Origin of the sequence: Paenarthrobacter sp. YIM B13468, from assembly GCF_042788025.1 — a bacterium.
GTDB lineage: Bacteria > Actinomycetota > Actinomycetes > Actinomycetales > Micrococcaceae > Arthrobacter > Arthrobacter aromaticivorans.
This window is the reverse complement of record NZ_JBHZPI010000018.1, coordinates 1-113904: the sequence shown is the minus strand read 5'-3', so window position 1 is coordinate 113904 and position 113904 is coordinate 1. Positions and strand designations below refer to the sequence as shown.

Annotated in this window: 105 protein-coding genes and 1 tRNA gene (1 of these 106 only partly in view); 40 read left to right on the top strand and 66 right to left on the bottom strand. The window is 61.9% G+C overall.

From position 1 onward, the window contains the following. The 4 genes in view from ACFX4T_RS17285 to ACFX4T_RS17270 are tightly spaced (at most 5 nt apart) and all read right to left on the bottom strand, a layout consistent with a single transcriptional unit that may run on beyond the window. Nucleotides 1-347, bottom strand: the beginning of a protein-coding gene (locus ACFX4T_RS17285; RefSeq protein ID WP_377652884.1) for a cytochrome c biogenesis protein ResB. The gene continues 1390 nt to the left of window position 1, outside the view; only the first 347 of its 1737 coding nucleotides appear in the window; the start codon lies at nt 345-347; its stop codon lies off the left edge, out of view. Beyond that, nucleotides 347-1102, bottom strand: a complete 756-nt coding sequence (locus ACFX4T_RS17280) for a cytochrome c biogenesis CcdA family protein (protein WP_377652882.1) — start codon at nt 1100-1102, stop codon at nt 347-349. The genes ACFX4T_RS17285 and ACFX4T_RS17280 overlap by 1 nt, the downstream gene beginning before the upstream one ends. 5 nt (nt 1103-1107) lie before the next feature. Further along, entirely contained in the window at nt 1108-1713 is a 606-nt protein-coding gene (locus ACFX4T_RS17275; RefSeq protein ID WP_216926844.1) for a TlpA disulfide reductase family protein, read from the bottom strand. 4 nt (nt 1714-1717) lie between these two features. Beyond that, complete coding sequence (locus ACFX4T_RS17270) at nt 1718-2383, bottom strand: histidine phosphatase family protein (RefSeq protein ID WP_377652880.1); 666 nt, start codon at nt 2381-2383, stop codon at nt 1718-1720. Nucleotides 2384-2598: 215 nt separating this feature from the next. Here ACFX4T_RS17270 and ACFX4T_RS17265 point away from each other — a divergent pair, with 215 nt between their 5' ends. The 3 genes from ACFX4T_RS17265 to ACFX4T_RS17255 all read left to right on the top strand — a co-directional run bounded on the left by ACFX4T_RS17265 (nt 2599) and on the right by ACFX4T_RS17255 (nt 5169). Further along, complete coding sequence (locus ACFX4T_RS17265; protein ID WP_377652915.1) at nt 2599-3150, top strand: YceI family protein; 552 nt, start codon at nt 2599-2601, stop codon at nt 3148-3150. Between the two features lie 193 nt (nt 3151-3343). Beyond that, nucleotides 3344-4024, top strand: a complete 681-nt coding sequence (locus tag ACFX4T_RS17260) for a hypothetical protein (RefSeq protein ID WP_216926842.1) — start codon at nt 3344-3346, stop codon at nt 4022-4024. 263 nt (nt 4025-4287) lie between these two features. Next, nucleotides 4288-5169: a hypothetical protein gene (locus ACFX4T_RS17255; protein WP_216926841.1), complete on the top strand. Its 882-nt coding sequence runs from the start codon at nt 4288-4290 to the stop codon at nt 5167-5169. 48 nt (nt 5170-5217) lie between these two features. Here ACFX4T_RS17255 and ACFX4T_RS17250 read toward each other — a convergent pair whose 3' ends face one another. Further along, complete coding sequence (locus ACFX4T_RS17250; RefSeq protein WP_216926840.1) at nt 5218-5925, bottom strand: redox-sensing transcriptional repressor Rex; 708 nt, start codon at nt 5923-5925, stop codon at nt 5218-5220. 83 nt (nt 5926-6008) lie between these two features. Further along, nucleotides 6009-6263: a glutaredoxin family protein gene (locus ACFX4T_RS17245; protein WP_216926839.1), complete on the bottom strand. Its 255-nt coding sequence runs from the start codon at nt 6261-6263 to the stop codon at nt 6009-6011. A 295-nt stretch (nt 6264-6558) separates the two neighbouring features. On the opposite strand from ACFX4T_RS17245, the gene ACFX4T_RS17240 reads away from it, so the two are divergent. Further along, nucleotides 6559-7374, top strand: coding sequence for an HAD family hydrolase (locus ACFX4T_RS17240; RefSeq protein WP_377652877.1), 816 nt, complete (start codon nt 6559-6561; stop codon nt 7372-7374). Between the two features lie 119 nt (nt 7375-7493). After that, nucleotides 7494-8459, top strand: a complete 966-nt coding sequence (locus ACFX4T_RS17235; RefSeq protein WP_377652875.1) for a DUF559 domain-containing protein — start codon at nt 7494-7496, stop codon at nt 8457-8459. A gap of 231 nt (nt 8460-8690) precedes the next feature. On the opposite strand, the gene ACFX4T_RS17230 is transcribed toward ACFX4T_RS17235, so the two are convergent. From ACFX4T_RS17230 to ACFX4T_RS17180, 11 genes are all read right to left on the bottom strand, one after another. Continuing rightward, nucleotides 8691-8789 (bottom strand): 30S ribosomal protein bS22, encoded by a 99-nt coding sequence (locus ACFX4T_RS17230; protein WP_003792170.1) that lies wholly within the window; start codon nt 8787-8789, stop codon nt 8691-8693. Between the two features lie 171 nt (nt 8790-8960). Next, complete coding sequence (locus ACFX4T_RS17225; RefSeq protein ID WP_017199160.1) at nt 8961-9173, bottom strand: helix-turn-helix domain-containing protein; 213 nt, start codon at nt 9171-9173, stop codon at nt 8961-8963. Between the two features lie 151 nt (nt 9174-9324). After that, the gene (locus ACFX4T_RS17220; RefSeq protein WP_223946811.1) at nt 9325-10482 is read right to left on the bottom strand and encodes a 3-deoxy-7-phosphoheptulonate synthase; all 1158 of its coding nucleotides are present in this window, start codon (nt 10480-10482) and stop codon (nt 9325-9327) included. 219 nt (nt 10483-10701) lie between these two features. Next, nucleotides 10702-11709: an acetylxylan esterase gene (locus tag ACFX4T_RS17215; RefSeq protein WP_377652872.1), complete on the bottom strand. Its 1008-nt coding sequence runs from the start codon at nt 11707-11709 to the stop codon at nt 10702-10704. A gap of 50 nt (nt 11710-11759) precedes the next feature. Next, nucleotides 11760-12437 (bottom strand): DUF1961 family protein, encoded by a 678-nt coding sequence (locus tag ACFX4T_RS17210; protein ID WP_377652870.1) that lies wholly within the window; start codon nt 12435-12437, stop codon nt 11760-11762. Beyond that, complete coding sequence (locus tag ACFX4T_RS17205; RefSeq protein ID WP_377652868.1) at nt 12434-13105, bottom strand: rhamnogalacturonan acetylesterase; 672 nt, start codon at nt 13103-13105, stop codon at nt 12434-12436. Before ACFX4T_RS17205 ends, ACFX4T_RS17210 begins: the two co-directional genes overlap by 4 nt. Before the next feature lie 23 nt (nt 13106-13128). After that, nucleotides 13129-14001 carry a carbohydrate ABC transporter permease gene (locus ACFX4T_RS17200; RefSeq protein WP_377652866.1) on the bottom strand — a complete coding sequence of 291 codons (873 nt, stop codon included), beginning with the start codon at nt 13999-14001 and terminating at the stop codon, nt 13129-13131. After that, the gene (locus tag ACFX4T_RS17195) at nt 14001-14975 is read right to left on the bottom strand and encodes an ABC transporter permease (protein WP_377652864.1); all 975 of its coding nucleotides are present in this window, start codon (nt 14973-14975) and stop codon (nt 14001-14003) included. Before ACFX4T_RS17195 ends, ACFX4T_RS17200 begins: the two co-directional genes overlap by 1 nt. After that, the gene (locus ACFX4T_RS17190) at nt 14972-16501 is read right to left on the bottom strand and encodes an extracellular solute-binding protein (RefSeq protein WP_377652862.1); all 1530 of its coding nucleotides are present in this window, start codon (nt 16499-16501) and stop codon (nt 14972-14974) included. Before ACFX4T_RS17190 ends, ACFX4T_RS17195 begins: the two co-directional genes overlap by 4 nt. Nucleotides 16502-16504: 3 nt before the next feature. After that, the gene (locus ACFX4T_RS17185; protein ID WP_377652860.1) at nt 16505-16741 is read right to left on the bottom strand and encodes a hypothetical protein; all 237 of its coding nucleotides are present in this window, start codon (nt 16739-16741) and stop codon (nt 16505-16507) included. After that, nucleotides 16734-17465 (bottom strand): YesL family protein, encoded by a 732-nt coding sequence (locus ACFX4T_RS17180; RefSeq protein WP_377652858.1) that lies wholly within the window; start codon nt 17463-17465, stop codon nt 16734-16736. Before ACFX4T_RS17180 ends, ACFX4T_RS17185 begins: the two co-directional genes overlap by 8 nt. A gap of 354 nt (nt 17466-17819) precedes the next feature. Here ACFX4T_RS17180 and ACFX4T_RS17175 point away from each other — a divergent pair, with 354 nt between their 5' ends. Next, on the top strand, nt 17820-19856 hold the full coding sequence (locus tag ACFX4T_RS17175; RefSeq protein WP_377652856.1) for a DUF6807 family protein: 2037 nt from the start codon (nt 17820-17822) through the stop codon (nt 19854-19856). Between the two features lie 17 nt (nt 19857-19873). Here the strand turns inward: ACFX4T_RS17175 and ACFX4T_RS17170 are convergent, their stop codons facing one another. From ACFX4T_RS17170 to ACFX4T_RS17150, 5 genes are read right to left on the bottom strand one after another with little or no spacing between them, the layout of a single operon-like run. Then, nucleotides 19874-21190, bottom strand: a complete 1317-nt coding sequence (locus ACFX4T_RS17170) for an MFS transporter (RefSeq protein WP_377652854.1) — start codon at nt 21188-21190, stop codon at nt 19874-19876. Nucleotides 21191-21230: 40 nt separating this feature from the next. Then, on the bottom strand, nt 21231-21899 hold the full coding sequence (locus tag ACFX4T_RS17165) for a Poxvirus protein I5 (protein ID WP_377652852.1): 669 nt from the start codon (nt 21897-21899) through the stop codon (nt 21231-21233). A 24-nt stretch (nt 21900-21923) separates the two neighbouring features. After that, nucleotides 21924-22841 carry a carbohydrate ABC transporter permease gene (locus tag ACFX4T_RS17160; RefSeq protein ID WP_216926824.1) on the bottom strand — a complete coding sequence of 306 codons (918 nt, stop codon included), beginning with the start codon at nt 22839-22841 and terminating at the stop codon, nt 21924-21926. Then, nucleotides 22838-23791: a carbohydrate ABC transporter permease gene (locus ACFX4T_RS17155; protein ID WP_216926823.1), complete on the bottom strand. Its 954-nt coding sequence runs from the start codon at nt 23789-23791 to the stop codon at nt 22838-22840. The genes ACFX4T_RS17160 and ACFX4T_RS17155 overlap by 4 nt, the downstream gene beginning before the upstream one ends. Nucleotides 23792-23839: 48 nt before the next feature. Continuing rightward, nucleotides 23840-25126 (bottom strand): ABC transporter substrate-binding protein, encoded by a 1287-nt coding sequence (locus ACFX4T_RS17150; RefSeq protein ID WP_216926822.1) that lies wholly within the window; start codon nt 25124-25126, stop codon nt 23840-23842. 197 nt (nt 25127-25323) lie between these two features. Between ACFX4T_RS17150 and ACFX4T_RS17145 the strand changes: the two genes are divergently transcribed. After that, a complete protein-coding gene (locus ACFX4T_RS17145) occupies nt 25324-27402 on the top strand; it encodes a beta-galactosidase (protein WP_377652849.1) in 2079 nt (692 codons plus the stop codon). Nucleotides 27403-27554: 152 nt separating this feature from the next. Here ACFX4T_RS17145 and ACFX4T_RS17140 read toward each other — a convergent pair whose 3' ends face one another. The 3 genes from ACFX4T_RS17140 to ACFX4T_RS17130 all read right to left on the bottom strand — a co-directional run bounded on the left by ACFX4T_RS17140 (nt 27555) and on the right by ACFX4T_RS17130 (nt 30935). After that, the gene (locus tag ACFX4T_RS17140) at nt 27555-28922 is read right to left on the bottom strand and encodes an ABC transporter substrate-binding protein (protein ID WP_216926820.1); all 1368 of its coding nucleotides are present in this window, start codon (nt 28920-28922) and stop codon (nt 27555-27557) included. A 143-nt stretch (nt 28923-29065) separates the two neighbouring features. Beyond that, complete coding sequence (locus ACFX4T_RS17135; protein WP_216926819.1) at nt 29066-29998, bottom strand: carbohydrate ABC transporter permease; 933 nt, start codon at nt 29996-29998, stop codon at nt 29066-29068. After that, on the bottom strand, nt 29991-30935 hold the full coding sequence (locus ACFX4T_RS17130; RefSeq protein WP_216926818.1) for a carbohydrate ABC transporter permease: 945 nt from the start codon (nt 30933-30935) through the stop codon (nt 29991-29993). The genes ACFX4T_RS17135 and ACFX4T_RS17130 overlap by 8 nt, the downstream gene beginning before the upstream one ends. Nucleotides 30936-31307: 372 nt before the next feature. Here ACFX4T_RS17130 and ACFX4T_RS17125 point away from each other — a divergent pair, with 372 nt between their 5' ends. From ACFX4T_RS17125 to ACFX4T_RS17115, 3 genes are read left to right on the top strand one after another with little or no spacing between them, the layout of a single operon-like run. Continuing rightward, nucleotides 31308-32528 (top strand): acetylxylan esterase, encoded by a 1221-nt coding sequence (locus ACFX4T_RS17125; protein WP_377652846.1) that lies wholly within the window; start codon nt 31308-31310, stop codon nt 32526-32528. Then, nucleotides 32525-34597 (top strand): DUF6807 family protein, encoded by a 2073-nt coding sequence (locus ACFX4T_RS17120; protein ID WP_377652844.1) that lies wholly within the window; start codon nt 32525-32527, stop codon nt 34595-34597. The genes ACFX4T_RS17125 and ACFX4T_RS17120 overlap by 4 nt, the downstream gene beginning before the upstream one ends. Continuing rightward, on the top strand, nt 34594-35724 hold the full coding sequence (locus ACFX4T_RS17115; protein ID WP_377652842.1) for a M24 family metallopeptidase: 1131 nt from the start codon (nt 34594-34596) through the stop codon (nt 35722-35724). Before ACFX4T_RS17120 ends, ACFX4T_RS17115 begins: the two co-directional genes overlap by 4 nt. 85 nt (nt 35725-35809) lie before the next feature. Here ACFX4T_RS17115 and ACFX4T_RS17110 read toward each other — a convergent pair whose 3' ends face one another. Genes ACFX4T_RS17110 through ACFX4T_RS17090 form a run of 5 tightly spaced genes read right to left on the bottom strand, consistent with a single transcriptional unit; the run spans nt 35810 to nt 41741 of the window. Then, on the bottom strand, nt 35810-37261 hold the full coding sequence (locus ACFX4T_RS17110) for an aldehyde dehydrogenase (NADP(+)) (RefSeq protein ID WP_377652840.1): 1452 nt from the start codon (nt 37259-37261) through the stop codon (nt 35810-35812). After that, complete coding sequence (locus ACFX4T_RS17105) at nt 37242-38390, bottom strand: mandelate racemase/muconate lactonizing enzyme family protein (RefSeq protein WP_377652838.1); 1149 nt, start codon at nt 38388-38390, stop codon at nt 37242-37244. The genes ACFX4T_RS17110 and ACFX4T_RS17105 overlap by 20 nt, the downstream gene beginning before the upstream one ends. Continuing rightward, nucleotides 38390-39295: a 5-dehydro-4-deoxyglucarate dehydratase gene (locus tag ACFX4T_RS17100; protein ID WP_377652836.1), complete on the bottom strand. Its 906-nt coding sequence runs from the start codon at nt 39293-39295 to the stop codon at nt 38390-38392. Before ACFX4T_RS17100 ends, ACFX4T_RS17105 begins: the two co-directional genes overlap by 1 nt. After that, nucleotides 39292-40290 (bottom strand): NAD-dependent epimerase/dehydratase family protein, encoded by a 999-nt coding sequence (locus tag ACFX4T_RS17095; RefSeq protein WP_377652835.1) that lies wholly within the window; start codon nt 40288-40290, stop codon nt 39292-39294. Before ACFX4T_RS17095 ends, ACFX4T_RS17100 begins: the two co-directional genes overlap by 4 nt. 29 nt (nt 40291-40319) lie before the next feature. Beyond that, nucleotides 40320-41741, bottom strand: coding sequence for a Gfo/Idh/MocA family protein (locus ACFX4T_RS17090; RefSeq protein ID WP_377652833.1), 1422 nt, complete (start codon nt 41739-41741; stop codon nt 40320-40322). A gap of 178 nt (nt 41742-41919) precedes the next feature. On the opposite strand from ACFX4T_RS17090, the gene ACFX4T_RS17085 reads away from it, so the two are divergent. After that, nucleotides 41920-42948: a LacI family DNA-binding transcriptional regulator gene (locus ACFX4T_RS17085; protein WP_377652831.1), complete on the top strand. Its 1029-nt coding sequence runs from the start codon at nt 41920-41922 to the stop codon at nt 42946-42948. A gap of 70 nt (nt 42949-43018) precedes the next feature. Here the strand turns inward: ACFX4T_RS17085 and ACFX4T_RS17080 are convergent, their stop codons facing one another. Further along, nucleotides 43019-43717, bottom strand: coding sequence for a FadR/GntR family transcriptional regulator (locus tag ACFX4T_RS17080; RefSeq protein ID WP_223946831.1), 699 nt, complete (start codon nt 43715-43717; stop codon nt 43019-43021). 91 nt (nt 43718-43808) lie between these two features. Between ACFX4T_RS17080 and ACFX4T_RS17075 the strand changes: the two genes are divergently transcribed. Then, nucleotides 43809-45140 carry an alpha-hydroxy-acid oxidizing protein gene (locus ACFX4T_RS17075; RefSeq protein ID WP_377652829.1) on the top strand — a complete coding sequence of 444 codons (1332 nt, stop codon included), beginning with the start codon at nt 43809-43811 and terminating at the stop codon, nt 45138-45140. Nucleotides 45141-45215: 75 nt separating this feature from the next. On the opposite strand, the gene gdhA is transcribed toward ACFX4T_RS17075, so the two are convergent. Beyond that, on the bottom strand, nt 45216-46553 hold the full coding sequence (gdhA, locus tag ACFX4T_RS17070) for an NADP-specific glutamate dehydrogenase (RefSeq protein ID WP_377652827.1): 1338 nt from the start codon (nt 46551-46553) through the stop codon (nt 45216-45218). 218 nt (nt 46554-46771) lie between these two features. Next, nucleotides 46772-47350 carry an ArsR/SmtB family transcription factor gene (locus ACFX4T_RS17065; protein ID WP_377652825.1) on the bottom strand — a complete coding sequence of 193 codons (579 nt, stop codon included), beginning with the start codon at nt 47348-47350 and terminating at the stop codon, nt 46772-46774. A gap of 156 nt (nt 47351-47506) precedes the next feature. On the opposite strand from ACFX4T_RS17065, the gene ACFX4T_RS17060 reads away from it, so the two are divergent. Next, nucleotides 47507-47983, top strand: coding sequence for a hypothetical protein (locus ACFX4T_RS17060; protein ID WP_216927045.1), 477 nt, complete (start codon nt 47507-47509; stop codon nt 47981-47983). A gap of 18 nt (nt 47984-48001) precedes the next feature. On the opposite strand, the gene ACFX4T_RS17055 is transcribed toward ACFX4T_RS17060, so the two are convergent. Then, the gene (locus ACFX4T_RS17055) at nt 48002-49150 is read right to left on the bottom strand and encodes an acetoin utilization protein AcuC (RefSeq protein ID WP_377652823.1); all 1149 of its coding nucleotides are present in this window, start codon (nt 49148-49150) and stop codon (nt 48002-48004) included. Between ACFX4T_RS17055 and ACFX4T_RS17050 the strand changes: the two genes are divergently transcribed. The 3 genes from ACFX4T_RS17050 to ACFX4T_RS17040 are packed head-to-tail and all read left to right on the top strand — an operon-like array spanning nt 49149 to nt 51445. Beyond that, entirely contained in the window at nt 49149-49289 is a 141-nt protein-coding gene (locus ACFX4T_RS17050; RefSeq protein ID WP_377652821.1) for a hypothetical protein, read from the top strand. The two genes, ACFX4T_RS17055 and ACFX4T_RS17050, sit on opposite strands and share 2 nt — an antisense overlap. Nucleotides 49290-49332: 43 nt before the next feature. Next, the gene (locus tag ACFX4T_RS17045) at nt 49333-50766 is read left to right on the top strand and encodes a TrkH family potassium uptake protein (RefSeq protein ID WP_216927043.1); all 1434 of its coding nucleotides are present in this window, start codon (nt 49333-49335) and stop codon (nt 50764-50766) included. Between the two features lie 40 nt (nt 50767-50806). Continuing rightward, nucleotides 50807-51445: a potassium channel family protein gene (locus ACFX4T_RS17040; protein WP_377652913.1), complete on the top strand. Its 639-nt coding sequence runs from the start codon at nt 50807-50809 to the stop codon at nt 51443-51445. Between the two features lie 72 nt (nt 51446-51517). Here the strand turns inward: ACFX4T_RS17040 and proC are convergent, their stop codons facing one another. The 7 genes from proC to ACFX4T_RS17005 all read right to left on the bottom strand — a co-directional run bounded on the left by proC (nt 51518) and on the right by ACFX4T_RS17005 (nt 60352). Then, nucleotides 51518-52348, bottom strand: coding sequence for a pyrroline-5-carboxylate reductase (proC, locus tag ACFX4T_RS17035; protein ID WP_377652819.1), 831 nt, complete (start codon nt 52346-52348; stop codon nt 51518-51520). A 239-nt stretch (nt 52349-52587) separates the two neighbouring features. Beyond that, complete coding sequence (locus tag ACFX4T_RS17030) at nt 52588-53421, bottom strand: sugar phosphate isomerase/epimerase family protein (protein WP_377652817.1); 834 nt, start codon at nt 53419-53421, stop codon at nt 52588-52590. A 1-nt stretch (nt 53422) separates the two neighbouring features. Beyond that, nucleotides 53423-54544 carry a Ppx/GppA phosphatase family protein gene (locus ACFX4T_RS17025; RefSeq protein WP_377652815.1) on the bottom strand — a complete coding sequence of 374 codons (1122 nt, stop codon included), beginning with the start codon at nt 54542-54544 and terminating at the stop codon, nt 53423-53425. 89 nt (nt 54545-54633) lie between these two features. Beyond that, nucleotides 54634-55068 carry an SseB family protein gene (locus ACFX4T_RS17020; RefSeq protein ID WP_216927039.1) on the bottom strand — a complete coding sequence of 145 codons (435 nt, stop codon included), beginning with the start codon at nt 55066-55068 and terminating at the stop codon, nt 54634-54636. A 75-nt stretch (nt 55069-55143) separates the two neighbouring features. Next, nucleotides 55144-57867: a type I DNA topoisomerase gene (gene topA, locus ACFX4T_RS17015; RefSeq protein ID WP_377652813.1), complete on the bottom strand. Its 2724-nt coding sequence runs from the start codon at nt 57865-57867 to the stop codon at nt 55144-55146. Nucleotides 57868-57980: 113 nt separating this feature from the next. Continuing rightward, nucleotides 57981-58691, bottom strand: a complete 711-nt coding sequence (locus ACFX4T_RS17010; RefSeq protein ID WP_377652811.1) for an ArsR/SmtB family transcription factor — start codon at nt 58689-58691, stop codon at nt 57981-57983. Then, the gene (locus ACFX4T_RS17005; RefSeq protein WP_377652809.1) at nt 58688-60352 is read right to left on the bottom strand and encodes a methyltransferase; all 1665 of its coding nucleotides are present in this window, start codon (nt 60350-60352) and stop codon (nt 58688-58690) included. The genes ACFX4T_RS17010 and ACFX4T_RS17005 overlap by 4 nt, the downstream gene beginning before the upstream one ends. Nucleotides 60353-60444: 92 nt before the next feature. Here ACFX4T_RS17005 and ACFX4T_RS17000 point away from each other — a divergent pair, with 92 nt between their 5' ends. Together ACFX4T_RS17000 and ACFX4T_RS16995 are read left to right on the top strand one after the other, a co-directional pair. Next, the gene (locus tag ACFX4T_RS17000) at nt 60445-60888 is read left to right on the top strand and encodes a hypothetical protein (RefSeq protein ID WP_216927035.1); all 444 of its coding nucleotides are present in this window, start codon (nt 60445-60447) and stop codon (nt 60886-60888) included. A 52-nt stretch (nt 60889-60940) separates the two neighbouring features. Then, on the top strand, nt 60941-61474 hold the full coding sequence (locus ACFX4T_RS16995) for a DUF6023 family protein (RefSeq protein WP_377652807.1): 534 nt from the start codon (nt 60941-60943) through the stop codon (nt 61472-61474). A gap of 13 nt (nt 61475-61487) precedes the next feature. Here ACFX4T_RS16995 and ACFX4T_RS16990 read toward each other — a convergent pair whose 3' ends face one another. Beyond that, nucleotides 61488-62384: a rhodanese-related sulfurtransferase gene (locus ACFX4T_RS16990; protein WP_377652805.1), complete on the bottom strand. Its 897-nt coding sequence runs from the start codon at nt 62382-62384 to the stop codon at nt 61488-61490. A gap of 171 nt (nt 62385-62555) precedes the next feature. Here ACFX4T_RS16990 and ACFX4T_RS16985 point away from each other — a divergent pair, with 171 nt between their 5' ends. Both ACFX4T_RS16985 and ACFX4T_RS16980 read left to right on the top strand, forming a co-directional pair. After that, on the top strand, nt 62556-63251 hold the full coding sequence (locus ACFX4T_RS16985; RefSeq protein WP_377652803.1) for a GNAT family N-acetyltransferase: 696 nt from the start codon (nt 62556-62558) through the stop codon (nt 63249-63251). A gap of 83 nt (nt 63252-63334) precedes the next feature. Next, nucleotides 63335-65677 carry a DEAD/DEAH box helicase gene (locus ACFX4T_RS16980; RefSeq protein ID WP_377652801.1) on the top strand — a complete coding sequence of 781 codons (2343 nt, stop codon included), beginning with the start codon at nt 63335-63337 and terminating at the stop codon, nt 65675-65677. Between the two features lie 40 nt (nt 65678-65717). Here the strand turns inward: ACFX4T_RS16980 and ACFX4T_RS16975 are convergent, their stop codons facing one another. From ACFX4T_RS16975 to ssd, 7 genes are all read right to left on the bottom strand, one after another. After that, on the bottom strand, nt 65718-66080 hold the full coding sequence (locus ACFX4T_RS16975) for an Rv3654c family TadE-like protein (RefSeq protein ID WP_216927030.1): 363 nt from the start codon (nt 66078-66080) through the stop codon (nt 65718-65720). A 26-nt stretch (nt 66081-66106) separates the two neighbouring features. Then, nucleotides 66107-66562, bottom strand: coding sequence for a TadE family type IV pilus minor pilin (locus ACFX4T_RS16970; RefSeq protein ID WP_377652799.1), 456 nt, complete (start codon nt 66560-66562; stop codon nt 66107-66109). 98 nt (nt 66563-66660) lie between these two features. Continuing rightward, a complete protein-coding gene (locus ACFX4T_RS16965; protein WP_216927029.1) occupies nt 66661-67095 on the bottom strand; it encodes a DUF4244 domain-containing protein in 435 nt (144 codons plus the stop codon). A 163-nt stretch (nt 67096-67258) separates the two neighbouring features. After that, on the bottom strand, nt 67259-67849 hold the full coding sequence (locus ACFX4T_RS16960) for a type II secretion system F family protein (protein ID WP_377652796.1): 591 nt from the start codon (nt 67847-67849) through the stop codon (nt 67259-67261). Then, nucleotides 67846-68487, bottom strand: a complete 642-nt coding sequence (locus ACFX4T_RS16955; protein WP_377652794.1) for a type II secretion system F family protein — start codon at nt 68485-68487, stop codon at nt 67846-67848. The genes ACFX4T_RS16960 and ACFX4T_RS16955 overlap by 4 nt, the downstream gene beginning before the upstream one ends. A gap of 167 nt (nt 68488-68654) precedes the next feature. Next, nucleotides 68655-69950, bottom strand: coding sequence for a TadA family conjugal transfer-associated ATPase (locus ACFX4T_RS16950; protein ID WP_377652792.1), 1296 nt, complete (start codon nt 69948-69950; stop codon nt 68655-68657). Then, entirely contained in the window at nt 69947-71065 is a 1119-nt protein-coding gene (gene ssd, locus ACFX4T_RS16945) for a septum site-determining protein Ssd (RefSeq protein WP_377652790.1), read from the bottom strand. The genes ACFX4T_RS16950 and ssd overlap by 4 nt, the downstream gene beginning before the upstream one ends. Nucleotides 71066-71189: 124 nt before the next feature. Between ssd and ACFX4T_RS16940 the strand changes: the two genes are divergently transcribed. The 3 genes from ACFX4T_RS16940 (at nt 71190) to ACFX4T_RS16930 (ending at nt 74294) form a co-directional block, all read left to right on the top strand. Beyond that, nucleotides 71190-72881 carry a bifunctional 3'-5' exonuclease/DNA polymerase gene (locus ACFX4T_RS16940; RefSeq protein WP_377652788.1) on the top strand — a complete coding sequence of 564 codons (1692 nt, stop codon included), beginning with the start codon at nt 71190-71192 and terminating at the stop codon, nt 72879-72881. Between the two features lie 8 nt (nt 72882-72889). Next, complete coding sequence (locus ACFX4T_RS16935) at nt 72890-73825, top strand: CHAD domain-containing protein (RefSeq protein ID WP_223946847.1); 936 nt, start codon at nt 72890-72892, stop codon at nt 73823-73825. A 268-nt stretch (nt 73826-74093) separates the two neighbouring features. Further along, the gene (locus ACFX4T_RS16930; protein WP_223946848.1) at nt 74094-74294 is read left to right on the top strand and encodes a DUF1508 domain-containing protein; all 201 of its coding nucleotides are present in this window, start codon (nt 74094-74096) and stop codon (nt 74292-74294) included. Nucleotides 74295-74316: 22 nt separating this feature from the next. Here the strand turns inward: ACFX4T_RS16930 and ACFX4T_RS16925 are convergent, their stop codons facing one another. Genes ACFX4T_RS16925 through ACFX4T_RS16915 form a run of 3 tightly spaced genes read right to left on the bottom strand, consistent with a single transcriptional unit; the run spans nt 74317 to nt 77235 of the window. Beyond that, nucleotides 74317-74994, bottom strand: a complete 678-nt coding sequence (locus ACFX4T_RS16925) for a CoA pyrophosphatase (RefSeq protein ID WP_216927023.1) — start codon at nt 74992-74994, stop codon at nt 74317-74319. Next, a complete protein-coding gene (gene nth, locus ACFX4T_RS16920) occupies nt 74991-75785 on the bottom strand; it encodes an endonuclease III (protein WP_224088849.1) in 795 nt (264 codons plus the stop codon). Before nth ends, ACFX4T_RS16925 begins: the two co-directional genes overlap by 4 nt. Nucleotides 75786-75795: 10 nt before the next feature. Then, nucleotides 75796-77235, bottom strand: a complete 1440-nt coding sequence (locus tag ACFX4T_RS16915; protein WP_377652785.1) for a hypothetical protein — start codon at nt 77233-77235, stop codon at nt 75796-75798. Nucleotides 77236-77671: 436 nt separating this feature from the next. Here ACFX4T_RS16915 and acs point away from each other — a divergent pair, with 436 nt between their 5' ends. The 4 genes from acs (at nt 77672) to ACFX4T_RS16895 (ending at nt 82900) form a co-directional block, all read left to right on the top strand. Then, complete coding sequence (acs, locus tag ACFX4T_RS16910) at nt 77672-79717, top strand: acetate--CoA ligase (RefSeq protein ID WP_377652911.1); 2046 nt, start codon at nt 77672-77674, stop codon at nt 79715-79717. Nucleotides 79718-79896: 179 nt separating this feature from the next. Further along, nucleotides 79897-80694 (top strand): DeoR/GlpR family DNA-binding transcription regulator, encoded by a 798-nt coding sequence (locus ACFX4T_RS16905; protein ID WP_216927051.1) that lies wholly within the window; start codon nt 79897-79899, stop codon nt 80692-80694. 87 nt (nt 80695-80781) lie between these two features. Next, nucleotides 80782-81531, top strand: coding sequence for an ABC transporter ATP-binding protein (locus ACFX4T_RS16900; RefSeq protein WP_377652783.1), 750 nt, complete (start codon nt 80782-80784; stop codon nt 81529-81531). Further along, nucleotides 81524-82900, top strand: coding sequence for an FtsX-like permease family protein (locus ACFX4T_RS16895; RefSeq protein WP_377652781.1), 1377 nt, complete (start codon nt 81524-81526; stop codon nt 82898-82900). The genes ACFX4T_RS16900 and ACFX4T_RS16895 overlap by 8 nt, the downstream gene beginning before the upstream one ends. 115 nt (nt 82901-83015) lie before the next feature. On the opposite strand, the gene ACFX4T_RS16890 is transcribed toward ACFX4T_RS16895, so the two are convergent. Further along, the gene (locus tag ACFX4T_RS16890; protein WP_377652779.1) at nt 83016-84041 is read right to left on the bottom strand and encodes a LacI family DNA-binding transcriptional regulator; all 1026 of its coding nucleotides are present in this window, start codon (nt 84039-84041) and stop codon (nt 83016-83018) included. 14 nt (nt 84042-84055) lie between these two features. Continuing rightward, on the bottom strand, nt 84056-85255 hold the full coding sequence (locus ACFX4T_RS16885; RefSeq protein WP_377652777.1) for a Gfo/Idh/MocA family protein: 1200 nt from the start codon (nt 85253-85255) through the stop codon (nt 84056-84058). Nucleotides 85256-85457: 202 nt separating this feature from the next. Here ACFX4T_RS16885 and ACFX4T_RS16880 point away from each other — a divergent pair, with 202 nt between their 5' ends. From ACFX4T_RS16880 to ACFX4T_RS16865, 4 genes are all read left to right on the top strand, one after another. Beyond that, nucleotides 85458-86420: a carbohydrate ABC transporter permease gene (locus ACFX4T_RS16880; RefSeq protein ID WP_223946855.1), complete on the top strand. Its 963-nt coding sequence runs from the start codon at nt 85458-85460 to the stop codon at nt 86418-86420. Nucleotides 86421-86429: 9 nt separating this feature from the next. Further along, the gene (locus tag ACFX4T_RS16875; protein WP_377652775.1) at nt 86430-87356 is read left to right on the top strand and encodes a carbohydrate ABC transporter permease; all 927 of its coding nucleotides are present in this window, start codon (nt 86430-86432) and stop codon (nt 87354-87356) included. A 72-nt stretch (nt 87357-87428) separates the two neighbouring features. Beyond that, nucleotides 87429-88778 carry an ABC transporter substrate-binding protein gene (locus ACFX4T_RS16870; RefSeq protein WP_377652773.1) on the top strand — a complete coding sequence of 450 codons (1350 nt, stop codon included), beginning with the start codon at nt 87429-87431 and terminating at the stop codon, nt 88776-88778. A 104-nt stretch (nt 88779-88882) separates the two neighbouring features. Then, nucleotides 88883-91069 (top strand): alpha-galactosidase, encoded by a 2187-nt coding sequence (locus ACFX4T_RS16865; RefSeq protein WP_377652771.1) that lies wholly within the window; start codon nt 88883-88885, stop codon nt 91067-91069. A 117-nt stretch (nt 91070-91186) separates the two neighbouring features. Here ACFX4T_RS16865 and aroQ read toward each other — a convergent pair whose 3' ends face one another. Both aroQ and ACFX4T_RS16855 read right to left on the bottom strand, forming a co-directional pair. After that, nucleotides 91187-91651 carry a type II 3-dehydroquinate dehydratase gene (gene aroQ, locus ACFX4T_RS16860; protein WP_223946858.1) on the bottom strand — a complete coding sequence of 155 codons (465 nt, stop codon included), beginning with the start codon at nt 91649-91651 and terminating at the stop codon, nt 91187-91189. A gap of 51 nt (nt 91652-91702) precedes the next feature. Beyond that, on the bottom strand, nt 91703-92887 hold the full coding sequence (locus tag ACFX4T_RS16855; RefSeq protein WP_223946859.1) for a MarP family serine protease: 1185 nt from the start codon (nt 92885-92887) through the stop codon (nt 91703-91705). 235 nt (nt 92888-93122) lie between these two features. On the opposite strand from ACFX4T_RS16855, the gene ACFX4T_RS16850 reads away from it, so the two are divergent. After that, nucleotides 93123-93800: a Crp/Fnr family transcriptional regulator gene (locus ACFX4T_RS16850; RefSeq protein ID WP_011775987.1), complete on the top strand. Its 678-nt coding sequence runs from the start codon at nt 93123-93125 to the stop codon at nt 93798-93800. Between the two features lie 173 nt (nt 93801-93973). Here ACFX4T_RS16850 and ACFX4T_RS16845 read toward each other — a convergent pair whose 3' ends face one another. The 3 genes from ACFX4T_RS16845 to ACFX4T_RS16835 are packed head-to-tail and all read right to left on the bottom strand — an operon-like array spanning nt 93974 to nt 95597. Further along, nucleotides 93974-94885 carry an NUDIX hydrolase gene (locus ACFX4T_RS16845; RefSeq protein ID WP_377652769.1) on the bottom strand — a complete coding sequence of 304 codons (912 nt, stop codon included), beginning with the start codon at nt 94883-94885 and terminating at the stop codon, nt 93974-93976. A gap of 17 nt (nt 94886-94902) precedes the next feature. Then, nucleotides 94903-95439 carry a RidA family protein gene (locus ACFX4T_RS16840; RefSeq protein ID WP_216927009.1) on the bottom strand — a complete coding sequence of 179 codons (537 nt, stop codon included), beginning with the start codon at nt 95437-95439 and terminating at the stop codon, nt 94903-94905. A 2-nt stretch (nt 95440-95441) separates the two neighbouring features. Next, on the bottom strand, nt 95442-95597 hold the full coding sequence (locus ACFX4T_RS16835) for a DUF4177 domain-containing protein (RefSeq protein WP_011775990.1): 156 nt from the start codon (nt 95595-95597) through the stop codon (nt 95442-95444). Here ACFX4T_RS16835 and ACFX4T_RS16830 point away from each other — a divergent pair. The 5 genes from ACFX4T_RS16830 (at nt 95596) to ACFX4T_RS16810 (ending at nt 102832) form a co-directional block, all read left to right on the top strand. Further along, nucleotides 95596-97935, top strand: a complete 2340-nt coding sequence (locus ACFX4T_RS16830) for a transglycosylase domain-containing protein (RefSeq protein ID WP_377652767.1) — start codon at nt 95596-95598, stop codon at nt 97933-97935. The two genes, ACFX4T_RS16835 and ACFX4T_RS16830, sit on opposite strands and share 2 nt — an antisense overlap. 2 nt (nt 97936-97937) lie before the next feature. Beyond that, nucleotides 97938-98885 (top strand): metallophosphoesterase, encoded by a 948-nt coding sequence (locus ACFX4T_RS16825; protein ID WP_377652765.1) that lies wholly within the window; start codon nt 97938-97940, stop codon nt 98883-98885. A 166-nt stretch (nt 98886-99051) separates the two neighbouring features. Then, nucleotides 99052-100851 (top strand): ABC transporter ATP-binding protein, encoded by a 1800-nt coding sequence (locus tag ACFX4T_RS16820; RefSeq protein WP_377652763.1) that lies wholly within the window; start codon nt 99052-99054, stop codon nt 100849-100851. Further along, nucleotides 100848-102680 carry an ABC transporter ATP-binding protein gene (locus ACFX4T_RS16815; RefSeq protein ID WP_216927006.1) on the top strand — a complete coding sequence of 611 codons (1833 nt, stop codon included), beginning with the start codon at nt 100848-100850 and terminating at the stop codon, nt 102678-102680. Before ACFX4T_RS16820 ends, ACFX4T_RS16815 begins: the two co-directional genes overlap by 4 nt. Before the next feature lie 75 nt (nt 102681-102755). Beyond that, nucleotides 102756-102832 (top strand) — tRNA-Pro (locus ACFX4T_RS16810). A 195-nt stretch (nt 102833-103027) separates the two neighbouring features. On the opposite strand, the gene ACFX4T_RS16805 is transcribed toward ACFX4T_RS16810, so the two are convergent. Beyond that, nucleotides 103028-103237, bottom strand: a complete 210-nt coding sequence (locus ACFX4T_RS16805; protein WP_216927005.1) for a hypothetical protein — start codon at nt 103235-103237, stop codon at nt 103028-103030. A gap of 124 nt (nt 103238-103361) precedes the next feature. Here ACFX4T_RS16805 and ACFX4T_RS16800 point away from each other — a divergent pair, with 124 nt between their 5' ends. Then, a complete protein-coding gene (locus ACFX4T_RS16800) occupies nt 103362-104642 on the top strand; it encodes a helix-turn-helix transcriptional regulator (RefSeq protein WP_216927004.1) in 1281 nt (426 codons plus the stop codon). 74 nt (nt 104643-104716) lie between these two features. Here ACFX4T_RS16800 and ACFX4T_RS16795 read toward each other — a convergent pair whose 3' ends face one another. Together ACFX4T_RS16795 and purD are read right to left on the bottom strand one after the other, a co-directional pair. Beyond that, on the bottom strand, nt 104717-105655 hold the full coding sequence (locus ACFX4T_RS16795) for a phosphoribosylaminoimidazolesuccinocarboxamide synthase (protein WP_223946865.1): 939 nt from the start codon (nt 105653-105655) through the stop codon (nt 104717-104719). Nucleotides 105656-105657: 2 nt separating this feature from the next. Beyond that, on the bottom strand, nt 105658-106968 hold the full coding sequence (gene purD, locus ACFX4T_RS16790; protein ID WP_377652909.1) for a phosphoribosylamine--glycine ligase: 1311 nt from the start codon (nt 106966-106968) through the stop codon (nt 105658-105660). A gap of 137 nt (nt 106969-107105) precedes the next feature. Between purD and ACFX4T_RS16785 the strand changes: the two genes are divergently transcribed. Both ACFX4T_RS16785 and ACFX4T_RS16780 read left to right on the top strand, forming a co-directional pair. After that, on the top strand, nt 107106-108122 hold the full coding sequence (locus ACFX4T_RS16785; protein WP_216927002.1) for an asparaginase: 1017 nt from the start codon (nt 107106-107108) through the stop codon (nt 108120-108122). 28 nt (nt 108123-108150) lie between these two features. Then, a complete protein-coding gene (locus ACFX4T_RS16780) occupies nt 108151-108582 on the top strand; it encodes a sterol carrier family protein (RefSeq protein WP_377652759.1) in 432 nt (143 codons plus the stop codon). A gap of 69 nt (nt 108583-108651) precedes the next feature. Here ACFX4T_RS16780 and ACFX4T_RS16775 read toward each other — a convergent pair whose 3' ends face one another. The 4 genes from ACFX4T_RS16775 to ACFX4T_RS16760 all read right to left on the bottom strand — a co-directional run bounded on the left by ACFX4T_RS16775 (nt 108652) and on the right by ACFX4T_RS16760 (nt 113545). Further along, nucleotides 108652-110139 carry a cation:dicarboxylate symporter family transporter gene (locus tag ACFX4T_RS16775; RefSeq protein ID WP_223946866.1) on the bottom strand — a complete coding sequence of 496 codons (1488 nt, stop codon included), beginning with the start codon at nt 110137-110139 and terminating at the stop codon, nt 108652-108654. Nucleotides 110140-110392: 253 nt separating this feature from the next. Beyond that, nucleotides 110393-111160 (bottom strand): SDR family oxidoreductase, encoded by a 768-nt coding sequence (locus ACFX4T_RS16770; RefSeq protein WP_377652757.1) that lies wholly within the window; start codon nt 111158-111160, stop codon nt 110393-110395. 44 nt (nt 111161-111204) lie between these two features. After that, nucleotides 111205-111966 carry an aspartate/glutamate racemase family protein gene (locus ACFX4T_RS16765; RefSeq protein WP_377652755.1) on the bottom strand — a complete coding sequence of 254 codons (762 nt, stop codon included), beginning with the start codon at nt 111964-111966 and terminating at the stop codon, nt 111205-111207. Nucleotides 111967-111979: 13 nt separating this feature from the next. Next, nucleotides 111980-113545, bottom strand: a complete 1566-nt coding sequence (locus ACFX4T_RS16760) for an NCS1 family nucleobase:cation symporter-1 (RefSeq protein WP_377652753.1) — start codon at nt 113543-113545, stop codon at nt 111980-111982. Nucleotides 113546-113904: the final 359 nt, after the last annotated feature.

Here is a 113904-nt window from a genome sequence, read left to right as displayed (position 1 = left end):
TAAATGGCCGAGAACCAGGCCGACGAGTAGACGTCATAGAGCTGCAGGGCGTCAAGTAGCTGGCCGTAGGACGGGTTGTCCTTGATGTATTGGGTGACGACTGCAGGGTTCGCTGGGCGTTGCGGGAACAGGGACCCCGGCACCGCACCCACAGCCAACAGGAGCAGCAGGAACAACGCTGTCCGCATGCTCGTCAACTGGGTCCAGGCCCACCGAAGCATGCCCAGGATGCCCAGGGAGGGCAGCGCGGCCTCGGACTTGGCCTGCTGGAGTTTTCCTTCCGCTGTCTTCGTGTTCGTGCTTGCAGCGGCTGGTGACTTCTTCTTGGCTTTCACGGACTCGCTCATCAGATTGGCAACTTCACATCGGTTTGGAACCAGTACTGCAACTCGGTCACCCAGGTTCCCCACACACCGGTGGCCATCAGGATGCCGAGCAAAATCAGGATGCCTCCGCCAAACCGCTGGATCGCCAGGCGGTGCGTCCGGAAGAAGGACATGACGCCCATGCCCCGCCGGACGGCCAGTGCGATCAGGAGGAACGGGATACCCAGGCCAAGGCTGTAGACGAAGGCCAAAAGCGCACCCTTTGCCGCCGACGATCCGCCGGACAGGCTCAGCAACTGTACCGCGGAGTATGTGGGCCCGATGCATGGAGCCCAACCCAGGCCGAACGTCAGCCCGAGCAGCGGCGCGCCCCACAGGCCGGCCGGAGGCTTGGCATGGATTTTGGCGTCGCGCTGCAGCCAAGCAAAGCCACCCATAAAAACGATGCCCATGAGGATGACCAGAATGCCCAGCACTTGGGTAATCCAGGCGTTCTGCGGACCTGTCAGCAGGGTCCCGAGTTGGCCAAATGCACCGCCCAGGAGAACGAAGATCACCGAGAATCCCAGCACAAACAGCCCAATACCTGCCAGCATGCGGCCCCGCCGCTGCTTTTGGAGGTCGACGCCGGTCAGTCCTGTGACGTAGCCGAGGTAACCGGGGACGAGCGGCAGCACGCACGGCGAAAGGAACGAGACGAGTCCGGCCAGCAGCGCAACCGGCACGGCAAGCAGCAGTGATCCATTCAGGATCGTCTCGGCGAAAGGACTGTTCATTGGTACTACTCAGCCACTGCGGACGTAATGAGGGCCTTCAAAGTGCTCTTCTCAATTTCGCCCAGGACGCGGGAGGCAACTTTGCCCTCCTTGTCCAGGACCAAGGTGGTGGGCACCGCACCCGGAGGCACGATTCCGGACACAGACAGGAGCACGGCCCCGTCTTTGTCGTTGAAGCTCGGGTAGGTGAGGTTGAAGGTCTTGTCGAAGGCGTCCGCGGTGGCTTTCTCGTCACGCAGGTTAACGCCGAAGAATTGAACGCCTTGGTCCTTGAAGTCCTGGTGCAGGGCTTCAAGCTGGGGAGCTTCGACCCGACACGGGGCACAGGCCGCGAACCAGAAGTTCAAGACCGTGACTTTCCCCTTGAGGTCTTCGGGCTTGACCGTGTCTCCATTGAAGAGTGTCCCCTTGAGCGCCACGGGTGCAGCGCGGTCCGCTTTGGCGAACTCGGTGACGGAACCATCCCCGGCCACGTAGTTCTTGTTGTCGCCTTTTCGGGCCTGCTCTGCGAGGGAGTCCTTCTGGGCGCAGGCTGACAGGCCCATGGTAAGTCCTGCCAACAGGACACCACCGGCTGTAAGCACGCCGCGACGCGAAAGGTTGTTATCCATGTGCCTACGCCCCCGGAGTGCTTGCTGCACCGGGAAGGAGCACCGCAGCAGGTTCGCTGTATTCCACCCGAACAATCTTGCCGTCGTCGTCCAGGACCAGGGATGTCAGGGAGGTCAAAGTGCACTCACGCTTACGGGGGTCGTGCGCCAACCGGCGGCCCTCAGCGGACAGGCGGGTGGACCAGATGGGAAGCTGATGGCTGACGAGGATCGCTTCAGCGCCGTCGCCACCCAGTTCGATCGCCTTGACGCGTGCGTCTTCAACGGCAGCCAGGACCCGGGCGGCTTGCTCTTTATAGGGCTCGCCCCAGGACGGGCGCAGGGGGTTCCGGAAATAAAGCCAGTGCTTGGGCTTCAGGAATTCGCTGCGCGTGGGGTGGAGTCCCTCGAAGTGGTTCTCTGCTTCGATGATCCTGGGGTCCGTATGGATCTCAAGATGGAGCGCCTCGGCAGTGGGCATTGCCGTTTCCTGGGCGCGCGTCAGCGGCGAGGCGACCAAGTGGACAATCCTGGCACCCTCGCTTGCGCGGACGGCAAAGTGCTCAGCCAGCATGCGGGCCATCTCCCGGCCCCGCTCGGAGAGATGGAATTCAGGCAGCCGGCCATAGAGGACGCCATCGGGATTATGGACCTCGCCATGGCGAAGCAGATGGACAGTTGCTTGGGGCATGTTTACCAGTTTCTCAAAGAAGCGGGGCGATCCGAAATCTTCTACCGCTAGTAGAACTCAAAGTTTTCTCAAAATGTTCCGTGGAGTTGGAATAAAAGATGCATATGCATGTTTATACTAGACACGAAGCTCGGTTGACGTTTCAAGTAAATGCATCAACCAGTCAGCCGGGCAAGCAAGCGGTACCTTCCACTACATACAGGAGCAACATCATGATGACCCTTCCCGCCAACGTCACCACCGGCATCTGGACCCTCGACGCTTCCCACAGCGAGATCGGCTTCACCGTCCGCCACGCAGGTATCAGCAAGGTTCGCGGTGTCTTCAAGGACGCCGACGCTACCCTCGAAGTTGGCGAGACGCTGACTGACTCCAAGGTCACCGCAACCATCCGGACGGCCAGCTTTGACTCCGGCGATGTCAACCGCGATGGCCACGTCAAGGGCGAGGACTTCTTCGATGTGGAGAAGTTCCCGGAGATCACCTTCGTCTCCCGCCACGTCAAGGCAAACGGCGACGGCTTCGATCTTGTGGGCGATCTCACCATCAAGGGAGTCACCAGGGAAGTTTCCATCGAAACCGAATTCAACGGTGTCGCAGTGGATCCCTTCGGCAACACCCGTGCAGGCGTCTCCGGCGAAACCACCATCAGCCGCAAGGACTTTGGACTGACGTGGAACGCCGTGCTTGAGGCCGGCGGCGTCCTGGTCAGCGACAAGGTTGTCATCAACCTGGAGCTCGCGTTCATCGCACCGGCAGCTGCCTAGATCAACAGCAGCTTGCACGGGAGTTTGCACGGCAGTCCCGAGTAAACGGCGCCCCGTCACAGTTCCGCTGTGGGGGCGCCGTTTCGCGTACTCAGAAGTCACCCTGCGATTATTCGGCAAACACCCTGTAGTTAGCTGCGAACCGGCTCCAAATCTCCTATGCATCCTTCAACCTGCGGTCTAAAGTGATGCCATGAGTAACCCAGACGAAGCACCACAGCCTCAGCAGCCCGGCTCCCAGCCTCCGCAGCCCGGCAATGTTCCTCCTGCGGGTTACCAACCACCGCAGGGTTACCAACCACCGCAGGGCTACCAGCCGCCGTCGCAACCTGGCCAGTATTCGCAGCCCGGACCGGGTCAGCAGGGCCAGCCAGGTGGTTTCCACTTCGAAATGCCCACCGACGGACCCCGCAACTTCAACGATGTCCTTCCGCAAGGTGGTTTCTCGGGCATCTTCAAGACCATGGGCCTGCCCACCGAGCTCAAAGTGTCCTACTTCATTTGGGTCATCTCGGGACTCCTGGGCCTCCTCTTTGGCCTCATTGGACTTTTCGCCATCATCGCTGCGTTCGCTTTCATGCCAGGAGTTGCGGCACTCCTTCTGGTTCTCCTGATCATCAGCCTTGCTGTTGCAGCCGCCCAGATAGTCCTCGCCATGAAGATGAAGGAAGGCAAGGAATGGGCACGCCTTGCCCTCACCGTCCTTGCCGCGGTTTCCCTGTTGCTCGCCATCTTTGGCTCCATCAACGCCGGCGGACCCGGTGCGGGCCTGGGTGGCAACTGGTTTGGTTTCCTGGTCAGCGCAGTGGCCGTTGTGCTGATGTGGTTGCCGAACTCGCAGCTGTGGTTCAAGGCAGTAAAGGGCGCCGTCTAACCCTCCTGAAGTACCGGCGTCGGGCTCTCATCCAAGCCGCCCTGACAGGTGAACAAGGCCGTGGTGGTCCATTGGACCACCACGGCTTTCATCATGAAGGCGTACGCCATCGTGATGATTTCAGCTCAAGCAGGAAATTCCTGCGTGTGATCATCCGCAGCACCGGACCCCGGAGGTACGGTGGAAGCAGAACCAGGCTGGGGGCAGGGTCTTTTTGCTGATCCCGGCAGCCGTACCAGCAGTCGAACAAGCAAAGGAATGCCATGAGCAACCCTCCATACCCGCCGTCCAACGCCGGGGACGCCAATCCCGGCGATGCCAACACCGGTGATGCCAACAAGGGCGACGCCAACAAGCCTGAGCAGCCGGGCCAGCCATCCATGCCACAGTACGGTCAGCCCTCGGCACCGCAGTATGGTCAGCAGACTCCCCAATATGGTCAGCAGCCCAGCGCTCCGCAGTACGGTCAGCAGTCCCCGGCTGCCCCGCAATATGGTCAGCCCCCGGCTCCCCAGTACGGCCAGCAGACTCCCCAATATGGTCAGCAGGCTCCGCAGTTTGGCCAGCAGCCATCTCCCTACGGTCAGCAGCCGTCTCCCTACGGTCAGCAGGCCCCGCAATACGGCCAGGACACCAACTGGCCCAGCCAGCAGCCAGGGCCTACCACCGTTCCCCAGATGGTCAACATCTCCTTCTGGATGATCATCGCGGCGGGCATCCTCTCCGCCATCAGCTCGCTGATCCTGGCCACCACCGGCTCGGATGCCTTCATCAACTCGATGATGCGGCAGGCCGCACAGCAGGGAACGGAATTCCCCCCAGGCTCCCTGGAAGGCATGCGAGGCGGTCTTGTCGTTGCCGCGATCGTTGGGGCCATCGTGTCCCTTGGCCTCTACGCCTTGGTTGCGTTCCCAGTCCGCAAGGGCAAGAACTGGGCGAGGATCCTCGGCACCGTCTTCGCGGCGATCTCTGTCCTTGGCCTCGCCGGACTGTTCCAGTTCGGGGCCACCTACGGCATCCTGCAGCTCTTGGTGATCCTGCTGGGAGTTGCCGCAATCGTCCTGCTGTACCTGCCGGCGTCGGCTCCGTACTTCCGCAAGCCGCAGCCTTTCGGCAACCCTTACCAGAACCCTTACGGCCGCTAAGCCAACAAGCTTCCTGCCATAACGTCAGCGGGCGCGGACCCGGTAAGGCTATACAGCCTGACCCGGTGTTTGCGCCCGTTGTGCGTGGTAGGCCAGGATCTGCAGCTCGGTGGCCATATCCACCTTGCGGAGGTTCACGTGCGGCGGAACCTGCAGGAGAACCGGAGCAAAGCTCAGGATGCTCCGGATTCCGGCAGCGATGACTCGATCACAGACTTCCTGGGCCACTGTGGCGGGCAAAGCCAGCACCACCATGTTGGTGTGGGTGCGCTCCAGGACACGTTCAAGTTCCGCTGAATCGCTGACCCGCAACCAACCCACCTCGTTGCCGATCACCATGGGGTCTGCATCGAATATAGCCACGACGTCGAAGCCGCGGGACTCGAAGCCGCCGTACCGCGCCAGCGCCTTGCCGAGGTTACCGGCACCGACAATCGCGACCTTCCAGTCGTGCGTCAGGCCAAGGGCTGCGGCAATGTGACGGCTGAGGTACTGGACTTCATAGCCCACGCCGCGGGTCCCGTACGAGCCGACGTAGGAGAGATCCTTACGCAGTGTGGAGGAGCTGACGCCTGAAGCCTCGGCCAACGCATCCGATGACACGCGTTCCACGCCTTCTGCCAGGAGCGAGTTGAGCGCGCGCAAATAGAGAGTCATCCGGGCCACAGCCGCGGGCGGGATCTGCTTGGCGGCAGGTTCGTGGTCCCCGCTTGTTGCCCCCGGGGACGGTTCCAGCGCAGTCACGGTTTTCTCCATTGCGTCGCTTGTTGTTCCACTCTATGGCCCTTGGCCGGACTCAACAAAAGCCGGTACTTCCGGGTAACAGAGTCCTCTGGCCCTCAGCCTTCGAGGACTCTTTTCAAAGTACGGGTCAAGCGCTGCTCGTCGATCTTCCAAAAGTCGCGCTGGACCCCATCCACCAGCACCACTGGAATTTCCTCCGCGTAACGCTGCTGCAGTTCTGCGTTACCGTCGATTGCCTGCTCGGTCCACGGGACGCCCAGTTCCGAGGTAACGCGCTCGACGGCGGCACGCGCCTCCGTGCATAGGTGGCAGTCAGCTTTGGTTAGGAGAACGACGTCGGGAATAGCCATGTCACAACGGTAACCGCCCGAACGCTCTCTCACATCCCACCCCCTCCCGGCCATCCTTCTCTCACATCCCACCCCCCTCCCGACCATCCTTCTCTCACATCCCACCCCCTCCCGGCCATCCTTCTCTCACATCCCACCCCCTCCCGGCCATCCTTCTCTCACATTCCAACCCCCTCCCGGCCATCCTTCTCTCACATTCCAACCCCCTCCCGGCCATCCTTCTCTCACATCCTCTAGGGCAGCCCCCACCGTGCGCCCTCAACGCTGGGCTCTGGCGATTGACTAGACTCAAGGCATGCCCGACGAGAAGAACGCCGCTGTGGTCGCTGATGCCAAAGTGCAGCAGCACACAGGCGAAGCCGCTTTCTTCGACGTCGATAACACGCTGATGAAGGGCGCCAGCCTCTTCCACGTGGCCCGCAAGATGTACGAACGCAAGGCCTTCACACTGTCCCAGGCGGCTGGCTTCGCTTGGAAGCAGTTCAAGTTTGTGATGCGTGGCGAGAACATGGACGACGTCCATGCCGTGCGCGATTCCGCTCTGACCCTGGCGGCCGGGATCACCGTCGAGGACATCAAAGCCCTGGGCGAAGAAGTTTATGACGAAATGATCGAGTCCCGGATCTGGCCTGGGACGAAGGCCCTTGCGGAGCAGCACCTTCGTGTCGGCCGGAGGGTGTGGCTAGTGACCGCCACGCCGATTGAGGTTGCCACAGTCATTTCCACGAGGCTCGGTCTGACAGGCGCGCTGGGAACCGTGGGCGAAGTCCGCGACGGAATGTATACCGGAAAGCTAGTAGGCGACATCCTGCACGGGCCGGCTAAAGCCATCGCGGTCCAACTAGTGGCTGAGCAGGAAGGCTTGGACTTGGATCACTGCTGGGCTTACAGCGACTCCGCCAACGACATCCCGCTGCTCACCATGGTGGGTCACCCCGTGGTGATCAACCCCGACTCCAAGCTGCGCCGGCATGCCCGCGACAACAACTGGCCGGTCTACGATTTCCGGTCCGGACGCCGTGCAGCAACGCTGGGGCTGAAGGCGGCAACCGTGGGTGGCGCCATTTATGGGCTGTGGCGTGGATTCTCAAAGTTCCGCGGCCCCCGCTAACCGTTCTTCTCTCACATCCCGACCCGTTTCCACCGTTCTTCTCTCACATCCCGACCCGCCAGTCGGCGGCCTGTGGATAACTTCTGCACGCTCAGCTGCTTCCAAGGAACAATGCGGGTATGCAGAATTCGCTACTCAACCCATCAAGCCCGGTCTTGGGGCCCTTCAGCCTGAACGAAGCCAAAGCAGCGGGCATCGATCCCTCAGTCATTTGGCGCAACAGCAACATCGTTCCCGTTAGCCGTGGCTTATACCGGCCAAGTGATTGGGATTTCGACCTTGCGTCAGCGGCCCGTTCCCTCTCGTCAGCCAGCCCTGGCGCTTGGATCTCCCACACAACTGCCGCCAGGCTCCATGGCTTGGTCTTGCCAGCGTGGCTATCGGATTCAAACGAATTGCACTTGAGCAAACCGCGACGTCTGCCGTCGGTCCGGCGCAAAGGCATCATCGGGCACACCCAAACGCTCTTCGAGGGAGAGATTGAGCAAGTCCAAGGGATTTGGATGAGCACTCGAGCCCGAACATGGCTGGATTTGGCGCGTCGCCTTCCCCTTCATGACCTCGTATGCGTGGCAGATCAGTTGATTCGCATTCCACGGCCCGACTTTGAGGGGCGCGACGCGCCGTTCGCTACTGCCGAGGAGCTTCGGTGCATGGTCGAACGGCACAAAAACCGCCAAGGCGTCGTCCGGGCACGGGAAGCCCTGGACCTTATGCGCGTCGGGGCCGACTCAGCTCCAGAGACTTTGCTTCGTTTGGCCATGCTTGATGCCAACTTGCCGGAACCTCAGCTCCAGGTGATGCTCCGTCCGAACGACCCCTTCTCGCCGTCAGCGGACTTGGGTTTCAAGAGCCGTCGCCTCGCGATCCAGTACGACGGCGGCCATCACCTTGAGGAGGAGCAGATGCATAGCGATCGGCGCAGGGATAAAGCATTTAGGGCAGCCGGTTGGACTGTCCTCGTCTTTGGAAAAGAGGACCAGGCGGACAATTTTGGCAACGCTGTTCGGCAGATCAAGAGGGCGCTACGGACTGCATGGGTAGATCCATCCGTTGCATCCGGGTTTGCCAGGAACACGACGTGAGAGAACGTCCGGCCACACCCCGCAGGACGTGAGAGAAGATCCGGCCCACACCCCGCAGGACGTGAGAGAAGATCCGGCCACACCCCGCAGGATGTGAGAGAAGATCCGGCCAGAAGCGTCCCGATGTGACAGAGGAACAGCCAAAATGCCGCAGGATGTGAGAGAGCGTTGGGATGCAAAAATGCCCGCCGCCTTGGAGGGCAACGGGCATTCACGCTTGGTGAAGTATCTCTACTTCTTATTGCGGCGCTGGTGGCGAGTCTTGCGAAGCAGCTTGCGGTGCTTCTTCTTGGCCATACGCTTGCGGCGCTTCTTAATAACTGAACCCACGAAAGTTCCTTACAAACTAGATGAAGGTCCTGTCTGTTGGAACGGATCCGCGGACTAGCAGCAGACAGTACAACTGACAGATTCTTACATTGACGTAAAACGTTCCTTAACAGAGTACCGCTTCAAAGGGGCACCCCGTGACCACGGTCCGCGGGACGGACTGCGGCGCCCTCAGGCGGTCTCCGATTGTCCGTCGACCACAGCACCCTTGAGGTACTGGGCCACGGCTTCCTCAGGCACCCGGAAGGAGCGGCCAAACCTGACGGCAGGCATTTCCCCGGAGTGGACCAGGCGATACACAGTCATTTTGGAAACACGCAGGACGTCGGCTACTTCAGCCACAGTCATGAAACGCGCATTCGAGAAGTTAGTCTCCGCGGACATTTCCCATATTCCTTTGCTCTCAGCCGGACAGGACACCCCCAGTAGAACGGTGTGCCGATGCTGAGCCATCAAACAACCATGTGCTAGATACTCTAGAGGCTGAAGTGACCAATGTGAAAGCATTTCGGCTAAGTGGGACTCTACTCCCCGGCTACTCCCCCGAAACCAGCCGGCGCTTCCGGGCCGACGCAGCGAGTTGCTCCAGGACTGAAGCGGTGACATCCCATTCCATGCAGGCATCAGTCACGCTCTGGCCGTAGACGAGTTCCTGCTCACCAGCCAACTGCTTGGCCACGTCGAGGTTCTGCGCCCCGCCTACCAGGAAGCTCTCCAGCATCACGCCGGCAACAGGAGAAGAGGTACCGGTTTCGAGCTGCGCACCGATTTCCAAGGCAACCTCGGCCTGGCGGTGGTGGCTCTTGCCGCTGTTGGCGTGGCTGGCGTCCACGATCAAGCGTGGGTTCAGTCCCTTGGCGGCGAGCTTGGATGAGGCAGCGGCAACGTCTTCCTGCGAGTAGTTGGGGCCCTTGCGGCCGCCGCGCAGGATCACGTGGGTGTCCGGGTTGCCGGACGTGGCCACGAGAGCCGCGCGGCCGTCGTCGTCGATTCCCAGGAAGGCTTGCTCAGCGGCGGATGCGCCGCATGCGTCAATCGCCACCTGGAGGTCGCCGTCGGTTCCGTTCTTGAAGCCGATGGGCATGGACAGCCCGGAGGCGAGCTGCCGGTGGATCTGGCTTTCGGTGGTGCGGGCGCCGATGGCACCCCAGGAGACGAGGTCCGCCATGTACTGGGGGCTGATGGGCTCCAGGAATTCGGTGGCGGTGGGCAGGCCCAGCGCCGTGACCTGCTTGAGGAAGCCGCGGGCGGCGCGCAGGCCGGCGGCGATATCGTGGCTGCCGTCCAGGTGGGGATCGTTGATGAGGCCCTTCCAACCGACCGTGGTGCGCGGCTTCTCGAAGTAGGTCCGCATGACGATCAGCAGGTCTTCCTTGTGCTTCTCCGCCTGGCTGACCAGCCGGCGCGCGTATTCCAGACCGGCCTTGGGATCGTGGATGGAGCAAGGCCCGACGATTACCAGCAGGCGGTCGTCCACGCCGTCCATGATGGCCCGGACTTCATCCCGGCCACGGTCGACGACGGCAGCTGAGCGGGCGTCCAGCGGCAGCTCGGCGATGAGGTCCTGAGGGGCCGGAAGCGGCTCGAAGCGGGCCACCCGCAGGTTGGAGGTGGCGGGCTGGGAAGCTTTCCCGGCAGCGGGGAGTGCCTCGTTATCGAGTGTCTCGGTGGATTCTGCAGCGATGCTGGTCATTTCTGGGTCCTGTTCCGGATGCGGAGCGGGCCCCTTTTCAGAACCCGCCGGATATGGCGAAGGGCAGAGAATAATCTCTGCCCTGCTGGCTCTGAAGGAAAGTTGGATGCGTGTCAGTTAGACGCGGGCCCCTCCAGAGCCAACGAAAAATACGCATACCAACGGTTAGTCATAGCCACACCATAACCGCGGTTCGTCAAACCGGGCAAATTGGGTCCGTCATGATGACAAAAGTTTGCGGAGGAACTGGAGCTGCTTGATCCAGTGGTGTTCCTGGCCGCCCTCGTGGTTGTTGAAGCGGTATACCTCGATGTCCTTAGCGGGCGCACCTCCTGCAACACCGTAATTGTTGAAGCTTGCAAAGACCGTTGACGGCGGGCAAATATCGTCCATCTGCGCTGCCGAGAAGAGCGCAGGCACCGTAGCGGCCCGGCCGAGATGCACGCCATCGAAGTAGTTCAGCACGGCAAGCATGGGCTCGTACTTTTCGCGGTGCCGCCCCAGGAAACCTGCAATTTCGGGGTAGGGCCCGCGGGGCGCGATGTCGATCGCACGGGGAAAGTCCTGCAGGAAGGGGACGTCGGGCAGCGCGGCGATCACGCCGTCGAGCCTTCCGCCGGCCAGCCCGGCAGCCGCCACCGTGATGCCGCCACCCTGGCTGATGCCGGTCAGCACCACCTTGGAGGGGTCGACGGCGGGATGGCTCTGCGCCGCTTCTACCGCACGGAAGGCGTCCACGTAGACCCGGCGGAAGTAGTAATCGTCCTGGTGCCCCGAACCGCGGGTCATGAGCCCGGCATAGTTGACTTCGCCAGCTGATGGATGCGGATCCGGGGTGTCACCGGAGACGCCGCCGTAGCCCTGACCGCGGGTGTCCATGATGAAGTGGGCATATCCAGCCTGCGCCCACCGGGTGTTCTGGTTGGCCAGCCCGCGTCCGCCGGAGTAACCGATGTACTCCACGACGACAGGAATCTGCTGCCCTGCTTCCAGGTGTGAGGGAACGTGCAGCCAGCCCTTGATGCGATCTCCCCCGAAGCCGGAGAAGGTGACATCGAAGGTGTCGATCACGGCGAGATAGTTGTCGACGGGTTCGAAGACGGCGTCCAGCGGCAAGGCCCTGGCCTCGGCGATGGTGCGGTCCCAGAAGGCTTCGAAATCAGTAGGCGGAACTGCGCTGGAGGTGTAGTTACGGAGCTGCTCAAGGGGCAGGTCAAAGAGAGGCATGAGGACATCCTACGTCATAGGGTTGTGTCGCCGGTCACGAGGACGGGGAACTACAAGGGAGTAATGGACAGGTTTCGGTAAGCCGCCCGTAGAGGGGCCATTTGGCGGATTCCGAAGTAGCCGCCAGCCAAGGGTTCCTGGCCCGCGTCCAACCAATCGAATAGGGGCAATCCATTGATCGAGAAGGCAACACGGCGGCCATCTTTGATGACTTCCATCCTGTAAAAGCCGTCAGCGTCATCGGCTGGAGGAAGCGGGTCCGCTCCCTGCGCTACGAGTTCGAAGCCGGCACTTTTGCGCAGGTTGCACGTCCTGAAGGCCCGCTCCGTGGCGTATTTGTGGCGGAAGTAGGAGATGTGGAGGGCATTGATATCCCCTGAGTGGTACTGCGGGTAGTAACCGGTCCGCGGAGCCAGCGAAGTGGAGAACAGATCCTCGCCGTCGTGCCCCCGCGCGGAGAAGAACACCATGGCCAGGCCTGGTTCCTCAATCGGAAGGAACTCCCACCTGATCCGGACATGGTCCGGTGTCTCCTCAGGGCACCAGAGGGTCCAGTGCGCGTGGTCTCCATGTTCCTCCGCGTCGAGGGTACCGGAAAGGAGAAGCGCGCTGGTTCCGTCGCCGCCCAAGGCCGGCCCGCCGTCGTCGTACGTTCCATACTGGACCGGCCCTTCGGCGACCCAACCAGCGATATCAGAAGGACCCCGCAAGGGGTTGGAGTAGATCAAGCGCCCACTCCAGCTTTGAGGGCAGCGGCCAACCCGTAGCCGAGCGCTTCGAGCTGCTCCGCGACGTAACCCGCAATCCGGCGCGCACCCGTCTCGTGGAAATGCGTGTTGTCCTCAAGGCCCCCGGCCCAATGCGCATGCTCGCCGGGAGCGAAGTGGAAGAACAATTCCTTGGACCCCTCCTCCCCCAGCTCCTCGTACAGCGCACGGGTCCATTGGTTGAGGTCGAAGACGTCCAACCCCAGCTCCATGCCAAGTTCACGCACGACGGCGGGATAGTCACCCAGCGTCTCCTGCAGCGTTCCGTCGAGGAAGCTCCGGCGCTCCACCTGCGTACACAGAATGGGAACACCACCCTTGGAACGGACGTCGGCCACCATCCGTTTCAGGTTGTCGGCATAGCCCTTTCTTGCGGCGAGGTGCTCCCGCTTCTGGTCGTTGTGCCCGAACTGGATCAGGACGAGGTCCCCTTGAACCGTCTGGTGAAGCAGCTCGTGCCAAAGCCCTTCATCCCGAAACGACTCCGTGGTGGCACCACCCTTCGCGTAATTGTGGACAGCAGCCCACCAATAGGTTTCGGACGCGAGGTGGGCTCCCCAACCACTCATCGGGTATTCGTAACTCGGGCAGGCTGCCACGGTGGAGTCGCCCGCGAGGAGTATTTTCATGAGTTTCCTTTCATCAGGAGCTGCTACCCCTTAACCGAACCGATCAGCATTCCTTTGGCAAAGTGCTTCTGCAGGAAGGGGTAGAAGATGAGGATGGGCAAGGTTGCCACCACGATCACGGCGAACTTGATGCCTTGCTCGGGCGGGATGTATGACGGATCCACATTGCCGGTGCCAAGGAGATCCGATGCAGCGGTGACCTGACGCAGGTACATCTGAAGCGTCCACATGTTGTTGTCGCTGAGGTACAAAAGCGGGGACATGAAGTCGTTCCAAATACCCACAGCGTAGAAAAGCGCAAACGTGGCCAATACCGGCTTGGACAGCGGCAGCAGGATCCGCCAGAGGATTCCAATCTCCGTAGCTCCGTCCATCTTGGCTGATTCCTCGAGCTCGGCAGGGAGCTCCTGGAAGAAGTTCTTGATGATGATCAGGCTGAACGGGTTGATGGCCGCAGGCAGGATAAGAGCCCAGTAACTGTTCAGCAAGCCCAGGTCCTTGACCAGCAGGAACGTTGGAATCATGCCGCCTGAGAAGACCATGGCAAAAACCACCAGGGACAGGATCAGTTTCCGGCCACGAAGTCCACGCTTCGCCAGCGGGTAGGCCATGGTGACCGTGAGGACCAGTTGCACCAGCGTCCCAACCAGCGTGACCAGCACGGTGGTGAGCAGGGCTTTGGTAAAGGACGGCGTGGAGAAAATGTACTCATACGCCCCCAGCGTGAATTGCTCGGGCCAAACGAAGAACGCCCGCCGCGTAATTTCGGCTTCGTTGGCGAAGGATCCTGCCAGGACGTAGACGAAAGGCAACAGGGTGATGATGCCGATCAGGGTCAGGAAGACGTAGTTGGCGGCATCGAAAATCCGACCGCCACGCGTGTTGTGAATCTTCATTAGAAAAGTCCGCTCTGGTTGAACCGCTTGGACAGCCAGTTGGTGCCGAAGATCAGTACTATGCCCACCAAAGACTTGAAAAGCCCGACGGCGGTGCTGTAGCTGTAGGCGCCTTGGGTGATGCCTACGAAGTACACGTAGGTATCGAAGACGTCGGCCACGCTGCGGTTGAGTGCGTTGGTCATGAGGTAGATCTGCTCAAAGCCGGTGTTGAGCATCTGCCCGATGGCCAGGATGAGCATCACGATGATGGTGGACCGAATGCCGGGCAAGGTGATGTGCCAGACGCGCCGGAACCGGCCGGCGCCGTCGATAATTGCGGCCTCATACTGGTCCTGATCCACGGTGGCCAGTGCCGCCAGGAAGATGATGGTTCCCCAACCGGTGTTCTTCCAGATCTCTTGAAGCACAATCAGCGGCCGGAACCAGTTCGGATCGGACAGGATGTCCACATTGGTGCCAAACAACCCGTTGACGAACTGGAACAACGGTCCGATGTCCAAGGCGAAGAGGAGGAAGCTCAGCGACGCCACGATGGTCCAGGACAGGAAGTGTGGGATGTAGACGAGTGTCTGGACGGTTCGCTTCAGCACCGAAAGCCGGACCTCGTTGAGCAGCAATGCCAGGACGATGGTCAGCGGAAAGGCGATCCCCAGGTTCAGGAACGCCAGGATCAGTGTGTTCCCCAGCAACCGCGGAAAGTCCGGGTTGGCGAAGAAGTCGGTGAAGTTGGTTAGACCCACCCAAGGACTGCCGTTGACGCCCAGGAACGGAACGTAGTCCTTGAAGGCGATGGAAACACCGTACATGGGACCGTACCGGAACACTGCGAAGTACACCACGCCGGGCAGGAGCAGTAGATACAACCATTTGTAATGCGCGAAGTGGACTGCAAAGCTGCGTCGCCGCGCCGGGGCGGGCGGCGTGCTGGCCGCCCGCTCCGGTGCCTTGGCTTCAACGACCGGGGCGGTCACTTCTTGGTGTCCTGCCACAGCTTGTTTATCTCTTCTTTGACCTTGTCACCACCGCTGGTGTTCCACAGCTTGATGGCATCCTTTAAGCCCTGCTCGTCCAGCTGCCCAGCCAGGTACTTGATGCGGGCGTCGGCCACGATGTTGTCCAGCTGCGCACCCTTGGCCACATACGTGGGCGAAACGAAGGCTGCGGCCGGGTTGTACACGGCACTCTTGAGGTCGTTCGCCATCACTGCAACGCGATCGTCAAAGACCTTCTGCTCGTACTCGGACGCCTGCTTCACAGGGTAGAAGTTGTTCCCCGTGACGTTGGTGCCAAGTTGCGCGTAGCTCTTGATGTCGGTGTTGACTACCTTGCCCTCCGGCGTTTCCGGCTTGATGGTGGCCGCCAGTCCTTCCTCAACCGTGAAGTTGACTCCCTCGATGCCGTTGTTCATCAGGACGGCAACTTCCTTGCTGTTGAGTTTGTCCAGGAATGTCAGGACGTTCTTCAGGTCGGCTTCGGTTTTGACGCTGGACTTGGGGATGGCAAGGAAGCCGGAGTAACCATCGGTCGGGTGGGCGTGCAGTTCACCGTCCGGGCCCTTCAGGCTGCCCACGAAGCCCACTTTGCTCTGGAAGTCGCTCGGGTTGGCCTGCTTGAAAAGGTTGATCAGCACGCTGACCCGGGAGTCGACGTCGACAATAATGCCGCCCTTGCCGTTGAAGAAGGGCTCATTCCATTTGGTGGGATCGAAGGTGGCGAAGTCGGGGTTGATGAGTTTCTCGTCCACCATCTTCTTGATGAAGCGATCAGCCTGCAGGAATTCTTCGGTTTCGAAGCTCGGCACCAGCTTGCCGTCCCGCTCGGTCCAGCGGTTTCCGGCGCCGAACCAGGTCTCGATCATGTCGTAGGGGCTGTTGGTGCCCAGTGCGCCCCATTTGGGAATCGTGATGCCGTAGGTATCGTTCTGGCCGTTGCCATCCGGATCCTGCTCGGTGAATGCCTTGGCCACCTTGTACAGGTCTTCTGTGGTCTGCGGCGCTTTCAGGCCCAACTTGTCCAGCCAATCCTGGCGGAACATCACGGCGGCGCGGATCGGATTACGAGCCCGGAAAACCCCGTAAACCTTGCCGTTGACGCTGGCGTTTTGCTGGACTTCGGGAAAGGTCGTCTTGAGGTTCGGGTAGTCCTTGAGTTTGTCGGTAAGGTCCCAGAACGCCCCGGCTTCGGCGTTCTTCACGAAGCCCGGCGACTTGCCCTGCACCACCAGGACGTGCGGGATGTCGGAGGAAGCCAAGGTGATGTTCATCTTGTCCTCGTAGGAGGCGTTGGGCGCCCAGGAGATGTTGATGTCCTTGCCTGTGAGCTCTTCAAGCTTCTTCTGCACAGCGCCGTCCGGGGTTGGCGGCTGCGCTTCCAGGAAGGGCGCCATGATCTTGACGGATGAGAGGTCCGACGCCGGCGCTTCGCCACCGCAGGCGGTCAGGGCCAAGGCGGCAGAGACGACGACGGCGGCCGCCAGGGTTGGTTTTCTACGGATCATTTCCTACTCCACTTCTTCGGGGTTGTTGTCGATTGACGATTCCGGGGCCACGCCGGGGAAGCGTTTCAGGCTCCACAGGTGACGGCCGTTCGCGTCTTGATACGTTTCATTAACGCTCACGCCAGGAGAATCTACGCCCAGCTCGGGGCCTCCTTGGACAAGTTCGGCATGCCCTTGGTTATCAAGGGATCGATGGAGGACACGGCCCGCGCCTGCGGGCGGGCGGCTGGTTTCAAACAAGACTGATCTCCTTGTCAGTGGAAGGGGCGGTCAGGGGGCTGGCTGCCGTGATGGTCGCTTGATCGCCAGAGGCGAGGACAACTGCTGCCGCAGGGTCCGTTTCCTTGGCAGCCATGGCGTCGTCATTGGCAGCAAAGAACCGGTCGCACAACCAGCCGGTGAGATAGAGCCAGGCACCAACACCGAAGAACGGCACCAGGCCGGGAAGTGAGCGGCAGGCGAATACGGCGGCCGCCGTTACGAACAGGAGTATGACGGTCCCCGCGAGGTGGCGCATGGCAAACCGGGACGACATCACAAAGTACTGGGGAAGCGTGAGTTCGTATCTGGCAAACATCGGAAAGAGGTAGCACAACGTTCCGGCCGCAAAGAGGACAGCCAGGAGGATCGCGGCCGATGCCACTTGCGAACCCAGATCCCAGCCGGCAGAAAAATAGCCCCAGTTCAGGGCCAAGGCCGCAGCAACTACCAAGACCGGAACGCCGAGGGCATTGCCCTTCGCAAAGTTCTTGAAGTACTCCTTGGCGTAGCGGCGCATCAAAGGCGTGGCGTTTCCCTGCACCTTGTCACGAACCAGGATGTGGGCAGCTGTGGTGCTAGGTCCTATACCCAGCACCACGCCACCCAGCAGCGTGAAGACGATCCAGAGCATATTCAGGCAGGCGATCCACAGGAGTGTGTCGAAGAACGTGTAGGCCCGAAAGCCAAATCCCCCAGAAGTCATGGCGCTCCCTTTCTCCATCGTTGCAGAACTCACCCAAATATCTGGCGCCGGCGATCACCTTGCAATCTCGCCTCGGTCACCGATCCCAGCCAATCGGGACTTGACCGGGTGCGCCACATCACAAGTAAACGGTTTCACCGCAATCTAGACTGACCGGCCGCGTCCGGTCAAGGTTTGATTTGAATCGTTACATTCAAGGAAGGATCGCGCTACACTTGCAGAACCAGCTATCGGAAAGCGCTTGCCGAGTGTACCTTGCGGGAGATAGCCTGAAGCGCCGGGCCTCTTGAGAAACGCCTTATCGAGCACGCCTTGAGGTAGTCGCCAGCAGTTGCCAGCCAGCAGAGGAGAACCATGGAAACCACTTCCGCCGGGTCCGCCAAAAGTCCCGGCACCCTCAGGACTGCACCGGCAAGGATCGCCCTGGTAGGCGTTCATGGCTTCGGCGCCCATCACCTCCAGAACCTGGAAAGGCTCAGTTCGGAGGGCGTGGTGGATCTCGTTGCAGTCGCAGACCCGAATCCCCCGGCCCCAGGCACGTTGCCGCCTTCCACGGCCGTCCACTCCGATCTGGATGAGCTGCTTGGAGGAGGCCATCAGCCGGACGTGATCATTGTGGCAACTCCGATCCAGACACACGCCCCCTTGGCTCTTTCCGTGCTGGCTTCCTCCGCAGATCTTTATCTCGAAAAGCCTCCGGTCGCTTCCATGAGCGACTTCATCCGGCTCCAGGAGGCAGCCGCAACAGCTGGCCGGAGCGTCCAGATCGGGTTCCAAAGCCTGGGCTCCCATGCACTCACCGCGCTGGAAAAACTGGCCAGCGGGGAGGCTTCGGCAGAACTCCCCAGCATTGGGTCGCTCAAAGGCATTACGGCCACAGGGCGCTGGGTCCGGGACCGCGCATATTACAAACGCTCGAGGTGGGCCGGAAGGCGCAGCCTCGGCGGAGTTGACGTAGTGGACGGCGTCGCCACCAATCCCTTGGCCCACGCGATAGCCACGGCCCTCCGGATAGCCGGGGCCCGGACTGCAAAAGACCTCGCCACCGTGGAGACTGATCTCTACCGGGCCAACGACATCGAGGCAGACGATACCTCGGTGATTCGCATGCGGACAGTGGACGGGCTGCCCATCACGTGCGCCCTGACGCTGTGCGCCACCGAGTCCGTTGAACCCTACGTCACGCTTCATGGGACTGAAGGAACGGCCGTGTTCCACTACACCGAAGACCGGGTGACCGTCCGCACCGAAGCGGGCGAAATGGCGCACACGTTCGGACGTGAAGACCTCACCGAAAACCTGCTCCACCATTTGTCCCACGGCACTGCGCTGCTGAGTCCCTTGGATGAAAGCGGCGCGTTCATGCGCGTCCTTGAGGCCATCCGCACCGCTGACGCGCCGGCACTCATACACTCGCAATACGTGGAATGGGTAGGCGTAGGCGAACAAGCGCATGCCGTGATTCATGGGATAGAAGAAATCCTGGAGCGGGCAGCCCGCGCTCATGCAACCTTCTCCGAGCTCGGGCTTCCCTGGGCGCGGAAGGACGCTACCGCCTCGGGACCACTTTTCGCTCCCCTGCCTGGCTCTCCCACTGCAGTCTTCCGCGCTGGCGACGCCTTGGAGCCAGAGCTTTCGCCGCGGCCCTATCTGCACCCTGTTACGACGCCATCAGGGATCGTAGTGACCGAACATATGCCTGTGGATCACATATGGCATCTCGGTGCCGGGTTCGCCCTTCAGGATGTCAACGGAAACAACTTCTGGGGTGGTCGAAGCTATCGGCGCGCCGCTGGCAAATACATGGATCTGCGGAACCACGGCCGCATCGAGGTCAGTGGCCTGCGCCGCGAAGATGAAAAGACCACGCTTGACCTCCACTGGCTCGCGGCCGACGGCGGTCTCCTCCTCGAAGAGCAACGGAGCTACCGGCGAACGCTTCTGGACCCCGGCACCTGGCGACTCGACATCCAGACGGAACTTACCGCCGTCGTGGATGTCTCACTGGGCAGTCCTGGTTCGCATGGTGCCGCGGGCAGTGGTTATGGCGGCTTCTTCTGGCGCCTCCCCAACAACGGTTCCCCACGCGTCTTCTCCGCCGCTGCGGAAGGTGAGGCTGCTGTGCATGGTTCGGTTGCGCCGTGGCTTGCGTGGACTGGAGAGTTCATCGGCGGCCCGGCCACTTTGGTGTTTGCCGCACCTGCCGAAGCGGCGGACCCGTGGTTTGTTCGCTGCCGTGAGTACCCTGCCGTGGGTTCCGCCCTGGCGTGGGATACCGCGGTGGAACTTGCTGCCGGTACGTCACTCACGCGTACAAACACGGTCTGGATCAGTGACGGAACCCTGGGCGTGGAGGCTATTGAGGAGTTGGTTCGCCGAGATGGCGTTTGATGGCAATGTTTCCCGTCTCAACTGTCATCTCGCGCAGCAACGCGCTGGCGCCACAGGATCGCACCTACCACTGCCGCTGACACCATACCCAGAGCTCCCGTCACCACAAGGCCCGCCCGGACGCCGAATTCTTCCGTGAGCCAGCCGGCGAGCAAGCCTCCCAGGGCGTGCCCACCCAAGAGAAGTGGAAAGTAAAGGGCCAAGACCCTGCCCCTCACGCTTGCACCGGCTTCGAGTTGGACGCTGGTGGCTGCACTGGTGAGGAACATGAGCGTCATGAAGCCAACCACAATGAGCATCACCACGAATGACTCCTGCGTGGGCATCAGAGCAGCGAGTAACTGGGCCAGGCCAAAGAGCCCGGCGCTGGCAACAATGCCCTTGCGCCCAAAGCGCTTGATACGGCTGGCCACCAACGCGCCCACCAAGGCTCCCAAGGCGCTGACCATGTTGAAGAGCCCAAATCCGGCGGGACCGCTGTGCCACACACGGTCAGCGAATGCTGCGAGGACCACGGGACCGTTCATCCCGAATGCTCCCAAGAGGCCGGCCAACAGTATGATGAGAAGAAGCTGCGGCCTGGCACTCACATACTTGAAGCCGGCCAGGATTTGTCCACGCTTACCCCGGGGTGGGCCGTCGGGGTCGTGTGCGTGATGAAGCTCAGCTGGCCGGATAAGAGCGATCATCACCAAAACGGCCAGCCCGATCCCCGCGTTCGTCGCAAACGCAGCGGCTGGGCCAGCTTGGGCAATGAGGACGCCGGCCAAGGCGGGACCGAGCATGGCACCGAGCTGACCTATCGCACTGTTGAGGCCAATCGCCGCCGGTAGTCCGGCATCACCTACTACCTCATTGACGAAGACTTGCCGGGCGGGCCCATCAATGGAGCTGGTAATTCCTAAAGCAATGCAGGAGCCATAGACAACCCACACGTCCGTGCCGCCCATGGCATTCCAAGCAGCTAGTCCAGCGGCCAGCAGTGCAGCTACGGACTGGCACACCATGAGGATTCGGCGCTTCGGAAAGAGATCTACCAGCACACCACTGATGGGACCAACCACCAGCATGGGCAGGAATTGAAGTGCCACAGCCAATCCCACCGCAGCCGGGCTTCCAGTGAGCTGCAGGACAAGCCAGTCCTGGGCGAGTCGTTGCATCCACACACCGCCGCTGCCGACGAGCGACAACGTCACGAAGATCCGGTAATTGTGGTGGCGGAGTGGGTAGTGCCACGCTTCGATGGAGCGGGGCCTTGGCGAGGCGGCGTCTTTGCCGGCGGAGTTCGAGGTCTGGTCAGAGGGACGGCGCGGTGGCAACGGACGCGGTGACACGGGGTGGTCAGCTCGATTCAGCAGGTTGTCGGATGCACTCTCAGATTTGGGTGCGGCTGGCGGCCCTGATCTTGACGGCAGCAGCGGCAAGGATCAGCATGCCCGGAACGATGACGAAGAGCGCCTGCAGCATCCACACAAAAACGACTGCCACGAAAACCGCGGCGAGGAGCAACAGCGAACCGCTCCCATCACGGAACGAATCAGTTTTGGCTTGGGAGTAGGCAAGCCGCCACCGCTGCTGTGGACTTGGAAGATCCACGGACTTCCGGCCGGCGTCGCCTGCCCAGATCACTCCGCCGCTCCAGTTGCCGGCGATCCTGAGCAGGAGCACGGCGGCTGCGGCCGCCAGAATCAAGGTCGCGGGCAGGATCAGTGCCCGCCCGGGCAGTTGCCCCACCAGTGCGAGCAACAGGTTTAGGACAATCACGACGGCGGCTGCCGCCGTCGTGATTCCGATCTTCCAACTGCCGGGAAGCGCGCGGCGGAAGTTGCCCCAAAGGCTCCGAAGGGAATCATCCCTGCCACTGAGGTGCCGTTCAAGATGCGCGACGCCGGCGGCATAGGCGGCTGGCGCCGTTACCAACGGGACGGATAGGAGGAGCACAATGACTCCCGCGAGGATGGTCTCGGAGAAGAGAGCAAATCGGTTGACCGAGATGGCCGGCTTCTCCGAGGAGGACTTTCCTGTTGTGTCCATGACGCTCATTCTGTTCTTCAGCCTTCGTGTCCGTCAGCCCTTGAGGCCCTGTGTTGAAACGCCTTCTACGATGTAGCGCTGGAAAACCAGGAAGAAGACCAACACGGGCAGGAGCGCAAGAACGGACATCGCGATCATCGCTCCATAATCCGAGCTCTGGGTCTGGTCAACGAAGAGCCGCAAAGCCAGAGGCAGAGGGTATTTTTCGGGGGTGTTCAGGTAAAGAAGCGGGCCCAGGAAGTCGTTCCAGCTCCAGATGAAGGAGAAGATCGAGGTCGAGATCAATGCCGGTTTCATGAGCGGGAGCATGATCGAGCCGAAGATGCGGACGTGTCCGGCGCCGTCGATGCGGGCGGCCTCGTCCAGTTCTGCCGGAAGGTTGCGCATGAACTGGACCATCAGGAAGACAAAGAACGCGTCGGCGGCCAGGAATTTACCGATCAACAGCGGCACATAGGTGTCTACCAGGCCAAGCTGCTGGAACACGATGTACTGCGGGATGATCACCACGTGGAACGGGAGCAGCAAGGTGGCAATCATCATGCCGAAGAAGATTCCGCGGCCAGGGAAGTTGATGCGGGCAAAAGCGTACGCTGAGACACTCGCTGAAAGGATGGTGCCGACTACTGCGCCGACGGCCAGAATCAGGGAGTTGGTGAAGAACGTCAGGGTGGACACTCCGCCGATGCCGTCCATGGCCGTGACGAAGTTGTCGAAGCTGAAGTTGTTGGACCATAGCTGGGTGGTGGAACCACCGATTTCGGAGTTCGGTTTGAAGGACGAGGCCACCATCCACAGAGCCGGGTAGAGGACTACCCCTACCAGCGCCAAGGCAACGATGTGGAAGATGATGCTTTTGATGCGCTTGGCCGTGCCCGACTCGGACTTCGGGTTGTACACCGGGGCTGGAGTGGCGGGCGTGGACTGGGTAGGGGTTGCCATTGTTGTCATTTTGAATCACCGCTGTAGTGGACCCAGGACTTGGAGGTCTTGAAGAAGATCAGCGTGATGATGCCGACCACGATCACCAGGAGCCAGGCCATGGCCGAGGCGTAGCCCATCCGGAAGTCGCTGAAACCGCGCAAGTACAGGTAGAGGGTGTAGAAGAGAGTGGAGCCTGCGGGGCCGCCTTCACCATTGGAGATGATGTAGGCAGAGGCGAAGATCTGGAACGCGTGAATGGTTTCCATCAGCAGGTTGAAGAAGATCACCGGGGAAAGCATGGGCCAGGTGATGTTGAAGAACTTACGGACCGGACCGGCGCCGTCCATCGAGGCTGCCTCGTAGAGATCGGCAGGAATCTGCTTGAGCCCGGCCAGGAAAATCACCATCGGAGCGCCGAACTGCCACACCGTCAGAAGGATCATCATGGGCATCGTCATGGATGGATTGCCCACCCAACCGCCGAGGTTGATCCCGAAGAAGGACAGGCCCTCATCCACAGGACCGGAATCGCCGAACATCGCCTTCCAGACGATGGCGATGGAAACACTGGCACCGATCAGGGAGGGAGCGTAGAACGCGGAACGGTAGAACCCCTGTCCCTTTCGCTTGCTGTTCAGCAGCATGGCGATCGCCAGGGCCGCAGCGAGCTTCAAAGGGGTACCGAACACTACATAGCTGAGGGTTACTCCCACGGACTGCAGGAAACGTTCGTCTTGGAAGAGCGTGGCGTAGTTGTCCAGGCCTATCCACTTGGGGGGATCGAAGAGGTTGTAGTTGGTAAAGGAGAGGTACAGCGAGGAAATCATCGGACCCACGGTCAGGGCAATGAATCCGAGCAGCCAAGGAAGCAGGAAGGTGTAGCCGGCGCGGGCGTCCGCCCCTCGCCGCCGCGATGTGCGCTGCTGCAAGGGAGCGGTCGACTGGGAGCGCCTGCTCAGGGTTGGGCTTTGAGTCACGAGATCAGTCCGTCGGTTGGAAAGCCTGGGCCAGACACGAATGTCTGATCAGGCATTCTGCTTGATAAGGTCTTCGGCTTCCTTGAACCAGGCATCTGCAGCACCGTCGATGGTGAGTTTGCCGTAGTTAAGGTCCGAGCTGACGCGCTTGAATGAGGATTCAAGCGTGCCGAAACCGACGATGGGCGGCTCCGGAGCATCCTTGAGGTACTTCTCGATCGACTTTTCGTAGTCCACCACCAGCTTGTCTGTGCCTTCAAAGGTGGTTCCGTCGCGCTGGGTCTTGGACGCAGGAACACCACGGGAGGTCTTGAAGATCTGGCCTACCTCGGGATCGTTGACCATGAAGTCGATGAAACGGGCAGCAGCATCCTTGTATTTGGTCTTGGCGCTGGCCACCATCAGCATGGACGGCTTGAGGAAGAGTCCCAAGTTGTCGGAGTTATCGGAGGGAACCGGCACAAGCTTGAGTTCCTTGGCACCACTATCGCCGAGGTAACCGGCCATGAAGTTGTCCCACGTGACTTCCGTGGCAGTGACGTTTGAGCCGAACGGGGACTTCGGCAGCAGCTGCGTCGTCTTGTCTTCGCCAACGATCGCCGGGGTTCCCCGAAGCTGGGCGGTGGTGTTCCACCACTTCTTGAGGTCGTCCTTGGAGAACCCGAGCTTGCCTTCGTCCGTAAAGGCTTGAATGTTGTTCTGGCGCAGCCAGATGTTGAACATCCACCAGACACCGGTGTAGTCCGTGCCGCCGAACAACGTTCCGTTGCCCTTCTGCCCCACCTCGGCAAGGAAAGAGTTGAACTCCTTGTAGTTCCACGTTCCGTCAGGCTCGGCGATGCCCATGGCCTTGAGCTTGGCGGGATCGTAGTAGACAGCGAACGCATTGGTGCTGGTGGGGATACCGTAAGTTTTTCCACGGATCTGGCCCGAAGGCAGGAGTGACTTGTCGAAGGCATCCGTGTTGATCTTTACCGTGCCCAGGTCCAGTAGTTGGTTCCGCTGGCCATAGTCGCGCAGGTAGGACAGGTCCCACTGCATAACGTCCGGCAGGCCACCACCGGCAGCTTCCGTGGCGCGCTTCTGCCAGTACCCAGCGAAGTCCGTGAAGTTGCCGTTGACCTTGACATCCGGATTCTTGGACTCAAAAAGTGCTATCGCCTTGCGTGTGCGTTCGGCGCGGTCGTCGTTGCCCCACCAGGTGTACGTGATGGTCACGGGATTCTCGGCAGAACCCGTCTTGCTGGACGATGAAGACTGGCCGCAGGCGGACAGGAACGCCGCAGATGCAGTGCCAAGGGCCACCGTGGTGAGGAAATTCCTTCTGTTGATCATGAGAGCCTCCTTGCTCAGTTGGTGCAAGCCTGTTCGGTTCTCCCACAGGGAGAGTGACCTCGCTTACACTCGTTCTGAATCGATACAATATCCTCAATCGGGAATCTGGGCAAGCGTTTTCCAAGATCCTCGCCTAACCTGATAGCAGCCAAGCTCCACAGTTATCCCGCACTGCCGAACCTGACCAAGGAGTCCCTTTGCCCTCCCCTGAACTCTCCCGAGGCCCATCCGAAGGCCCGTCCCAAACCCCCTCGGAAAGCCCGTTCGGAACCCTGTCCGTATGGGACAGCATCAATGGCCTGGCCTACGGCGGCGACTACAACCCTGAGCAATGGCCCGAAGACGTCCGCCGTGAAGATATCGAGCTGATGAAGGAAGCGGGGGTCAATTTCCTGAGCGTCGCCATCTTCTCCTGGGGCCTGCTGGAACCGGTGGAAGGCCAGTACGATTTCGGCTGGCTGGACGACGTCATGGACAACCTCCACCAAGCCGGCATCAAAGTGGCATTGGCTACGGCCACCGCATCACCGCCGGCCTGGCTGGCCAGGAAACACCCCGAAATCCTTCCTGTGACAGCGGAAGGAACAAGGCTGGAACGCGGCTCGCGACGGCACTACACGCCATCGTCCTCGGTGTACCGCAGGTACGCAACCACGATGACCAGGGTCATCGCCGAACGCTACAAGAACCACCCTGCGCTGGCATTGTGGCATGTGGACAATGAGCTCGGCTGCCATGTTGGCGAGTTCCACGGTGAAGAAGACGCTGCCGCATTCCGAGCCTGGCTGGAACGCCGGTACGGATCCATCGAAGCCCTCAACGACGCATGGGGAACCGCGTTCTGGTCCCAGCACTACGCTTCGTTCGAGGAAATCATCCCGCCCGGTGCCGCACCCACCACCCTCAACCCCGGACAGCAACTGGACTTTGCACGGTTCAACTCGTGGGCGTTCATCGATTACTACCGCGCCCTACTGGCAGTAATCCGTGAAGTTACACCGAACGTCCCGGCCACCACCAACTTCATGGTTTCCAGCGCTACCAAAACCTTGGACTACTTCGATTGGTCCAAGGACATGGACGTGATCGCGAACGACCATTACCTGGTGGCTGCCGATCCTGAGCGGGAAATCGAACTCGCCTTCAGCGCTGACCTCACGCGCGGCGTGGCCCTGGGCAAACCGTGGATCCTAATGGAACACTCCACATCGGCGGTCAACTGGCAGCCCCATAACCAGCCAAAGATGCCCGGGGAAATGCTCCGCAACTCCCTGGCCCATGTTGCCCGCGGCGCCGACGCCGTCATGTTCTTCCAGTGGCGCCAGAGCAAGGCTGGATCTGAAAAATTCCACTCAGCCATGGTTCCGCACGGCGGACGCGACACCCACGTCTGGCGCAACGTGGTGGAGCTCGGCGATGCCCTGTCCAAGATGGAATCCGTGAAGGGTTCCCGCGTGGAGTCGAGGGTTGCTTTCGTCTTTGACTACGAAGCATGGTGGGCCTCCGAGCTGGACTCGCACCCAAGCCAGGACCTGAAGTACCTGGATACCATGCGGGCTTTCCACCGATCTCTGTACCTGCGTGGTGTCAGTACGGACTTCGTCCGCCCCTCCGCCGACCTCTCCGGCTACGATCTCATTCTGGTCTGCACCCTCTACGCCGTCACGGATTCCGCGGCCGCCTCTATCGCCGCCGCAGCAGAAGGCGGTGCAACGGTCCTCATCAGCTACTTCAGCGGCATCGTGGATGAGCAGGACCACGTTCGGTTGGGTGGCTACCCGGGAGCTTTCCGCGAATTACTGGGAATCCGAACCGAGGAATTCCATCCGCTCTTCCCTGGCAGCACAGTCACCCTCAGCGATGGAACAGTTGGTTCCGTGTGGAGCGAGCACGTTCACGTGGCTGAATCTGCCGGCGCACCAGCCGAGGTCCTGGCTACCTTTACGGACTACCCGCTCGACGGCGTCCCCGCCGTCACGCGCAGACCCACCGGGGCAGGGGCGGCTTGGTACCTTGCGACACTACCCGACGCCGACGGCATCGATTCACTCACTGCCCGTCTGCTGGAGGAAGCTGGGGTGACGGCCGTTGCCGAGGCTTCTGCCGGCGTCGAACTCGCCCGGCGGCGATCCGCGGATGGCAGTAGCTTCCTCTTCGCCATCAACCACAGCCGCGCGGACGTGACGGTGAAGGCCGACGGCGACGAGCTGCTGAGCGGGGCGCGCTTCAGCGGTGTGGTCCCCGCCGGAGCCGTGGCAGTTATCGCGGAAGACTAACCCGCCCAACTGGGTAGCAGCAGTGCGCGTTTAGACCCCTCAAAACGCGCACTTCTGCTACCCAGTTGGGTGCGCGCGCAAAACCGCGCCCCGGGCGGATCACGAATGATTCGCCCGGGGCGCGGTTCTCTTGGTGAGTTGCTTCCGGAAAGCTAGGCTCCGATCGCGGACTTCATCTCGTCCACGGCCTTCTTACCGGCTTCCTCTGTGGAGAGCCTGTTGAACAGGACTTCCGAGGAGTAGCGCTTGATGATTTCCTGGATGGCACCTGCGCCCTTCGGCGGTGCGGCCGGGGCTTCGCCGAGTTCGGGCTGGATCTCGCTGATGAAGTTGACCACCTTGGTGTCCGGGGCCGCAAGCTTGGGAGCGATTGCTTCGCGGACGTCCGAGTTGGGGTAAACGCCCCGGTCAGCCAGCAGAATTTCTCCGGCCTTGACGTTGTTCGTCAGGAAGTCGATGAACTTAGCCGTCTCTTCAGGGTGCTTGGTCCTGGAGGATGCAGACCAGAACTGGGAAGCCTTGTACCAAAGCTGCGTATCAGCAGCCTTGCCAGTCTTGGACGGGAAGCGGAGGATCTGCAGTTCGCCGCCCGCAGCTTTCTCGAGCGCCGGCAACTGGTTGGACCACCAGAACGCCATGCCGTTCTTGCCGGTTGCCAGGCCACTCTGATCCAGTGGCGCAGCTTCGGCCTCAACAATCTCCGATGCCGACGGAACGGCCTTCTTCTCGCTGAGTTCCTTCAGGAAGTCCCAGTAGCCCGCGATGTCCGAGGGTTCGAAGCCAAGCTTGCCATCCTGGGTGTAAAGGGACTTGCCGTTCTGGCGCAGCCACACACCCAGGGACGCCTCGTCGGTGCCGTATGCAGCAGCGCCATAGGTTCCCTTCGGCGACTTGCTGGTGACCTCAGCCGCGATGCGTTCGAAGTCTTCCCACGTCCAGGTCTTGTCGTCCGGAAGTGCGACGCCCGCAGCCTTGAAGACCGCCGGGTTGGCCAGGATGGTGGCAGCGTTGATGCCAGCTGCAATGCCAGTGAGCCCCTTGGAACCCTTGCCGGCATTCAACGCGGCTTCGTCCATCTTGGAGGTGTCGATCTTATACTTGGACAAGTCCAGGAGCGCCCCACGAGTGGAGTACTCGGTGATGTACTTTTCGTCCATCTGGATGATATCCGGAGCATCGTTGGCAGCAACTTGAGTGGCCAGTTTGTCCCAGTAGCCGCTCCAGTCGCCATACTCGGCCTTGATCTTGATGTTGGGGTTCTCGGCCTCAAAAGCCGCGATGGCTTGCTGCGTCAATTGCGCACGCTTGTCGCCACCCCACCAGGAGAAGCGGAGCTCCACCTTGCCGTCGGCACTCTTTTGTTCTGCTCCGCCGCCACAAGCGCTCAGCGCCAGAACGGCTGCAGCTGTGGCAGCGATAATGGCCGAGGCGCGAAGCCGCCGCTTGGACCGCGCGGCCGTTGCGCGGGCTTTGGAAGCACCTGCAGGGGCGATTCCTTCACCCTTTGGAAATACCGGCACTGTTGTCTCCGATCCTCTTTGATCTTGATGCGAATGAGAAAGCGTTTTCTTGCGTGAATTTTATGCTACAAGCCACAATCTTGTATTACAAGATCTCAGCTTGTATAACTTGTCGGGCGAAAGCCCTGGGACTCCCAACTGTCCTATTTGATGCCGGTAGTTGCGATGCCCTTGATGAGGAACCGCTGGCCGAACAGGAAGACAAGGAAGACGGGGAACAGGGACACGATGGACATCGCGAAGAGTGATCCCCAGCTGGTGGCAGACTGCGAGTCAACGAAAGCGCGAAGCGCTACGGGGACAGTAAACATGTCCGGATCAGTCAGGTAGATGAGTGCACCGAAGAAGTCGTTCCACGTCCAGATGAATGTGAAGATCGTGGTGGTGGCGAGGGCCGGAACCATCAAAGGCAGAATGACCCGGAGGAAAATCCTCGGATGCCCGGCGCCGTCAATGCGGGCAGCCTCATCCAATTCCTTCGGAATGCCACGGATGAACTGCACCATGAGGAACACAAAGAACGCGTCCGTTGCCAGGAGCTTCGGCACGATCAGCGGCCAGAACGTGTTCACCCAACCGATCTGCGAAAACAGGATGTACTGCGGCACGATCACAACATGGAAGGGCAGCATGATGGTCAGCAGCATGATTCCGAAGAACAGCTTTTTGCCGCTGAACTGCAGCCGGGCGAAGGCATAGGCGGCCATGGAGCACGAGATCAGGTTTCCGACGATCGAGCCGAGTACGACGATCGCAGAGTTGATCATGTAATGCCCGAAGGGGTGCGTCAGCGCAGACCAGCCATCGGTGTAATTGCTCATTTCCAGGTTGTTCAGCCAAAGGCCGGGTTCGCGGAAAATGAGGTCATTGGGCCGCAGCGAGGAAACAACCATCCATAGCAGCGGATAGATCATGATCCCGCCAACCAGGATCAGGATGGCGTGCTTGATGAGTCCTTTGATGCGGGCGTTGCGGCTGAAGGCCAGGTTTCCTGGCGATTCGCGGCGGCGCGGGCTTTTGCTGGTCTTGCTGCTTTGGCCCTCAGCTGCGGGCGGCAGGGTCTGGATTTTAGTCATCGTAGAACACCCAATACTTTGAAGCGATGAAGTTGATGGCAGTGAAGGCGCCGATAATGACCAGCAGGAACCAGGCCATCGCCGAGGCGTAGCCCATATCGAACTGACCGAAGCCCTTCTGGTACAGATACAGCGTGAAGAACATGGTGGAGTCGGACGGTCCGCCGTTTCCGCCGGAGACGATAAACGCCTGCGTGAACGACTGGAACGAACCAATGATTTGCAGCACCAGGTTGAAGAAGATGATGGGGCTCAGCATCGGCAGCGTGATCCGCCAGAACTTCTGCAAAGTGGTGGCGCCGTCAACTTCGGCGGCCTCGTAGTACATGTTCGGGATCTGGCGCAGGCCCGCCAGGAAGATGATCATCGGGCTGCCGAATGTCCAGACGTGCAGCAGGATGATGGAGCCGAGCGCCGTGTTTGGATCCGAGATCCATCCAGGCCCCTGGATGCCGATCATGGCGAGGACCTGGTTCACCAGGCCGGTGGTGCCGAAGATCTGCTTCCAAAGAATCGCGACAGCCACAGATCCGCCCAGCAGCGACGGCAAATAGAAGATGGAACGGTAGAACGGAAGGCCACGAAGCCCTTTGTCCAGGACCAGCGCGATCACCAGGGCCACAGCCAGCTGGAGCGGCACCCCTACCAGCACATATGTGAAGGTAACGCGCAAGGAATTATGGAGTCGGGCATCGCCGAACATGCGGACGAAGTTGTCGATTCCCACCCACTGCGGTGGTTGCAGAAGGTTGTAGTCCGTAAAGGACAGGTACAACGACATCAGCATCGGACCCACGGTGATGACCACGAGGCCGATCAGCCACGGAAGCAGGAAAACATAGGCGGCCTTGTTGTCGCGACCGTTCGCTTTCTTCTCCTCCTTGGTCATGGGCCCCTTGCGGCGGGTCATTGTGGAGAGTTCGCCGATGGCGCTCATCGCTTCCCTCCTGCCTGACCGCGAACGCCTTTCGGCGTCCCCGTATGTTCATAAGCGGCCATGTGGTCTCCTTTGGTCATCGTGGCCATCCACGGAGTACGAGTGTGGTTGATGCTTGCCTTCCGGGACGCCGCCGTTCACTCGGCGGTACCCCTTGACTCGCCGGGATGTGGATCCTGGTGATCAGCGGCTCCGTACCAAAGTAAACGCTTTCTTGACCCATGTACAGCCTTTTGCTAATTTTTGAGAAAGCGTTTTCTGAGGAAGTCGCCAATACCCGATTTACACGCCGAAGAAGCCCGGCGTGCGCTTTCGCACATCATCCGCACCGAAAAGGCAGGACACCATTGTTCCCCAAGCACGGCGACTGCCATGACCACTGCTGACATGGCAGGAATGCCCATCCGCCCCAGCGCTCTTGGCCGCTACGAGGATTGGCCCGCTTACGCCGCCCGGCATCACTTCGCGGCAACCTCTCCGAGTGCCCAGCAGCTGGTGGACACGCTCGGGGTCCCTGCCACTGCGCCGGTTACTGAATACAGGGTGGAAACCCAAACAGAGGACGACGGCGTCATCACCTCCCGCTTGTCCTGGCAGCTTGGTTTCGGACCAAGGACCTCGGCCTGGTTCGTGCGGCCAGCCCGCTCCACTGGCCCCCTGCCCGGGGTACTGGCACTTCACTGCCATGGTGGGATCAAATCCCATGGCGCGGAGCGGCTGGTCTTACTTCCACGAGAAGAAGACAACGACGCCGGGGCCACCACTGCAACTGGCTTCGGTCCTGTACCGGTCCAATTGCGGGAAAAGCTCTACGGCGGGCGGCACTGGGCTACATGGCTTGCCCAGCAGGGTTTCGCCGTCCTGGCACACGACGCCTTCATGTGGGGCAGTCGCGGCTTTGGCCTGGAAACCCAGCCTCGGCGGACGGCCCAGGCCGTCAACGGCCAGCAGGCACTGTGGCGGGAGGCCGGCGTCGAGCCTTCCCCGGCGGATCTTTACAACGCAGCAGCGTCCAATCATGAAGAAACCGTGGCGAAAGCCGCAACGCTCCTTGGCACCAGCATCGCCGGGACGGTGGCGCATGACGACCTCACGGCGCTAGGCATCCTGGCGTCCCTCCCCGGAGTCGATCCGGAACGCCTTGGATGCACCGGATTTTCAGGTGGAGGCGGCCGGGCCATGGTGCTCGCCGCCCTCAGTCCACTGATCCGCAGCTATGTGGTCACGTGCATGATGACCACCTTCGCGTCCCTCCTCCCTGCCTACCTCGATGCCCATTCCTGGTTGCTCCACTCCCATGGCCTGTCAAGGCTGGGAGATTGGCCCGATCTGGTAATGCGTTCAACTGCCGGCGCTGTCCTGGTCCAGTACGCACTAGCCGACCAGCTGTTTCCGGAAGCAGGAATGCGCGACGCCGATGCCCACCTTTCGGAGCGGATGCCGGCTGGGCGGTACACAGGCAGCTTTTGGCCCGAGCCGCATGTTTTTTCCACCGGCATGCAGGACGAGGCGGCAGCTTTCCTCTCCTCCAACCTCCAGGCCAATGAAGCCCGTCGTCTCCCCGCAACTGATCCCGCTAGGACAGCACTATGACTTTGCCTTCAACGGCCCCCCACACAATCGTGGGCATTCACAACCAACTGCCACGAGTAGCACTCGTGGGCGTTCACGGATTCGGCGAACGACACCTTGAAAACCTCCATCGGCTCAGTTCCGCCGGAATGCTTGAACTAGTGGCTGTTGCCGATCCACGGCCACCGGCCCAAGGCCAGTTGCCTCCTGATGTGGGCGTCTACAGTTCCTTGGAGGAGCTGCTGGCTGCGGGAAGCGCCCCCGACGTCGTGATCATTTCCACTCCTATCCAAACCCACGCCCCGCTCGCCCTCACCGCTTTGAGGGCAGGCGCCAACGTTTATCTCGAGAAGCCTCCCGTGGCTTCCATGGCGCAGTACGAAAGCGTCCTCGCAGCGTCGGCGAGCGCCGGTCGGATTGTTCAAGTCGGTTTCCAGAGCCTTGGTTCGCATGCCCTTCCCGCCATAGAAAAGCTTGTGGCATCGGGTGAGATCGGCGAGGTCCGCGGCATCAGCGCGACGGGCCAGTGGCTCCGGACAAAGGGGTACTTCAAGCGCTCCCGCTGGGCCGGTAAGCGAAGCCTGAACGGTACGGATGTGGTGGACGGCGTCGCGACGAACGCCTTGGCACACGCAGTGGCTACCGGGCTGCGGCTCGCAGGTGCCAGGAGCGTTGCCGACGTCGAATTGGTCGAAGCCGACCTTTACCGGGCGAATGACACCGAAAGCGATGACACTTCCGTGATCAGGGTCCGGACGGCGACAGGCACCGTGCTGACCTGCGGGCTGACGTTGTGCGCGCCTGTGCAATCAGCGCCATCGGTGACCATCTACGGCACGCTCGGGCAGATCACGCTTTCCTACACCGAAGACAGCCTGGAGATCACTACTCCGGACGGGATCCGGAATGAGGCTTTCGGTCGGACGGACCTGTTGGAAAACCTCCTTTCAGCACGGACGGAACAGGATCTGCTCAGCCCATTGACTAGAGCCGGCGCCTACATGTCCGTGTTGGAAGCGGTCCGAACCTCGGACGCACCCCGGCTCATCCATCCGGACCATGTGACGTGGCTGGGCGAAGGCGACGACGCCCATGCCGTGGTACGGGACATCGAGTCGTGGATCCACCGCGCCACCCTGGGCCAAGCAACGTTCGCGGAACTCGGGGCGCCGTGGGTTGAAAAAGCTGCGGTTACCGATGGAGCAGCCAAGCCAGAGCTGAAGGTCAACGGCAGAGCCGTCGCCACTATGCAGGACGGCTCACGCATCCGGCCAACCTCCTCGCCGCGCCCGTACCTCCACCCCGTCCGCACCCTTGCCGGCACGATCGTAAGTGACCACATTCCGGAGGACCATGTGTGGCACCTTGGGGCAGGCGTCGCCATCCAGGACGTGGACGGTATCAATTTCTGGGGTGGCCGGACCTACACGCGCGACGCCGGTGCGTACGTCTGGCGCAAGGACCACGGCCGCGTGGTCCTTGAGTCCGCGGAACATAGGGATGGACAGCGGAACGAGCTATTGAGCTGGGCGGGCCCTGACGGTTCCCCTGTCCTCCGCGAACAGCGCGAGTGGCGCTGGGGCGCCGTCGGAAATTCCGTCTGGCAATTGACGCTGCACTTCACGCTCGAATCCGCCACGGGACGCCCGGTGCTGCTGGGCAGCCCCGGTTCCAACGGACGGTCGCAGGGCGGTTATGGTGGCTTCTTCTGGCGGCTGCCCAGGGTCAGTGACGCGACCATTTGGACCCCTGAGTCGCGCGGGGAAGATGCCGTCCATGGCAGCGTCGCGCCTTGGCTGGCTTGGTCAGGAACTTTCGACGCCGGAACGGGCGGCGGCCATAGTGCGGGCGATCCGGGCTTGGGCCATCCGGCCACGCTCGTCTTCCTGGCTTCCCCCCAAGCAGCGGACCCCTGGTTCGTTCGGCACTCGGGCTATCCGGGTGTGGGGCTGTCCTTGGCGTGGGAGTCGCCGGTGCCCGCAGAACCCGGTAACCCTGTGCATCGCACCGTCAGGGTGCTCATCGCTGACGGCTTCCTAGCCACTCAAGACATTGAACAGCTCATCGCAACCCAGGGGGACCCAGCATGACCGCTCCGACTCAATCTGCAGTAACGCCGGACGCCGCACGGACATCCGGCGCTGCGTCCCCGGCCCCCGGCAATGCCGCCGACCGTGTGGTGAAGCGCCGCCGCATAATGGACATCCTGGACCGTTCGGGTCGAGATTCGCTTCTGCTCACGAGCAACACGGCACTCACCTGGTATCTGGACGGCAGTCGTGTCCATATCAGCCTGGCAGGGGATCCCATCGCCGCCCTCCTGGTGAATCGAGCCGGAGATCATCTTGTGACGTTCAACAACGAAGCCGGCAGGATCGAGGCAGAGGAACTTCCCCAGGGCGTCAACCTGCACAGTATTCCGTGGCACGGCCAACTGCATGCATCTGCGGCCGGGCTGGCCGACGACGGAAACCCTCTGATGGAAGCCGCTGTCGCGGGGGAATTACGGGCAGCGCGACAACAACTCCTGCCCGCAGAAACAGCTCGCTATGCCCAATTGTCCGCAGATGCCGCCAAGGCGATGACCGACGTCCTCACGGCAGCAACGCCCGGGACAACCGAATTTGAGCTTGTCTCGGACTTGGCAGCCCGGATTGTGGCAGTGGGCGCCGAGCCCCTTGTCCTGCTCTGCAGCGGTGCTTCCAGAAGCGGTTTCCGCCACCCGCTGGCAACGCATGCTCCCATCGGTCGCAGGGCAATGGCCGTGGTTTGCGCCCGCCGTCATGGCTTGGTGGCCAACGTGACCCGTTGGGTAGCGTTCGACGCCGGCACTCCACAGGAGCTCGACGCCGAAGCACGCATCACAGCGGTTGAAGCGGACATCTTCCGGGCCACCGTGCCGGGTGCCAAGCTCAATGAGGTGTTCGCCGCTATCCAGGATGCCTATGTGCGCCACCGGTTTGGTCCCGATCAATGGACCCTGCATCATCAGGGTGGTCCAGCAGGTTATGCCGGCCGTGATCCGCGGGTCACCGCGGACGTGACGGACAGGATCGTCCTCGACCAGCCGTTCACGTGGAACCCCTCCGGACCGGGCGTGAAAATCGAAGACACCGTGCTGCTCACAGAAGGTGGAGTTAAGGTGCTGACCGTCGACGAGCGCTGGCCGACGACGGAAGTGGACGGCCGCCGTCGTCCGATCACCCTGCGGCTGTAACGCGTAACCAACCACAAAACGCCAAGGGCGGGGTCACCATCACGGTGACCCCGCCCTTCGCGTACTGCAATCCTGCTTGGCGCCCTTAGCCCAGGGTTAGCACGCCGTCCACCCGGCGCGGGATGCCCAACGGGTTCGCCTCGCGCAGGGCAGGGTGCAGGATGTTCTCCGGAGCGTCCTGGTAAGCCACAGGACGCTGGAAGCGGCGAACCGCGGTAGCGCCCACTGAGGTGAACAGCGATGTCGTGGCGGGGTACGGTCCTCCGTGCTGCTGCGACCAGTTCACTGCAACGCCAGTGGGCCAACCGTCGAACAACACGCGACCTGCAAGCTCACTCAGCTGCTCCACAAGCGCTGAAACGTCCTCCCCTGGCTGCGCGTGCACGGTGCCGGTGAGGCTGCCTGGAACCTTGGCGAGGGCCTGTGACAGCTCTTCCTCATTGGCGTACTCAATGAGGAGCGTGGTGGGGCCGAAGCACTCTTCCAGCAACTCATCAGGACGCTCCAGCACGTTGGCGGCGCTTGTCGAGAACACCACCGGAGCTGCGCCGTCGGCCAGGCTGTCCTGATCCACTGTGCCGCTCACCACAGCAACACCCGGCTGCTCCGCGACGCTGCGCAGGCCGTAAGGGTAGGCCTCCGCGATCCGCTCAGTCAGCATGGCCGCGGTCGGCTTGTCCTTGCTCGCCTCTGCCACCTGGGCAGCAAAGTCGGTGCCTGCGGGGATGAAAACGAGTCCGGGCTTTGTGCAGAACTGCCCCGCTCCCTGGGTGAACGAACCAGCCAAGCCAGCAGCAAGTTCCTTAGCGCGCTCGGCCAAAGCACCATTAGTGATGACCACCGGGTTCAGGCTGCCCAGTTCGCCATAGAAGGGGATCGGTTCCGGGCGGGACGTTGCGAGGTCGAACAGTGCGCGGCCGCCGGGGATGGAACCGGTGAAGCCCACAGCCTTGATGGCGGGATCCTGCACCAATGCGGTACCTGCCTCGCGTCCGCTCACGAGGGCGAAGATGCCGTCCGGAGCTCCGGTCTTGGCCAAGGCTTCGGTCGCGATCTCGGCAGTCCGCTCGGACAGGCGTAGATGGCCGGAATGTGCTTTGACGATCACCGGGCAACCGACAGCGAGCGCCGATGCGGTGTCGCCACCGGCCACCGAGAACGCGAACGGGAAGTTCGACGCCGAGAACACGGCCACGGGTCCAATCGGACGCAGGATGCGGCGCAGGTCAGGCTTGGGCGGCGTGGCGGCAGGATCGGCGTGATCGATCACGGCCTCCAAGTACGAGCCCTCGGTGATCACCTTCGCGAACAGCCGGAGTTGGCCGCTCGTCCGGGCCACCTCACCTGTGAGCCGAACCGTACCAAGGCTGGTTTCGGAGTCAGCTATGGCCACCAGTTCCGTCACGTTGGCGTCCAGGGCGTCGGCGACGGCCGTCAGCCAGGCTGCGCGCTCGGCGTCGGACGCTGCGGCGGTCACCTTGAAGGCTGCGGCGGCAGCCCCCGTCACCGCGGTCAGGTCAAGAGTTGCTGTACTCAATGTGGTTTCCTTTACTCTCAGGGGCGGAGCTCTTAGCGGCGGAGCTCTCGCGTGCGGCCGGCTTTTGGGCAAAGTCGAAGCCAAGGCCGGGACGGCTTGCCGAGATGAGCCTGCTGTTGCGGATTCGGATGGGAGAGGGCTCGGCGAGGATGCCGAGCTGCTCGAAGGAAGCGTCCTCCACTTCTTCCACGCTCACGGCCTCGGCCAAGGTGAGCGCCAACTGTCCGGAGAGTTCCGGAAGAAGGTGCGGAGCCACCCTGATGCTGTTCGCGCGGGCCAACTCCACGATCCTGCGGAACGGCGTAATGCCGCCCACCCGGACAATGTTGGGCTGGATGATATCCACGGCTTCTGCTTCGATGAAGTCGCGAAAACGGTAGATAGTGTGGACGTTCTCGCCAAGCGCGATCGGCACCGGAGAATGTTTACGCAGACGCCGGTAGGCCCACAAATCGTCAGCACGGATTGGTTCTTCAAGCCATTCCAATCCGTACTCCCCCAAAACATCCAAGGCGCGGAAGGTGTGCGCCAGGTCCCAGCGTTGGTTGGCATCAATCAGGAGCAGGCGGTCCGGGCCAATGACCTGCCGGACCGCGGCAACCCGTTCAGCGTCTTCGCGTAGCTCAGGCTTTCCCACCTTGATCTTCACAGCCTTATGGCCACCGGCAACCCAGCGCTGTGCCTGCTCCACGAGCTGTTCCAAGGAGTAGTGCAGGTTCACGCCCGAGCCATAGACCTCCACTGATTCCTGGCGTTGACCCAGGAGAGCAGTGACGGAGGTGGCGGCCTGACGGGCTTTAAGGTCCCACAGCGCGAGGTCCACACCGGCCATGGCGATAGTGGTCAGGCCTCCCCCACCTGCCTCGTGCAGACGCTTCCAGAGTTGGTCCCACACCGCTTCGGGATTCGGCTCCAACCCAAGGATGAAGGGGGCGATGTCGTATTCCAGAAGTGCTTTGACTGCCTGGGGACCAATAGTAGGTGTCCACGAGAAACCGTGGCCCACGCCGCCGTCGTCAGTACTCAGTTCGGTGACGATCACGTGGTTCTCGGGAGCCTCAGCCCCCCAGCTACGCAGCAACGGAACCGTGATCAAACGCGTGGTGAGGCCGGTAATGCGCGCTGTCATCAGCTGAGCGCCAACTCGTGGCCCTTGGCCAGGATCGACTTCAGCTCCAGCAGCTGTTCCTCCGTGGGGTCCACCAGCGGCGGGCGGACAGGGCCTACCGGCAACCCTGCCAATCGCAGCCCGGCCTTGATGAGAGAAACGCCGAAGCCGGGAGTCTGGTCCCGAAGCCTTACGAGGGGAGCATAGAAGCCCTCAAGCAGGGCGTTCCGACGGTCCTCATCACCAGAGACGTATGCGTCGTAGTAGGCCTTCGCGATCTCCGGAGCCATGGCAAAGGCGGCCGAGGAGTAGAGCGGGATCCCGAGGCCGCGGTAAGCACCCTGGGTCAGCTCTGCCGTGAGGAGTCCATTGAAAAGTGCGAAGTCGGTTCGGCCGCTAGCGTTGATGGCGGATACGATTTCCTGCGCCAGGCCGACGTCCCCGATCCCATCCTTGAAGCCGATGACTTTCGGGTTCGCGGTGAGGCGGGTCATGGCTGCGGCAGTGAACTTAGCCGTGCCACGGTGATAAACGATCACGGGCAGGCTGCTGGCGTCGGCGATGGCCTCGACGTAAGCAACGACGCCGTCTGTTGGCCCTGTAACGAGGTACGGCGGGAGAACCAGCAGGGCGTCGGCGCCTGCCTCCTCGGCAACCTTGGCGGCAGCAAGGGCGTGGCCCAACGGGCCGCCGGCGCCTGCGACTACCGGGACGGCACCAGCAACAGCTTCGACGGCGGCAGCCACCACGGTGCGGATCTCATCCAGGGAGAGGGCGTGGAATTCACCCGTGCCGCACGCGGGAAACACACCTCCAGGTCCGAAAGGAAGGCGTGAAGTGATGTGCTCCTTCAGGAGGGCTACGTCCACCGAACCGTCTTCGGCAAAGGGTGTGACGGGGAAAAACAGTACGCCGTCGAAGTTCATGGTGTCTCCTTGGTTGCTCCCGCCGGGACCAGGCCGGCAGGATTCTCGTCGTCGAGTAGTACTTGGTCTGATGCTGCTGAATCTGGGCCTTCGTACGGCGGCGTAAGTTCGGTTCGCCAACTGCGCTTGGGCTCCCAGCCAAGGAGGTCACGCGCTTTCCCGATGGAGAACGCGGGGCTGGTACCGGACAGGTGTTCGGTAAGCGGGCCGCTGCCCGGCAAAAAACGCGGGAACAGCTCAGCGAGCGGAGCAGTGGCCAAGGCATCCTTCGCTCCGACGAAGAAGACCTGCCCGTTGGGGATTGCATCCATCTTCTCCAGCAGCACGTCCAGGAAGTCGGCCACGTCCCTGGCATCGACATAGTTGAACAGCGCCGGGGCTGAAAGTGCCGGATCGGCAAGGCGTTCGCGGACAGTGTGTCCTTGCTGTGTTGGCGCGCCTTGCCACTCCTCCGGGGAGATGACAAAGCAGGGCCGGAATGCCGCATAGCGGATCTTGTCCCCCTGCGCCGCCGCAAACATCTGCACTGTTTGCTCGGCGATCAGCTTGGACAGCGCGTAAGCATTCCAGGGCTTGGGCGGCGTCTGCTCGTCCAACGGGAACGACGGCGGCAGCCAACCTGCGGGTGAGCCGTAGCCCAGGGCGGTGGGGCTGCTTGCCGTAATAATCTTCGGAATACCCGCATCAGTGGCTGCACTGATGACCGCGTAGGCGAGCCGGGTATTGGTACTGAAGATGACTTCCTCAGGAGCGCTGAAAGGTACGGCGATAGCAGCGAGGTGGATGACGGCGTCGGGGTTTGTTTCCCGGAGGAGCCGCTCCGCTTCTCCCGGGGCCAAAAGGTCCGCCGTGTGCTGCACTGCGCCAGTGGGCAACTGCTCCGCCGGGATGGCGTCGCGATCAACCGAGACCACCTCGTGGCCCGCCTGGGCAAGGCCGGCAACGACGCTGCGGCCTAGCCGGCCGGAACCGCCGGTGACGAAAATCCTGCTCATGGTGTTGTCCTTGTGTAAGTGGTGGGCCGCTACGCCTGGCCGCGGCTGAGATCGACGCCGAGGCCAAGTTCACTGATGCGGACAGGGAATCCGGTGTCCAGGGAGTGGTTGCCGGCGATGCCGACTGAGACGGAACGGAGGCCGTCGATGTACCCCGACGGGCGGCCCAATGGGTCTACGCCCGGGCCGTTGAAGAGGTCTGAGAGCAGCAGGTTGTCGCCGCCTCCGTGGCCCCCCTCACCGTTGACGATCGGGACCTCGTAGGCCGCCTCCCAGTGGCGCTGGACCACCAGGCGCTCCCCGTTTCGTCGAACAGCGTCTTCTTCCTCGATGGGCGTTGCGCTGGGATCCACCACAGTCTTCTTATCCGTGCTGAATTGGACCGCTGCGCGTTCAACCACTTCGAGTTCGGCTCGGCCCTCCGTACCGTTGACGCTGACCCTGTAGCCCTCCCACGGGCTGTGGGCGTTCAGCGAGTAACTCAGCGTGGGACCGCCCTGGTAGTCCACCACGAGGGCCAGGTTGTCCTCGATCGTGATGCCTTCAGTGAAGACGTCCTGGTCCCTGAGGTAGCCGTCGAACTTTTCATTGTCGTAGTACAGGGCCTTCAGGCGTTCGTCTTCCCGCATGTCCAGGCGGAACGGATCACGCGCCAAGCCATCAACCGTGCCGCGTTCGGGACGGGCGCCCAGACCGCGCTCGGCAGCATTCTTGTCGCCATAAAAGCGGAGCCCTCCGGAGGCGAAAACGCGCTCGGGGACGTCATTGATCCACCAGTTGACGAGGTCGAAGTGGTGCGAGGCCTTGTGGATGAGCAGGCCACCGGAGTTCTTCTTCTCACGATGCCAGCGGCGGAAGTAGTCTGCGCCGTGCACGGTGTCCAGCACCCAGGTGAAGTCGATGGACGTGACCTTGCCGATCACGCCGTTCTGGATGATCTCCTTAAGCGCGGTGTTGCGCGGCGAGTAACGGTAATTGAAGGTGACTACGACGTTCCGTCCGGTTTCTGCCACGGCGTTGGTAATGCGGCGGCAGCCCTCAACATCGATGGTCAGGGGCTTTTCAACCACGACGTCGGCGCCCGCCTCGAGTGCCTCGACGATGTAGTCCGCGTGGGTGTAGTCGGGCGTTGTGACGATGACGCGCTCGATGCCGTTGGCCTGGATAAAATCTGTGAGCTTCGCTGGCTCAAAGGATGCCACTGGCCCCGGGCCGCCCAAATCCTTGATGAGTTCCTGGTAAAACTCCACGCGTCCTTGGTTCACGTCGGACAAAGCGACGAGGTCAGCTACGTCGGCGTGTTGTCCATAGATTGCGCGAATGTACATTTCCGAGCGGCCCCCGGTCCCGATGAGGGCAATGCGGGTCCGATGAGGGTCAGTGCCTCCGGCGGCGGATCCGGAAGTGTCCGCCGCCGTTGAATGGGTCCTGGCGGTGTCAACGTTGACCATGGGAATGCCCCTTTCAAAAGGCAGGAGTGAACCGCTTGACGGCCCGGCGTGATCTGGGAAGAATCATGAGAAAGCGTTTTCTCAGAGCGTTATAAGCTTTGTATCAAGACTCTGGCGGTTCCGTCAACCATTGCCCCACGCCGGGGCAGCACGCGGACAGCCAACCGGAAGGGGCAACATGGCACGGAGGAACACCAATCGGCGGGTTGGCATTGCCGATGTCGCGGAGAAAGCAGGCGTCTCGCACGCCACAGTGTCCCGCGTCATGAACGGTAACGCCGCCGTGGATCCCGGCATCGCTGCCCGCGTCAGGGCTGCAGCTTCCGAACTCAAGTACCAGCCGAATCCCGTTGGACGAAGCCTGGCCTTGGGCAAGACAGACACCATCGGCATCGTTGTCCCGGACTTGGCCAACCCCACCTTCCAGGCCATCCTTCGCGGACTCAGCATTGCGGCGTCCCAGGACGGGTATCGCGTCCTGATCGCAGATTCATCCGAGGTAACCAGCGAGGAAGCAATCCTCGCCGGAGAAGCCCGTCGCCGCTGCGATGGAGTGGTGCTCTGCGCACCCCGAATGGGCGATGCCGAACTTGAAGAGCTGGCACCTACCCTGCATCCGCTGGTACTCATCAACCGCACCACGGTGGCCACCAACACCCCAAGCCTTAGCGTGGACTACGGCCAAGGCATCCAGGAACTCGCCCAGCACCTGGTGGGCCTGGGTCACCGGCGGCTGGCCTTCCTTTCCGGCCCGGAGCACAGTGCATCCAACCGGCAGCGCTTGGTGGGCCTGGAGAAATTCCGGAAGGAGCACCCGGAGATTGAGCTCCAAATGCTCCATGGCGGCTCCAACTTCGACTCCGGACATGAATCCACAGAGGCCATCATCGCCAGTGGCGCAACGGGCATCCTGGCCTTCAATGACCTCGTGGCCATGGGTTTGCTAAGCGGCCTGCACGAGCACGGATTACGGGTTCCGGAGGACATTTCAGTGACGGGGTTCGACGACATCCCTTTCGCCAAGTACACCACTCCCCCGCTGACCACCGCCGCTGTTCCCATCAATGAACTCGGGAGCCTGGCCTGGCGCAGGATGCGCGAGCAGATCCAGCAAGCGGGGGAACCCACCACGCAAGCGCAAGACGAGTTCTCGCCGCGGATGGAAATCCGGAAGAGCACCGCGGCGCCGGCCCTGAAGCCCGCCTAGAAATGCAACGCGGGGTCATTTACGGCCCATCCGGAAGGCCATCATGGGCCGTAAGTGACCCCGCGTTGCTCTATCTTCCAGAAGCCTGCGAGCCCACTCCGGCCTCTTTGTAGAAGCCCTGGATGTGGGCTGCCACAAGATCTGCCGCCCGGCCGCCGTCGTCCGCGTTGACGGCTGCAAGAATCGCTCGGTGTTCCGCTCGAAGCCTGTCCGACGTGGCCTTCCAATCAGGTAGGTTTCCGGTGAGTTTCCCGGCGTAATTTTCAATTGCACCCCGCAATGACGCCATCATGGCACTGACCACTGTATTGCCGGCAGCCTGTGCCAGCGCCACATGGAACCGGGCATCAAGCGCCAGGAACGTCTCGATGTCCGGGCTGTCGTCCATTTGCTCGAGCAGCGCCGCCGCCTCATCAAGGGCCGGGGCGCCAACCTTGGCCCGGGCAGCCGCCCAGGATTCGAGCAACACCCGTGTCTCCACGATGTCGGCCACGGGAAGATGGCGGGTTGCCACGTGGAGGCGCAACGTAGAGCCCAGCGCAGAGCCAGGCTCGGCGATCACTACAGTTCCCGCGTCCTTGCCCGAGCCAACTCCCGCGCGCACAACACCCATTGCTTCAAGGATCCGCACTGCCTCCCGCACAGACGTCCTCGATACCTGGAGCTGTTCGGCCATGGCCCGCTCTCCGGGGAGGCGTCCGCCGAGGGCGAGGTCGCCGTCGGATAGCTGCTTTTCTATCCACTGCAGGACTAGTTCGTGGGTACGCATACGGGAATACTAGTTGATGTGGTCCAACCACATGGCTTACAGTGTGGTTAGACCACAGTGGTAGGACCACAGAATTTCAAGGGAGAACCGCATGACCGACACCCTCGATCCGAAGATCACCGCCGCCCCCGCCAATGCTGGCAGCGACGAAACCGTCAGCCGGCCGCCGCAGCCGACGCCCGCCGTCGTGCAACCTCCGGCACTGAAGCGGCGCATACCCAAAGTTGCCGATCTGGCTCCTTTGATGCAGTTCAAGAAGCCCGAATTCAGCAAAGCCGCCCGCCTCAAACGGGCGAGCACCATCTGGGAACTGCGCGACATCGCGAAGCGTCGCACCCCACAAGCACCTTTCGACTACACGGACGGCGCCGCGGAGGAAGAAATCACGCTGCGCAGGGCACGCCAGGCGTTCCAGGACATCGAATTCCGCCCCGGGATCCTTCGCGATGTTTCCAGGATTGACCTCCGCACCGACATTTTGGGGAAGGAATCGCGCCTCCCCTTCGGCATCGCGCCCACCGGATTCACCCGCATGATGCAGTCCGAAGGTGAATACGCTGGCTCGCAGGCCGCAGAAGCTGCCGGCATCCCCTACACGCTTTCCACGATGGGCACAGCATCGATCGAAGACGTCGCAACGGCTGCTCCGAACGGCCGCAACTGGTTCCAGCTGTACTTGTGGACAGACCGTGACCGTTCCCTCGAATTGATCGAGCGGGCCGCCAAAGCAGGCAACGATACCCTCATGGTGACCGTGGATACCGCCGTAGCGGGGGCTCGTTTGAGGGATGTCCGCAACGGCATGACCATCCCGCCGGCCCTGACGCTCAAGACGGTCCTGGATGCGTCCTACCGACCCGCCTGGTGGTTCAACTTCCTGACCCACGAGCCGCTGACGTTCGCCTCGCTCTCGCGCTACACCGGAACCGTGGCGGACCTCATCAACTCAATGTTCGATCCCACCCTGACCTATGAGGACCTGGACTGGCTGCGCGAAACCTGGAAGGGCAAGCTCGTGGTCAAGGGCATCCAGACCGTTGAGGACGCCCGTAAAGTGGTGGACCACGGCGCTGACGGCATAGTCCTGTCCAACCATGGCGGCCGCCAACTGGACCGTGCACCCATCCCGTTCCGCCTGCTTCCCGAGGTCACTTCGGCGCTGAAGGCTGACAACAGCAAGGCTGCCGTCATGCTGGACACAGGCATCATGAGCGGCGCCGACATCGTGGCAGCCCTGGCTTTGGGGGCGGACTTTGCCTTGATCGGCCGGGCTTACCTCTACGGCCTCATGGCCGGCGGACGCGAAGGCGTGGACCGCACTATCCAGATCCTCGAGAAGGACATGACCCGCACCATGGCCCTCCTGGGCGTCAGCAAGGTATCGGACCTGAACCCGGATCACGTGCGGCTGCTCCAGCGCTAACCCATGTAGGTAGCAATAGTGCGCGTTTTGAACGTTCAAAACGCGCACTACTGCGACTCAGTTGGGTAATGGACGCTAGATCAGGCCCTGAGCCAGCATTGCGTCGGCTACCTTTACGAAACCGCCGATATTGGCGCCCACCACATAGTTGCCGGGCGAACCATATTCTTCGGCGGTTGCTGCGCAGCGGTCGTGGATGCCCACCATGATCTCGGTAAGCCGTTGTTCCGTGTGCTCGAATGACCACGAATCACGGCTGGCGTTCTGCTGCATTTCCAACGCGGATGTAGCAACACCTCCGGCGTTGGCGGCTTTACCCGGACCGAACAGAACGCCCGCCTCCTGGAACACTGCCACTGCCGAGCGCGTGGAGGGCATGTTGGCTCCCTCGGCCACCGCGATCAGGCCGTTGCTGACCAACTTCGCGGCAGCATCGCCATCGAGCTCGTTTTGGGTGGCGCAAGGCAGTGCGACCGTGCCGTTCACGTCCCACACCGAGCCACCCGCTACGTAGCTGGATCCAGGCCGTCGAAGCGCGTATTCAGTAAGCCGGGCGCGCTCCACTTCCTTGATCCGGCGCAGGAGCTCGACGTCGATTCCCGCCTCGTCCACGATGTAACCGGCGGAGTCGGAGCAGGCCACCACCGTGGCACCGAGAGACTGCGCTTTGGCAATCGCATTGATGGCCACATTTCCGGAACCGGACACCACAACGCGCTGGCCGTCAAAGGAAGCGCCACGGCTCTTGAGCATCTCCTGGGCAAAGATCACCGTGCCGTAGCCGGTGGCTTCCGGACGAACCAATGAGCCGCCCCAGGATATCCCCTTGCCGGTGAGGACACCGGATTCGTAACGGTTGGTGATGCGCTTGTACTGGCCGAAGAGAAAGCCGATTTCGCGTCCGCCCACGCCAATATCGCCGGCAGGGACGTCGGTGTACTCACCGATATGACGGTATAGCTCAGTCATGAACGACTGGCAGAACCGCATGATTTCGGCATCCGAGCGTCCGCGCGGATCGAAGTCGGAACCGCCCTTGCCACCGCCGATCGGCATGCCTGTGAGGGCATTCTTGAAGATCTGCTCAAAGCCGAGAAACTTGACGATGCCCAGATAGACGGAAGGGTGGAACCGCAGCCCACCTTTGTAGGGACCAAGCGCCGAGTTGAACTCCACCCGAAAACCGCGGTTTACGTGGACGCGGCCAGAGTCGTCGGTCCACGGTACGCGGAAGATGATCTGCCGCTCGGGTTCGCAGAGACGCTCCAGCACGGCACCCTCCAGAAATTCCGGATGCCGGTCGTGAACGGGCCCCAGGCTTTCGAAAACCTCGGTGACAGCCTGGTGGAACTCCTTCTCGCCGGGATTCCGCGCCAACACGGTGTTCCTGACAGCTTCGAGCCTCGAATCCATGCGTCTTCCTATCCCTCAGTGCGCCGGCCAGCGGCGAGACGATACAGTCCCGCTCATGGTTGCACCAACGGAGGTAGGATCTCCATCCGATGGGATTGTGACCATGGGCCCGGAGTTAACTCAACCGTAGAAAAACCCCGTAAACGCAAGGAACCTTGACCTTAAGGAAGCCTCACAAGGTGTTGAAGATCACGTTAGATTGATCCGGGCGTAGCCCACTAGCGCTTGCGACCGAATTTCGGGAGGTTGGGAAGGTTCGGGAGATTGGCCAGCAGGTCCGCCGCTTTAGTGGCAGCGCGGCCAACAGTCCGGCCAATCTGCTGCGGGACAGTATCGTCCGATGCCAGATCCAACGAGACGGGCATCCCATCTGAGTGGACTTTTACGGCCTTGCTTACGGCCTCGGCACGAGTTGCAACGAGATCCGGCGCAGTCTCGGCGGGTTGCACAACCGACGCTGCGGCGCCCACGCCAACGGGAGCCACCGTTTGCGGCGCTGCTTCCACGGAAGCTGCGACGGCGGCAGTAGCCGAGGGTCCGACGTCGAACGTTTCCAGCCAGGTGGCCACGCCGGCCAGCGGCTTCGGGTTCAGCGCGTAGTAGCGCTTCTGCCCCTGAGCACGCATGCTGACGAGGTCAGCCTCGCGGAGCACCTTCAGATGCTTGGAGATAGTGGGCTGGCTTGCAGCCAGTTCTTCCACCAGTTCGCCTACTGCTTTATCCCCAGAGCGGAGTGAAACCAGGATGTCGCGCCTGGTTGCCTCAGCTATGACGGCAAATACGTCGTCAGTCACCATGCCTCCCACCCTAGCGACATATACGCCAAATGGCATCCCTGTTTCGCGCCGCGACGGCGCTGGATCGTTGACCCTCTCCAGAGCCAATGCTAAAACGGATTCACGGTCCGTCCGGGCTTCGAGGCCCCGGCCGCCAAAAGCACGGGGTGCGGGGCAATGACTGATTTCCTTCGGCGGCAAATCTTCAACATCATCGCCGGTGTGTTCCTTGCCGTATTCGTCTTCGTGTGGAGTGCAGTGCTCCTTCGGGTCGGCACCTGGGTTCCGACAGGTGATCTGACGGCCCCTGAGCTGAACGGAGCCCTGGTTACCGCGGCGGGGGTCCTTGCCACGTCCCTGAGTTCGCTAACGGCGTCCGCACTGGGGTTCACCATTTCGGAGGTTAAGCGGGACAGCGCGAACGCTGGCGAATCCAGTCCCCTTGTCAGCCCGGCGGAGGTTGCCCTGCGGTTATCGGGACGGGTGATCTTTGCCATCATGGTTTACATCACCATGGGCTTGCTGGTCCTGGTGCTCTGGCTGTTCAAGGGCCAAGCGTCCACGGACCTCATCGGAGCATTTGCGTTGTCCTTGCTGGGCTGGCTCGTGGGTGCGGCGGGCGTGGTCTTCCAGACGGAGAAGTCAGAACCATAGGTGGTGGGTCAAGACCGGCTAGTCGAACCAGGGATCCAGCCCGTACAACGGGAAGATCTCCTTGCGCGTGGCAATGACCGTCCGGTCCACCTCGTCCGCGGGGTCGTAGCCAACTTCCCAGGAACGCCACCAGACATCCACGTCATCGCTCATCGACTCCGGAGCCCACACGCCGTAAGCCTCCCTGACATAGTTGCGCCAGGCTTCTGGCACGGGCGTGCTCAACGGCACCGGCCGCTGCGTCACCATTCCGATCAGATGGCTCCAAGCACGTGGCACAACACCCGTAACGTCGTAGCCGCCTCCGCCTGTGGCGACCCACCGGTTATCGCAATACCTCGCGGCGAGGCTGGCGACGGCGCTGGCCGCCTCCCGCTGACCGTCCACGCTGAGGTTGAGGTGCGTCAATGGATCCAGGCGGTGCGAATCACAGCCGTGCTGGCTGACAATCACCTCGGGATTGAAGGCTCCAACCAGCTGCGGTACCACCGCATGAAAGGCGCGAAGCCACGCGGCATCTCCCGTGAACGCCGGTAACGCGACATTGACAGCCGTGCCGTGCGCATCCGGGCCGCCGGTTTCATTGGCGAAACCCGTTCCCGGAAAGAGGGTAAGCCCGGACTCATGCAGGGAAATTGTCATGACGCGGGGGTCATTCCAAAAAATGCTTTGCGTTCCATCGCCGTGGTGGGCGTCGACGTCGATGCTGACTATGCGGCTCACACCGCCGTCCAGAAGCCGCTGGATGGCAATGGCGACGTCGTTGTAGACGCAAAAGCCGCTGGCGCGGTCACGTGCCGCGTGGTGCATTCCACCACTGAAATTTACTGCGCGAATGGCTTTGCCGGACAGGATCGATTCCGCGGCCAACAAAGAACCACCGGCCAGCCGGGCGCTGGCCTCATGCATACCAGCGAAGGCGGGATCGTCTTCAGTTCCCAGTCCGCGGTCTTCTTCGGGTTGGGCCGGGTCCTCGCTGACGCGGCGCACCGCCTCCACATAGTCGGCGCTATGCACTGAGCAAAGTTCGACGTCGGTGGCCACGTCCGGCGACTCCACCGCCACATGGCTGTGGTTGAAAAGACCAAGGGATTCTGCGAGCCTCGCGGTTAACTCCAGCCGCTGCGGGGCCATAGGATGGCTGGGACCAAAGTTGTAAGCAGTCATGGCTGGATCCCACACCACCGTCGTTGGCAGTGCGGATCGCGTAATGCTGGAAGCAGTTGTTGTTCCAAGCCTGGAGTTCATCCAGAACAGGCTACCTGAGGCCGCGGGGCTGTACCGCCCGGTTACGCCGCAGGAATAGTGGTTTACTACTCAGGAAAGCATGTTCAACCGAGGAAGAACCCATGTCTCAAAGCCAGTCGCGCTCCGCGAGCCCGGCCCACTGGCAACCCGGCCAGCAGGAACGTGAAGGTCTGTGGATTTTCACACGTGCGCGCGACTTCATTGACAACATCGCCAACACGTCGCCGGCCCGTCTGGCCTTGGTCGCTTTCGCCTCCGTGATCCTGCTCTTCACAGGCTTGTTGTCCTTGCCGTTCTCCTCGGCTTCGGGCGAACCTACTCCTCTGCACCAGGCCATGTTCACGGCAGTTTCCAGTGTCTGCGTGACGGGCCTGACCGTGGTTTCCACCGCCACCCACTGGTCCTTCCTTGGCCAGCTCATTATTTTGGTGGGCATCTTTGTGGGCGGCCTTGGCACGTTGACCCTGGCTTCACTGTTGGCGCTCATGGTCAGCAAGCGGCTTGGTGTCCGCGGCAAGCTCATCGCCCAGGAGGCCATGAACAACGCCGGCAGACTTGGTGAAGTGGGTACGCTGCTCCGCATCGTCATCGTGACCTCGGTGGTGATCGAGGGCGCACTCGCCTTGGCCCTGATCCCCCGCTTCATGCTTCTCGGCGAGCCATTCTTGCAGTCGGTATGGCACGGGGTCTTCTACTCGATCTCCTCCTTCAACAATGCCGGATTTACGCCGCACTCAGACGGAATCGTCCCCTACGAGACCGACCTCTGGATCCTTATTCCACTCATGCTGGGCGTATTCCTTGGCAGCCTCGGCTTCCCGGTAGTGATGGTTCTGCAACAGAACGGCCTGAACTGGAAGAAGTGGAACCTCCACACCAAGCTCACCATCCAGGTGTCCTTCATCCTGCTCCTGGCCGGCACGGTCCTGTGGGCGCTCATGGAATGGGACAACGTGCGGACAATCGCGCATATGGACCTTGGCGACAAGCTCATCCATTCCCTCTTTGCATCAGTGATGACGCGCTCAGGGGGGTTCAACCTGGTGGACCAAAACCACATGGAATCCACCACCATGCTGCTCACCGACGCCCTCATGTTTGCCGGCGGCGGCTCAGCGTCCACAGCGGGCGGCATCAAGGTGACTACTATCGCGGTCATGTTCCTCGCTATCGTTGCCGAGGCCCGTGGCGATGCCGATGTTAAGGTCTACGGACGCACGATTCCCCAAGGCACCATGCGGGTGGCCATCTCGGTGATTGTTGCCGGTGCCACCCTTGTATCGGTCGCGGCATTCCTGCTGCTCTCCATCAGCGGGGCGACACTGGACAGGGTGCTCTTTGAAACCATCTCCGCCTTCGCCACAGTGGGACTGAGCACCAACCTCAGCGCCGAGCTGCCGCCGTCGGGCGTTTACGTCCTGACCGCACTAATGTTCGCAGGCCGTGTGGGCACCGTAACCCTCGCTGCCGGCTTGGCCCTGCGCCAGCGCAGCCAGCTGTACCACTACCCGGAAGAGAGGCCAATCATTGGCTAGTACCACTGGGGCGGCCAACCGTCCCGCCCACAACGCACCAGTGCTGGTCATTGGCCTTGGCCGATTCGGGTCGGCCACAGCCGAGCAATTGGTCAAGCAGGGCCGGGAAGTCCTGGCGATTGAACGTGACCGCACGCTCGTCCAGAAATGGGCGCCCGTGCTCACCCACGTGGTGGAGGCGGACGCCACCAACATCGATGCCTTGCGCCAGCTGGGGGCCCAGGAATTCAGTTCCGCCGTGGTAGGCGTGGGCACGTCCATCGAGTCCTCGGTGCTCATCACCGTGAACCTGGTGGACCTGGGCATCCAACACCTGTGGGTCAAGGCGATCACCCCATCCCACGGCAAGATCCTCAGCCGGATCGGCGCAAACCACGTGATCTACCCGGAAGCCGACGCAGGCGTGCGTGCCGCGCACCTGGTGTCAGGGCGCATGCTGGACTTCATCGAGTTCGACGACGACTACGCGATCGTGAAGATGTATCCGCCCAAGGAAACTGTTGGCTTCACCCTGGAGGAATCCAAGGTGCGGTCCAAATACGGCGTGACGATCGTCGGCGTGAAGACCCCTGGAGAGGACTTCACGTATGCGCGGCCGGAAACCAAGGTGTCCGGACACGACATGCTGATCGTGTCCGGACACGTCGATCTCTTGGAGCGCTTCGCAGCGCGGCCGTAGGGAGCGGGTGCATTGGGCCCACGACCGCAGGGTTCCCTGGCCGAGCTTGCGAGGCTAGGGAGCGGTTGGGGACTAGCCCAACTGCTTGGTGATCTCGGCCGCGCGCGTAGCAGCCGCACGGGCTCCATCGGCGATGATCCTGGGGATCCCGCCGTCGTCGAATGCTGCGATAGCCCGCTCGGTGGTGCCGTTGGGACTGGTTACGGCAACGCGAAGTGCAGTGGGGTCCGCACCCGGTTCCGCCAGCATGAAACCGGCGCCCGCCACCGTTTCGCGGGCAAGCATGACGGACAGTTCGGCGTCCAGCCCCAGCTCGACACCAGCGGCGGCCATGGCCTCGGCCAAATAGAATGCGTAGGCGGGACCGGATCCACTGATGGCGGACAAGGCGTCCACTTGTTCCTCGGGCACCTCCACAACCTTGCCGGCACCTGCCAGCGCTGCCTTCACCTTCTCCAGCTGTTCCGGCGTGCAGTGCGTCCCGGGCGAGACGGATACGACGCCGCGCCCCAGCTTTGCGGGTGTGTTCGGCATGGTGCGGATCACCGGCTGCCCTTCCGGGAGGGCGGCCTCAATCTGCGCGATGGAAACCGCAGCGGCCACGCTCACAACGACGGTGTCCTTAGCGAGTGCCGGGCTGATTTCGCGTGCAAGTTCTGTGATGCCAACTGGTTTGACGCCAAGGATGACGATGCGGGAACCCTTGGTGGCAAGCTTGTTGTTGTCCGGTTCTTCCTCGCCAGCGATCGCCATAACGCCGTACCGCTGCGCAAGCTCTTCTGCACGCTCGGTACGTCGGACAGTGGCGACGACATCGGATGGGTCGGTCCCGGCGGCAAGGAGACCGGCCAGAATTGCCTCGTTCATGGATCCACAGCCAAGGAATGCGATTCGGTTGCTCATTGCACCATCATGGCAGTTTGCCCACGAGGGGGTCGAACGCTGTCCGGATTCACAGCTTGTTCCCAAGAATATTGCAGGCAGCACCCAACCTTGGTCCGTAACTTAGTAGTTACCTCATTGAGGGTGCGAGTGATGAGGCGGGCATGGGGATGTCCGCCAACAGCACCGGTGGCCGGGGCGGGTTTTCCCCCATTTCCCGATTCGGCCGCCGGTGCTTTCGCATTTAATTGCGTTGGTTTCTAATTATCGTGTGATCGCACCAGCGGGATGCTGAGGTGCTGCCGTGCGAAACGAAGCGTCTCCGCCAACATTTCCTCGCGCTCACCCGCCACTTTGGCCTTGCGGGTTGAAATCTCCGCCACCACAACACCACTGAAGCCGTTGGAAGCAAGGTGTTGGAGGGCGTCCGCGCATTGCTGCGTCCCCGTGCCCGGCACCAAGTGTTCGTCTTTCCCGGAACCTGAACCATCCGTGAGGTGAACGTGGCGGAGTTTGCTGCCCAGTGCCTGGATTGCTTCCAAACTGTTTGCCCCCGCGGTTGCCGCATGCGAGAAGTCCCACGTGACATCGTCGTAATCCTGTCCCAAGGGATCCCAGTGCGGCAGGTAGGCAACAGCCTCCCGTCCACGGACGCGCCACGGGTACATGTTCTCCACCGCGATGTGCACTTGGTACATCGCAGCGATCTCCCGAACACCCGCAGCGAAGTTCTCGGCGTAGTTCGACTGCCAGCGGAACGGCGGATGGACCACCACGGTGTCGCAGCCGACCTCCCTTGCCATCTGGCAGGACTTCTCGATCTTGTTCCATGCAGCTCCCCAGACTTGCTGGGTGAGCAGCAATGTGGGCGCGTGAATGGAGACGATCTGTTGGTGATAACGATGGCTCAGCTGGATGAGGGCGTCAGGATTCTGGCTCACAGCGTTGTTGGTGACCATGACCTCAACGCCTTCATAACCAAGGTCCTGGGCCACCGCGAAAGCATCATGGACGCTCAGCGGATAAACGGACGCGCTGGACAGCGCCACCGGGATGTGGCGGTTATTTGCAACGGGCTCGACGTCGGCGCTCATCTCAGGAAGCCAGCCCGCCTGCCACAGGGGCCGGAATTGGTGCAGGGGCAGGGTTGTTCACCGGCAAGGGGAACTCCTCAAACGTGGATTGGGGCTCGACGTTGTCCGTCTTCTTGTCGCCTTCCTTGACTGCTTTTTTCTTGGACTTGTCCTTCTTGCGCTTTCCGACGTGCGGCGCGGGATCCACGGCATCATCGAAGACCAACTGGTCCAGGCGTCGAAGGATCAGCCCTTCCCGCAAAGCCCACGGACAGATTTCCATCTTAGGGAATTCGAAGAGCTCCAACGCGGCCTCCGCCACCAAAGCCCCGGCCAGCAATTGGCGGGCACGCGCATCTGAAACACCCGGGAGGTATAGGCGGTCCTCAACTTTCATGGCGGATATGCGCTGGGCCCACAGACCAAGATCGGCGGCGTGGAGTTCCCGTTTCACATAGGGACCGGCCCCGCTGGGGGCAGCACCAGCGATCCGCGCAAGGGAGCGGAACGTCTTGGAGGTACCCGCCACCAGGTTGGCCCGGCCGAGCTCGTGAAAATTGCGGACAACAGGTTTGAGCGTCGAGCGGATGTACCGCCTCAACTCCTTGACGCTCTTGGCGCTGGGTGGATCTTCATGGAGCCAATCCCGCGTCAGCCTGCTGGCTCCCAACGGAACGGAGGTAGCCAATTCCGGGAGTTCGTCCGTGCCGTAGGCCATTTCGAAGGATCCTCCTCCAATGTCCAGATCCAGAATCGGGCCGGCACCCCAGCCATACCAACGACGAACGGCAAAGAAGGTCATTGACGCTTCTTCGCTGCCAGTGAGCTCCTGGAGAGTCACCGTGGTCTCGTGTTTGACCCGGGCCAGGACCTCGGCACCGTTGGTTGCCTCACGGATAGCCGAGGTGCAAAACGCGAGCAAATCCTCGGCCTTGTGGCGTGCTGCGAACTCCCATGCCTCCAGGACGAACTCAATCAGCTCAGTCTGGCCAGCATCGTTGATGTTGCCATCACCGTCGAGGTATTGGACCAGGGAAAGTGGCCGTTTGTGGGAGGCAAAAGCCACTGGGCGGGCGCCGGGATGGGCGTCCACGAGCAGCAGGTGGACGGTGTTTGAACCGATATCGAGAACGCCAAGACGCATTCTGCCATTATTCACTGATTCGAAGCCGGGGAAGCAACTTGGCGTCCACGTTTCGCTGACAGGCAGACGTCCCGTGCCCGGGACGCCAGTTATTCCGTTGGCTCCCCTACTTCGTCTGCCCGTTTGAAGTCGCGGCGGATGTTGGCGATCCCCTCAGGATCGATTTCGAAGCCATATTCGCTTCCGGGGTTGATGACCATGCCCAGTTCGTCGCCGATGTTGCCGAGGATCGCCGAGCCCATGGTGCCCAGAATGTGCGGGGCCGCTTCCAGGAAACGCTCGTCCACGCGGCTCGGGTGGCTGAACACAGCCAGAACGGGCTGTCCATCGGCGTTCGAAAGGACCAATGGCTCTACGGCAGAATCCGGTCCGTCCACTGCTTCGGAACTGATGAGGTAGACCTCGTTGTTCAGGAAAGCAAGGATTACGTCTACCGGGTTGGCGTCCGGCTGTTCAGCCAAGGCGAGCTTCGCTTCGAGGTCGTTCAAGGGTCCGTTGTCCGGTGAAGCCGTCTGTTCAGTCATGGTTCTACTCGACCACGATGCCGTCCGGGACGCAATTCGCTTGCTTCCCGGACGGCACCCTGACTTGTTGTGGCATTACTTTTTGGCGGCGGCTTTCTTGGCTGGCGCCTTGCGCGTAGTCGTCCGCTTGACGGGGCCCTTGGCCCGCTTCTCGGCAAGAAGTTCGACGGCGCGTTCCCGGGTCAGCTCCTCAAGCGAAGTTGAGCGCGGAACCGTGATGTTCGTGACGCCGTCAGTGATGTACGGACCGAAACGGCCCTCCTTCACCACGATGTTCTTCTCCGACACAGGGTCCGGACCGAACTCGGCCAGAGGCGGCACGGCGGCCCGGGCACCACGCTGCTTGGGCTGGGAGTAGATCTCCAAGGCCTGTTCCAGGGTGATGGTGAAGATTTCTTCTTCGGACCCGATTGAACGGGAGTCCGTACCCTTCTTCAGGTAAGGTCCGAACCGGCCGTTCTGGACGGTGATGACATTTCCTTCGGCGTCCTCACCAAGCACCCGGGGCAGGCTCATGAGCTGCAGGGCCTCATCCAGGGTGACGCTGTCCACGGTCATGGACTTGAACAGCGAACCTGTGCGTGGCTTGGCTTTCACCGGCTTCTTTGGAGGCTTGGGCTTGCCGTTCTTGTAGTACTCAATGGGCTGGTTTGCCAGCTGCTCCTCGGTCATCTCGGGGATGACCTCGGTGACGTAGGCGCCGTATCGGCCGTTCTTGGCAACCACGGTATGGCCCGTGTGTGGATCGGTTCCCAGGACCCGTTCCTCGGGAGCGGCAGTTTCCATGAGCTCGATTGCCTTGGCGGCTGTCAACTCGTCCGGAGCGAGTTCCTCCGGGACGTTGGCCCGTGCGGACTCCACCACTTCACCGGTCTTCTCATCAACGGTGGGGATGCTGCTTTCCAGGTAGGGGCCGAACTTACCCACACGCAAGGTGATGCCCTCTGCTATGGGCACGGAGTTGATCTCGCGGGCGTCAATCTCGCCAAGATTGTTCACGATGCTCAACAGCCCGGGATCAGCGTCTTCACCATAGTAGAAGTGCTTCAGCCACGCTGCGCCCACGGCTTGGCCGTTGGCGATTTTATCCAGATCGCCTTCCATGTCCGCGGTGAATTCATAGTCGACGTAATCCGTGAAGTGCTGCTCAAGCAAGCGAATCACCGAGAAAGCGATCCAGCTGGGAACCAGGGCAGAACCTTGTTTCCGTACATAGCCGCGATCCTGGATGGTGGAAATCGTGGAGGCATAGGTCGACGGACGGCCGATGCCCTTCTTTTCCAGCTCAGCAGTCAGCGAGGCTTCCGTGTAGCGCGGAGGCGGTGAGGTCTCGTGGCCTACTGCCACGATGTCCGAGGCCTTCAGGGAGTCGTCCTTGGCCACGTTGGGCAGACGGCGCGCTTCATCGGAGTCTTCATCTCCGCGGCTCTCGTCCTTGCCCTCCTCATAAGCGGCGAGGAAGCCGGGGAAGGTGATGACGGTACCCGAGGCAGAGAATTCAGCGTCTCGTCCGTCAGCTGCCGCGGCACCCAGCCGGATGGTGGCTGTGGAGCCCTTGGCGTCGGCCATCTGGGACGCGACCGTGCGCTTCCAAATGAGCTCGTACAAACGGAATTCGTCTCCACTGAGCTGCTTGGCCACCTGGGCGGGCGTGCGGAACGAGTCACCTGCGGGGCGGATGGCCTCGTGGGCCTCTTGCGCATTTGCAGCTTTGTTGGCGTACACGCGTGGGCTTTGGGGCACATACTCGGGACCGTAGAGCTCCGCGGCCTGGCGCCGGGCTGCCGTGACAGCTTCATCGCTCAAGGCAGAGGAGTCCGTACGCATATAAGTGATGTAGCCGTTTTCGTACAGGCGCTGGGCGACCTGCATGGTGCTCTTCGAGGAGAAGCGGAGCTTTCGGCCTGCTTCCTGCTGCAGCGTGGAGGTGGTGAACGGCGCGGCAGGCCGGCGCGTGTACGGCTTGGTATCTACAGAACGGACGCGGAAATCGGCGTTCTGCAGACCTGCGGCCAATGATGTTGCGAGTTCCTCGTTGAGGTGAACCACGTTGGAGGATGTGAGCTGGCCATTGTCGTTAAAGTCACGGCCACTGGCCACCTTGGAACCGTCCACCGCGGCAAGCTTTGCCTTGAAAGATCCCGAGTCGGCTCCGAACTGTCCGGTCAGGTCCCAGTAGGAAGCGGCCCGGAAAGCCATGCGTTCGCGTTCGCGGTCAACCACCATGCGGGTAACCACGGACTGCACACGTCCCGCGGAAAGCCCCCTGGCAACCTTGCGCCACAGAACCGGGGAGATTTCATAGCCATAGAGCCGGTCCAGGATGCGCCGGGTCTCCTGGGCATCAACCAGGGCGGTATCGACGTCCCGCAGGTTATCCATGGCACGGTGAATCGCTTCCTTGGTGATTTCACCGAAAGTCATGCGATACACGGGAACTTTGGGTTTAAGGACCTCAAGCAGGTGCCACGCGATGGCTTCACCCTCGCGGTCCCCATCGGTCGCGAGATAGAGCGCGTCAGCGTCTTTCAGCTGGGCCTTGAGCTCGGCGACCTTCTTCTTCTTGTCCGGGGACACGACGTAATACGGCTTGAAGTCGTTTTCGATGTCTACGGCGAACTTACCCAGCGAAGTCTTCTTGAGTTCTGCAGGGAGGTCCGATGGCTGCGGGAGATCCCGGATATGGCCGATGGAAGCCTCGACGATGAAGCCCTCGCCAAGATACTTGGCGATGGTCTTGCTCTTGGCCGGAGACTCCACGATCACGAGTTTCTTGCCGGTTTTTGCCTTGCTGGGCACGGTGCTCCTACAGAAAAAATGTGTAATTGGGCTGGTGCCCATATTGGCCTAGTTCACCATAGATTGCAGAATCCTGCGTTCTGGCGTGGAAATCCGAAGGGCTGGCCGGGCCCCTAGTGCCCAGGTGCCATGCGGTCATCCGGCATCATTGACCACAGAGTAGCAACACGCTCGGCACCTTGCGGAATCTGGGTAGGGTCTTCCAGTTCGTACTCCCGCAGGACCTCCCGGATCCGTTCAGAAAGCTCTTTGCGCTGCTGGTTGGTCAAGTACAGCAAATTGCTCGCCAGCACCACCGACGCCGGCTCTTCCCCCGCTTCGCCACGTTGCCTGCGTTCTCCCCGGGCCTTGGCAAAAGCCGAAGCCCTGCGCCGGAAGGCATCCAGCTCAAGATCGACCACTGCGATCTCCGGGCTGGCCACGCTGCCGCCTGAAATCCTGAAGTCCGTTCCAGCAGCCTTCCACCGGCGTTCCCTTGCGTCACCCGCATTTTCCGCCGGGGCAACGATCCCCCATTTCTGGAGCGCACGGAGGTGGTAGCTCATGGCACTGGGCGTCAGGCCGGTACGGGCCGCGAGCTCAGTAGCCGTGTGGCTTACCTGTGTTGCGTAGAGCTCGGAGATGACCTCGAGACGAGCGGCGTGCGCCAATGCACGGATAGCCTTGGGATCGGTTATCTCAACCGTTTTCTCAGCCCTCTTGCGCCGGGGGGCATCGCCTGACGCCTGGGATGTCTCGTTGTTCGCAATCACTTCATCAGTGTAAGCAGGGTCACTTACTGGGGAGTTGCTACCGAGCGGGCGCGGCGGCCGTGCACTGTTCATACGGACGCCTCTTGCGTAGACGCTTCCTGCGAATCCGGGAGGAGGAACCCGTCCAGGACGAGATTCCGTACTTCGGCAAAAAGCCCTTCGCGGAAGGACCCTGAATCGAAGTCGTCTGTGCCTCCCAGAAGTGCTTCCAAGGCTCCGGCAATCTGCCGTACGGATAATTCGCCATCACAAGCAGACACAAAGCCCGCCAGCTCCGTGCTGAGCAGGTTTGTTCGACGAAGGCCAGCCCCCTGCCGGAGGAGGATCACGCCTGGATGCACAGCCCCGGGACGCTGATGGCGCTCTTCGGTGACGTCCTCAGCCACCACAAGGTGTGCTTCTGGCAAAGTACTGCCGGCAAGCCAGTCGGCGCGCTCCACTGCCGCTCCGAGATGGGGACCGATAGGTTGCTCAATGGGGTAAGTAATTTCCTCAAACCGGCTGATGCGTGCCTCGTTTGACGTTTGCGGGCGGCGTAGCCAGATCATGCCAAAGCCGATTCCTTCAACATCCCTCGATGCGAAGTCGTCGAGGTACGCGGCGTACGACTTCTGATAGTGGCCGCGGTCCCGGTTCTCAGAGGCGTCCTGGAGCCAGGTCTCTGCGTACTGCTCCGGGTTCAGCTGCTCACGTTGAATGAACCAAACGTCCAGGCCGGAACCTTTGAGCCATGAGGAAGGCCTGTCATGCCATGGTGTCCCTTCGCGGATCTCCCAGTTGCCGAGCATTTGGGCTGTGCCGCCGGGTTCAAGGACGCCCGCCAGCGACCGCGCCAACGAGGCGACGATCTCGTCACCGGGCAGACCGCCGTCGCGGTATGTAAATTGATCAACCATGGACTCGCCAGCGCTACGCGGGGTAATGACAAAGGGCGGGTTGGAGACGACGAGGCCGAAACGTTCCCCTGCCACGGGTTCCAGGAGCGAGCCCAGGCGCAGGCTGACGCGGGCTTCCAGGTTGTTCGGATCCAGGTCCAGTTCTGGAGCGTTGAGGAGCAGGTTAAAACGAGTGAAGGCGAGCGCCCTTTCAGAAATGTCCGTCGCCGTTACGTGTTCGCAGTGATGCAGCAAGTGGAACGTCTGGATGCCGCAGCCTGTCCCGAGGTCCAGGGCACGGTGCGTGTGCTGCCTGATGGTTGTTTGGACCAAGGTTGTTGATGCCCGTCCTATCCCCAGCACGTGATCGTGCCTCAGGACCCCGGCTTGTTGGTGGGCAGCGAGATCGCTGGCTACCCAGAGCTCCGCTCCCCCGCTGCCGTCTGCATTGGCCTCCCAGCCATAGGGACGCAGATCCACCTTGGCCGTGGCAACGCCAGCTTCGAGGGTGATCAGTCCGAGCCGGGCGAGGCCTTGGGCGCCGATGGTGGGGAGCGCAAGATCAACGTCGGACTGGGGCTGTGGGACGGCAAGCAACCACAGCCGCACTATGACGGACAGCGCCCGGGTGGTTTCCACTCCGCTCTTGGACAAGCGTTCGCTCACCAACAACGCTGGAATTATCTGGTCCCTGTTCAGTGCGGCATAGGCGGATTCCCCCAGAAGTTCCGCCACGCCGTCGACCGTGTATGAGATGGCGCGAAGGTCAGAGGCGAGAGACGCCAGGAGCTCAGGATGGTCGCTGCGCGGAGCACCGTCAGTATTGCCTTCGGTAAATATTTCGGGGATTTGAGTCACATTGCAAGTCTATGGGGGCTGCTTCATGGCAGCGGTCCGTGGTTTGGGCTATGTGGACAAAACCTTGCTGTGGGACCCGGTAGCGTGGAAGCATGCTCAACCTCTCCTCCACAAGGCGTCGCGCAGGCCTTGTTGTCATTGCTGCCGGGACGCTACTGGCGGCCTCAGCCTGCCAGGGTCCGGTCAGCGTCGAACATGCCGATGTACCGGCATGGAAAGACAAAATTCTTCCCTCAGCCAACACCGTGACGTTGGAGGATTCCGGCAAGATCCTGAACCGGGACCCGCTGGTCAAGGAGTCACCGAGCGTTCCCGCCGGGAATTACACACTGACGATGGCCTGCGATGGAGGAGGAAAGGTGTTCTTCGCCGTTTCTTCCGGTGGAAAGCAAATTGCCGATGCGGGAGCCGCCTGCAACGGCAGCCTCGAAGTGGCGAAGATCAAAGTCCCCGCCACCGCCGCCCTCACTATCTCCACGAGTAGCGTGGATGCCCCGCTGATTTTTGCTTACCAGCTGGTGCCCGCCGCTAATTAACCCCCGCCCGGCAGCACTATGGTGCGCTTCCAGGCCAGCGTAAAGTCAACGTATGGGCAGCAAGGTGGCTGGCTCCGTTGTGTCCAGACGGCTGGCAAGTGCCGCCGTCGGGCTCTTGCTCGTTCTGGGTGGCGCGCTGACGGCGTGCGAGTACACCTATGACGACGGCGGCCGTGCGGATTCCAGCCCCACAGACACTAGCGGCAGCAATGTCGTGCTTCCTCCTGACCCAGCCTTGGAGCAAACCGTTACGGGTGAGGCACTGCAGGAGTGGGCCAAAGCGGCTTTGCCGGAATCGCAGGGGCAGTCGTTCTATTCGAGCAGCGGCTTCCTGAATTCCGGTGAGTCCAGAACCGAGCAGACTGTGCAGTTGCCCGGCGGAACGTACGCCGTGACGCTGGCGTGCCGCGGAACTCGCCGCGTCTCATTCGCAGTCAGCGTAGGCGAGACGGATTTGGTTGACCTGACCTTGGGATGCGCCAATGCCCGGGTGAGCGTGGTGCAGTTGGAAAAAGACGCCATCCTGGCCATCACAGTGGGCGCCAGATCAGACGCGAACTTCGCGTACCGGGTCAGCAGGCTCTGACGGGGGTTGGCGCTCAGGCGGCTTCGCAGCCTTCGGGGCAGCGAAGGGTTTCAGGACTTGAGGCACATTCTGCACAGTAGAGAGTCAGCGTCCGGCAGCTCAGGTTGGAGCAGTTCTCGAACTTGTTGGTGGGAGCGGCACAGCGAACGCATTCGCCTATGGTCTTTGCTTCGTCGCTGAACTCTACGTGCATGCGTTTGTCGAAAACGTAGAGCGAGCCCTCCCAGAGTCCCTTGTCCTTGAAGGTTTCGCCATAGCGAACAATGCCACCATCGAGCTGGTACACCTCTTTGAAACCGCGGTTGACCATCAAGCTTGAAAGCACCTCGCAGCGAATGCCGCCCGTGCAGTAAGTGACAATGGGCTTGTCCTTGAGGGCGTCATACTTGCCGGACTCGAGTTCCTTGATGAAGTCATGCGTAGTGGCGACGTCCGGAACGATGGCGTCCTTGAATTTGCCGATCTGCGCCTCGAAGGCGTTGCGGCCATCGAAGAACACCACGTCTTCCCCGTCCGCTTTCTTTGCGTCCACCAGGGAGTGAAGTTCCTCAGGCTGGAGATGCTTGCCTCCGCCCACTACGCCCTTTTCGTCGACCTTCAGCTCGCCGGGAGCTCCGAAGGAAACTATTTCGTCGCGGACCTTAACGCTCAGGCGTGGGAAATCGGCAGCCCCGCCCTCGGACCACTTGAAGTCGATGTCGTGGAAGCCCTTGTATTCGCGCGTGGTTTTCACGTACTGCTTCATGTTGTTGAGCTCGCCGCCAACCGTCGCGTTAATACCGTCCTTGGAGATCAGGATCCGGCCGGTGAGCCCCAGTTTCTCGCAGAGGGCACGCTGCCACAGACGCACGGCGTCGGGGTCGGCGATCGGGGTAAAGCCATAGAAAAGCACAATTCGGTTTAAAGCCACTATTAAAGGGTACTGGGTGTACTAAGATCTGCGGTGCCTCGCTTACAGACGCACCGAGGACCCTGGGGAAACCAGACACGCTCCAGGCTTCGAAGTCACAATTTCATAAGCACGGATTCTTCCCCTGACCGGGCTCTGTTGCTTCCCGGGGCGCTGGCATAGTCTCTCTACATGAGTCCAGACGCCTTGGTTGAAGACATCGCGCACCTCTTGGAAGTCTGGGTGGCCGGCTGGTCCGGCTGCCGGGGCTACGAGTCACGTCAAGAGGGACGCTTTCCCGCCGCGCTGCGCGCCGATAAGACGGGTGACTGGGAGTATTTCGCCCACGATCCGTCCGATGCAGAGTTCGCCGACCTCGCCGCGAAGACCGCGGAAGCCGAGACACGGATTCTGACCGTGCTGACCAACGACGTCCAACGGTATAAGTACCTGGCCGAGCAGCACGGGCTGAATGTCACTTCCGCCTCACAGACAATGATGATCGTGGATATGGAGACCCAGGATTCCGAGGACCCCTGGCTCCCTGACGATGACCTCGAACTCGCTACCTCCGAAACCAACGGCGTCCATTATGCGGTGGTCCACTCGGGCGAGAACGTGGCCGCCAGCGGCCGCGTATTCGTAGTTAACGGCACCGCGGTTTTCGACAAGATCGTCACTGAGCCTCAATTCCAGCGCCGAGGCCTCGGGAGTTTCATCATGAAGGCCCTCGCCGCCCAAGCCTTCGAGCACGATGTCCAGAACGGACTTCTCTTGGCATCCCTGGACGGCCAAAAGCTCTACTCCCACCTTGGGTGGGACGTGGTGTGCCACGTTCTGATGATGTCCATCAGCAGCAACCAAGGTCCCGACCTCTCCGTAGCGTGAGAACGCTTGCTTAACGGCCATCGTCGACGGCGGTCCCTTCGGGTGCCGCCGTTGGCGCCGCCGCAGAGTGACAGAATGATTTGGTGGCTGCACCGAATTCGTTGATCTCTCTGCTGGGCCGGACCCCGGACCCGGAGCAGCTGCGCCATGTCCACACGATCCCTGCCCGCAAGGCCGTCAACGAACCGTGGCCCGAATGGTTGCACCCGGACATCGTCCAGGCCTACGGCTCCTTGGGCATCCACGAACCCTACCGACACCAGGTCCAGGCCGCCAACCTTGCCCAGGCAGGCCAGCATGTGGTGATCGCAACGGGCACCGCTTCAGGGAAATCGCTCGCATACCAGCTACCCGCACTGGACGCGATCCACCGCTCGGAGCTGCGGGTATTGTCCGAGCCTGGAAAGATCCACGACGACGGTGCCGTGACACTCTATTTGTCCCCCACCAAGGCACTGGCGGCGGACCAATTGGCGGCTATCCGTTCGCTGAAGCTCCCTACCGTTCGAGCAGAAACCTACGACGGCGACACCGACGTTGCGTCGCGCCGCTGGATCCGCGATCATGCCAATTTCATCCTGGCAAACCCGGACATGCTGCACTTTGGCATTCTGCCCAACCACACGTGGTGGGCACGGTTCTTCCGCAGGTTGCGCTATGTGATCGTGGATGAGGCGCATAGTTACCGGGGTGTTTTCGGCTCGCACGTAGCCAACCTCATGCGGCGCCTTCGCCGGATCTGCGCCTACTACGGCGCCGGGAGCTCCTTCCCTGAACCCGTATTCATCGCCGCTTCTGCCACTGCTTCCGAGCCCGCCGTCTCCTTCGGCCGGCTCATCGGCGCTCCGGTCAGGGAAGTTTCCGAAGACTGTTCTCCGCATGGCTCTACCACCGTGGCCTTCTGGGAGCCCGCCCTGACAGACGTCAAGGGCGAAAACGGAGCGAAGCAACGGCGAACTGCGGTGGCCGAAACAGCCGACATCCTGGCAAACCTTGTTTCCTCCCGGGTGCGGACCATTGCCTTTATCAAGTCCCGGCGCGGAGCTGAATCGATTTCGTCCATCACCAAACGGCTCCTGGACGAGGTGGATCCCAGCTTGCCCAGCCGCGTGGCGGCCTACCGTTCCGGGTACCTGCCTGAAGAACGGCGTGCCTTGGAAAAAGCGTTGCGGTCCGGACAGCTGCTGGGGGTTTCCAGTACCTCTGCCTTGGAACTCGGCATCGACATCTCCGGGCTTGACGCGGTTTTGGTCGCCGGTTGGCCCGGGACCAGGGCCTCGCTCTTCCAGCAAATTGGACGCGCAGGAAGGGCTGGTCAGGACGCCATAGCGGCGTTCGTGGCGAGCGATGACCCCTTGGATACATACCTTGTGAACCATCCGGAAGCCATCTTCGATGTGTCGGTCGAGGCCACAGTGTTTGATCCGGGAAACCCGTACGTCCTGGGACCTCACTTGTGCGCGGCGGCAGCGGAGTTGCCCGTGGGTCCGGCTGAACTCGACCTCTTCGGGCCCACAGCTGAAAGCCTCCTTGACCGGCTGGTCCTGCAGGGATATCTCCGCAAACGCCCGGCCGGATGGTTCTGGACCCACCCGGAGAGCGCAGCCGGGATGGTAAATCTACGGGCCGACGGTGGCGGACCGGTGAGCATCGTCGACGCCGGGACAGGTTCCCTTTTGGGGACGATGGACTCACCGCAAACCCACTATCAGGCCCACACCGGAGCAATCTACGTCCACCAAGGGGACAGCTACCTGGTGGAGGAACTCAACGAGGCCGACCACTGCGTCATGGTGAGGCGCGTGAACCCTGATTTCTACACCACAGCACGGGATGTAACGCAGATCGAAGTCCTCGAAACCTTGCGCTCGGTGCAATGGGGCGACATCACTGCGCACTTTGGGGACGTAAAGGTCACAACCCAGGTGGTTTCCTTCCAACGCAAGGCATTGATATCGAACGAGATCCTGGGCGAAGAGCCGCTCGATCTCGGGGCCAGGGATCTGTTTACCAAGGCGGTGTGGTTCGTTGTGGACAACAGGTCACTGCATGGCGCCGGTCTGGTGGAAGCGCAATTCCCCGGCGCTTTGCATGCGGCGGAACACGCGGCGATCGGTCTCCTTCCATTGGTGGCCTCCAGTGACCGTTGGGACATTGGCGGCGTCTCCACCGCCCTGCATGCCGACACTGGGGTACCAACGATCTTCGTCTACGACGGGCACCCCGGTGGCGCCGGATTTGCCGAGCGCGGCTTTGAGAAGGCCAAGGTCTGGCTTACAGCCACCCGGGAAGCCATCAAGGCGTGCGAATGCGAAGCCGGCTGCCCGTCCTGTGTGCAGTCGCCAAAATGCGGCAACAAGAACAACCCACTGGACAAGGCAGCCGCCATCACACTTCTGGATGTCCTCCTGAAAGACGCCGTCTAGCCCGGGGCAGTCCCAACCAATACCGCCCCAGCTCCATTGGCTAAGGAGGCGGCCCAGCCCGCGCCCTGCCCGTGGCCCTGCCGAAGAGGAACGGTTGTTCCAGTTCCGTGGCGACCTCCACGACTTCGCCCCGGACGACGTCGCAGGCTGTCACTGTGGCACCCTGCTGGCCTGCCACGCCGGCCGCCACGGCACATGGCTCACCCGAGGCTATTCCACGCGCAGCATCGGCCGCCGCGAGGGCTGCCAGGTCTGCTGCCGACGCAGCCCGCGACGCCATGACCCCCGCTTGGGCCAGAACTAGCAGCCCGCCAAGCAATGCCAGGACAGCGAACCCCAGTGTTAGCGCCAGAACCGTGCCGGATCCTTGCTCAGGGTGTGACCCTAAAGGAGGACGCTTCACGGTTCGCCGCCATAGGCAGCGAACCCTCACAAGGGAATCCAAGAGTTCACCGCAACCCGAAAGGCGGTATCCCCCGGTGCCATGTTCCGCAGTGTTGCCACTTGCGTTACACCGGCCACCGAGGCACCCGGCACGTGGCTCACGTCGCTCCGAACAGATGCCCCGGGTGTCTCATCGCGGGCCGACGCCGAAGCCGTCAAAGTCCAGGGGATCAGTGAGCCCAACGAACCTCCTACTGCTGCGGAGGCTGTCACAGTCACCCAATCGCCGTCGCTTGCCACCCCCGTTGTGACTCCCTCGCCCGCCAAGCGCTTGACGATGCCCTGCACTTCGCCGGAATTCTCGCCCCGCGCAAGGCTGCGAGCACCGGCCCTGGCCGCCTCCTCCAACCGCAGCTGTGTTATCCCTGCTGCACCGGCAGCCAACAAGAAGGCGAACAGCAAAATCACCGCTGGCAGGGCAACTGCGAACTCGGCTGTCACGGCACCACATTGGTTCTGTCTTGCTGGCACTTTGATGGGGAGAGGCGCCGGCTTGATGGGGAGAGGCACGGGCTTGATGGGGAGAGGCACCGGCGAGGTCATGGCAAGGACAACGCGGTGCGAACCAGGTTGAGCAGGAATCCTCGAACTTCCTCGCTGCGCAGGATAACCACCAGCAAACCAGCGAGCCCCACGGCCGCGAGCGTTGCTATGGCGTATTCCGCTGTTGCCATACCGCCTTCGGACCCCATGAGCGGGGTTCGCCTGAGGGTCATCTGCCTGTTCAACTGCTGGATTGTGGCCGGGCCATGAGGTTCTACCCGGTTGAACAGCTCCATCTCCAGCTGCTCCGTCCCATGCTGTTCAATCCCGAACTGCACAACCGCGCGGTTGCCACTCTTGTGTTGCCGGGCCTCATCCGTGCCGCTGCCATGCCCCACGGATGCAAGACCGGCAAGAGTTGCTGCCAGCGCACGCGAGGCGTTCCGTCGCTCGGAGCGCCGGGCGGGGAGGGTGCTGGAGGGAGTTTCCATAGTGTGTTCCTTTCAAGAAAGCCGACAGGTCTGCCGGGGTGAAATCGACTCTTCCCTGACTCCGGCCGCCGCTGAAGCCCCTGGTTCAGCCAAGTGGATAACCACCCGCTGGGACTGGTTGTGGAGGAAGAGACGGCAGCCGGGCAAGCGCTGATAACGTTCGCTATCCAGCCGGAAGCATGGCGATGAGGACGGGCACGATTCCCAGGCAAATGAAGGCGGGCAAGGAACAAAGGCCCAGGGGAACCACAAGCTTCACTCCCAGGGCGGCAGCTCGCTTCTCGGCGGCACGGAATTGCTCGCGGCGCTCCCTGGCCGCTTGGGCATAAAGAATGGAAGCCGAGGGCGCACCGGTCAATGCGGCGAAAGCCAGAGCATCCTTCAAGCGCGCTACCTCGGGCTGATGCTGGGCAGGCTTTCGCCAGGCAGCGTCCCAGTCGGCCCCCATGGCAAGCGCAGCGACGACGGGACGGAGATCCTGGCTGATTTTCGGTGCGGCGCTAAGGGAAATCAGTTCCAGTGCCCGCCCGATTCCGGCACCTGCATCCAGCATGGAAGCTACGAGTTCCAGCATCATCGCCGTGTCCCGAAGCCCGTCCCCCGTACTGGCGGCCTCTGGTCGAAGGCTGGAGTCGTCCTTGGAGTTACGCTCCTCGGCCAAACTTGTGTACAACCGGCCGCGAAGCCCTGCTGGCCTGGCGAATCCCACAAAGGCCGCCAGAGCCAGCACCGCCACGAGCGCAATAAGCATCATGTGGACCCTACCGCCGAAGCGACGAGCCGGGAGGACCACACACGCCCTGCGACGGTCATCAGAAGGCCAATGATCAGAGTGGCCACTCCGAAGACATTACCCAGCAGGATTCCCAACGGGTCCACTCCGAGGGCCATCCCGAGCACCAAGCCAAAGACCGGGAGCCAGGACAGCAACCTCACCGTGGCTTTGGGTCCAGCGAGGGCAGTTTGACGTGCTGCTTCAGAATCTTCCTCGGCTTCGAGTTGTGCTGCGAACCTGGTGAGGAGCTCTGCGAGTGGACAACCACTGGTTTGGGCTACATCAAGGCATGCGGCCAATTCCACCCAGATGCGGCGTTCCGTGCTTCCCCGGCCTGGATAGACCTTCGCCGAGCTGTTGCGAATAGCTTCTGCTGGGGAATTTCCAATGGTTGAGGCTGCCCGTGCGGAGGCCAGCACCCTGACGGATTCCACTGAGATTCCTGGAGTCGGCAGGTGGGCTGTGGTCCTCGGCAAGGCCTCCAGGCCCGGTCCGGAGCCATGGACGAGCCATAATTCTTCCCAAAGCTGCGATTGTCCGCGTCCTCCTCGCAAAAGTGCAGCGAGTTGCTGCACCAACACCACGAGGGATAAGGGTTCTATCTTTGCGCGCCACATGCGCCACGGCCTTTTGCCCACTCCTGGTGTTGCATGCTCTTTCCGAACACCGGTCCCACTCAGGGACGAGGGCTTGGCGAGTCTTGCCCGCATTCGTCGGCTGCCGGCTTGGGGCGGCTTGAGCTGGAGCAATGCCGCCAGCGCCAGTGCTAGCACCAGGGTGGGGATCACAAGTCCAGACCCCTCACTGTGAGTACATCCGGGCCGACGGGTAGGCCCTGCAAAGATCCGTCCGCCTCCCCGGATACCCCAGGAGAAAGCCGTGAACTCAGCTCCGCCCACGCTGGTCCCTGCACTAGGCCCTCGGGGCTCCATCGCAGTGCGGTCACCACTTGTTGGCCGTGCAAGGAGTCAGTCAGCACACCGATCGAGCCTACTTTCCGCCCCAACGGCGTCCGTTCCACATGAATAACAACGTCCAATGCACTTGAGACCTGCAACCGAACGGCCTCGGCGTTCAACCCTGCGAGCGCGCCGAGAGCCGTCAGCCGCGCCGGAACTGCTTCCGCCGTGTTGGCGTGGATTGTTCCTCCGCCGCCTGTATGACCGGTATTGAGCGCGGTGAGTAACTCGCGGACTTCGGCGCCGCGACACTCTCCCACAATGAGCCGGTCCGGACGCATACGCAGGGCTTGACGGACCAACTCGCCAAGGTCCAGCGCTCCACCTCCCTCAAGGTTTCCATGGCGGGATTCAAGGGTGAGTACATGCGGGTGGACCGGATTGAGTTCAGCGGCATCTTCGATCAATACCAATCGTTCGGACGGGTTGCACAGCCCGAGCATGGTGGACAGGAGTGTGGTCTTCCCTGATCCCGTGGCACCGCTGACCAGGAAGCTCAAGCGCTGCTCCACAATTGCGCGGAGAAGAGCCTCGATGTGCTGGTCGAACATGCCACCGTCGCGCAATTCAGCCATTGTGAAGGTTTCTTCGCGCCGAATTCGAATCGACAACAGAGTCCCCGCAGTTGATATAGGCGCCAGAACTGCATGTACGCGATAGCCGCCTTTGAGCCTGACATCTACGCAGGGAGAGCCGTCGTCCAACCGGCGACCACCTGCAGAGACCAGCCTTGCGGCCAGCGCCCTGACTTGCTGTTCAGAATCGAACTGCACCGGGGACCGTTCCAGGCCCCGACCGCGGTCGAGCCAGACGGACCCGGGGCCATTGACGAAGATGTCTGTGACCGAGGGATCGTGTGCAAGCTGCTGCAGGGGCCCCAGACCATTCAATTCCGCATTAATGGATTCCGCGGCCTCTAGTGCTCCGGCCGTACCCAACAGCTTGCCGCTGGCCTGTACGGCGGCCGCAACAGTGGAGGGTGTTACTGGCCCGTTTCCCGAGAGGACAGACTCCCGGACGGTTTCAAGAAGGACGGAGTCCAACCGACGGCTCTGACTCCGGCGCCCAGCGGTGAAGGATGTCCGGGGCCAGGCTTGCGCGCTTCTGTCCTGACGGCTCATTCAATCGTGCCGTTCAATTCCAGCACGCCCCGGGCGAACCGGTTCACGGACTTGCGACGCCCCAGATCAAGGAGCCGACCGAGTTCGGTCCCCGCGGCCGCTCCTCGAATCTCCGGAAGAATCCCCAACAGCGGCAGTCCCAACGACTCGGCAATGAGTTGCGCATCAACGGCCGAAGGGCCACCGCCCCGGACCACCAATCCCGTGTCCAAGGGTGGCAGCTCGTTGAGGATGCGGGCCGCGGCAACAGCCGGTTTCAGGTGGGCTGTGGTCATCAACAGGATCCTCTCGCAGTCCCACGCGAAGGTTCGCAGGCATTCCTCACTGCGCCCAATGTCCACCACGACGAGTTCGAAACTTCGTCGCGCGGCATCCATGACAGCGGCCACAGAACCGGCATCCGGTGTGGTGAACGCTTCACGCGTACCCGGCCACGACAGGAACGCGAAGCCACCAGCCACCGGCAGGGAGTCCCTGAATTGGACGGGATCAATGCTTCCCCGCGTTTCGGCGAAGTCCGGCCAGCGCAAGCCAGCCACATCTTTAACGGTGATCGCCAGTTCCAGGCCACCACCCCAAGGATCGCCGTCCATCAGGATAGTGCTGATGCCGTGGCCTGCCGCTGCCTGGGCAAGCCAAATTGCTGTGGTGGAGGCTCCAGCCCCACCGCAGCCTCCCACAATCCCGATAACGAAACCGCCAGGTTCCGGCGAACCGGACACGCTCAAGTACTCGGCCAACCAATTTGCGGCCTCGGGAAGGACAGCTACACGCTCTGCGCCCAGGACAGCAGCCAGCCGCCACAACCCATCGCCCTCAACAGACCTGCCCAGTAAGACAGTGGGCGCTTGCCTTCGAGGCGGCAGCTCGCGGATGTCGCTGCCCACCAGAACAACGTCGGCGCCATCCCAGCCATTCATTGCCGCTCCGACGTCGGCGGCCAACTCGAGGCTGCCACCGGCGGCAGCGACGATTCTTCGCGCCTCTTCCTGCAGGTAGGCATCGCCGGTGACGAGTAAGATTTCGGCAGCTTCCCCGGGCATCCATGATTCGTCCGCAGCCTGCCCCAAGAGTTCGTTGCTGGACCGTCTGCGCCCAAAATGTCGCTTGCTCATGAAGCCACTTTCCCGGCGTCGAAGCCTGCAACATAAGCTCTCAAACGCCCCATGTGGACAACCCTGCCCAAACGAGGGTTGTGGAGGAACAGTTGATGTGTTCCCACAGGGCAGAATGGAAACCATGTATTTGCTGCTCGCCGCCCATCCGGACGGCGCAGCCATACAAAGAGTCTCTCCGACGGGGAAGGCCACCACGGACCCTCGCGTCGTGGCGCGAGCTGAGTTACCCGGCGTCGTCCGTGAACTGGAAAGCCAGCGGCCCCGCTGGGTGTGGCATCGCGCGCAGGATTGCTACCCGGAACTCCTGAGGAGCGGCGTGAAACTGGAGCGCTGCCACGACCTCGCCCTCTGCGGAGCCATCCTGGCGCACTCATCTTTCACGGCGCACACAGACTACGCAAAGAACGCAGAAAAGCTCACGCAAGACGACGATTCAACGCCGCCGCGGACACTGCAGCCCCCACCCCCGCCAGCCGATCAAGGGGCACTCTTTGACGACTTCACCCCGGCCTCCAAAAGTCCCGGGCTGGCTGAACTGAGGGATCAGTTTGCTGCGCAACAGCACGCGATCGCCCAGGTACCTGATGACGACCAACGGAAGCAACGCTTGCAATTGTTGCTCGCGGCCGAGTCTGCCTGTGCAATCGTTGCGGTGGAAATGCAACACTCCGGCGTTCCCTGGCGGGAAGAGGTGCACGAGCAGATCCTTGCCGACGTACTCGGGCCCCGTCCGCCACTTGGCCATAGGCCGCGGGCACTTGAGATGCTGTGCAACGAGCTGCGGGAGATCCTCACTTCACCAAGCCTGAACCCGGACTCCCCTCAAGACCTTATGCGGGCCCTCCATCGGAACGGAATCGAAGTCAAAAGCACCCGGCAATGGGAGCTCCAGGAGTCCAAACACCCTGCGATCCAGCCTCTGCTTGCGTACAAGAAGCTCTCCCGCCTGCATACCGCGAATGGGTGGGCCTGGCTGGATGCGTGGGTCCAGGATGGCCGGTTCCACCCCGAGTATGTAGTGGGAGGCGTGGTGTCCGGAAGGTGGGCATCCCGCGGCGGAGGTGCTCTGCAGATTCCCAAAAACATCCGTGCCGCAGTTCGTGCGGACCCTGGCCACAAGCTCATTGTTGCCGATGCCTCCCAGCTGGAACCGCGCGTCCTTGTAGCGCTCGCCCAGGACACAAAAATGGCCGAGGCCGCGCGCGATAAGGACCTTTACGCCGGTATCGCGGCCCAAGGTTTCGGTGGGGACCGGTCCAAGGCGAAGGTGGCGCTGCTCGGCGCCATTTACGGCGCCACCACCGGTGAATCGGGCAGGCTCATGCCGCAACTGGCACGCACGTACCCGCGAGCGGTGGGCTTTGTGGAGCAAGCAGCCAGAGAAGGCGAGGCAGGCCGGACCGTCACCACCCGTTTGGGGCGAAGCAGCCCACCCCCGTCCCACGGCTGGTTGCGAAGCCAACAGTCCACCACCGCCGAGGAGCAGCGGCGAGCCGACAACCTGGCGCGCTCTCGTGGCCGGTTCACGCGGAACTTCGTAGTCCAGGGCTCGGCTGCGGAATGGGCTTCCTGCTGGTTGGCGGAATTACGACGGCGGCTGCGGGCTTTGGATGCCGAAGGCTTACCCTCAGGGGAGCTCGTCTTCTTCCTTCACGACGAAGTAATGGTCCATGCCCCGGATGAGGCCGTAGACGCCTGCATCCAGGCGATCGAGGAGTCCGCAAACGCAGCGAAAGAGCTTATGTTCGGGCGAATTCCGGTCGAATTCCCGGTGAGTGTCGCCGTCGTCGATTCTTACGACAAAGCGAAGTAGGCACCTGCTTGTCCACCCCTGCTGTCCCGGAGGAAACTGGCCACGTGGGTTCGGACGTGCGTGATTCCGTGGATTCGTACATTGCTTTCCAACTTGCAGAGCTGGAAGGCTGCTTGCCGCTGGTTGGCGCGGCCGACCAGGACGCCGTCCACGGGGCCCGGCTGGCGCTTCGGCGGCTCCGTTCTGTCCTTTCATGCTACAAATCCGTTCTCCCTGACGTCCCGGGAGCCACGGGCCGAGACGTCCGGTGGCTGGCGCGCTCCCTCGGCGAAGCCCGCGACGCATACGTTCTGTCCCTGCGTTTGGCGCTATGGCTGGACGCATCAGAGGCCTGGTTGTCACCGGAAGCACTCCATAAAGCCGTGAACCAGCTCCTTGCCAGCAGTAACGCAATGGCTACCCGGATCGGGACCGGAAGTCGATGGCAGGGAATCGTCAAGGCAACCCGGCAAGCCCTCCTTCCTGCAACGGCCCACTTGGCGGCAGGGGAAACCGACAACCATCCCAGTTTCCTCGAGGTGGTGGAACTCCTGCAGCCGCGTTGGGAGACGGTGCAGAAGAGCTTGGAAACTACGCAACGAACCCTGGAGCCGGACAGCAGGCATGCCGATGAAGCAGAACGCAACGAAGTGCTTCATGGCGCGCGAAAGGACATCAAAGTATTGCGGTACTCCGTGGAGGCGGTGGCCCCTGTCCTGGGTGCAGGCGCCACGGCGATCATCCAACCATCGATGACCCTGCAGCGTCTCCTCGGAGAACAACACGACAGCGTGGCTGGCCAGGCATGGATAAAAAGTCTTTCAGAAATGCCCGGTGTAGAGCCCTTGGACGTCGAGGACCTTCAAAACATGGAACAACGTAGGCTCGCCGAGACCGAGGCCAGCCTCCGGGCAGCGTTGCTCGCTTCCCCTGTCCCTGAGCCTCGCCGAATGCTGCTGGGTTGATCATTCGTCACCTTCGCCGTCGACAGGTGGCACGACGGAGTGGCCGGCACGATGGAGTAGACGGCCCGACGGAGCAGCCGGCGCTCAGATTAGCTGCCACCCTCACAACAAGCCAGTCACATCTCGCAGTGTGATGGTGCATGACAATTCCATGACCGGTACCCCAAAGTAACTTTCTTTCCCGCTGGCTTCTGGATACGTTCTCTAGGTGGGATCGGCACACCGGCCCACGACTGCTGCAAGGAAGCATCAAGGGGGACAGCACAAAATGGCTGGCAGGTTCGAAATTCTCAAAGACAGCGACGACTCGTACCGGTTTCGCCTTACAGCGGCGGACGGAACGGTTGTAGCGGAGTCACCAACGTTCAAGCATCTCAAAGGCGTGGTGGACGGCATTAATGCAGTGCGTGAAAACGCCGCAACAGGGCTGATCGTGGACCGCTCGACGGCGAACCGAAGGGCTGCCTGAACGGCGCCCGCGGCCGGAGCTGCTAGAGCTCGATCTCGTACAGCTTGTCCTGGTCCCAGGGGACCGTCCATCCGAGTTCGTCGAACAAACCGCTGAGTACCATCCCGGTAAAGCCCCAGACCACGACGCCGTTGACGGTAAAACCCGGACTCCTGAAAGTCCGGCCGAAACGGGAAATGGTGGCGGATACCCGGTTGACGGGGTCCAGGAGATCCCGAACCGGGACCCGGAACACCTGGGCGGACTCAGCGTAATCGACGACGCGAACGGGTGATGGAGAGTCCCACCAGGCAAGTACGGGTGTCACCCGGAAATTGCTGCGGATCAGCCCGAGCTCGGGGATGACGCCCAGCACCTTCACGCCACTGACGTCCAGCCCTGTCTCTTCCACTGCCTCACGCAAGGCCGCGGACACCACGGAGTCATCCTCCGGATCCACGCTCCCGCCCGGAAACGCTACCTGGCCTGGATGGTCGTCCAGGGTGTGAGCCCGTTCAAGCAGGAGGACGTCGAGGTCCGCCGGCGCAAAGGGGCGTCCGGATTCGGCCGGGATGTTGTCCAGCACACCAAAGAGCATGAGCACGGCGGCGGCGCGATTGGTTTCCGGCGTGACCGGCAACTGCGCCCAGTGGGAAGAATGTTGCTGCTCGCCGGCCTCAAAGCGGGACACTAACTTGGCAAGGTCCTCAAACGCGGTCACCCGGGCCTCCTCTGTGATTCCATCCGGATCTCCGCCGCCCTGTGCGTCTCGGCAAGCAACTTCTCCAACAGTGCCTCGTTGCCGGGCGCGAGCTCGTACTTCAACAACTTTGCCGCCTTGACGGGGTCGGTCTCGCCGTCGCCATAGCTGGGACAGAGACTGGCAACCGGGCACGCCCCACAGGCGGGTTTCTTAGCGTGGCATATCCTCCGGCCGTGGAAGACCACGCGATGCGAAAGCATGGTCCAGTCGCGTGGTTCAAAGAGCTCAGCGACGTCGAATTCGATCTTCACGGGATCATCGGACACCGTCCACCCGAAACGGCGTGCCAGTCTCCCGAAGTGCGTATCTACAGTTATTCCGGGGACACCAAAGGCGTTCCCGAGGACCACGTTGGCTGTTTTGCGCCCGACGCCCGGAAGTGTCACTAAATCCTCGAGGCGACCTGGAACCTCGCCGTCGTACTCGTCCACTAACCGGGTGCTAAGGGCCAGGACGTTCCTGGCCTTTGCCCTGAAGAAACCAGTGGGCTGCAGGATCGATTCCAGCTCAGCAGGGTCCGCTTCCGCCAAGGCACGGGCGTCCGGGTAGCGGGCAAACAGGATCTTGGTGACTTGGTTGACCAGTACGTCCGTGGTCTGGGCCGAGAGGACTGTGGCCACCACAAGCTCAAACGGATTCCGGAAATCCAGCTCGGCGTGAGCATAAGGGTATTTGTCAGCCAAGATCCTGTTGATCTTGCGTGCCCGGCGTTTCAAGGCGAGCAGGGAACCAGCTTCAGCGATGGCCACAGCGTCCTTCTCAGCCGCGTTCGATATTGCTGAGCTCCCGCAGGACCCCAACCTTGCCATCGGTGTCCTGGACCAGGAATTCGTCGCCACGGTCCTCGAGCGCGAGGACCCAACCGCCAGGCTCAATGGTGAAGGCCGGAGCACCTGTCCGTTCGTCATATGCAGTTCGAGGCTGGGCTACGGCAAACCAGAAGGCTTCATAGGCAGGAGAAGAACCGGAATCATCAGAACGGCTGGACGGATCCACAGTGGCCCCAATGGAGTCGCTCACGGAACGGGTATCGGCGGACACGATGGGCGTGGCCATGGTGGCAGCCCATCCGCGCTCATTTCCGGACGTCTGGGCGGCCGGCGTCTGGGCGGCGGGCTGCTGGGCTGCTGCGGGCTGTGCGGCGGCGGGCTGCCGGGCAGCCGGTTGCTGGGCGTGCTGGGTAGTGGCCGGTGCCTGCGTCGGCGATTGCGGTTGTCCCGGGCTTTCCACGACGACGTCGGGCTCGGCCGGTGAGGGCTCTGCTGGAGAAGCCGGAGCGGGCGACCCGGATGCAGCCGGGGCAGCGGCAGGGGCGGCAGCTGCGGGCGCTGCTGCTGCGGGCGAGGGAGCAGAGGAGGGTGCGGCAGCATGAGGATCCGCAGCAGGCGTGGAATCGGCCGAATGCACGACGGCGGGCCCACCAGTTGGGGCCGGAGCAACGCGGCCGGACGTGGCTGGCGGAGCGTAGGGGCTCGCACCGGCTGGCGGAGCATATGGATGGACACTGGCAGAACCTGCACCCTGCGCCTGATACCCCGTTGCTCGGGAGTCGGGCGTCGAAGGCCCGCTGGCCGACTTCGGCGCTTTGGGTTCCTTGGGAGGCTTTGGGGCAGCCGGTTTACGGGTGGGAATCGCTGCCTGGCGGGCAACAATGTGGGCCGGTGTTTCAGTGCGGCCCTTGAAGTCAGCCGATAGCACTGGCAGATGCGGGGCCAGGACGGTGGCGGCCAGCAAGCCCACGGAACCCACCAGGCCCAGCAGGACGCTGCCGTTGAAGGAATCAACGATCGTCAGGAAGAACAACGGCACCGCGAATGCAGCGGTCACGGAAGCGAACTGGTCAATCGACAACGAGCCGACGCGGACAATGGTCCCGGGCTGCAGCCGACGGGCAACGAAAAGCGCCACAACAACTACCGGCAGGATGATTCCCAGAAGGAGGAAGAAAAGGTTGTCCAGGTTCCACAGGTTGTAACGGCCACCGAACATGGGCAGCAGCGAGGCGGTGAACATCAGGAGTACGGAACCGAAAACCGTGAGGTCACGAATGGTGAAAGGGCCGGCAACCGCCTCGTATTTGGTGGGTGCGCCTGAGGCGGACTTCGCAGCAGTGGTGGTACCGGCGTCGTTCGCCTTTCCAGCCGCGGTGTCCGGTCCCGTCGGATGTGAGTCGTGCGGGCCTGGGCTCAGCTGGTTCATCTATTTCTCCTTCGTACGGCGGCGTCTTGGACAGTCCGGACCGGTATTTTCCGCAGGTTTCCGCGGAAAACCGGGCACACCTGACGATGCGTCCCAAGACTTATTCAGCCTATGCCACGCCACTGACACTCTTCTAGCTGAAATCGGCCACGCTGCTCCGTCCACAGGAAACTCCAAGGTTCCTTACAGTCTGGCGTTGCCAACCCCGTCATGTAAGCGGTTCCTGACAACCAAAGCAGCCATTCGTCGACGAATCCGTACCGCTCGCTGACCCATTTGTGACCACGCACACGTAGGACCTCCCAAAGGGATAATGTTGAAGGCGGACAACACTCTGCGGATCCGCCGCGGGACGCACTGCAACGGCTCACGGCTGGAGTGCGGACTTAGCTGGCGGCGTCCGCGCAGCAAAGATCGATGAATGATGAGGTTCACCATGTCCCAGGACACCACCGGATCCACGGCCACCGCTGCAGCGTCGACGCCGCAGAACGGTCCGGCACCGCACGTCGAGGCTCTCGAGAATTTGCTCCACGAGAACCGTAAGTTCCCTCCATCACCTGAGTTTGCCGCGAACGCCGTGGCTAGCGCCGATGAGTACAAAAAGGCCGAAGCGGACCGTCCCGCGTTTTGGGCGAAGCAGGCCCGTGAGCTGCTGAGCTGGGACAAGGACTTCAGCGATGCCTTGGATTGGTCGGATCCGCCGTTCGCCAAGTGGTTTGTGGGCGGTGAGGTCAACGCCGCGTACAACGCGTTGGACCGCCATGTGGAGAACGGCTTGGGAGACCGGGTTGCCATTTACTTCGAGGGTGAGCCCGGCGATACCCGCACGTACACGTATGCGCAGTTGACCGAGGAGGTTAAGAAGGCCGCGAACGCCTTCGAAGCCCTCGGTGTTGCCAAGGGCGACCGCGTGGCCGTGTACCTGCCGATGATTCCCGAGGCCGTCATCACGATCCTGGCCTGCGCCCGGATCGGTGCTGTGCATTCGGTGGTGTTCGGCGGCTTCTCCGCCGACGCGCTCCGGTCCCGCATCGAGGACGCCGAGGCCAAGCTCGTGGTCACTGCGGACGGCACCTACCGCCGGGGCAAGCCCAGCCCGCTGAAGCCGGCCGTGGACGAGGCCCTCAGTAAAGAGGGGCACTCCGTGCAGAACGTCGTCGTGGTCAAGCGCAACGGCGAGGACGTCAACTGGGTCCAAGGCCGCGATCTCTGGTGGGCTGACACCGTTGACAAGGCAGCAACCGAGCACACCGCCGTCGGGCATGACTCTGAGCACCCTTTGTTCATCCTGTACACCTCCGGTACCACCGGCAAGCCCAAGGGCATCCTGCACACCACCGGCGGCTACCTCACCCAGAGCGCCTACACGCACAAGGCCGTCTTTGACCTTCACCCGGAAACGGACGTGTATTGGTGCACCGCCGACGTCGGATGGGTCACCGGGCACTCCTACGTCGCCTACGCACCGCTGATCAACGGCGCCACCCAGGTCATGTATGAAGGCACACCGGATTCCCCGCACCAGGGCCGCTGGTGGGAGATCGTGGAGAAGTACAAAGTCTCCATCCTCTACACCGCCCCCACGGCGATCCGGACGTTCATGAAGTGGGGCCGGGAGATCCCGGGCAAGTACGATCTGTCCTCCATCCGCGTCCTGGGCTCCGTGGGCGAACCCATCAACCCCGAAGCGTGGATGTGGTACCGCGAGGTCATCGGCGGCAACGCCGGCAAGAACGGCGAACGCAAGGAACACCCCGCCCCGATCGTGGACACCTGGTGGCAGACCGAAACCGGTGCGCAGATGATCGCACCCCTGCCCGGCGTCACCGCCACCAAACCCGGCTCAGCCCAGGTACCACTGCCCGGTATCGCCGTGGACGTGGTGGACGAAACCGGCGAGTCCGTTGCCAACGGCGAAGGCGGCTACCTTGTGGTCCGCGAACCGTGGCCCTCCATGCTCCGCGGTATCTGGGGCGACCCGGAACGGTTCAAGGACACCTACTGGTCCCGTTTCAAGACCATGTACTTCGCCGGTGACGGCGCCAAGAAGGACGAAGACGGCGACGTCTGGCTCCTGGGCCGGGTGGACGACGTCATGAACGTCTCCGGCCACCGCCTCTCCACCACCGAGATCGAATCCGCCCTCGTCTCCCACCCCTCCGTGGCCGAAGCAGCCGTCGTGGGCGCCGCTGACGAGACCACCGGGCAGGCCATCGTCGCGTTCGTCATCCTCCGCGGCGACGCCGTAAACGGCGGCGACGAAACCGTCCTGGAGCTGCGCAACCACGTGGGCAAGGAAATCGGCCCCATCGCCAAGCCCAAGCAGTTGCTGATCGTGCCGGAATTGCCGAAGACCCGCTCGGGCAAGATCGTCCGCCGCCTCCTGAAAGACATCGCAGAAGGCCGCGACACCGGCGATGCCACCACCTTGGCAGACCCCGCCATCATGACCCAGATCGCGGAATCGCTGCGTAAGTAGCCTCCCCCGGTCCCACTAGTCGACGGCGCCGCTCCCCTCCCAAGGCGAACGGCGCCGTCGTGCGTTCACAAGGATCGTGACGACGCCGTGACTACATTTGCCACCCGGCAGCAGCGCCGCGTCCTAGACTGGAGCCAGAATCAGCCTCAAGTTTGATGAGGCTCTCCAGAAAGGCCCTGATGCTTCAGGCAGCACGCCACTCCGCCATCATCGATGCCGTCCAGCGCGAGCGCGTTGTGCGGGTATCGGACCTCGCCCAGTTGCTGGGCGTCTCCCCCATGACCGTCCGGCGTGATATAGAAGCCCTCGAGGAAACCGGCCGGGTGGAACGCATTCATGGAGGGGCCAAACTTCCCGGCGATGCCAGCACCCACGAGCCCGGCTTTGAGCTCAAGTCCACACAACTAACGGCCGAAAAGCATGCCATTGCGGTCGAGGCTGCCTCGCTGGTCCACGAAGGCATGGCGATCGGGCTCAGCGCGGGAACCACCACATGGGCGCTGGCGCAGGAGCTCGTCCATGGTCCCCGAATCACCGTTGTCACCAACTCCGTGCGGATTGCCGATCTGTTCCATCATGGGTCTTCATCAGGGCCGGCCCGGTTCGGCTCAACCGTGATCCTTATTGGCGGCGAGCGCACGCCGTCGGACGCGTTGGTGGGGCCCATTGCGACGTCCTCGCTCAAGCAGCTTCATCTTGACGTCCTGTTCCTGGGCGTCCATGGCATGGACGCCCAGGCAGGTTTCACCACCCCCAATCTGCTCGAGGCCGAAACGGACCGTGCATTCATGGCATCGGCCCGCAGCACTGTGGTCCTGGCCGACTACAGCAAGTGGGGCGTAGTGGGCATAGCCTCCATTGCCCAGTTGGAAGAGGCCGACGAGCTCATCACCGATTCGAACCTGGGTGAGGATGCCCGCCGCGTGCTTGCCGAGAATGTTGCGAAGCTGAGAATCGCGGACGTCCAGGCCAAGTAGGCTCTCATACCGCGGGTGGAGGCCTGCCCGGGGAGTTCAACCAGTGGGCTGACGCCTAGGGATGGGGCCTTTGGGGATGCTGGATTCATGAACGCCATCCTCCACGCTCAGCAACTCACCAAGCACTACCCCGGCAACATCGCGCTCGATCACGTGGACTTCGCCGGAATTGCGGGCGAATCCATTGCAATCATTGGGCCGTCGGGTTCCGGTAAGACCACCCTTCTGCACTGCCTAGCCGGGATTTTGAGGCCCGACGCCGGTACGGTCACCTTGAGCTCGGCGGCCGGTCCGGTCCGGTTGGATTCCCTCGGAGATGGGGCTCTTTCCCGTCTCCGCCGGGAGGAATTCGGTTTCGTCTTCCAGCAGGGCATGTTGCTGCCGGAACTGACCGCCCTTGAGAACGTTGCTTTGGCGCTGATGCTGAACGGCACCGATCGGACTACCTCCGAGGCCCGTGCCGCCGAGTGGCTGGCGGCCCTTGGCCTTGCCGGCATGGAGCAGCGCAGGCTCGGTGAATTGTCTGGCGGGCAGGTCCAGCGGGTGGCCATCGCCCGGGCCCAGGTCACAGGTGCACGCATCGTCTTTGCCGACGAACCCACTGGTGCCTTGGACTCCGCCACCTCAAATGAGGTCCTCGACGTGTTGCTTCAGTCCGTCGCAGCCAATGGCCGAACGCTGCTGGTGGTCACCCACGACCCCAACGTGGCAGCACGCTGCCAACGCGTCGTGGAACTGCGTGACGGCCGGATCGTGGCGGACACTGGCTGCGCCGTTCCCCCTCCCAGCCAGTCGGCCCCTGCAACCACTGACTTCAAGGGTGCGTTCAATGTCTAGCCTTGCCCTTGCCCTTCGCCTCACCCCGTACCTCTCCCGGAGCAGCAGCCGTCAAACAGGGCTGCACCAAACCAAACTGCGCGACGCAGGGTTGCCAATTCTCGCGTTCGGCACGGTCACGGCACTCCTCTTGACGGTGGCTGGCGGTTCCCAAGTCTTCTGGTCATGGTCTGATGACATCGCGGGCACCTACCAGGCGCTGGCCGTCGTCGCCATGGTCTTGCTCGTCATACCGCTGCTGACGCTCGGTGCCTCTGCAGCACGACTGGCCGCCCGCCGTCGTGATGACCGCCTGGCGTCCCTTCGCCTCTTGGGTGCCAGTAGTGCCACGGTCATATGGATGACGATCATAGAATCAACAGTCCTGGCGGCGATCGGGGCGGTAGCTGGTGCTTGCCTGTATGCCTGCGCGGCGCCTTTTCTGGGATTGATCCAGTTCCGGGGACAATCGCTAGGCGGCCATGCTTGGTTGTCCGTGCCATCAATTCTCGGGTGCATCCTGGCAGTCTGCGTCCTTGCCGCAGCGAGCGCTGCGCTTGGCCTGCGGAAGGTGGTACTGACGCCGCTGGGCGTGCGGACCAGGCAAACGGCCGACGGCGCCCACTGGGTTCGCGGTGTCATCGCGGCCGTGGTGGTGGTCTTCGGAGTGGTGGCCATGGGCATGCTCAGCAGTTTCGGCGCGTTTATGGTGATTATCGCAGTGATGGGCGGCTGCTTCGGACTGGCCCTGCTTGCACTGAACCTGATGGGGCCGTGGGTCCTCCGACTTCAGGCGTCGTCGCAGCTCAAGAGAGCAAGGCGCCCCGAACAACTGCTCGCTGCTCGGACAGTCCTGGAAAGTCCCAAGGAATCGTGGCGACAAGTTGGGGGCGTCGCGATGACCAGTTTTGTGGGAGTGTTCGTGGGCGTCGGCATGGCGGTGGCGGACACGATGGGCAGCAGCACATCGGATGAATCCACGCTGCTGGTGCGCGATATCAACACCGGCGTGATGATCACCCTGCTGGGCTCGTTCCTCATGGTGGCTTGTTCCGCCGGCGTGAACCAAGCCGCTGCCGTGCTGGATCGTGCCTCGACCCTCGTGGCCCTGGACCGGGTAGGGATGCCGCAGAAACTTATGGTGGCTGCACGGGTCAAGGCAGTGATGACCCCATTGCTCCTCGTGGCGGGCATCTCTGCGGCCGCAGCAGCAGCGTTGGTCCTGCCACTGGCGGGTCCTGCCCTGTTGACCCGGCCCGTGGTGTTCCTGACCGTTGGTGGAGTTTTTGCGGCCGGCTTCCTCTTGGTCCGGCTCGCCCTGGCCGCGGGCACTGCACAGATCGGCCAGGTACTCGCCCGGCCCGAACGCTACGCCAGCATGGACTCGTAGCCCGCGGATGTTCTCTCACATCGGGGCCCTTTTTGAGGGATGTTCTCTCACATCGACGGAGGATGTGATAGAACATCTGCGTCCAGGCGGCAGGATGTGAGAGAACGTCGGGAGGTCACTTGCAGCCGCACGACTGGCGCACGATCAGCTCCGTGGGCAGGATGCTGTGCTGCAGTGCCTCGCCCCGCCCCTCCCCCACGAGTGCCCGAACAGCTGCTTCAGCCATCGCCTCCACAGGCTGGGCCACGGTAGTCAGCGCGGGCCAACTGTATTCGGAATCGAGGGAACCGTCGAAAGACACCACGGCCATATCATCGGGAACGTTCAGCCCCGCCTCGTGGAGGGCGCGGAGGATTCCGATGGCCTGCATGTCGTTACTGGCGAAAATTGCCGTGGGCCGGTTGGCCATGGCCATGGCCAGGAAACGCTTGCCTACCTCGTAGCCTCCCGGCCTGCTGAACTCGCCATGAAGCATGGGGCCATCGGGCAGTCCAGCGTCGCGCAAAGTTCGAAGCCAGCCCACTTCACGTCCGTCGAGCTGGTTACCTGTGTTGGTTCCTATGGCCAAGCCAATGTTTGTGTGGCCGTGGCCTATGAGGTGCTCGACGGCGGCCCGGGCACCCGCTTCGAGGTCCACACCTACACTCGTGAACCCCGGGGGCGAGCCGGCATTGTTCAGCAACACCGATGGGATTTCCGAGGCTTCAAGGTCGGTCAGATCGGGATCGAACACGCAGCTCGCCAGGAAGACTCCGTCCACTTGGCGCGCGGCAAGGTTGCGGATGTTTTGCCGCTCTTTGGCCAGGCTGCCGCCCGAGTTGGTGAGGACCATGCCGTAGCCAAGTTCTGCTGCAGCATCTTCAACAGCGTGGGCGAGCTGCGAGAAAAAAGGGTTTGTGTTGTCGGGAACAATCACGCCCACGGTTTCGCTTGACCCGAGCTTCAGAGCCCGCGCCGCAGCGTTGGGACGGTAGCCGAGGATACGGATGGCGTCGCGCACTTTGGCTTCCGTCGCCGGGGCCACGTTCTTGGGCCCGCCGTTCACAACGTAGCTCACGACGGCGGTACTCACCCCGGCGTACCGGGCCACGTCTTTGCGTGTAACCGGTCCGCGCGGGGTTTGTACTGCCGAAGTTGTCATGAGGTAAATGCTAGCTACATGGAGGGAGCGTCGCCGAAGTCCCGGATGGGAAGGCGTTCGCCGCCGCGGAGGGCAGATTCATGGGCTACGATTCCGGGCAAGGTGAAGCGGGCCGCAACCCACGCATTGACGGGCGGCAGCGTTCGGTTGTTGACTGCGGTGACAAAGTCATCCACAAGGAATTGGTGGCTGCCTTCGTGTCCGTTGGGCGCTCCGAGGAATTCCTCGGGTAGCCGTGACTGATCGTGAACAGGTGCCAGGCCGGAAATGAAGGCATCCCGGAGTTCCGGCGCCACGTCAGCCAAAGAGGGGTCGTCGGCTGACATGGTGGGCTTTGTCTCAACTTGTTCCGAGACGTCCTCCACCTTCGTTTTGTCCTGCCACACTGTTGTGGTTGCCAGCTGCTCGAAACTGGCTTCCGTGCCAAAGAAGCGGAAGCGGGACTCGCGCAGGTGCGAGGGGTAGCCGACCCGGCGCATCTCGTTGGTGCGCATCGCACCGCCGTCGTTCATTTCGAACAATGCCGTAGCGTTCGAGAAATCGTTGGCGAACATACTGACGTCTTTATCGAAGACGCCATCTCCACGATCGTCTTTGACCCCAATGCAACTGACGCTGACAGCGTGGCCCGGCACGGCGCCCAGGACGCCGCCGATGGCGTGGGTCGGATACAGCATGGGCGGATAGCTCGCCGTTTCCTTCCACCGTTCGCCACCGCTGTACTGGTAGGCCTCGTAGAAACCCAGGTCCATGTCGTGGACGTAGTCGCCTTCGGTGTAGAAGATCCGGCCAAACTTCCCGGCGGCATGCTGTTGCCTGGCGAACACAGTCGCGGGGTTGTAGTAGCTGGTCTCCCCCATGGCGTAAACAAGCTTGGTGTCGCGGACGGCTTGGATGATCCGTTCGATTTCCGCTTCGGAGATCGCCATCGGGACGGCGGAATACACGTGTTTGCCAGCGCGGAGCGCCCGCTCGACGAGGGGTCCGTGAGTCCACCGTTGCGTGAAGATGGCGACAGCATCGACGTCGGACTCCAGGAGTTCCTCAAAACTTCCCAACACGCCATCAAGGCCCCAGCGCTCCTGAGCTGCCGTGGCCCGCTCCGGTAGCTCATCCACCACGTAGACGGCACTGACACCGGGATGGAGTTTGAAGAGGTGCGCGAACTGGCTTCCGAATTGCCCGACACCTAGAACACCGATCGAAAACGTCATCGTTTGCCTTTCCTGGAGCTGACTCGGCAGCAGTTGTAGTGGCCCCTCAGTGGGCTCGTTTGAGTCTTTCACTACGATCTACACGAGTCAACAAATTGGACATAAACGAACAAATCTTCCCAAAAAGCTTGCATGGTTCGGATCTACTCGTGTAGATTCTAGTCCAGTTGTTACCCATATCACAGTCAGGAAAGGGTCGACGATGACCACGCTAACCAAGCAACCGGATCCGGGGCTCTCCGTCCCCAGGGGGCCACGAAAGTCACGGAAAAGGGGAAAACCGTCCGACGGCTTCCGCGGCATCGGGGACCTGAAGGTCGCTCTCTTCTTCATCGCTCCGGCGATGGTCGGATTGATCCTCTTCTACCTCGTGCCGACCATCCGGGGCATCTACCTGAGCTTCACCGAGTACAGCATCCTGGGTGACCCGGAATGGATTGGCGCCAGGAACTACGAACGCATAGCCAAGGATCCGCTGTTCTGGAACGCCCTGGGCGTCACCTCTGAGTACGTCGTGATCAACATTGTCCTTCAGACGGCGTTGGCCCTGGGCCTGGCAATCCTGATGCACCGGGTGGCAAAGTCCACCCTTATCCGCGGTGCACTCCTGATGCCCTATCTGATGGCCAACGTCATCGCGGCCCTGTTGTGGTTCTGGATGCTTGACTACCAGATCGGAATCATCAACCAGATCATCGAATGGACCGGGCTGCCTCGGGTGGCCTTCTTCGGCAGCGAGCAATGGGCCATCCCCACCCAGGCACTCATCAATACCTGGCGGCACATGGGCTACACAGCACTACTGATCTTCGCCGGCCTGCAGGCCATCCCCAACAGCGTCTACGAGGCTGCAAGCATCGACGGTTCCAAGGCCGTGAGCACCTTCTGGAGGATCACTTTGCCGCTGCTGCGTCCGGTCCTGGTGCTTGTCCTCGTCGTGACCGTGATCGGTTCCTTCCAGGTCTTCGACACCGTTGCCGTCACCACCGCCGGGGGACCTGTCAACGCCACCCGCGTGCTGCAGTTCTACATCTACCAGCGCGCCTTCAACGAACAGGACTTCGGCTACGGATCCGCACTGGCCGTCATCCTCTTCCTCATCCTCGCCATCGTTGCCTTCATCCAGATGAAGTTCCTCCGCGGCAACCAGTCTGACCTGGACTAAGGACACGCCATGACCACTCTTGCCTCCCAGAAGAACGGCGCCCGCCGTCGTCCTTTCAGCCGCCCCTTCAAGTGGCGCCGCGCCATCGCTTTGACCCTTCTCGCCGTGGCCATCGCCGTGAGCATCCTGCCCTTCTACTGGGTACTTCGCACGGCCCTGTCCTCCAATGGATCCCTCGCAGCTAACTCCGCCAACTTGTTGCCGGCCGACTTCAACCTAGGCGCGTTCAAGCGGGTCTTCGGCCTCCAAAGTGCCTCCGAAGCCATCGCAGAAGGCGGCTCCGGTGCCTCGATCAACTTCTGGCAATACCTGTGGAATTCGTTGCTCTTCTCCGGCATCACCACAGCCTGCGCAGTGTTCTTCAGCTCGATGGCCGCCTATGCCTTCTCCCGGCTGCGATGGAAGGGCCGCGACGCCGTCTTCTCCCTGTTCCTTGCCACCATGCTCGTCCCGCCGATTTTCACCGCCCTGCCCAACTTCCTGCTCATCAAGAACCTGGGCCTGTTGAATTCCATGCTCGGGCTCGTGCTGCCCTACCTGTTCATGACCCCGTTCGCGATCTTCTTCATGCGCCAGTTCTTCCTGAACATGTCCAGGGAAGTCGAAGAAGCGGCCATGCTCGACGGCGCCAAGCACTGGCGGATCTTCTTCCAGATCATCATGCCCAACGCGGCCGCACCGATCGCGACCCTGGCACTGCTGACCTTCATGGGCCAGTGGAACGAATACTTCTGGCCCTTGCTCGTGGGCACCTCCGAAGAATCCCGGGTGCTCACCGTGGGTCTGGGAGTCTTCAAATCCCAGTCCCCGCAAGGCGCACCGGACTGGTCCGGGCTCATGGCCGCAACGCTCGTGTCCGCCACGCCCGTGCTGATCCTCTTCGCCATCTTCGGCAAACGGATCGTCAACTCCATCGGCTTCAACGGCACCAAATAGCTTTCTCCACCGCACTCCCGCGGAACCGGCATGTGCCGGCCCGCACCCCATCCCGTCCTGAAAGGACAAACCATGATGAACAAGAAGGCATTCGGCGCTGTCGCCGTAGCAGCAGCCGCTGCTCTCGCCCTGTCCGCCTGCTCGGGCGGAAGCGCCGGAGGAGATGCTGCCAAGGGCGAGATCAACTACTGGCTGTGGGACGCCAACCAGCTCCCTGCCTACCAGCAGTGCGCTGCGGACTTCACCAAGGCCAACCCGGACATCACCGTCAAGATCACCCAGACCGGCTGGGATGACTACTGGTCCAAGATCACCAACGGCATGGCCTCCGGCACCGCACCGGACGTCTTTACCGACCACCTGTCCAAGTACCCGGACTTCCTCAAGACCAAGCAGCTCGTGCCACTTGACGACGCCGTCACCAAGGACAAGGTAGAGCTTTCACAGTACAACGAGGGCCTCGCCGACCTCTGGGTGGGCCAGGACGGCAAGCGCTACGGGCTGCCCAAGGACTGGGACACCATCGCACTGTTCTACAACCAGAAGATGGCCACGGACGCCGGCATCACCCCGGAACAGATGGGCTCCCTGAACTGGAACCCGCAGGACGGCGGAACGTACGAGAAGGCGATCGCCCGCCTCACCGTGGACAAGAACGGCAAGCGCGGCGACGAAGCAGGCTTCGACAAGAACAACGTTGCGGTCTACGGATTGGGACTGCCAGGCTCCGACGCCGAGAACGCCGGGCAGACGCAGTGGAGCTACCTGTCCGCCACCACGGGCTGGACCACCACGGACAAGAACCCATGGGGCACCCACTTCAACTACGACGACAAGAAACTCCAGGACACCATCGACTGGTGGGCCTCACTCGCTGCGAAGGGCTACATGCCCAAGCTTGAAACAACCGTGGGCGCCAACGCAGCCGATAACTTCGGCGCGGGGAAGGCTGCCATCAACAGCAATGGTTCCTGGATGATCGGCCAGTACACCGGCTACAAGGGCATCGACGTCGGCATCGCCCCCACCCCTCAGGGCCCCGACGGCAAGCGCGCCTCCATGTTCAACGGCCTGGCCGATTCCATCTGGGCCGGCACGAAGAAGAAGGATGCTTCCATCAAGTGGGTCGAGTACCTTGGCTCTGCCGCGTGCCAGGACGTCGTCGCTTCCAAGGCCGTCGTGTTCCCAGCCATCACCACCTCTTCCGAGAAGGCCGCTGACGCCTTCAAGGCCAAGAACGTGGACGTCAGCGCCTTCACCCAGCACGTGAAGGACAAGACCACCTTCATGCTCCCCATCACGGACAACGCCGCCAAGGTTGCGGGAATCATGAAGCCGGCCATGGACGCGGTGATCGCCGGCAAGTCCCCGGCCAGTTCCCTGACCGCCGCCAACGAACAAGTCAACGCCCTCTTCAAGTAAAGCCCCTCCCGTTGTGAGGCCTGCTCTGCGCTCTTTGACGCCCCGTTGGGACGCAGAACAGGCCTCACAAGTCCAGCACCATCTTTTGAAAGCGACTCATACCCATGCACCCGCTCCATCTCCGTTCCGCCGGTACCAGCCTGGTGATCAGCACTCACCGAGGAGAGGCCGAAATATCCCACTGGGGAGCAGACCTGGGCGACGCCCTTCCGGATCTTTCCATCCTCAATGAGCCCATCCCTCCTTCCTCGATCGATGCCAACGTACCGGCCGGGCTCCTCCCGCAGGCGTCCTCCTCGTGGCAAGGCCGGACGGGGTTGCGCGGACACCGGTTCACGGATGGCGTTCCCGGGCATGACTTCTCTTTACGCCTGCGGGTGGTGAGCGCGACGGGGGACGGGTCGTCAGCGGTGATCGTTCAATCAGATCCCGACGCCGGCATCACCGTCACGAGCAACCTCACCTTGCACCCGGGCGGGCTTATGGAACTACGGCACACAGTCACCAACGACGCCACGTCGCCTTTCCAGGTGGACGAATTGGCGACGATCCTCCCAGTGGCGCCGGACGCCGTCGAGCTTTTGGACCTTACAGGCCGTTGGTGCCGCGAACGGCACCCGCAACGCAGGGCAATCCAGCAAGGAACCTGGGTCCGCACTGGCCGGCACGGCCGTACGGGACACGATTCCTCGCTGCTGCTTGCAGCCGGAACCGCAGGCTTCGGCAACCGGCACGGCAAAGTCTGGGCCACGCATTTGGCGTGGAGCGGAAACCACGAGCAATTTGCCGACAACGTAGCGGACGGCCGCACAATGATCGGCGGTTCCGAACTGCTTGGCCCCTCGGAAGTAGTGCTGCAATCCGGCGAAAGCTACACCACACCGGCGTTGTACGCTGCCTACTCCGACCACGGCTTGGACGGCATCAGCGAGGCCTTCTACAGCTGGTTCCGGTCCCGCCCGCACCACGTGGATGTCGCTGGGAAACCACGGCCAGTTGTCCTCAACACCTGGGAAGCGGTGTACTTCGATCACAACCTGGAGACCTTGATCGAGCTGGCCGAGTCCGCCGCGGACCTGGGCGTTGAGCGTTTTGTGCTCGACGACGGGTGGTTCCGCGGGCGCCGGGACGACCACGCTGGGCTCGGCGACTGGTATGTCGATGAGACCATCTGGCCTTCAGGCCTCACGCCCCTGATTGATGCAGTGACTTGCCGCGGAATGGAGTTTGGGCTCTGGGTTGAACCGGAGATGGTGAACCTTGATTCGGACATCGCCCGCGCCCACCCCGAGTGGATCGTTGGACCATCTGCGTTGTCCTTCAAGGACGGTGGCCGCCTGCCGCTTGAGTGGCGACACCAGCACATCATCGACCTCGTCAATCCCGAGGCGTGGCAGTACATTTTTGACCGTATTGACGCCCTGCTACGGGAAAACAACATCAGCTACCTCAAGTGGGACCAAAACCGGGACCTCGTGGAGCACGGCCATGCGGGCCGAGCATCCGTGCATGAACAAACACTTGCCGCTTACCGGCTCTTCGATGCCCTCCGTGCGGCTCATCCGGGCGTCGAGATCGAGAGCTGCTCCTCCGGTGGCGCCCGGGTGGACCTCGGGATCCTGGACCGCACCGACCGGATCTGGGCCTCGGACTGCAATGACGCCTTGGAGCGGCAAACCATCCAGCGCTGGACCGGCATTGTGGTTCCCCCGGAGCTGGTGGGAGGGCACATCGGGCCCACCACGTCCCACACCACGGCGCGGACGCACGACCTGTCCTTCCGGGCCATCACCGCACTGTTTGGACATTTCGGCATGGAGTGGGACATCCGCGAAGTCCAGGGGGCGGAGCGCGAGGAACTCAAGCGCTTCATCACCCTGTACAAGGAGCACCGCGGGTTGATCCACACTGGGCGGATGGTTCGCGCAGATCTAGCGGACGAGTCGCTGATGCTGCACGGTGTTGTTGCCGACCCTGCCATGCACGACGGCGGTACTGCAGTGGGTGCCACCGCAGCCCTGTTCGCCGTGGTCAAGACGCGGACCGGTTTCGCCGAGCAGCCCGGCCGCGTGGCCATTCCGGGACTGGAAGCTTCCCGTTCCTATCGCGTGGAAGCAATCTTCCCCACACCGGCGGATGCCGATTACGGGCACACGTTCATCGAGGCCCGGCCGGTCGCTTGGCTGGCCGAAGGTGCTGTGGCAACGGGACGCTTCCTGGGCGAGGTGGGCCTTCCCATGCCCGTCTTGAACCCCGAGCACGCACTTTTGCTGAGGTTCACTGCCCTGTAGCCCTCTCTCACATCCCGACGGCTTCCCGGGAACCTTCTCTCACATCCTGACGGCTTCCCGGGAACCCTCTCTCACATCCTGACGGCTTCCCGGGAACCTTCTCTCACATCAGCCTAACTAGACCGTTTCAGCCAGGTAATCGATGGCCAGTTTGTACCCAAGCACACCCGCGCCGACGATGATCGCATTGCACACGCCGGACAAGTAGGAATGGTGCCGGAACTCTTCCCGCTGATGAACGTTGGTGATATGTACTTCAACCGAAGGCAGCTGAACCGCGGCCAGGGCGTCACGAAGTGCCACCGACGTGTGGGTGAAGGCGCCGGCATTGATGACGATTCCCGCCGCGGTTCCACGCGCCGCGTGGATAGCATCGAGGAGGTCCCCCTCGTGATTGGACTGAACGCAGTCCACCGTGAAGCCATGGGCAGCCGCTGCTGATATGGCCAACTGTTCGACGTCGGCGAGCGTGGAAGTGCCGTACTTCTCGGGCTCCCTGGTGCCCAAAAGGTTAAGGTTCGGTCCGTTGATCACAAGAATGGTGCCGCGACCAGCTTCGGTGGCGGGGGTGGCTTCAGTCATGGCTCCCAATCTATTAGGCGACGGGAGAATGTCGGGGAATTGCCCTCAAAGTTACTTGCGTGTGCATTGCCCGGGCGAAACCGGAGCGCTAAGACCTGGAGCTTGTGCAGCCACCGGCTGGATGTCCTCCATGGTGAGTGCGAAGCCAAGCGCAGCATCGGTGGTGGTCTTGGCAAAGATCAGGCCTGCTACCTGTCCCTGCATGGTGAGCAGCGGCCCTCCCGAGTTACCGGGTTGGACGTCACCCGCAAGCTTATAGACCGACTCCGGAGAAGGATTGCTGCCATAAATATCGGGAACCAGGATGGTCGAGACACCTTGGACCGTTGCTGGTTTGGACTGGAAAGGACCGCCGTGCGGGTAGCCCGCAAAAGCTGCGGGGCTGCCAGCTGCCAGGTCTGGACTCAACTGGAGTGGATCCGATGAAAGTCCGTCCACTGCCAAAACTGCGATGTCCCGCTGGGAGTCGAAATAGACCACCCGTCCCGGCAACGCGCCGCCGTCGGGAATCTCCACCACCGGTTGCGACACGCCCGCCACAACGTGCGCATTGGTCACGACGCGCCCGGGCGACACCACAAATCCGGATCCAGTTTGATTCTGGCCGCATTCAAATGCCGTTCCGGCAATCTTCAGGACGGACTCGGCGGCCCGGTTCAGGGCAGGAGTGTCAGTGGACTCGTTGGGAACCGGAACCGGCGTCGCTGGGCCGAAGCCCTCAATCAGCGTGGGAATACCGTCGCCGATCACCGTTGACCGCAGTTGCGCCATAGTGGTTTTGACCGGCGTCGGCGTCAAGGAATCGATGTACCGAATGACACGCGATTCAGCCAACTGCTGCGAGACAAACGGCACGCCCAGCGAACTGATACTGAAGGCCAACATGGACATCACCAGCGCCGCGACCACCACGCTGACCACGCCGCCAATCAACCGGTCAGCTGCGTGCAAGGGCTTTATCCGCACGGCATGGCGGACTTTTCGTCCGATCATGGTCCCCAGCCCGTGGCCAAGTGCAATAAGTACGACGGCGGCACCCACCGTTGCCGTCAGCCTCCAACCGCTATCGCTCACCCAGCCGCTCACAAGTGGAACAGCCACAAATGCAGCAATCGCGCCAACCACAAAACCGGCAATTCCGCCCAGCGTCACCAGGAAGCCATTGCGCAGGCCATAGATCAGGTAGGACAGCAGCATCAAGATCAATGCCAAATCCAAAATCGTCAAGCCAAACACCAATGCTCCTTGTGACCGGGTAGCGCCAATTGTAGTTGGGCACCCTGACAGGGAACCGTTAGTCCCATCACGATACGGGTCCCCTCCGAGCGCACAAAGGCACGGCAAACAGGGGCTGACAGGGGCAAAAACCGCGCCGTTTCAGCGTTTCGCCTGCCAAGTACGTCACAGAAGCTTAAAAATTCTGAAACAATGGCTGGAGCGCCACGACCGAAACTTATATTCAGGAGATTTCATGGACATCGAGGTATTGCGCCGCGCACCCCTCTTCGCCACCCTTGACGACGACGCATTCCGCTTGCTGACGGACGAGCTCACCGAGGTGGACCTCTCACGCGGGGCATCGGTATTCCGCGAAGGCGACCAGGGTGACCAGCTGTACTTCATCGTTTCCGGCAAGGTAAAGCTCGGCCGCACCTCCCCCGATGGCCGCGAGTCCCTGTTGGCCATCCTCGGCCCTGGAGAACTCTTCGGCGAAATGGCGTTGTTCGACCCCAGCCCCCGCACCGCCACGGCCACCGCCGTCTCCGAAACGCGCCTGGCAGGTCTAAAGAACGAAAGCCTCAACGCGCTGCTTCGCACACGTCCCGAGGTTTCCGCGCAGCTGTTGCAGGCACTCGCCCGCCGACTCCGCCGCACCAACGATTCACTGTCCGACCTCGTTTTCTCGGACGTCCCGGGCCGCGTCGCCAAGGCGCTCCTGGATCTGGCTGACCGCTTCGGGCGTCCGGCCACCGACGGCGTGCTGGTTGCCCACGAACTGACGCAGGAAGAACTGGCCCAGCTGGTGGGCGCTTCCCGCGAAACCGTCAACAAGGCACTGGCCGAGTTCGTCCAGCGCGGTTGGCTACGTCTGGAAGCGCGCGCCGTCGTCATTCTGGACATGCAGCGACTCCGCCAGCGTTCGCGCTAAATTTGTCCTTGCAAAAAAGCCGCTCCGGTAATGAACCGGGGCGGCTTTTTTCGTCGGGACGTGAGAGAGGAACCATCAAAAACCGTCCCGATGTGAGAGAGGAACCATCAAAACCCGTCGGGATGTGAGAGAGGAACCATCAAAACCCGTCGGGATGTGAGAGAGGAACCGATTTAGCGCTCCCGCTGTGGCTCTCCGGCTACGGTCCTGGCGGCTTCGACCTCGAGCATCAGCACTCCACCTTCATCTACCAGTTTGGGTTGGTACAGGTGGGCCTTGCGCTTGTAACTCAGGTAAGCGATACAGCCGTTGGCGTGGGCCATTTTTTCGAGCATGATTTCGGACCCTGGCACCAGAAGCTGGCCGAGGGTGAGTCCCACCGTGTTTTCCTGGGCTATTTCGTCGCCGAGGGCTGTGGTGTCGCGAAGCGCGATGGCTTCCGCGGCGCACACCCAACGGCCCCAGACTCCCTTGCTGCCCAGGATGCTCGGCTGCTGGTTCACGGGGACAGTAGCGGCGAAATAGCGCGTATTGAAACGGGTGTGCGCGAAGTCGGGGCTGAGCCAGTTGACCAGGGGCTTCAGCAGGTCCGTGCGCAGCGAAAGACCACGCTTGGCAAGCACTTCGCTGAAGGACTTTTCCTGGCTGGACACAGCTTCCCGGGCTTTCATCCATTCCACCGTGGAGTTGGCCTCCACGGTGGAGGAAGCGTCGGGGCCGGCAAGGAGGACGCCGGTTTCCTCGAAGAGTTCGCGGATTGCGCCCACCACGTGGCGGCGGGCGAGTCCGACGTCGTCCGTTCCCATATGCTCAGACCAATACTGAGGTGAGGGACCCAACCAACCGACGGGGTCGTCATCGGACTGGTCCAGGGACCCACCTGGGTACGCGACGACACCCAGCGGCGAGGAGCCTGGCCTGTAACCAAGCCAGGTCTCCAGACCGGTGGGTGAGTCCCGCAAGAGGACGACGGATGATGCGTAGCGGGCGGCCCTGGGGGTCCGCTCGCCGAGCTCAAGCCAGTTTCGTGCCGCCCCTTCGAGTGCCGGGGGGAGTTCGAACAGGCGGCGGGCAAGCTGCGGCAATTGGGTGAACCGGTTCTTTAGCTGAATTCAGCGATGAGCTCGACTTCGACGGGAGAGTCGAGCGGCAGGACGGAAACGCCGACGGCGGAGCGTGCGTGCTTGCCGGCGTCACCCAGTACCTGGCCGAGAAGTTCAGAGGCGCCGTTAATAACGCCGGGCTGGCCCGTAAACGTGGGCTCGGATGCAACGAAGCCAACCACCTTGACGATGCGGGTGATGCGGTCGAGGTCGCCGATGACGCTCTTAACGGCAGCGAGGGCGTTGATCGCGCAGACAGCGGCGTAGCGCTTGGCATCCTCGGGATCGACGGTGGGCTCGTCGGAGGCGCCCAACTCGCCGAGGGACACCTTGCCCGTAGCTTCGAGTTTGCCATTAATAAAGGGCAGCTGGCCGGAGGTGTAAACGTAGTTGCCGGAGACGATCGCGGGCACGTAGGCGGCAACGGGTGCGGCCACCTCCGGGAGGGTCAAGCCGAGCTCGGCGAGACGCTGCTCAACGGCCGACGTCGGAGCGCCGGATTCCGCGGCAGACGTGGTTTCTGCGGGGGTTGTCATGATTACTGCTTCTCCCTCTTCAGGTATGCAACAAGGCCTTTGCCATCGGGTCCACCGACGACCTGGACAAGCTCCCAACCGTCCTCGCCCCACTGGTCCAGGATCTGTTTCGTGGCGTGGATAATGAGCGGAATCGTGGCGTACTCCCATTTGGTCATGACAGAAAGCCTAGCCCTTGCCGGTAAAGTGGAAAACATGGTGACTCGCAAGAACCCCATATTCGACACTGCCACCACCCTCGGAAAGATTTTAGGTTTCCTTGGCGTGAGCGCGATTTGTGGCGTCCTGGTGGCGGGCCTTTTGGTCCCCGCAGCCGCCGTTTCGGGCAGTGCCGCAAGTGGTTCAATCCAGTTCTTTGACACTCTGCCGGCAGAGCTGCAGGTGGACCCGCCGAGCCAGAACACAACGATTCTGGCGAAGGACGGTACACCGATTGCATCGATCTACGCTGAGAACCGGACCAAGGTTCCGCTGGATCAAATGAGCCCGTTCATCAAGGACGCTGTCATCGCTATCGAGGACAGCCGTTTTTATGAGCACGGCGGCATCGACACCACCGGCATCATGCGAGCCATCGTGAGCACCGCCCGCGGCAACAAGCAGGGCGCATCCACCATTACGCAGCAATACGTCAACAACGTCATCAATGAATCGCTGGTGGCCTCCGGCAAGGACGAAGACGTCAAGCTGAACGGCCTCAACAAGGGCGTCGGCGATAAGCTCCGCGAGATGAAGCTGGCCATTGCCTTGGAGAAGAAGTTCTCCAAGGAGCAGATCCTTGAGGGCTACCTCAACATCGTCTTCTTCAACCGTGACGCCTACGGCATTGAAGCTGCGTCCAAGTTCTTCTTCAGCACTTCTGCCAAGGACCTGACACTTCCGCAGGCAGCCTTGCTGGCTGGTTTGGTGAACAGCCCGTCCGCCTTCGATCCGATCACCAACCCGGATAACTCCAAGAAGCGCCGCGACCTTGTGCTGGCTGCCATGGTGAACCAGGGCAAGATCAGCCAGGCGCAGTACGACGAAGCGGTTGCCACCCCCGTCACCACCAAGGTCACGCCTGCACGCCAGGGTTGCGCATACGCCACCATGGCTCCGTACTTCTGCGACTACGTGCTGCACCTGCTCTTGAACAACCCGGCGTACGGCGAGACCTCGGACGAGCGCGAGAAGCGGGTGATGCGTGGCGGCCTGACCATCCGCACCACCCTTGATCCCACCGCTCAGACCGTTGCCCAGCAGCAGGTTGATGGGACAGCTGGCGCCAACCCGGACAAGTGGGGTGCCTCGATCGTCTCGGTCCAGCCAGGCACCGGCCAGATTGTGAGCATGGCCCAGAACACTGTTTGGCTCCCCCAAGAGGGCAAGTTCGATCAGACCCAAAACTTCAACGTGGATGTCCTCGATGCCGACGGCAATGACCTCAACGGCATCGGCGGCTTCCAGCCCGGTTCTACCATGAAGCCGTTTACGTTCGCTGAATGGCTGAACGAGGGCAAGTCGATGAATACGACGATCAACGCTTCAGTCCGCAGGTACCCGCAGAACTTCCGTTGGAGGAACACCTGCCCTGCGCCCACCGTTGGCTGGTATGACGCCACCAATGGCACGTTCGACCTCCAAAACTCGGACGAGGGCTACTACAGAAACATGACGGTCCTCTATGGCCTCATGAACTCCATCAACACGGCGACGTTTGCGTCGGCTGCCCAGCTGGACCTCTGCGGAATCCAGGGCATCGTCGATGCTACGGGCATCCACAGCGGCCTGCCTGCACGGGACGATACTGGCAAGATCACGGACCCTAATCCCAAGGTGCCAATGACCACCCTGGGTAACCTCATCGGTTCCACCCAGACTGCGCCTCTCACCATGGCCAGCGCCTTCGCCACGTTTGCTGCCGATGGCAAGTACTGCCAGCCAATCGCGATTACGTCGGTAAAGGACCAGTCCGGCGCCGACCTCCCGGCCCAATCCTCCAACTGCAAGGATGCCGTCAAACCTGAGGTTGCCCGAGGCGTGGCGTACGCTATGCAGGAAGTCTTGAACGCCGGTTCGGGTTCGCTGATCCGGCCTGCTCTTTCCACTCGTAACAACTTCCCGGTAGCCGCCAAGACCGGTACCAACGACACCAACGGTTCCACCTGGGTGGTCGGCTACACCACGGGGTTGGCAACAGCTTCCTGGTTCGGTGACCCCTTGGGTGACCAGAAGCGTCCCGGACGTAACTTGACCGTCAACGGCAAGTTCTACCAGTCGATCGACGGTTACATGATTGCAGGCCCGCAGTTCACCAACTACATGCTTGCCGTTGCTCCTGCGTATGGCACCAACCCGTTCCAGGCGCCGCCGTCCAACCTCCTCGGAGGCCCTGCTCCGCAGCGCAGCACAGCGCCGGCACCCACGCAGAACAATCCCGCTCCCCCGACGACAGCCCCCACTGGTAACACGGGCAATAACGGGAATGGGAACAACAGCGGCCCTGGCAAGGATTAACCGTGCAGTTCCCTGATTCCCTGGCAAACCGCGTCCGCACTATCGGGCGCGGTTTCGCCGTCACCACTGCCCTCGGCGCCGCTGCGGGCACGGCAGCTGCTGCCTACGGTTGGTGGGAAAAGGACCAGTTCGGAGTCCGTCATGAGACGCTCCCCATCCTCCCCGAAGGTTCGGAGCCGTTCCGCGTGCTGCACCTGAGCGATATCCATTTCGTTCCGGGACAGGACAAGAAAACCCAGTGGCTCCACTCCTTGGTGGATTTGAAGCCCGATCTTGTAGTCAACACCGGCGACAACCTCAGCCACGAACAGGCCGTCGATCCGCTGATCACCGCTCTCCGGCCTCTCATGGAATTTCCCGGTGTCTTCGTCCCGGGTTCCAACGATTACTACGCACCCAGGATCAAGAACCCGGCGGGCTACTTCCGCGGACCGTCGAAACTCAGGACTGATCCCATCAAGCTCGACTGGCCCAGGTTGCGGTCTGCGTTCGGCATGGGGGGCTGGATCGACCTCACCAACCGCGCCCAGTCGGTGGTGTTGAACGGCCTGCGTTTCGATTTCTCGGGGGTCGATGATCCCCACCTGAAGCGCGAACGTTATGCTGGTTGGCCCCGCGGCACCGTGAACCAGGATGCCCGTCCCCACCTGAGGATCGCCGTCATCCATGCACCGTACCAACGCGTCCTCGACCACTTCACCGAAGCCGAAGCAGACCTGATCCTGGCCGGACACACCCACGGCGGCCAGATTTGCATCCCGGGTTACGGCGCTCTCGTATCCAACTGCGACCTGCCGACATGGCGGGCGAAGGGCCTCCACGATTGGGAAAGTGACGGGTTCACGACGCCGGTGAACGTCTCAGGCGGCATTGGCACCTCGCGCTACGCCCCGGTCCGGATCGCGTGCCGCCCGGAAGCGGTCTTGCTGACCCTCACGGCCCGCGGCTAAACGCCCGGCGCAGCTAACCGCACGGACCATTACGAACCCCAATAACTGGGGAACTTTCCACATAGCAAAGTGTGGTCCTGTGAAACGAATCACGGCATGGCATAGGGTAGTTGCTACGGGAAACTACCTCCGCACCATCTGAAGATCCAGCTGTTGAGAAGCGGGCATGTCCAAACAAACGTCATTCTTCACATCCGTCGGCCGCCTGTACCCTCATGTGCGGCCCATCCTCCCCCGGCTTTTCATGGGCCTCCTCTGCGCCCTGCTCGCCAGCATCGTCGCGCTGACCATCCCCCAGGTGCTGCGTGTATTGGTCAACACCTCGCTTCAGCCGGGCGGTGACCCAGGCGCTGTCTGGATTGCCGCAGTCGTGATTCTTGCGCTTGGTGTGGCTGAAGCCGGACTGGTGGCTCTGCGGAGGCAGTTCGTGATCAACCCGGCCACCACGGTTGAGACCAGGATGCGCGTATCGCTGTATGGTCACCTCCAGCAACTCACAGTGGCTTTCCACGATCGCTGGGGTTCCGGGCAGTTGCTGTCCCGCGCCATGACGGACTTGAGTTTCCTGCGCCGCTGGATGGCGTTCGGCGCGATCATGCTGGTGGTCACCACGTTGACAGTGATCATTGGCGTCGGAGTCATGTTCTCCATGAGTTGGCAACTGGCGTTGATCTTCCTCGGCGCGGCTGTGCCGATAATGGTCAATTCGTTTCGCTTCCGCCGTCGTTTCAGCCTGGTCACGCGCCTCAGCCAGGATCAGGCGGGCGATCTTGCTACCACGGTGGAAGAGTCAGTCCACGGCATCCGTGTCCTGAAGGCTTTCGGCCGCAGCCGCGAAGCGCTGGAGAATTTCAACGGCCAAGCGGAAGAGCTGCGGCAGACAGAGATTGCCAAGGCGAAGCAGCAAGCCGGCTTCACGCTGGTGGTCACCTTGCTGCCTGAGTTGGCACTGGGCGTCGGCCTCGTGGTGGGCATCATGCTCGCGGCCAGCGGCCAGCTGAGTATCGGCTCGCTGGTTGCGTTCTTCGCGACCGCCGCCGTGGTGGCCGCTCCCGTGGAATTTTCCGGCATGCTCCTTGCCATGGCGCTGACTGCCAAGACTGCGCTGGACCGGCACTTCGAGGTCATGGACACCGAGAACACCATCACCTCGCCGGATAAGGCTGCCGTGCCGGAAACAGTGAAGGGCGCCCTGCGCTTTGAGCACGCGGGCTTCGGATTCGACGACGGCGGTATGCTCCTGCGTGACATCACCCTGGATATTCGTCCTGGCGAAACCATGGCACTGGTGGGCATCACCGGCAGCGGCAAGAGCGCCTTGCTCCAACTGGTACCCCGTCTTTACGACGTCAGCGAAGGCTCCGTGACTATAGATGGCGTGGACGTCCGCGACTACGACATCGAGGAACTCCGGCGCATCGTTGCGGTGGCTTTCGAAGACACCACGCTGTTCTCGAGCTCGGTACGGGACAACGTCCTGCTCGGCTCCCCTGAGCCCAGCGACGCAGCCCTGGATGAAGCCTTGGACGTTGCCCAAGCCCACTTCGCCTACTCTTTGCCCGAAGGCGTCGACACGCTGATTGGTGAAGAAGGATTGAGCCTTTCAGGGGGCCAGCGGCAGCGCATAGCCCTTGCCCGGGCCATCGCAGCGAAGCCGAAAGTCTTGGTCCTGGACGATCCTCTCTCGGCCTTGGACGTCAACACCGAGGAACGTGTGGAAGCACGATTGCGCGAAGTACTGCACGAGACCACCACGCTGATCGTCGCGCACCGGCCCTCGACCGTGGCATTGGCGGACCGCGTGGCCTTGCTTGAGAACGGAACCATCACCGCGGTCGGAACCCACACGGAACTGCTGGCTGAAAACGCCCACTACCGCTACGTCATCGCAAGCCTGGATACCGGTCCGAGGGACCTGGACAGCGAACTGGACGAGCTCGAAGACGCCGAGGAGGCCCGCCGGTGAGCGCCACAACCTTTGGAACCGCCAACGAGGACAACACGCTCCTGAGCAAAGCGGACAGCAAAGCAGTACGACGCCGGTCACTGGCCTTGCTGGGCTCGCTGATCCGCCCGGTGCGGTTGCGTTTCTGGATGACAATCGTGATGGTGGTGGTTTCACAGCTCACCCGCGTGGCGGGGCCAGCCCTGATCGCCTTTGGCATCGACACCGCTTTGCCCGCATTGCAAGCCGGCGACAATGGCCCGTTGGTACTCGCCGGTGCCTTGTACTTGGCCGCGGCAGTCGCCACCGCTGCAATGACCGCCCTCTACGTAACGTCCACAGCCCAATTGAGCCAAGCCATGCTTCTGGACCTCCGGGTCCGCGTGTTCAGGCACACCCAGCGGTTGAGCCTTGAATTCCATGAGAAATACACGTCCGGCCGCATCATCGCCCGTCAAACCTCGGACCTCGAGGCGCTGCGGGAGTTGCTGGACTCCGGCGTAAGCTCGCTGGCCTCGGGCATGCTGTTCATGCTCTTCACAGCCTTCACTGTATTTGCCTTGGACTGGCGGAGCGGATTGATCATGCTTGCGGCGGGTGTGCCCATGTTCCTACTCGCGCGCTGGTACCAAAAGCATTCACAGATCGCGTTCCGGGAATCCCGGGTGGTTTCGGCGCGGTTGATCGTACACTTCGTGGAAACCATGACCGGCATCCGTGCAGTGAAGGCCTTCCGCAAGGAGCGCGAGAACGCCGACCGCTATGGAGCCCTGGCTGAGGACTACCGCAAGAACACTGTCCGCTCCATCAACCTGAACGGCATCTTCCAGCCGGGACTGGTCCTGATCGGCAACGTGTGCGTGGCGACGGTCCTGTTGTTCGGCGGGTTCAGGGTGCTCAGTGGTGACCTCGCAGTGGGCGTACTCCTGGCCCTCATCTTGTCCACGAAGCGCTTCTTCCAGCCGGTGGACCAGATGGCCATGTTCTACAACTCCTTCCAGAGTGCCCAGGCTGCACTGGAGAAAGTATCCGGGCTCCTCGAAGAGGTACCCACCGTCCGGCCTCCAAAAAATCCTGTGCCGCTGAAGAGTTCACGCGGCGAGATCGACTTCAAGGGTGTGCAGTTCGGGTACAGCGACGGCAAGGTGGTTGTGCCCCAGCTGGACCTTCACATTCCGGCTGGCCAAACCGTCGCCTTGGTTGGGCAGACGGGCGCCGGCAAATCCACTCTTGCAAAACTCGTCGCGCGCTTCTACGACGTCACGTCAGGCGCCATCACTTTGGACGGCATTGACCTCCGTGATCTGGCTACCACCGACCTTCGCCGCGCAGTGGTCATGGTGACCCAGGAAGCCTTCCTGTTCAGCGGCTCCGTGGCGGAGAACATCGCGCTGGGCCGGCCGGAGGCTTCACGTGCTGAAGTGGAGGCGGCGGCAAAAGCAGTGGGCGCCCATGAATTTATCCTGAGCTTGCCCGAGGGATATGACACGGATGTGAACAAGCGTGGTGGCCGCGTGTCCTCGGGCCAGCGGCAACTTATCGGATTCGCCAGGGCCTTCCTCGCCGCGCCTGCCGTCCTGATCCTTGATGAAGCAACGTCTTCACTCGATATTCCCTCCGAGCGGATGGTGCAGGCAGGACTCGCCCATCTTCTGGAGGGTGTTGCAGGCCAGAACGCTGCCCGTACAGCCATCATCATTGCCCATCGCCTCTCCACCGTGGAGACAGCGGACAGGGTGCTGGTGGTCCACGACGGCCGGATTGTTGAGGACGGAACACCGGCCGAGCTAATCACTGGTGGTGGCCAGTTTGCCCGGCTCCACGGAGCCTGGCGGGACTCGCTCGTGTGAGGAGCGACACCCGCTCCTCGATTTCGCATCCCGCAGCGATTCAGCTATCCTTGAACAGTTGCTTTCGCAGCGGATCGGGATGTAGCGCAGCTTGGTAGCGCGCTTCGTTCGGGACGAAGAGGTCGCAGGTTCAAATCCTGTCATCCCGACCAAAAAGGAAATGGCGTCGAGAAATCGGCGCCATTTTTGTTTGTCCGGGGATGCCCTGAGTGCCGCCACGACACGGACGTTCGTCCAAGCCACACATCCCCGCCGGCCGCCTGCAAACCCGAGCACCCGCAGGAACGCAAAAGAAAACCCCGGAGCATCGCTCGTCACGCTCCGGGGTTTCTTCAGTAATTACTGATTTACATAGGATCCGGCCAGTTGCCGATGGACGACGTCGTGTACGTCGTGTCACCTGACGTGGTGGTGGACCTCATAGGATCGGGCCAGTTGCCAATAGCACTTACCGAGCCGGAGTCTGCCGCTGCAGCAGCAGAGACGACTGCGGGAGCCGCAACCGTAAAAGCGAGAGCGCCTGCCAAGGCCACCGAAGCGGCCATTTTCTTGAACATTATGTTCCCCAATGCGAGTCGGATTCGTTACGGAAATTGCACGGTCCCTGTTGACATACATTGTAAAATGTTTTCCACAGAGACTGTCAAGGTTTTGGTGAAAAGACACCTGTAGGAGGACCCCGTGGGAAACGGATTCGGCGAGAAGCTACGTGCCGAACGGCTCGAACGCGGGTTGACGCAGGCAGAACTGGGCAAAAACCTGTATTCCCCGAGCTACATTTCGCTGCTTGAAACAGGTCGTCGCGAGCCTACTGCCGAGGTCATCGAAGAGCTGGCACGCAGGCTCGAGCTAGCGCCCAAGGCGTTGGAAGCCTGGAGCCAACCTGTCTCCGTGAGCGATGCAGAGTACGTGCTGGCTGGTTTGTATGCCCGGCAAGCGTGGGACCTGCGCGACTACCAACTCGCAGCAAGCCATGCAGCGACTGCCGCGCAGATCGCCCTCGAGGCGAAGAACAACAGCGCCTGGTGGAATATGACCTACATGCAGGCCGAGTGCGTGATGAAGCAAGGCCAACTCAAGGAATGCCAGCAAATTGTCGAACATTTGTTGGAACACCCCATGGCGACGGAATCGGCAGGGCTTGGCGTCCGGGCATGGCAGATGCTTGCCGCAGTCTGTCACGGACAAGGTCAGCTGGCCACCGCCGTCGAGCATGCAAAGAAAGCTGTGCAACTGTCCGAACAGCTGCCCAAGGGATCCACGCTGATTATCGGCGCGCACCGGGCGCTGATCGGCGCCCTCGCGGAGAGCGGCAAGCTTGACGAAGCATGGGAGTACTGCCTGACCATGATCGAGCACATGGACGAGCACTCCATGTCCCAGCTGGCCGGCGAGGTCGCGTGGGTGGTGGGCAACGTTGCTTTCATGCGACACGACTACGTGGAGGGCATCAAGCACCACGAGCGCGCGGCAAAGCTACTCTCCCCCGCCAACGACATCGAACTGTGGGCCCGATTCAACAAGGCATCGGCCGCTGTCAGGTTGTCGTCCGGCATTGTTGAGCCCGAAACCCTGTCCGCAATTGAACGTGCCGAGCTGGCGTTGTCCATCGTCGGGGGAAACAAGACGGACCAGCTGGAAGTAGCTTTCATCCGCGCACGCTGGCTGTACCTGACGGGCGATATTCCGGCCGCGGTGGACAAGCTTCGCGAGATCTACAAGGACCGCAAGGTATTGGCCCGCCACACGGCTGGAGAGGTCTCGCTGTTGCTGGGGAAGTCCTTGAAGGCAGCAGGTGAAACCACGGAGGCCCTGCACTATCTGGAAGAGGCCCAGCACGACTTCAGTGCAGCCGGCGCCTCGGACCGGGTCCAGCAAGCAATGGATGCTGTCCTGGAGATCCGTCTGGCGGAACGCCGCGCCGCTGCATCACACCCGGAAGCGCACTCCGAAGCAAGCTAGCCAACCACGAAGACACACAAAAAGCCCCGGACCAGTGGTGAACTTGAACTGGTCCGGGGCTGTTTGGTGCAAAGTTAGGCGAACGTTCGCCCTGTGAGTTTCTCGTAGGCTTCCACGTAGCGGGCACGGGTGCGCTCCACGACTTCAGCGGGCAAGGCCGGCGGAGGCGTGTCCGAGGACTTGTCCCAGCCGGACTCGGCCGAGGTCAGCCAGTCACGGACGTACTGCTTGTCATACGAGGGCTGCGACTGGCCCGGCGCATAAGTGGATGCGTCCCAGAAACGGGAGGAGTCCGGGGTGAGGACTTCATCGCCAAGCGTGATGATGCCCGTGTACGTGTCGAGGCCGAACTCCACCTTGGTGTCGGCAAGGATGATGCCCCGTTCGCGGGCGATCTCCTCAGCGCGGGTGTAGATCTTCAGCGTGAGTTCGCTGAGGCGGGCGGCGATGTCGTCACCGACTATGGCCACGACGTCGTCATAGGTGATGTTGACGTCGTGCTCGCCGACGTCGGCCTTGGCAGAGGGCGTGAACAGTGCCTTCTCCAGGCGGGAACCGTCAACAAGCCCGTCGGGAAGCGGGATGTTGCAGACCGTACGGGAGTGCTTGTACTCCTCCAGCCCGGAACCCGTGAGGTAGCCACGGGCGATGCACTCCACCGGGAACATCTCCAGCTTCTTGCAGATCATGGCCCGGCCCTCGACGGCGGCCGGAACGCCACCCTCAACCGTGGAGGCCAGCACGTGGTTCTCAACATCCAGCTGATCGAACCACCACAGGCTGAGCTGCGTCAGTATGCGGCCCTTGTCAGGGATTTCGCTGCTCAGGACGTGGTCGTAGGCACTGATGCGGTCGCTGGCAACCACCAGTACGCACTCCTGGCCGACCTTTTCAGTGATGGATTCATCCGTGGGGACGTAGAGGTCGCGAACCTTGCCGGAATAGACGTGCGTCCAGCCCGGAAGCTGCAGGGTCTCGGTTTTGAAACCGCCTGTGGGGAGCGAATCAGTCATGCTCAGGCCTGTACTTTCGGGAGGGTTCCGGTTGCTGCGTAGGGCACTCGGATTTCACCGCGGGCGGCCTTGCCTCCGATATCCGTACGGAACTGCGAGCCTTCAAGCTGAACCAGCTCAACGCCGTCGTACGCTTTTTCGCGGGCCTCCACCAGATCGGAACCGAGCGCGACCACTGCGAGAACGCGACCGCCGGCCGAAACCACTTTGCCTTCCTCATCCAGCCTGGTGCCGGCGTGGACAACGTGGACGCCTTCGAGCTCGTCCACCTTCTTCAGGCCGCGGATGCGATCCCCTGTGCGGGGAGTATCCGGATAGTTTTCGGCGGCCACGACGACGGCGACTGCCGTGTCCTTGGACCAGCGCAGCTCCTCTGCGGTGTCCAGTTCGCCCTTGGCAGCTGCCAGGAGCAGCGCACCGAGCGGAGTCTTGAGTCGGGCGAGGACTGCCTGGGTCTCGGGGTCGCCGAAGCGTACGTTGAACTCGATGACGCGCGTACCGCGCGAGGTGAGTGCAAGGCCGCAGTACAACACGCCGATGAAGGGCGTGCCGCGGCGTGCCATCTCATCCACGGTTGGCTGGGCGACGCGGTCGATAACTTCCTGGACCAGGCCTTCGGGAGCCCACTCAAGCGGCGTGTAGGCACCCATGCCACCAGTGTTCGGGCCTTCGTCGTTATCGTAGATGCGCTTGAAGTCCTGCGCCGGAGACAGGGGAACGGTGGTGCGTCCATCGCAGAGGACGAACAGGGAAACTTCGGGGCCGTCGAGGAATTCTTCGATGACAACTGTTCCGCCAGCGTCGAAACAAGCCTGCGCATGCGCGAGGGCTTCCTCGCGGTCGTTGGTGACCACAACGCCCTTGCCTGCGGCGAGGCCGTCGTCCTTGACAACGTGTGGAGCGCCGAACGTCGCCAGGGCGTCCGCGGCTTCCTCCGCATTGGTGGCAACGCGGGCCATGGCCGTGGGAACACCGGCCTCAGCCATGATCTGCTTGGCAAAGGCCTTGGACGCTTCGAGCTGGGCTGCTTCCTTGCTCGGTCCGAAGACCGGAATCCCGGCTGCACGGACGGCGTCGGACACACCGGCGGCCAAGGGAGCCTCCGGACCGACGACAACCAGGTCTACGCCCAGCTTGGTGGCGAGCGCGGACACGGCTTCCGGGTTGTTCCCGTCAATTGCGTGCGTGGGAACGAGTTTGCTGATGCCCGCGTTGCCCGGGGCAGCGTGGACCTCGGAAACGTTGGGATCTTCAAGCAGAGAGCGGACAATGGCGTGTTCGCGGCCGCCTGGGCCAATGACGAGTACCTTCACAGTCTTCAAGGGTACTTTGTGTAGGGCGCGGGGCCTAAGCTGTGTCGGTTCCCCGGCAACGAATGACTGGATCCGGGACCGCGCCCGGACCTCGCATGTGACCAGGGAACACAGCCGTCGCGCCCTAGACTGGCCTCATGCCCATGAGTTCGCATGAAACGTTCAACGTTGAGTCCGCCGTCGAACTGGCAGTCATCGAACGCAGTGGCTTTATCGAGTCCCGGCACATCGGTGCTGCCGTCGTCCTTGCCGGTGACGGAAGCGTAGTCACCCGGCTTGGTGACATCGATGCTCCCATCCTGGCCCGCTCCACCCTGAAACCATTCCAGGCCCTCGCAGCCATGCAGTCCGGAGTCCCGCTTCGGGGCGCACAGGTGGCTGTGGCCTGCGGAAGCCACACCGGTTCACTGGACCACATGGACGTGGTGGAGGGAATGCTCAAAGCGGCAGGTGTCCGCGAGGATCAGCTTCAGTGCCCCACCGCATGGCCGCAGGATGAAACCGCCCGCAATTGGCTGGTCCGTTCCGAACGCGGCCAGAGCAGGCTTGCGTTCAACTGTTCCGGGAAGCACGCGGCTTTCCTGTGGGCCTGCACGGAAAACGGCTGGGATCTTCGCAGTTACCTTGAGCCGAATCATCCGTTGCAGCAGCGCGTGCGGACCGTGATCGAGGAATACAGCGGCGAAACGATCTCGCATTTGGGCATTGATGGTTGCGGAGCACCCGTTGCGGCGATTTCGCTGACTGGACTGGCCCGGGCGTATTCACGTCTGGCTAAATCACCGGGCGATTCCTCCTCGAACGCACGCGCCGCAACCATCGCCACGTCCATGCTGGACTACCCGTGGGCGGTCCAGGGCAAAGGCGAGTCGAACACGATCGTCATGGAAGAGCTGGACATCCTGGCCAAGATCGGCGCCGAAGGGATTCTGGTCCTCGCCACTCCCACCGGCGCAACCGTGGCCGTCAAGATGCTGGACGGCAACCTCCGCGCTACGTCCCTGGTGGGCTTGACCCTGCTTGCCGTAAGCGGCGCGGTAGATATTCCCGCGGTTTCCAACGTCCTGGAACGCGTCGTGGAACCCGTGCTCGGCGGCGGGCGTCCAGTGGGCAAGATCCGCTTGGGCCACGCCGTATCCGCGATGCTCGACTGAGTCACCTAGCTATATAAGGAAAGAAACCATGGCAGTTGCACGACGCCGCATCGACGTCAACGAGGGCCGCGCTGCGCTGGCAGCCTGGCAATCCGCCGTCGGCCCCTCAACTGGAGGTCCCTCAACAGAAGGCCCATCGGGTGAAGGCGCCTCCGGCGAAACCGGCGCCGCACCGCCGTCGCGCTCTTTGATTGCGCTGGCCGTGCGCTACTCGCTCGAGGAAGTCACCGCCCGCGCGCCCGGCAATTCGGTGGAGGTCCGCGTGCCTCCGTTCGGCGTCACGCAGTGCGTGGAGGGGCCCCGTCACACCCGCGGCACTCCCCCAAACGTCATAGAGTGCGACGCCGCCACCTGGCTTGAGTTGGTTACCGGCCGGATCTCGTGGGGAGACGCCGTTTCGGCTGGCCGCGTTGCCGCGTCCGGACTACGCGCGGACCTCTCGGAACTGCTTCCTCTCTAACGGCTTTGCGTACAGCCAATGCCCTCAAGACGGCGTCTTGAGGGCATTGGCTGTACACAAACTGTGGAGTTAGTCAGGGCAAACCGGGGTGGTTGGTTGCCCTGGCTTGCTCATCTCGAATTGCGGGATCTCGTCCGAGGTTGGACCTCCACGGAATTTCGGTGAGGGGTGGTGGCCTTCGCTGAGGCGTTCGAGCTCCTGTTCCTCGAATACTTCCTCCTGGCCCAGCATGATGGCTGAATCCTCGTTGGTAATCTCGCCATTGAAGGCACGGACCATGACGCTGCGGTCGAACTGGCCTTCCCACTTGGCTACAACGAACGTGGCTACGCAGTTGCCAAGCAGGTTGACGACGACGCGCATGGAGTCCATGAGGCGGTCGGCTCCGAGGAGGAGTGCTACGCCTGCAACCGGGAAGATGCCAAGGGCGGCAGCCGTGGCCGAGAGGGCCAGGAACGATGAGCCCGGGACACCCGCCATGCCTTTGGACGTCAGGAGCAGCACACCCAGTGCGGCCAACTGCTGACCGAGGTCCAGGTGGTGGCCGAACGCCTGGGCAAGGAAGAGCAGGGAGATGGAAAGGTAGATCGCTGCGCCGTCAAGGTTGAAGGAGTAGCCGGTGGGAACCACCAGACCGGTGGTTGCCCGGGAACAGCCAGCGTTGGTCAGCTTGGTCATGATGCGCGGCATGACCGCTTCAGTGGACGCCGTGCCGAGTGCGAGCAGGAATTCCTCGCGGGTGTATTTCAGGAACTGCCACAGCGGAACACGGGCGAAGCCCCAGGCCACAAGGAACAGCAGGCCTATGAAGACGACGGCCGCTCCGTAGCAGGATGCGATCAGAAGCGCATACGTGCCCAGCGTGCCAAGCCCGTACTGGCCAATGATGAAGGCCATGGCGCCGAAGGCACCAATCGGAGCGACCTTCATGATCCAGGACATGATCTTGAAGATCAGCTCCAGAACGGTCTCCATGAGGCTGATCACCGGCAGGCAGCGCTGGCGACCGATGACCACGATCGCGGCACCGAAGAAAACGGAGAAGAAAAGCACCTGGAGCAGGCTGTTGTTGGCGAAGGCGCCGATCACGCTGGTGGGGATGACGTCCAGCAGGAAGGTCGCCGCATCCTTGGGAACCGCGTGGCCGGTCTTTGCGTCCACGGCTTCCTGGGAAAGCGTGGAGGGATCGATGTTCAGGCCGGCACCCGGCTGGACGATGTTGCCCACGATGAGTCCGAAGACCAGGGCGAAGAGAGTGGCGCAGGTGAAGTACAGGAGTGCTTTGACTCCGACCCTTCCGACCGCCTTGACGTCGCCGACTGCCGAGATGCCCGTGACGATCACGAGGAAAATCAGCGGGGCGATGATCATCTTGATGAGTTGAATGAATCCATCACCCAGCGGCCGGAGGGTGGACCCGAGGTTCGGCCAGAAATGACCGATGAGCACACCTGCGACGACGGCGATCAGGATTTGAAAAAAGAGCGACTTATACAGTGGCTTCTTTTTCAGCGGGGCCGAACTCGCCTTCAGCGCCGCAGAGTCTGGGATCTTCATTGATCTGAACCAATCAGTTGGGAACAGCCCCACATTTGGGGGTTGTTTAAAAATGTAAGCCCGCTCACATCATTCCGCAAGGGGAAATTGAATTTCCATATTGCGGAAAGTCACATTTGGATGGGAATCCCTACTCCCGTGTCTTCCTGACCCCTTTTGGCAAGGAAAAACCCACGACACGCCCAAAATATGGGCGTGCCGTGGGCAGAGTAAAGCAAAGAGGGTCAGGACGACACACTCAAGACCAGGTGACCTAGCCGCGGCCTATGAACGGCATGCCCGCGGCTGTCACCACCAGGGAACCAACGTTGGCCGAGGCCGGCATGTTGGCCATCATCAGCACGGCCCGGGCAGCGTCCGCCACGGGGAACATCGGCTCCACCTTCCGTGACCCATCGGCCTGGAGGGCACCGGAACCAACGCCGATGGTGTCCATGATCTCGGTGCGGGTGTTGCCGATGTCTATCTGTCCGCAGGTGATGCCGAAGTCGCGGCCATCCAGCTCGATGCTCTTGGTCAGGCCGCTCATCGCGTGCTTCGTCACCGTGTACGCAACAGATCTGGGCCTGGGGGAATGCGCCGAGATGGAGCCGTTATTGATGATGCGTCCACCCTGGGGATCCTGGGCCTTCATGGTCCTCACGGCCTCAGCGGCGCACAGCATGGAGCCCGTGACATTGACGCGCAACGTAGCCTCCCACTGATCGACGTCGATCTCGCCAACATCGCCGGCTGGTCCGAAGATGCCGGCGTTGTTGAATAGCACATCAACGCGGCCCCAGCGTTGCCGCACCTCCGCGAAAAGGCGCGCGACGTCGTCGGGCTCTGTCACATCGCATGGCGCCACCAGGGCATCCGGATGGTTGTTCGCAGTCTCCAGCAACTGCGCTTCGCGACGCCCTGCCAACGCCACACGGTAACCATCAGCGAGCATGAGGCGGGCTACGGCCCGCCCAATGCCGGAACCGGCACCGGTCACGACGGCGACCCTCGGGTCTGCGGGCGGGCGTGGGTCAGTCATGTGGTGGCCTTTCGGGGAATCGCCTTGAGCTTCTGTAACCAGCGTCAGCGAGCGGCCTCCGCGGGCTGCTCCGCAGTGGGCTGGGCTGCTGTTATCGGCCAGCCTATGACAGTCTTCGGACGCGGCGTTGCATAGGTACGGACTTTGGACGTGCTGAGGCCGAGCCGGACCAAGGATTCAGCGATGGTGACGGCCGCAGCCACACCATCAACAACGGGCACGCCGGCGCGCTGCCGGATCTGCTCGTCGAGGCCAGCCATGCCACCGCAGCCAAGGACAATCACCTCGGCCTTGTCCTGCAGGACAGCTTGCTCGGCCTGGCCCACGATCGCTTCGACGGCTCGGTCCGGGTGCTCCTCGAGTTCCAGTACAGCCATACCGCTGGCGCGGACCGAGGCACAGCGTGCCTCCAGCCCGCCAAGCTTGAGGCGGTCCTCAATCAAGGGGACGGCACGGTCCAACGTAGTAACGACCGAGTACTTATGGCCGAGGAACATCGCCGTGCTGGCAGCAGCCTCGGTGATATCGACCACCGGGACATCCAGGAGCTCCTGCAACCCCTCCCGGCCGTGCTCGCCGTAGCCTGCCTGGATGACGGCGTCGAAAGGTTCGGGATAGTTGACCACAGCATCCATGACAGCGATCGCGGCAAGGTAGCTCTCGAAGTTGCCCTCGCAGGAGTCGGCACCAAAGCGTGGAGTGATGCCAACGATCTCAGTGCCGGGGGCGGCAGCAGCCCGGGCCTGAGCGGCGATCGAATCGGTCATGGACTGTGTGGTGTTCACGTTTGCAACAAGGATGCGCATGGTTTCCTCTGTATCAGTGCGTGCTGGCGACAGCGATTGGTTCGCCGGAGACGTCTTCGTGGGCCTGCTTCTTGTCAGCGACAGTGAAGTACGTGAGCGCAGCGACGCCGGCTCCGATGAACCACGCGAACGGCGCCGCGGGAGCTAATCCTGGAATGAAGGCGATGGCGATGGCCAAGGCAGCTGCGGGGAGCATGGCAATGATGGCCTTGGGGTTCACGCCCCGCTTGTAGAAGTATGCGCCCTTGGGATCATCGGTATAGAGCTCGGGAACGTTGACCTTGCCCCGACGGACCAGCCAGTAGTCGGCCATGACCACTCCGAACAGCGGGCCGAGCAGGGCGCCCAGGCCACCAAGGAAGTACACGATGACGATCGGGTTGTTGTAGAGGTTCCACGGCAGGATTATGAGGCCAATCGTGCCGCTGACCCAAGCCGCCTTACGGAAGTTCAGGTGGCGCGGGAAGAGGTTGGTCAGTGCATAAACGGGTGCTACGAAGTTGGCCATCAGGTTCACGGCGATGGTCAGGATCAGCAAGGCAAGGCAAGCCAGGACGAGCAACAGAGTATTGGGGATGCTCTGGACGATGTCCGACGGGCTCTCGATGACTGTGCCATTGATCTTGTACTGTCCACCGGCCATGACCACCACGATTGCACCGAATACCAGCATATTGATGGGGATGCCCCAGAAGTTGCCCTTGACGATGGACTTCCTGGAGACAGAGGACCTGGTGAAATCGCAGAAATTCAGGACAAACGTTCCGTAGATGGAAACCCACAACGCCCCACCGGCAAAGATGGTGAGCCACATGTCGGCACCTTCGAGTCCCTTGATGCCGCTCCACTGGATGGCTCCGCCGGCCTCGATGAAGACCCACACTGCAATCGCAGCCATGGTGAGCAGGATGATGGGACCTGCGAAGGCCTCATATTTACGGATCATCTCCATGCCGAAGCTGACGATGACCAGCTGAATTATCCAGAGAGCCACGAAGGAGAGCCAGCCCAGCGCTGAAAGGCCCAGGATCGAGTTGCTGTCCAGATCTTTCAGGCCCGGGGCCATGGCGACGAGCATGACGCGAAGCACCACTGATGCCAGGTATGTCTGGATCCCGAACCAAGCGACAGCCACGGCGCCACGGACGAGGCTGGCGATCTGCGCACCGCGGATGCCGAAGCTGATGCGGCTCATGACGGGGAACGGAACGCCGGTCTTCTGGCCCATGAATCCGGAGAAGTTCAAGAGGGCGAAAAGCAGGGTAGCCCCAATTCCCAGTGCCACCAGGATCTGCCAGCCACCTAGACCGAGCGAGAACAAACCAATGGCGAAGGCATAGTTACCCAGGCTGTGGACGTCATTGGCCCAGAGGGTAAAGATGCTGTAGCTCGTCCACTTGCGGCCTGCGGCCTTGGTGGGTGCGAGGTCAACGTTGTAAAGACTCGGGCTGATGGTACGGCCTGCGGCTTCGGAAGCAATAGCGCAAAGGTCCGTGTTGCCCACGGCCGGGTGGTTGGGCCCACCTGCTGTTGTGTCTCCCGGAGTCTCAGTGACGCCGACTGATGAAGTCGTCTGCATCGTGGATCTCCACTTCTTACTGTTTCCACAAAGCGGAAACAAGTTATTGAATAGTGAAAGTACTCTATGACTCAGGTCACGTCACGTCAAGGCGTCACAAGTGTATGGAGGGTCACATTCGGTTGATTGGGCCCGCCTTTCCCAGTTGACTGTTGCGGTTACGTAATCCGTGTTGACGCTGCCCATCGGCAGACGTAATCTCGAATTGCAGAATTTTATTCTCACAATACGAAATTCCTTGAGCGCCCCCACAGAGCAAGCGCCCAGACATTCAATGAAGAGAGGTTGGACGTGGCTGCAGGAGAAGAGACCTCACACATCCTCAGCGGGTTGACTGCCCAGCTGCCTGATCGTGATCC

Coding starts and splice junctions, on each gene's coding strand:
- ACFX4T_RS16830 (WP_377652767.1), top strand. CDS start 95,596: ATGACAGAAAGCCTAGCCCTTGCCGGTAAAGTGGAAAACATGGTGACT.
- ACFX4T_RS16915 (WP_377652785.1), bottom strand. CDS start 77,235: ATGAACCAGCTGAGCCCAGGCCCGCACGACTCACATCCGACGGGACCG.
- ACFX4T_RS17160 (WP_216926824.1), bottom strand. CDS start 22,841: ATGACAACAATGGCAACCCCTACCCAGTCCACGCCCGCCACTCCAGCC.
- ACFX4T_RS17085 (WP_377652831.1), top strand. CDS start 41,920: ATGGCACGGAGGAACACCAATCGGCGGGTTGGCATTGCCGATGTCGCG.
- ACFX4T_RS16885 (WP_377652777.1), bottom strand. CDS start 85,255: ATGACGTTTTCGATCGGTGTTCTAGGTGTCGGGCAATTCGGAAGCCAG.
- ACFX4T_RS17265 (WP_377652915.1), top strand. CDS start 2,599: ATGACCCTTCCCGCCAACGTCACCACCGGCATCTGGACCCTCGACGCT.
- ACFX4T_RS17050 (WP_377652821.1), top strand. CDS start 49,149: ATGGCTGGATCCCACACCACCGTCGTTGGCAGTGCGGATCGCGTAATG.
- ACFX4T_RS17135 (WP_216926819.1), bottom strand. CDS start 29,998: ATGACTAAAATCCAGACCCTGCCGCCCGCAGCTGAGGGCCAAAGCAGC.
- ACFX4T_RS17090 (WP_377652833.1), bottom strand. CDS start 41,741: ATGGTCAACGTTGACACCGCCAGGACCCATTCAACGGCGGCGGACACT.
- ACFX4T_RS17055 (WP_377652823.1), bottom strand. CDS start 49,150: ATGACTGCTTACAACTTTGGTCCCAGCCATCCTATGGCCCCGCAGCGG.
- ACFX4T_RS16950 (WP_377652792.1), bottom strand. CDS start 69,950: ATGAGCCGTCAGGACAGAAGCGCGCAAGCCTGGCCCCGGACATCCTTC.
- ACFX4T_RS17220 (WP_223946811.1), bottom strand. CDS start 10,482: ATGACCAGCATCGCTGCAGAATCCACCGAGACACTCGATAACGAGGCA.
- ACFX4T_RS16965 (WP_216927029.1), bottom strand. CDS start 67,095: ATGGAAACTCCCTCCAGCACCCTCCCCGCCCGGCGCTCCGAGCGACGG.
- ACFX4T_RS17165 (WP_377652852.1), bottom strand. CDS start 21,899: ATGAGCGTCATGGACACAACAGGAAAGTCCTCCTCGGAGAAGCCGGCC.
- gdhA (WP_377652827.1), bottom strand. CDS start 46,553: ATGGATTCGAGGCTCGAAGCTGTCAGGAACACCGTGTTGGCGCGGAAT.
- ACFX4T_RS16995 (WP_377652807.1), top strand. CDS start 60,941: ATGGGCAGCAAGGTGGCTGGCTCCGTTGTGTCCAGACGGCTGGCAAGT.
- ACFX4T_RS16930 (WP_223946848.1), top strand. CDS start 74,094: ATGGCTGGCAGGTTCGAAATTCTCAAAGACAGCGACGACTCGTACCGG.
- ACFX4T_RS17270 (WP_377652880.1), bottom strand. CDS start 2,383: ATGCCCCAAGCAACTGTCCATCTGCTTCGCCATGGCGAGGTCCATAAT.
- ACFX4T_RS17250 (WP_216926840.1), bottom strand. CDS start 5,925: ATGGAGAAAACCGTGACTGCGCTGGAACCGTCCCCGGGGGCAACAAGC.
- ACFX4T_RS17215 (WP_377652872.1), bottom strand. CDS start 11,709: ATGCCTCTCTTTGACCTGCCCCTTGAGCAGCTCCGTAACTACACCTCC.
- ACFX4T_RS16900 (WP_377652783.1), top strand. CDS start 80,782: ATGAACGCCATCCTCCACGCTCAGCAACTCACCAAGCACTACCCCGGC.
- ACFX4T_RS17010 (WP_377652811.1), bottom strand. CDS start 58,691: ATGAACAGTGCACGGCCGCCGCGCCCGCTCGGTAGCAACTCCCCAGTA.
- ssd (WP_377652790.1), bottom strand. CDS start 71,065: ATGAGCAAGCGACATTTTGGGCGCAGACGGTCCAGCAACGAACTCTTG.
- ACFX4T_RS17045 (WP_216927043.1), top strand. CDS start 49,333: ATGTCTCAAAGCCAGTCGCGCTCCGCGAGCCCGGCCCACTGGCAACCC.
- ACFX4T_RS17130 (WP_216926818.1), bottom strand. CDS start 30,935: ATGAGCGCCATCGGCGAACTCTCCACAATGACCCGCCGCAAGGGGCCC.
- ACFX4T_RS16875 (WP_377652775.1), top strand. CDS start 86,430: ATGACCACTCTTGCCTCCCAGAAGAACGGCGCCCGCCGTCGTCCTTTC.
- aroQ (WP_223946858.1), bottom strand. CDS start 91,651: ATGACTGAAGCCACCCCCGCCACCGAAGCTGGTCGCGGCACCATTCTT.
- ACFX4T_RS17245 (WP_216926839.1), bottom strand. CDS start 6,263: ATGGCTATTCCCGACGTCGTTCTCCTAACCAAAGCTGACTGCCACCTA.
- ACFX4T_RS17115 (WP_377652842.1), top strand. CDS start 34,594: ATGACCGCTCCGACTCAATCTGCAGTAACGCCGGACGCCGCACGGACA.
- ACFX4T_RS17065 (WP_377652825.1), bottom strand. CDS start 47,350: ATGGTGACTGACGACGTATTTGCCGTCATAGCTGAGGCAACCAGGCGC.
- ACFX4T_RS16770 (WP_377652757.1), bottom strand. CDS start 111,160: ATGACTGACCCACGCCCGCCCGCAGACCCGAGGGTCGCCGTCGTGACC.
- ACFX4T_RS17060 (WP_216927045.1), top strand. CDS start 47,507: ATGACTGATTTCCTTCGGCGGCAAATCTTCAACATCATCGCCGGTGTG.
- ACFX4T_RS17225 (WP_017199160.1), bottom strand. CDS start 9,173: ATGTCCGCGGAGACTAACTTCTCGAATGCGCGTTTCATGACTGTGGCT.
- ACFX4T_RS16805 (WP_216927005.1), bottom strand. CDS start 103,237: ATGTTCAAGAAAATGGCCGCTTCGGTGGCCTTGGCAGGCGCTCTCGCT.
- ACFX4T_RS16960 (WP_377652796.1), bottom strand. CDS start 67,849: ATGATGCTTATTGCGCTCGTGGCGGTGCTGGCTCTGGCGGCCTTTGTG.
- ACFX4T_RS17080 (WP_223946831.1), bottom strand. CDS start 43,717: ATGCGTACCCACGAACTAGTCCTGCAGTGGATAGAAAAGCAGCTATCC.
- ACFX4T_RS17190 (WP_377652862.1), bottom strand. CDS start 16,501: ATGATCCGTAGAAAACCAACCCTGGCGGCCGCCGTCGTCGTCTCTGCC.
- ACFX4T_RS17095 (WP_377652835.1), bottom strand. CDS start 40,290: ATGAGCAGGATTTTCGTCACCGGCGGTTCCGGCCGGCTAGGCCGCAGC.
- ACFX4T_RS17000 (WP_216927035.1), top strand. CDS start 60,445: ATGCTCAACCTCTCCTCCACAAGGCGTCGCGCAGGCCTTGTTGTCATT.
- ACFX4T_RS17205 (WP_377652868.1), bottom strand. CDS start 13,105: ATGAAAATACTCCTCGCGGGCGACTCCACCGTGGCAGCCTGCCCGAGT.
- acs (WP_377652911.1), top strand. CDS start 77,672: ATGTCCCAGGACACCACCGGATCCACGGCCACCGCTGCAGCGTCGACG.
- ACFX4T_RS16850 (WP_011775987.1), top strand. CDS start 93,123: ATGGACATCGAGGTATTGCGCCGCGCACCCCTCTTCGCCACCCTTGAC.
- ACFX4T_RS17125 (WP_377652846.1), top strand. CDS start 31,308: ATGACCACTGCTGACATGGCAGGAATGCCCATCCGCCCCAGCGCTCTT.
- ACFX4T_RS17025 (WP_377652815.1), bottom strand. CDS start 54,544: ATGCGTCTTGGCGTTCTCGATATCGGTTCAAACACCGTCCACCTGCTG.
- proC (WP_377652819.1), bottom strand. CDS start 52,348: ATGAGCAACCGAATCGCATTCCTTGGCTGTGGATCCATGAACGAGGCA.
- ACFX4T_RS17105 (WP_377652838.1), bottom strand. CDS start 38,390: ATGACAGCGCGCATTACCGGCCTCACCACGCGTTTGATCACGGTTCCG.
- ACFX4T_RS17180 (WP_377652858.1), bottom strand. CDS start 17,465: ATGACTTCTGGGGGATTTGGCTTTCGGGCCTACACGTTCTTCGACACA.
- ACFX4T_RS17235 (WP_377652875.1), top strand. CDS start 7,494: ATGCAGAATTCGCTACTCAACCCATCAAGCCCGGTCTTGGGGCCCTTC.
- ACFX4T_RS16985 (WP_377652803.1), top strand. CDS start 62,556: ATGAGTCCAGACGCCTTGGTTGAAGACATCGCGCACCTCTTGGAAGTC.
- ACFX4T_RS16890 (WP_377652779.1), bottom strand. CDS start 84,041: ATGACAACTTCGGCAGTACAAACCCCGCGCGGACCGGTTACACGCAAA.
- ACFX4T_RS16835 (WP_011775990.1), bottom strand. CDS start 95,597: ATGACCAAATGGGAGTACGCCACGATTCCGCTCATTATCCACGCCACG.
- ACFX4T_RS16865 (WP_377652771.1), top strand. CDS start 88,883: ATGCACCCGCTCCATCTCCGTTCCGCCGGTACCAGCCTGGTGATCAGC.
- ACFX4T_RS17175 (WP_377652856.1), top strand. CDS start 17,820: ATGGAAACCACTTCCGCCGGGTCCGCCAAAAGTCCCGGCACCCTCAGG.
- ACFX4T_RS16785 (WP_216927002.1), top strand. CDS start 107,106: ATGCCCATGAGTTCGCATGAAACGTTCAACGTTGAGTCCGCCGTCGAA.
- ACFX4T_RS16870 (WP_377652773.1), top strand. CDS start 87,429: ATGATGAACAAGAAGGCATTCGGCGCTGTCGCCGTAGCAGCAGCCGCT.
- ACFX4T_RS17260 (WP_216926842.1), top strand. CDS start 3,344: ATGAGTAACCCAGACGAAGCACCACAGCCTCAGCAGCCCGGCTCCCAG.
- ACFX4T_RS17120 (WP_377652844.1), top strand. CDS start 32,525: ATGACTTTGCCTTCAACGGCCCCCCACACAATCGTGGGCATTCACAAC.
- ACFX4T_RS17200 (WP_377652866.1), bottom strand. CDS start 14,001: ATGAAGATTCACAACACGCGTGGCGGTCGGATTTTCGATGCCGCCAAC.
- ACFX4T_RS17150 (WP_216926822.1), bottom strand. CDS start 25,126: ATGATCAACAGAAGGAATTTCCTCACCACGGTGGCCCTTGGCACTGCA.
- ACFX4T_RS17020 (WP_216927039.1), bottom strand. CDS start 55,068: ATGACTGAACAGACGGCTTCACCGGACAACGGACCCTTGAACGACCTC.
- ACFX4T_RS17240 (WP_377652877.1), top strand. CDS start 6,559: ATGCCCGACGAGAAGAACGCCGCTGTGGTCGCTGATGCCAAAGTGCAG.
- ACFX4T_RS16760 (WP_377652753.1), bottom strand. CDS start 113,545: ATGCAGACGACTTCATCAGTCGGCGTCACTGAGACTCCGGGAGACACA.
- ACFX4T_RS16820 (WP_377652763.1), top strand. CDS start 99,052: ATGTCCAAACAAACGTCATTCTTCACATCCGTCGGCCGCCTGTACCCT.
- ACFX4T_RS16880 (WP_223946855.1), top strand. CDS start 85,458: ATGACCACGCTAACCAAGCAACCGGATCCGGGGCTCTCCGTCCCCAGG.
- ACFX4T_RS17100 (WP_377652836.1), bottom strand. CDS start 39,295: ATGAACTTCGACGGCGTACTGTTTTTCCCCGTCACACCCTTTGCCGAA.
- ACFX4T_RS16905 (WP_216927051.1), top strand. CDS start 79,897: ATGCTTCAGGCAGCACGCCACTCCGCCATCATCGATGCCGTCCAGCGC.
- ACFX4T_RS17255 (WP_216926841.1), top strand. CDS start 4,288: ATGAGCAACCCTCCATACCCGCCGTCCAACGCCGGGGACGCCAATCCC.
- ACFX4T_RS16940 (WP_377652788.1), top strand. CDS start 71,190: ATGTATTTGCTGCTCGCCGCCCATCCGGACGGCGCAGCCATACAAAGA.
- ACFX4T_RS16775 (WP_223946866.1), bottom strand. CDS start 110,139: ATGAAGATCCCAGACTCTGCGGCGCTGAAGGCGAGTTCGGCCCCGCTG.
- ACFX4T_RS17075 (WP_377652829.1), top strand. CDS start 43,809: ATGACCGACACCCTCGATCCGAAGATCACCGCCGCCCCCGCCAATGCT.
- ACFX4T_RS16955 (WP_377652794.1), bottom strand. CDS start 68,487: ATGTGGCGCGCAAAGATAGAACCCTTATCCCTCGTGGTGTTGGTGCAG.
- ACFX4T_RS16795 (WP_223946865.1), bottom strand. CDS start 105,655: ATGACTGATTCGCTCCCCACAGGCGGTTTCAAAACCGAGACCCTGCAG.
- ACFX4T_RS16780 (WP_377652759.1), top strand. CDS start 108,151: ATGGCAGTTGCACGACGCCGCATCGACGTCAACGAGGGCCGCGCTGCG.
- ACFX4T_RS16840 (WP_216927009.1), bottom strand. CDS start 95,439: ATGACAACCCCCGCAGAAACCACGTCTGCCGCGGAATCCGGCGCTCCG.
- ACFX4T_RS16895 (WP_377652781.1), top strand. CDS start 81,524: ATGTCTAGCCTTGCCCTTGCCCTTCGCCTCACCCCGTACCTCTCCCGG.
- ACFX4T_RS17275 (WP_216926844.1), bottom strand. CDS start 1,713: ATGGATAACAACCTTTCGCGTCGCGGCGTGCTTACAGCCGGTGGTGTC.
- ACFX4T_RS17030 (WP_377652817.1), bottom strand. CDS start 53,421: ATGAGCGCCGACGTCGAGCCCGTTGCAAATAACCGCCACATCCCGGTG.
- ACFX4T_RS17280 (WP_377652882.1), bottom strand. CDS start 1,102: ATGAACAGTCCTTTCGCCGAGACGATCCTGAATGGATCACTGCTGCTT.
- ACFX4T_RS16765 (WP_377652755.1), bottom strand. CDS start 111,966: ATGCGCATCCTTGTTGCAAACGTGAACACCACACAGTCCATGACCGAT.